114 protein-coding genes and 1 pseudogene (2 of these 115 cut by a window edge) are annotated in these 112575 nt (G+C 59.7%); 73 read left to right on the top strand and 42 right to left on the bottom strand.

What is annotated here, in order from left to right; all coding sequences use genetic code 11:
* Positions 1–1015 carry the 5' portion of a long-chain-acyl-CoA synthetase gene (locus KW848_RS03825; RefSeq protein WP_218535807.1) on the bottom strand. 824 nt of this gene lie to the left of the window's left edge, so only the first 1015 of its 1839 coding nucleotides appear in the window; the start codon lies at positions 1013–1015; the stop codon falls past the left edge of the window.
* A 345-nt stretch (positions 1016–1360) separates the two neighbouring features.
* Between KW848_RS03825 and KW848_RS03820 the strand changes: the two genes are divergently transcribed.
* Positions 1361–1639: a DUF3509 domain-containing protein gene (locus tag KW848_RS03820; protein ID WP_008146103.1), complete on the top strand. Its 279-nt coding sequence runs from the start codon at positions 1361–1363 to the stop codon at positions 1637–1639.
* Positions 1640–1827: 188 nt separating this feature from the next.
* Here the strand turns inward: KW848_RS03820 and mtnC are convergent, their stop codons facing one another.
* The 5 genes from mtnC to aroC are packed head-to-tail and all read right to left on the bottom strand — an operon-like array spanning position 1828 to position 5976.
* The gene (gene mtnC, locus KW848_RS03815; protein ID WP_218535805.1) at positions 1828–2511 is read right to left on the bottom strand and encodes an acireductone synthase; all 684 of its coding nucleotides are present in this window, start codon (positions 2509–2511) and stop codon (positions 1828–1830) included.
* A gap of 4 nt (positions 2512–2515) precedes the next feature.
* A complete protein-coding gene (locus KW848_RS03810) occupies positions 2516–3061 on the bottom strand; it encodes an acireductone dioxygenase (protein WP_218535803.1) in 546 nt (181 codons plus the stop codon).
* 20 nt (positions 3062–3081) lie between these two features.
* Complete coding sequence (locus tag KW848_RS03805; RefSeq protein WP_218535801.1) at positions 3082–3708, bottom strand: methylthioribulose 1-phosphate dehydratase; 627 nt, start codon at positions 3706–3708, stop codon at positions 3082–3084.
* A complete protein-coding gene (locus KW848_RS03800) occupies positions 3705–4856 on the bottom strand; it encodes an MFS transporter (RefSeq protein WP_218535799.1) in 1152 nt (383 codons plus the stop codon). Before KW848_RS03800 ends, KW848_RS03805 begins: the two co-directional genes overlap by 4 nt.
* Before the next feature lie 28 nt (positions 4857–4884).
* A complete protein-coding gene (gene aroC / locus KW848_RS03795; RefSeq protein ID WP_074878277.1) occupies positions 4885–5976 on the bottom strand; it encodes a chorismate synthase in 1092 nt (363 codons plus the stop codon).
* Between the two features lie 83 nt (positions 5977–6059).
* Here aroC and KW848_RS03790 point away from each other — a divergent pair, with 83 nt between their 5' ends.
* Together KW848_RS03790 and KW848_RS03785 are read left to right on the top strand one after the other, a co-directional pair.
* Entirely contained in the window at positions 6060–7058 is a 999-nt protein-coding gene (locus tag KW848_RS03790) for an alpha/beta hydrolase (RefSeq protein WP_218535797.1), read from the top strand.
* Positions 7059–7189: 131 nt separating this feature from the next.
* On the top strand, positions 7190–7981 hold the full coding sequence (locus tag KW848_RS03785; protein ID WP_111448995.1) for a hypothetical protein: 792 nt from the start codon (positions 7190–7192) through the stop codon (positions 7979–7981).
* Between the two features lie 129 nt (positions 7982–8110).
* On the opposite strand, the gene prmB is transcribed toward KW848_RS03785, so the two are convergent.
* Entirely contained in the window at positions 8111–9019 is a 909-nt protein-coding gene (prmB, locus tag KW848_RS03780; RefSeq protein ID WP_218535794.1) for a 50S ribosomal protein L3 N(5)-glutamine methyltransferase, read from the bottom strand.
* A 238-nt stretch (positions 9020–9257) separates the two neighbouring features.
* Between prmB and KW848_RS03775 the strand changes: the two genes are divergently transcribed.
* The 8 genes and pseudogenes from KW848_RS03775 to KW848_RS03745 all read left to right on the top strand — a co-directional run bounded on the left by KW848_RS03775 (position 9258) and on the right by KW848_RS03745 (position 14140).
* Positions 9258–9848: a cysteine hydrolase family protein gene (locus KW848_RS03775; RefSeq protein ID WP_008146122.1), complete on the top strand. Its 591-nt coding sequence runs from the start codon at positions 9258–9260 to the stop codon at positions 9846–9848.
* A gap of 131 nt (positions 9849–9979) precedes the next feature.
* Positions 9980–10300, top strand: a complete 321-nt coding sequence (locus KW848_RS03770) for a hypothetical protein (RefSeq protein WP_111448997.1) — start codon at positions 9980–9982, stop codon at positions 10298–10300.
* 75 nt (positions 10301–10375) lie between these two features.
* Positions 10376–10933, top strand: coding sequence for a Smr/MutS family protein (locus KW848_RS03765; RefSeq protein ID WP_008146127.1), 558 nt, complete (start codon positions 10376–10378; stop codon positions 10931–10933).
* 69 nt (positions 10934–11002) lie between these two features.
* Complete coding sequence (locus KW848_RS03760; RefSeq protein ID WP_218535793.1) at positions 11003–11737, top strand: helix-turn-helix transcriptional regulator; 735 nt, start codon at positions 11003–11005, stop codon at positions 11735–11737.
* 312 nt (positions 11738–12049) lie between these two features.
* Positions 12050–12724: a polysaccharide lyase family 7 protein gene (locus KW848_RS03755; protein ID WP_111449131.1), complete on the top strand. Its 675-nt coding sequence runs from the start codon at positions 12050–12052 to the stop codon at positions 12722–12724.
* Positions 12725–12838: 114 nt separating this feature from the next.
* A pseudogene (locus tag KW848_RS31680) lies at positions 12839–13099 on the top strand (site-specific integrase); the annotation flags it as partial.
* A 22-nt stretch (positions 13100–13121) separates the two neighbouring features.
* On the top strand, positions 13122–13667 hold the full coding sequence (gene folE, locus KW848_RS03750; RefSeq protein ID WP_218536260.1) for a GTP cyclohydrolase I FolE: 546 nt from the start codon (positions 13122–13124) through the stop codon (positions 13665–13667).
* 101 nt (positions 13668–13768) lie between these two features.
* Positions 13769–14140 carry a glutathione S-transferase N-terminal domain-containing protein gene (locus tag KW848_RS03745; protein ID WP_218535792.1) on the top strand — a complete coding sequence of 124 codons (372 nt, stop codon included), beginning with the start codon at positions 13769–13771 and terminating at the stop codon, positions 14138–14140.
* 75 nt (positions 14141–14215) lie between these two features.
* On the opposite strand, the gene KW848_RS03740 is transcribed toward KW848_RS03745, so the two are convergent.
* Complete coding sequence (locus tag KW848_RS03740) at positions 14216–15382, bottom strand: PLP-dependent aminotransferase family protein (protein ID WP_218535789.1); 1167 nt, start codon at positions 15380–15382, stop codon at positions 14216–14218.
* Positions 15383–15463: 81 nt separating this feature from the next.
* Here KW848_RS03740 and KW848_RS03735 point away from each other — a divergent pair, with 81 nt between their 5' ends.
* From KW848_RS03735 to KW848_RS03725, 3 genes are all read left to right on the top strand, one after another.
* Complete coding sequence (locus KW848_RS03735) at positions 15464–15910, top strand: MarR family winged helix-turn-helix transcriptional regulator (protein ID WP_008146140.1); 447 nt, start codon at positions 15464–15466, stop codon at positions 15908–15910.
* Positions 15911–16235: 325 nt separating this feature from the next.
* Positions 16236–17585 carry an NCS2 family permease gene (locus KW848_RS03730; protein WP_192410513.1) on the top strand — a complete coding sequence of 450 codons (1350 nt, stop codon included), beginning with the start codon at positions 16236–16238 and terminating at the stop codon, positions 17583–17585.
* Positions 17586–17663: 78 nt separating this feature from the next.
* Entirely contained in the window at positions 17664–18290 is a 627-nt protein-coding gene (locus tag KW848_RS03725) for a LysE family translocator (protein ID WP_218535786.1), read from the top strand.
* A 192-nt stretch (positions 18291–18482) separates the two neighbouring features.
* Here the strand turns inward: KW848_RS03725 and uraH are convergent, their stop codons facing one another.
* Entirely contained in the window at positions 18483–18836 is a 354-nt protein-coding gene (gene uraH / locus KW848_RS03720; RefSeq protein ID WP_008146146.1) for a hydroxyisourate hydrolase, read from the bottom strand.
* A 421-nt stretch (positions 18837–19257) separates the two neighbouring features.
* Between uraH and puuE the strand changes: the two genes are divergently transcribed.
* The 9 genes from puuE to KW848_RS03675 all read left to right on the top strand — a co-directional run bounded on the left by puuE (position 19258) and on the right by KW848_RS03675 (position 27419).
* Positions 19258–20184, top strand: a complete 927-nt coding sequence (gene puuE, locus KW848_RS03715; RefSeq protein WP_008146148.1) for an allantoinase PuuE — start codon at positions 19258–19260, stop codon at positions 20182–20184.
* Complete coding sequence (uraD, locus tag KW848_RS03710; RefSeq protein ID WP_218535783.1) at positions 20181–20696, top strand: 2-oxo-4-hydroxy-4-carboxy-5-ureidoimidazoline decarboxylase; 516 nt, start codon at positions 20181–20183, stop codon at positions 20694–20696. Before puuE ends, uraD begins: the two co-directional genes overlap by 4 nt.
* Before the next feature lie 97 nt (positions 20697–20793).
* Positions 20794–21789, top strand: a complete 996-nt coding sequence (alc, locus tag KW848_RS03705; protein ID WP_218535780.1) for an allantoicase — start codon at positions 20794–20796, stop codon at positions 21787–21789.
* Between the two features lie 121 nt (positions 21790–21910).
* The gene (locus tag KW848_RS03700) at positions 21911–22414 is read left to right on the top strand and encodes an ureidoglycolate lyase (protein WP_007960046.1); all 504 of its coding nucleotides are present in this window, start codon (positions 21911–21913) and stop codon (positions 22412–22414) included.
* Between the two features lie 50 nt (positions 22415–22464).
* Positions 22465–23766 carry a urate hydroxylase PuuD gene (locus KW848_RS03695; RefSeq protein ID WP_218535778.1) on the top strand — a complete coding sequence of 434 codons (1302 nt, stop codon included), beginning with the start codon at positions 22465–22467 and terminating at the stop codon, positions 23764–23766.
* A 190-nt stretch (positions 23767–23956) separates the two neighbouring features.
* The gene (locus KW848_RS03690; RefSeq protein ID WP_076027965.1) at positions 23957–25315 is read left to right on the top strand and encodes a nucleobase:cation symporter-2 family protein; all 1359 of its coding nucleotides are present in this window, start codon (positions 23957–23959) and stop codon (positions 25313–25315) included.
* A gap of 157 nt (positions 25316–25472) precedes the next feature.
* The gene (locus KW848_RS03685) at positions 25473–26258 is read left to right on the top strand and encodes an outer membrane protein OmpK (protein ID WP_218535776.1); all 786 of its coding nucleotides are present in this window, start codon (positions 25473–25475) and stop codon (positions 26256–26258) included.
* A 1-nt stretch (position 26259) separates the two neighbouring features.
* Positions 26260–26637 carry a hypothetical protein gene (locus KW848_RS03680; protein ID WP_218535774.1) on the top strand — a complete coding sequence of 126 codons (378 nt, stop codon included), beginning with the start codon at positions 26260–26262 and terminating at the stop codon, positions 26635–26637.
* On the top strand, positions 26634–27419 hold the full coding sequence (locus tag KW848_RS03675) for an outer membrane protein OmpK (protein WP_111449011.1): 786 nt from the start codon (positions 26634–26636) through the stop codon (positions 27417–27419). The genes KW848_RS03680 and KW848_RS03675 overlap by 4 nt, the downstream gene beginning before the upstream one ends.
* A 109-nt stretch (positions 27420–27528) precedes the next feature.
* On the opposite strand, the gene KW848_RS03670 is transcribed toward KW848_RS03675, so the two are convergent.
* Complete coding sequence (locus KW848_RS03670; RefSeq protein WP_111449012.1) at positions 27529–28701, bottom strand: patatin-like phospholipase family protein; 1173 nt, start codon at positions 28699–28701, stop codon at positions 27529–27531.
* A gap of 34 nt (positions 28702–28735) precedes the next feature.
* Positions 28736–29668 carry a lipid A biosynthesis lauroyl acyltransferase gene (locus KW848_RS03665; RefSeq protein ID WP_192410506.1) on the bottom strand — a complete coding sequence of 311 codons (933 nt, stop codon included), beginning with the start codon at positions 29666–29668 and terminating at the stop codon, positions 28736–28738.
* A gap of 118 nt (positions 29669–29786) precedes the next feature.
* On the opposite strand from KW848_RS03665, the gene minC reads away from it, so the two are divergent.
* The 8 genes from minC (at position 29787) to KW848_RS03625 (ending at position 37543) form a co-directional block, all read left to right on the top strand.
* Positions 29787–30524 carry a septum site-determining protein MinC gene (minC, locus tag KW848_RS03660; RefSeq protein ID WP_134099203.1) on the top strand — a complete coding sequence of 246 codons (738 nt, stop codon included), beginning with the start codon at positions 29787–29789 and terminating at the stop codon, positions 30522–30524.
* A 201-nt stretch (positions 30525–30725) separates the two neighbouring features.
* The gene (minD, locus tag KW848_RS03655) at positions 30726–31538 is read left to right on the top strand and encodes a septum site-determining protein MinD (protein ID WP_111449014.1); all 813 of its coding nucleotides are present in this window, start codon (positions 30726–30728) and stop codon (positions 31536–31538) included.
* On the top strand, positions 31538–31792 hold the full coding sequence (gene minE, locus KW848_RS03650) for a cell division topological specificity factor MinE (RefSeq protein WP_095143988.1): 255 nt from the start codon (positions 31538–31540) through the stop codon (positions 31790–31792). Before minD ends, minE begins: the two co-directional genes overlap by 1 nt.
* A gap of 178 nt (positions 31793–31970) precedes the next feature.
* On the top strand, positions 31971–32606 hold the full coding sequence (locus tag KW848_RS03645) for an RluA family pseudouridine synthase (RefSeq protein ID WP_008146175.1): 636 nt from the start codon (positions 31971–31973) through the stop codon (positions 32604–32606).
* 148 nt (positions 32607–32754) lie between these two features.
* Positions 32755–33597 (top strand): hypothetical protein, encoded by an 843-nt coding sequence (locus tag KW848_RS03640; protein ID WP_218535772.1) that lies wholly within the window; start codon positions 32755–32757, stop codon positions 33595–33597.
* A 106-nt stretch (positions 33598–33703) separates the two neighbouring features.
* Entirely contained in the window at positions 33704–34993 is a 1290-nt protein-coding gene (locus KW848_RS03635; RefSeq protein ID WP_111449016.1) for a M18 family aminopeptidase, read from the top strand.
* A gap of 141 nt (positions 34994–35134) precedes the next feature.
* Positions 35135–35311, top strand: a complete 177-nt coding sequence (locus KW848_RS03630) for a hypothetical protein (RefSeq protein ID WP_170206229.1) — start codon at positions 35135–35137, stop codon at positions 35309–35311.
* Positions 35312–35389: 78 nt separating this feature from the next.
* Complete coding sequence (locus tag KW848_RS03625; RefSeq protein WP_218535770.1) at positions 35390–37543, top strand: mechanosensitive ion channel family protein; 2154 nt, start codon at positions 35390–35392, stop codon at positions 37541–37543.
* 88 nt (positions 37544–37631) lie between these two features.
* On the opposite strand, the gene KW848_RS03620 is transcribed toward KW848_RS03625, so the two are convergent.
* A complete protein-coding gene (locus KW848_RS03620) occupies positions 37632–39305 on the bottom strand; it encodes a DEAD/DEAH box helicase (RefSeq protein ID WP_008146183.1) in 1674 nt (557 codons plus the stop codon).
* A 422-nt stretch (positions 39306–39727) separates the two neighbouring features.
* Between KW848_RS03620 and KW848_RS03615 the strand changes: the two genes are divergently transcribed.
* Complete coding sequence (locus KW848_RS03615) at positions 39728–40519, top strand: crotonase/enoyl-CoA hydratase family protein (RefSeq protein WP_218535768.1); 792 nt, start codon at positions 39728–39730, stop codon at positions 40517–40519.
* A gap of 54 nt (positions 40520–40573) precedes the next feature.
* On the opposite strand, the gene KW848_RS03610 is transcribed toward KW848_RS03615, so the two are convergent.
* A complete protein-coding gene (locus KW848_RS03610; RefSeq protein WP_076027973.1) occupies positions 40574–41329 on the bottom strand; it encodes a spermidine synthase in 756 nt (251 codons plus the stop codon).
* Positions 41330–41478: 149 nt separating this feature from the next.
* Between KW848_RS03610 and KW848_RS03605 the strand changes: the two genes are divergently transcribed.
* Positions 41479–42825, top strand: coding sequence for a class II 3-deoxy-7-phosphoheptulonate synthase (locus KW848_RS03605; RefSeq protein WP_056740344.1), 1347 nt, complete (start codon positions 41479–41481; stop codon positions 42823–42825).
* A 98-nt stretch (positions 42826–42923) separates the two neighbouring features.
* Here KW848_RS03605 and KW848_RS03600 read toward each other — a convergent pair whose 3' ends face one another.
* On the bottom strand, positions 42924–44153 hold the full coding sequence (locus KW848_RS03600) for a winged helix-turn-helix domain-containing protein (protein WP_218535766.1): 1230 nt from the start codon (positions 44151–44153) through the stop codon (positions 42924–42926).
* Between the two features lie 64 nt (positions 44154–44217).
* Positions 44218–44433 (bottom strand): DUF1127 domain-containing protein, encoded by a 216-nt coding sequence (locus KW848_RS03595; protein ID WP_218535764.1) that lies wholly within the window; start codon positions 44431–44433, stop codon positions 44218–44220.
* Between the two features lie 95 nt (positions 44434–44528).
* On the opposite strand from KW848_RS03595, the gene KW848_RS03590 reads away from it, so the two are divergent.
* Positions 44529–45383, top strand: coding sequence for a LysR substrate-binding domain-containing protein (locus tag KW848_RS03590; protein ID WP_111449021.1), 855 nt, complete (start codon positions 44529–44531; stop codon positions 45381–45383).
* Here the strand turns inward: KW848_RS03590 and KW848_RS03585 are convergent.
* Complete coding sequence (locus KW848_RS03585) at positions 45373–46122, bottom strand: sulfite exporter TauE/SafE family protein (RefSeq protein ID WP_218535762.1); 750 nt, start codon at positions 46120–46122, stop codon at positions 45373–45375. The genes KW848_RS03590 and KW848_RS03585 overlap by 11 nt on opposite strands.
* A gap of 112 nt (positions 46123–46234) precedes the next feature.
* On the opposite strand from KW848_RS03585, the gene KW848_RS03580 reads away from it, so the two are divergent.
* The 4 genes from KW848_RS03580 (at position 46235) to KW848_RS03565 (ending at position 49535) form a co-directional block, all read left to right on the top strand.
* A complete protein-coding gene (locus KW848_RS03580) occupies positions 46235–47191 on the top strand; it encodes a LysR family transcriptional regulator (RefSeq protein WP_111449023.1) in 957 nt (318 codons plus the stop codon).
* Between the two features lie 69 nt (positions 47192–47260).
* Positions 47261–47722 (top strand): MarR family winged helix-turn-helix transcriptional regulator, encoded by a 462-nt coding sequence (locus KW848_RS03575; protein WP_008146202.1) that lies wholly within the window; start codon positions 47261–47263, stop codon positions 47720–47722.
* 345 nt (positions 47723–48067) lie between these two features.
* On the top strand, positions 48068–48487 hold the full coding sequence (locus tag KW848_RS03570; RefSeq protein WP_074878341.1) for an organic hydroperoxide resistance protein: 420 nt from the start codon (positions 48068–48070) through the stop codon (positions 48485–48487).
* Positions 48488–48521: 34 nt separating this feature from the next.
* Positions 48522–49535 (top strand): alpha/beta hydrolase, encoded by a 1014-nt coding sequence (locus tag KW848_RS03565; protein WP_218535760.1) that lies wholly within the window; start codon positions 48522–48524, stop codon positions 49533–49535.
* Between the two features lie 167 nt (positions 49536–49702).
* Here the strand turns inward: KW848_RS03565 and KW848_RS03560 are convergent, their stop codons facing one another.
* A complete protein-coding gene (locus KW848_RS03560; RefSeq protein ID WP_007899917.1) occupies positions 49703–50272 on the bottom strand; it encodes an elongation factor P in 570 nt (189 codons plus the stop codon).
* Positions 50273–50320: 48 nt separating this feature from the next.
* On the bottom strand, positions 50321–51478 hold the full coding sequence (gene earP, locus KW848_RS03555; RefSeq protein WP_218535758.1) for an elongation factor P maturation arginine rhamnosyltransferase EarP: 1158 nt from the start codon (positions 51476–51478) through the stop codon (positions 50321–50323).
* 124 nt (positions 51479–51602) lie between these two features.
* Between earP and KW848_RS03550 the strand changes: the two genes are divergently transcribed.
* Both KW848_RS03550 and KW848_RS03545 read left to right on the top strand, forming a co-directional pair.
* Positions 51603–52013, top strand: coding sequence for a hypothetical protein (locus KW848_RS03550; protein ID WP_218535756.1), 411 nt, complete (start codon positions 51603–51605; stop codon positions 52011–52013).
* 14 nt (positions 52014–52027) lie between these two features.
* Positions 52028–52510: a GreA/GreB family elongation factor gene (locus KW848_RS03545; protein WP_056740335.1), complete on the top strand. Its 483-nt coding sequence runs from the start codon at positions 52028–52030 to the stop codon at positions 52508–52510.
* Between the two features lie 9 nt (positions 52511–52519).
* On the opposite strand, the gene cysB is transcribed toward KW848_RS03545, so the two are convergent.
* The 5 genes from cysB to KW848_RS03520 all read right to left on the bottom strand — a co-directional run bounded on the left by cysB (position 52520) and on the right by KW848_RS03520 (position 56511).
* Positions 52520–53494, bottom strand: a complete 975-nt coding sequence (gene cysB, locus KW848_RS03540) for an HTH-type transcriptional regulator CysB (RefSeq protein ID WP_008148549.1) — start codon at positions 53492–53494, stop codon at positions 52520–52522.
* A 148-nt stretch (positions 53495–53642) separates the two neighbouring features.
* Positions 53643–54146 carry a universal stress protein gene (locus KW848_RS03535; RefSeq protein ID WP_008148547.1) on the bottom strand — a complete coding sequence of 168 codons (504 nt, stop codon included), beginning with the start codon at positions 54144–54146 and terminating at the stop codon, positions 53643–53645.
* Positions 54147–54240: 94 nt separating this feature from the next.
* Complete coding sequence (locus KW848_RS03530; RefSeq protein ID WP_008148545.1) at positions 54241–55146, bottom strand: 5'-nucleotidase; 906 nt, start codon at positions 55144–55146, stop codon at positions 54241–54243.
* Between the two features lie 25 nt (positions 55147–55171).
* Positions 55172–56128, bottom strand: a complete 957-nt coding sequence (locus KW848_RS03525; protein ID WP_218535754.1) for a putative 2-dehydropantoate 2-reductase — start codon at positions 56126–56128, stop codon at positions 55172–55174.
* The gene (locus tag KW848_RS03520; protein WP_218535752.1) at positions 56125–56511 is read right to left on the bottom strand and encodes a co-chaperone YbbN; all 387 of its coding nucleotides are present in this window, start codon (positions 56509–56511) and stop codon (positions 56125–56127) included. The genes KW848_RS03525 and KW848_RS03520 overlap by 4 nt, the downstream gene beginning before the upstream one ends.
* On the opposite strand from KW848_RS03520, the gene KW848_RS03515 reads away from it, so the two are divergent.
* Both KW848_RS03515 and KW848_RS03510 read left to right on the top strand, forming a co-directional pair.
* Entirely contained in the window at positions 56510–56953 is a 444-nt protein-coding gene (locus KW848_RS03515; protein ID WP_111449031.1) for a PilZ domain-containing protein, read from the top strand. The genes KW848_RS03520 and KW848_RS03515 overlap by 2 nt on opposite strands.
* Positions 56954–57135: 182 nt before the next feature.
* Positions 57136–58212 (top strand): 3-deoxy-7-phosphoheptulonate synthase, encoded by a 1077-nt coding sequence (locus KW848_RS03510; protein ID WP_218535750.1) that lies wholly within the window; start codon positions 57136–57138, stop codon positions 58210–58212.
* Positions 58213–58283: 71 nt separating this feature from the next.
* On the opposite strand, the gene KW848_RS03505 is transcribed toward KW848_RS03510, so the two are convergent.
* The gene (locus KW848_RS03505) at positions 58284–58571 is read right to left on the bottom strand and encodes a GNAT family N-acetyltransferase (protein ID WP_007973562.1); all 288 of its coding nucleotides are present in this window, start codon (positions 58569–58571) and stop codon (positions 58284–58286) included.
* Between the two features lie 638 nt (positions 58572–59209).
* Here KW848_RS03505 and oprI point away from each other — a divergent pair.
* Positions 59210–59461: an outer membrane lipoprotei OprI gene (oprI, locus tag KW848_RS03500; RefSeq protein ID WP_002553018.1), complete on the top strand. Its 252-nt coding sequence runs from the start codon at positions 59210–59212 to the stop codon at positions 59459–59461.
* Between the two features lie 124 nt (positions 59462–59585).
* On the opposite strand, the gene KW848_RS03495 is transcribed toward oprI, so the two are convergent.
* From KW848_RS03495 to KW848_RS03485, 3 genes are all read right to left on the bottom strand, one after another.
* Entirely contained in the window at positions 59586–60557 is a 972-nt protein-coding gene (locus KW848_RS03495; RefSeq protein ID WP_218535748.1) for a L,D-transpeptidase family protein, read from the bottom strand.
* Positions 60558–60659: 102 nt separating this feature from the next.
* On the bottom strand, positions 60660–60953 hold the full coding sequence (locus KW848_RS03490) for a hypothetical protein (RefSeq protein WP_003226812.1): 294 nt from the start codon (positions 60951–60953) through the stop codon (positions 60660–60662).
* Positions 60954–61009: 56 nt separating this feature from the next.
* Entirely contained in the window at positions 61010–61615 is a 606-nt protein-coding gene (locus KW848_RS03485) for an arylesterase (protein WP_218535746.1), read from the bottom strand.
* A 10-nt stretch (positions 61616–61625) separates the two neighbouring features.
* Here KW848_RS03485 and KW848_RS03480 point away from each other — a divergent pair, with 10 nt between their 5' ends.
* The 3 genes from KW848_RS03480 to greB are packed head-to-tail and all read left to right on the top strand — an operon-like array spanning position 61626 to position 65345.
* Entirely contained in the window at positions 61626–62309 is a 684-nt protein-coding gene (locus KW848_RS03480) for an ABC transporter ATP-binding protein (RefSeq protein ID WP_008148510.1), read from the top strand.
* Entirely contained in the window at positions 62309–64813 is a 2505-nt protein-coding gene (locus KW848_RS03475) for an ABC transporter permease (protein ID WP_218535744.1), read from the top strand. Before KW848_RS03480 ends, KW848_RS03475 begins: the two co-directional genes overlap by 1 nt.
* A 34-nt stretch (positions 64814–64847) precedes the next feature.
* A complete protein-coding gene (gene greB / locus KW848_RS03470) occupies positions 64848–65345 on the top strand; it encodes a transcription elongation factor GreB (protein ID WP_111449039.1) in 498 nt (165 codons plus the stop codon).
* Between the two features lie 18 nt (positions 65346–65363).
* Here greB and KW848_RS03465 read toward each other — a convergent pair whose 3' ends face one another.
* The 3 genes from KW848_RS03465 to KW848_RS03455 form a co-directional block, all read right to left on the bottom strand.
* Positions 65364–65672: a class I SAM-dependent methyltransferase gene (locus KW848_RS03465; protein WP_111449040.1), complete on the bottom strand. Its 309-nt coding sequence runs from the start codon at positions 65670–65672 to the stop codon at positions 65364–65366.
* Between the two features lie 245 nt (positions 65673–65917).
* Positions 65918–66352 carry a DoxX family protein gene (locus tag KW848_RS03460; protein WP_123366204.1) on the bottom strand — a complete coding sequence of 145 codons (435 nt, stop codon included), beginning with the start codon at positions 66350–66352 and terminating at the stop codon, positions 65918–65920.
* Positions 66353–66455: 103 nt separating this feature from the next.
* Positions 66456–67877 carry a transglycosylase SLT domain-containing protein gene (locus KW848_RS03455; RefSeq protein WP_218535742.1) on the bottom strand — a complete coding sequence of 474 codons (1422 nt, stop codon included), beginning with the start codon at positions 67875–67877 and terminating at the stop codon, positions 66456–66458.
* Between the two features lie 235 nt (positions 67878–68112).
* On the opposite strand from KW848_RS03455, the gene KW848_RS03450 reads away from it, so the two are divergent.
* Positions 68113–68919 (top strand): TatD family hydrolase, encoded by an 807-nt coding sequence (locus KW848_RS03450; protein ID WP_111449043.1) that lies wholly within the window; start codon positions 68113–68115, stop codon positions 68917–68919.
* 105 nt (positions 68920–69024) lie between these two features.
* On the opposite strand, the gene KW848_RS03445 is transcribed toward KW848_RS03450, so the two are convergent.
* Entirely contained in the window at positions 69025–70254 is a 1230-nt protein-coding gene (locus KW848_RS03445) for an acyl-CoA dehydrogenase (RefSeq protein WP_111449044.1), read from the bottom strand.
* A gap of 189 nt (positions 70255–70443) precedes the next feature.
* Between KW848_RS03445 and KW848_RS03440 the strand changes: the two genes are divergently transcribed.
* The 3 genes from KW848_RS03440 (at position 70444) to KW848_RS03430 (ending at position 73016) form a co-directional block, all read left to right on the top strand.
* Positions 70444–71373, top strand: a complete 930-nt coding sequence (locus KW848_RS03440; RefSeq protein WP_008148497.1) for a LysR family transcriptional regulator — start codon at positions 70444–70446, stop codon at positions 71371–71373.
* 197 nt (positions 71374–71570) lie between these two features.
* Positions 71571–71972 carry a MerR family DNA-binding transcriptional regulator gene (locus KW848_RS03435; protein WP_076027992.1) on the top strand — a complete coding sequence of 134 codons (402 nt, stop codon included), beginning with the start codon at positions 71571–71573 and terminating at the stop codon, positions 71970–71972.
* Positions 71973–72116: 144 nt separating this feature from the next.
* A complete protein-coding gene (locus KW848_RS03430) occupies positions 72117–73016 on the top strand; it encodes a hydroxymethylglutaryl-CoA lyase (protein ID WP_218535740.1) in 900 nt (299 codons plus the stop codon).
* A gap of 683 nt (positions 73017–73699) precedes the next feature.
* Here KW848_RS03430 and KW848_RS03425 read toward each other — a convergent pair.
* The gene (locus KW848_RS03425; protein WP_218535738.1) at positions 73700–75397 is read right to left on the bottom strand and encodes an AMP-binding protein; all 1698 of its coding nucleotides are present in this window, start codon (positions 75395–75397) and stop codon (positions 73700–73702) included.
* Between the two features lie 295 nt (positions 75398–75692).
* Here KW848_RS03425 and KW848_RS03420 point away from each other — a divergent pair, with 295 nt between their 5' ends.
* The 4 genes from KW848_RS03420 to KW848_RS03405 all read left to right on the top strand — a co-directional run bounded on the left by KW848_RS03420 (position 75693) and on the right by KW848_RS03405 (position 81362).
* The gene (locus KW848_RS03420) at positions 75693–76856 is read left to right on the top strand and encodes an isovaleryl-CoA dehydrogenase (protein WP_046047545.1); all 1164 of its coding nucleotides are present in this window, start codon (positions 75693–75695) and stop codon (positions 76854–76856) included.
* Positions 76857–76868: 12 nt separating this feature from the next.
* Entirely contained in the window at positions 76869–78476 is a 1608-nt protein-coding gene (locus tag KW848_RS03415; RefSeq protein WP_218535736.1) for a carboxyl transferase domain-containing protein, read from the top strand.
* A gap of 115 nt (positions 78477–78591) precedes the next feature.
* Positions 78592–79407, top strand: coding sequence for a gamma-carboxygeranoyl-CoA hydratase (locus KW848_RS03410; RefSeq protein ID WP_134099249.1), 816 nt, complete (start codon positions 78592–78594; stop codon positions 79405–79407).
* Positions 79407–81362, top strand: coding sequence for an acetyl/propionyl/methylcrotonyl-CoA carboxylase subunit alpha (locus tag KW848_RS03405; RefSeq protein WP_218535734.1), 1956 nt, complete (start codon positions 79407–79409; stop codon positions 81360–81362). Before KW848_RS03410 ends, KW848_RS03405 begins: the two co-directional genes overlap by 1 nt.
* 39 nt (positions 81363–81401) lie before the next feature.
* Here the strand turns inward: KW848_RS03405 and KW848_RS03400 are convergent, their stop codons facing one another.
* On the bottom strand, positions 81402–82052 hold the full coding sequence (locus tag KW848_RS03400; protein WP_111449051.1) for a LexA family transcriptional regulator: 651 nt from the start codon (positions 82050–82052) through the stop codon (positions 81402–81404).
* A gap of 129 nt (positions 82053–82181) precedes the next feature.
* Here KW848_RS03400 and KW848_RS03395 point away from each other — a divergent pair, with 129 nt between their 5' ends.
* Together KW848_RS03395 and KW848_RS03390 are read left to right on the top strand one after the other, a co-directional pair.
* The gene (locus tag KW848_RS03395; RefSeq protein ID WP_218535731.1) at positions 82182–82523 is read left to right on the top strand and encodes a DUF6124 family protein; all 342 of its coding nucleotides are present in this window, start codon (positions 82182–82184) and stop codon (positions 82521–82523) included.
* A 483-nt stretch (positions 82524–83006) separates the two neighbouring features.
* The gene (locus KW848_RS03390; protein ID WP_192410488.1) at positions 83007–84158 is read left to right on the top strand and encodes a M14-type cytosolic carboxypeptidase; all 1152 of its coding nucleotides are present in this window, start codon (positions 83007–83009) and stop codon (positions 84156–84158) included.
* A gap of 95 nt (positions 84159–84253) precedes the next feature.
* On the opposite strand, the gene KW848_RS03385 is transcribed toward KW848_RS03390, so the two are convergent.
* Both KW848_RS03385 and KW848_RS03380 read right to left on the bottom strand, forming a co-directional pair.
* Positions 84254–84799 (bottom strand): cytochrome b, encoded by a 546-nt coding sequence (locus KW848_RS03385; RefSeq protein ID WP_111449054.1) that lies wholly within the window; start codon positions 84797–84799, stop codon positions 84254–84256.
* Positions 84796–85884, bottom strand: coding sequence for a catalase family peroxidase (locus tag KW848_RS03380; RefSeq protein WP_192410487.1), 1089 nt, complete (start codon positions 85882–85884; stop codon positions 84796–84798). The genes KW848_RS03385 and KW848_RS03380 overlap by 4 nt, the downstream gene beginning before the upstream one ends.
* 158 nt (positions 85885–86042) lie before the next feature.
* Here KW848_RS03380 and KW848_RS03375 point away from each other — a divergent pair, with 158 nt between their 5' ends.
* Both KW848_RS03375 and KW848_RS03370 read left to right on the top strand, forming a co-directional pair.
* Complete coding sequence (locus KW848_RS03375) at positions 86043–86549, top strand: RNA polymerase sigma factor (RefSeq protein ID WP_218535728.1); 507 nt, start codon at positions 86043–86045, stop codon at positions 86547–86549.
* Positions 86546–87298 carry an anti-sigma factor gene (locus KW848_RS03370; protein ID WP_218535726.1) on the top strand — a complete coding sequence of 251 codons (753 nt, stop codon included), beginning with the start codon at positions 86546–86548 and terminating at the stop codon, positions 87296–87298. Before KW848_RS03375 ends, KW848_RS03370 begins: the two co-directional genes overlap by 4 nt.
* Positions 87299–87422: 124 nt before the next feature.
* On the opposite strand, the gene KW848_RS03365 is transcribed toward KW848_RS03370, so the two are convergent.
* Positions 87423–88259 (bottom strand): IclR family transcriptional regulator, encoded by an 837-nt coding sequence (locus KW848_RS03365; RefSeq protein WP_008148459.1) that lies wholly within the window; start codon positions 88257–88259, stop codon positions 87423–87425.
* A gap of 244 nt (positions 88260–88503) precedes the next feature.
* Here KW848_RS03365 and KW848_RS03360 point away from each other — a divergent pair, with 244 nt between their 5' ends.
* The 9 genes from KW848_RS03360 (at position 88504) to KW848_RS03320 (ending at position 98479) form a co-directional block, all read left to right on the top strand.
* The gene (locus KW848_RS03360) at positions 88504–89529 is read left to right on the top strand and encodes an ABC transporter ATP-binding protein (protein WP_218535724.1); all 1026 of its coding nucleotides are present in this window, start codon (positions 88504–88506) and stop codon (positions 89527–89529) included.
* Positions 89526–90395 carry an ABC transporter permease gene (locus tag KW848_RS03355; RefSeq protein WP_218535721.1) on the top strand — a complete coding sequence of 290 codons (870 nt, stop codon included), beginning with the start codon at positions 89526–89528 and terminating at the stop codon, positions 90393–90395. The genes KW848_RS03360 and KW848_RS03355 overlap by 4 nt, the downstream gene beginning before the upstream one ends.
* A gap of 6 nt (positions 90396–90401) precedes the next feature.
* Positions 90402–91196 carry an ABC transporter permease gene (locus KW848_RS03350; protein ID WP_218535719.1) on the top strand — a complete coding sequence of 265 codons (795 nt, stop codon included), beginning with the start codon at positions 90402–90404 and terminating at the stop codon, positions 91194–91196.
* Between the two features lie 7 nt (positions 91197–91203).
* Positions 91204–91494 (top strand): (2Fe-2S)-binding protein, encoded by a 291-nt coding sequence (locus KW848_RS03345; RefSeq protein ID WP_192410481.1) that lies wholly within the window; start codon positions 91204–91206, stop codon positions 91492–91494.
* Between the two features lie 538 nt (positions 91495–92032).
* Positions 92033–93388 carry an NAD(P)/FAD-dependent oxidoreductase gene (locus KW848_RS03340; RefSeq protein ID WP_218535717.1) on the top strand — a complete coding sequence of 452 codons (1356 nt, stop codon included), beginning with the start codon at positions 92033–92035 and terminating at the stop codon, positions 93386–93388.
* Complete coding sequence (locus KW848_RS03335) at positions 93385–94500, top strand: FAD-binding oxidoreductase (protein ID WP_218535715.1); 1116 nt, start codon at positions 93385–93387, stop codon at positions 94498–94500. Before KW848_RS03340 ends, KW848_RS03335 begins: the two co-directional genes overlap by 4 nt.
* An 18-nt stretch (positions 94501–94518) precedes the next feature.
* Positions 94519–95565, top strand: coding sequence for an ABC transporter substrate-binding protein (locus tag KW848_RS03330; RefSeq protein WP_102616487.1), 1047 nt, complete (start codon positions 94519–94521; stop codon positions 95563–95565).
* Between the two features lie 277 nt (positions 95566–95842).
* Complete coding sequence (gene zapE, locus KW848_RS03325) at positions 95843–96970, top strand: cell division protein ZapE (RefSeq protein WP_218535713.1); 1128 nt, start codon at positions 95843–95845, stop codon at positions 96968–96970.
* A gap of 195 nt (positions 96971–97165) precedes the next feature.
* Positions 97166–98479 (top strand): leucine-rich repeat-containing protein kinase family protein, encoded by a 1314-nt coding sequence (locus KW848_RS03320; protein ID WP_218535710.1) that lies wholly within the window; start codon positions 97166–97168, stop codon positions 98477–98479.
* A 159-nt stretch (positions 98480–98638) separates the two neighbouring features.
* Here KW848_RS03320 and KW848_RS03315 read toward each other — a convergent pair whose 3' ends face one another.
* The gene (locus KW848_RS03315) at positions 98639–99346 is read right to left on the bottom strand and encodes a YebC/PmpR family DNA-binding transcriptional regulator (RefSeq protein WP_008148440.1); all 708 of its coding nucleotides are present in this window, start codon (positions 99344–99346) and stop codon (positions 98639–98641) included.
* 232 nt (positions 99347–99578) lie between these two features.
* Here KW848_RS03315 and KW848_RS03310 point away from each other — a divergent pair, with 232 nt between their 5' ends.
* Positions 99579–101003, top strand: coding sequence for a type VI secretion system Vgr family protein (locus KW848_RS03310; protein WP_218535708.1), 1425 nt, complete (start codon positions 99579–99581; stop codon positions 101001–101003).
* Positions 101004–101006: 3 nt separating this feature from the next.
* Here KW848_RS03310 and KW848_RS03305 read toward each other — a convergent pair whose 3' ends face one another.
* A complete protein-coding gene (locus KW848_RS03305; RefSeq protein WP_218535706.1) occupies positions 101007–102398 on the bottom strand; it encodes an FAD-dependent oxidoreductase in 1392 nt (463 codons plus the stop codon).
* Between the two features lie 69 nt (positions 102399–102467).
* Complete coding sequence (locus KW848_RS03300; RefSeq protein WP_218535704.1) at positions 102468–103793, bottom strand: MFS transporter; 1326 nt, start codon at positions 103791–103793, stop codon at positions 102468–102470.
* A gap of 268 nt (positions 103794–104061) precedes the next feature.
* Here KW848_RS03300 and KW848_RS03295 point away from each other — a divergent pair, with 268 nt between their 5' ends.
* Positions 104062–104934, top strand: coding sequence for a LysR family transcriptional regulator (locus KW848_RS03295; RefSeq protein WP_111449071.1), 873 nt, complete (start codon positions 104062–104064; stop codon positions 104932–104934).
* A gap of 111 nt (positions 104935–105045) precedes the next feature.
* Here the strand turns inward: KW848_RS03295 and KW848_RS03290 are convergent, their stop codons facing one another.
* Positions 105046–105909 carry a LysR substrate-binding domain-containing protein gene (locus tag KW848_RS03290; RefSeq protein WP_218535702.1) on the bottom strand — a complete coding sequence of 288 codons (864 nt, stop codon included), beginning with the start codon at positions 105907–105909 and terminating at the stop codon, positions 105046–105048.
* Positions 105910–106018: 109 nt separating this feature from the next.
* On the opposite strand from KW848_RS03290, the gene KW848_RS03285 reads away from it, so the two are divergent.
* The 3 genes from KW848_RS03285 (at position 106019) to KW848_RS03275 (ending at position 108843) form a co-directional block, all read left to right on the top strand.
* Positions 106019–107128 carry a 2-aminoethylphosphonate--pyruvate transaminase gene (locus KW848_RS03285; RefSeq protein ID WP_095128895.1) on the top strand — a complete coding sequence of 370 codons (1110 nt, stop codon included), beginning with the start codon at positions 106019–106021 and terminating at the stop codon, positions 107126–107128.
* 152 nt (positions 107129–107280) lie between these two features.
* Positions 107281–108108: a phosphonoacetaldehyde hydrolase gene (gene phnX, locus KW848_RS03280; protein WP_218535700.1), complete on the top strand. Its 828-nt coding sequence runs from the start codon at positions 107281–107283 to the stop codon at positions 108106–108108.
* A gap of 186 nt (positions 108109–108294) precedes the next feature.
* Complete coding sequence (locus KW848_RS03275; RefSeq protein WP_218535697.1) at positions 108295–108843, top strand: cytochrome b; 549 nt, start codon at positions 108295–108297, stop codon at positions 108841–108843.
* 10 nt (positions 108844–108853) lie between these two features.
* On the opposite strand, the gene KW848_RS03270 is transcribed toward KW848_RS03275, so the two are convergent.
* A complete protein-coding gene (locus KW848_RS03270; protein ID WP_218535694.1) occupies positions 108854–109771 on the bottom strand; it encodes a 1-aminocyclopropane-1-carboxylate deaminase/D-cysteine desulfhydrase in 918 nt (305 codons plus the stop codon).
* A gap of 171 nt (positions 109772–109942) precedes the next feature.
* Positions 109943–111982: an FAD-dependent oxidoreductase gene (locus KW848_RS03265; protein ID WP_218535691.1), complete on the bottom strand. Its 2040-nt coding sequence runs from the start codon at positions 111980–111982 to the stop codon at positions 109943–109945.
* 208 nt (positions 111983–112190) lie between these two features.
* Between KW848_RS03265 and KW848_RS03260 the strand changes: the two genes are divergently transcribed.
* On the top strand, positions 112191–112575 hold the start of the coding sequence (locus tag KW848_RS03260) for a carbon-nitrogen hydrolase family protein (RefSeq protein ID WP_218535689.1). Its footprint extends 746 nt past the window's final position; only the first 385 of its 1131 coding nucleotides appear in the window; it begins with the start codon at positions 112191–112193; the stop codon falls past the right edge of the window.

The raw sequence follows: 112575 nt of genomic DNA, 5'->3' as shown, positions 1-112575 counted from the left end.
GCAGGCCATTGCCGATCATCTTCGTCACCCGGTGCTGGCTGTCGTCGAGGCTGGGCGGTTGATCCACCAGGTAGCGGCACAGTTCGCCGACGTATCCGAGGGTGGTCGCGCGGTACTTGCGCACATCGTTCCAGAATTGGCTGGCGCTGAACTTGCGGCGAATCGCAAAGCCCGAGGCGCCACTGATCGCCGAGCCCCAGCACACGCACAGCCCGGTGGCGTGATAGAGCGGCAAGGTGCAATAGACGACATCCTCCGGGTGCATATCCAGAGCGATCAGCCCGAAGCTCGCGGAGCTGCGCATCCAGCGGCCGTGCTTGAACACCCCGGCCTTGGGCAAGCCGGTGGTGCCCGAGGTGTAAATATAGAAACAAGGGTCGTCGAAAAAAACCTGCTGACTGCTGGCGGGGTTGGCGCTGGAGCTGTCGGCACTGGCGATCATCAGGTTGATGAACCCGTCGGGCGCAATGCCCGGATGGCTGAAGGTGTCTCGATCAGCGACGAACCAGGTGCGCGCCGCGTCGATCGACACCCGTTCGCGAACCGCCGAAAACGCCGGCACCAGCTCTTCTCCGACAATGATCGCCGCGGGTGCCACCAGGTTCAGGCTGTGAGCCAGGGTATCGCGGGTCTGCGAAGTATTGAGCAACGCACTGATCGCGCCAACCTTGGCCACCGCCAGGATCGTCACCAGCAGTTCCGGGCGATTCTCGATAAAGACCGCCACGACATCGCCCTTGCGGATGCCTTGGGCAATCAAATGATGGGCAATGCGATTCGCCCACTGGTTGACCTGAAAATACGTCAGCGCCACCTCGCCCTGCAGCAATGCCGGGCCATCGGGATTGCGCAATGTCGCTTGCTCAAAGCTCCAGCCCAGGCCGCACGGTTGGGTCGGGTCCTTGACGTTGGCGGCGTTCATGCCTTTCACCACGCGAGGAATGGCTTTGGCAATGGAAGGCAGCTTGCGGAGCATCATGCCCCAGGTAATCGTGTCGTTCGGCGTGCGGCTCATGGTTGCTCCCGGTCGATCTTTTTATTGTTCGGGCGGCGTTGATTGAGGCCGAAAATACGTCAGCGGTTCCTGAGCTGTACACGCGGTTTTTGAAATGATTTGTATCCACGTCTGCGGCATTCGAAATGCGTGAGCTTACGCGGGGCAATTGGTTCCATCGAATCGATGTCGACCACGCAAAATGCAGGATGCACGATGGCCATTCATGCAGATTGCACGAAAGCGCAAAAACACTGAAAAGATAACTAATTGATATATAAGGATTTTTAAAAAATCAGGTGCTGGCACAATCACTGCAACTACCTCTGCATGCTTGCCATCCAAGAGCTAACGGAGCTGATAGACATGAACCTGATCCAAGAAAAATTTTCGTCCCTGTTCTCCAACTTCGAAGTGACCACCCAGCCACGTCCTGATGGTGGCATTCTGCTGACCTTGAGCAGCACCGACGGCAAAGTCTTCAAACGCTCGATTTCCTACCAGCAATTGCATGCAGGTGATCAGCTGTCCTGGGTGATCAGTGCCATACGCCGTGACATCGCCGAACAGGCCAGCGAACTGCCGCAGATTTCCATGCTGCAAAGCCAGCAGCGGTTTGCCCTGCCGACGTATCACTCGGTTTAAACCGTTCCAGAGCTGTAAACAAACAGGCCGTGAGCGCTTTCGCTTCACGGCCTGTTTTGTTTCTGACGGTACGCAATTCCCTGTGGGAGCGGGCTTGCTCGCGAAAGCGGTGTATCAGACAGCATCAATGTTGAATGTTAAACCGCTTTCGCGAGCAAGCCCGCTCCCACAGGTTTTGTGCCTTGATCTTAAAAAGTAGCAGGATCGATCCGCGCAAAACTGTCCACCGTCACATGCCCCGCCAGCTCCCCGCCCTCTCGGGCCAGCCCGCACGTCGCCATTCCCGCCGTGCGTGCCGCGTCCAGTTCCTCGACGATGTCGGACAGAAACAGGATCTGCGAAGCGTCCAGGCCGATGGCCTGGGTAATGCGCTCGTAGGACTTCGCTTCACGCTTGGGCCCCGAGGTGGTGTCGAAATAGCCACTGAACAGGGGTGACAGATCCCCCACTTGCGAGCAGCCAAAGATCAGCTTTTGCGCCTGAATCGACCCCGAAGAGTAAACAAACAGTTTGAAGCCATCCTGATGCCAGCGCTTGAGCGCTTCAACGGCGTCCGGGTAAACGTGGCCTTTCAACTCTGCGGCCTGATAACCCTGTTCCCAGACCATGCCTTGCAACGCTTTCAGCGGCGTGGCTTTGCGGTCTTCGGCGATCCAGCCCAGAAGAATGTCGATCACCCGCTCGACGTCGGCGTTCGGCTCGTTGGCATCCCGGCGAACGGCATCCAGTTGCTCGGCAACATCCGCACGCGCGGCATGCTGGAGAACAAAATCCGGCAAGTGTCTGGCGGCGTAGGGAAACAGCACGTCGAACACAAAACTCACCGCGCTGGTAGTGCCTTCGATGTCGGTGAGAATCGCTTTGATCGGCATCGCCTCAGTCCTCAAGACCCGGGAACCGGCTGGCGATGTCTTCGCCAGTGAAATTGGCAACCCAGCCTTCAGGGTTGTTGAACAGACGGATCGCGACGAAATGCGGATGCTCGCCCATGTCGAACCAGTGCGGGGTGCCAGCTGGTACCGAGATCAGGTCGTTTTTCTCACAAAGCACCGCGTAGACGTAATCGTCGATGTGCAGGGTGAACAAGCCACGGCCGGCGACGAAAAATCGTACTTCGTCTTCGCCATGGCGATGTTCGTCGAGAAACCTGGCGCGCAATTCGGCTTTTTGCGGGTGGTCGCTGTTCAGGCTGATCACATCGACGGTGATGTAACCGCGTTCAGTCATCAGCTTGTCGATTTGCTCCTGATACGCGGCGATCACTTCTTCCTGACTGGCGCCGGGCTGGATTTTCGCCGTGGCTTGCCAGCGGTCGAAACGCACGCCCTGCTCGGCCAGGGTCGAGGCGATGTCTTCGAAATGCGTCAGCACCTTGTTAGGTAAATCAGGGCTTGAGACGTGGTAAACGGACAGGCTGCTCATCAGGGCAACTCCTTAACGGTTCATGCTTTACAGTTCAAGAGCGAGCGCATCTTCAACTCGCACTCGAACAAAAATTCAAAGGCCTCGATCTGCCGCAGTGCATCGCTCATGCGCGCGCCCCAGGTGTAGAGACCGTGGCCGCGGATCAGATAGCCGACGCAATCGGGATGGGCGTCCAGCCAAGGCTGCACCTTGGCGGCGAGGCGCGCAATGTCTTGATCGTTATCGAAAATCGGCACACGCACCCGGGATTCGTGGGTCGACACACCACTGAAAGCCTTTTGCAGTTCGTAGTCTTCGAAATCGATGAAGTCTTGCGGCGTCAAGCGCGACAGCACCGTGGCGTTCACAGAATGGGTGTGCAGCACCGCGCCGATTTCCGGGTGCCAGCGGTAGAGCTGGGTGTGCAGCAGGGTTTCGGCGGACGGTTTTTTGCCCGGTTCCAGGCTGTTGCCGGACAGATCGGTCGCCAGCACATCGTCGGGGCCGAGTTGGCCTTTGTGCTTGCCGGACACCGTCAGCAGCGCTTCAGTCGGCGACAGGCGCGTCGAGTAGTTGCTGCTGGTGGCCGGCGACCAGCCGCAGCCATATAGAAAACGCCCGGCATCGATGATTTCCTGGGTGAGGTGCTCACGGGTGAGGCTCATGGCCTGTCCTCTTGCATTCGTGTGGCAATGATAACGGCTGCCGCGAAGGCTGCGAGGCTGGCAATACTAAAGGTCAATGTTGGGCCGAGGGCATTCCAGCTGTAGCCGGAATACAACGCGCCCAGTGCGCCGCCGGTGCCGGCCAGTGCGGCGTATAACGCCTGGCCCTGCCCTTGTTGGCGCGCGCCGAAGCTACGTTGCACAAACTGGATGGCAGCCGCGTGAAAGCTGCCGAAGGTCGCCGCGTGCAGCACTTGGGCAAACAACAGCACCCAAAGAAATTCAGCGAACGAACCGAGCAACAACCAACGCAACGCCGCCAGCAGAAAACTCGCCAGTAACACCCGTCGCACGGAGAAGCGCGCAAGGATCTTGCTCATGGCCAGAAACATCAAGACTTCGGCGACCACACCGACCGCCCAGAGCATACCGATCAGCCCTCGGCTGTACCCGAGTCGCTCCAGGTGCAAGGTCAGAAAGGTGTAATAAGGACCGTGGCTCATCTGCATCAGCGCCACGCAACCGTAAAACGCCAACACCCCGGGACTGCGCAACTGCTTGAGAAAACCGTCCCCCGCCAACCGTTCGCTCTGAATCGGTTGAGCGTTGGGCACCCATAGGCTGCTGACCACGATCCCGGCCAGGATCAGCACCAGCGCCACCGGGTAGATGTCGAGGCTGAGCCATTCGAACAATCGGCCAAGGGCGACCACGGTAATGATGAAACCGATGGAACCCCACAGGCGGATCTGACTGTAGCGGTTAGTCTGGCCCTGCAAGTGCGCCAAGGTGATGACTTCGAATTGCGGCAACACGGCGTGCCAGAAAAACGCGTGCAAGGCCATGACCATCGCCAGCCAGGCGTAGGTCTTGCTGACGAAGATCAGCGAGAATGTCAGCAACGTGCAGACCGCACCGAAGCGCACGATGGCCAGGCGTCGGCCGGTGTAATCACCGAGCCAGCCCCAGATGTTCGGCGCCACGCAGCGCATCAGCATCGGGATCGCCACCAGCTCGCCGATGCGCGCGCTGGAAAAGCCCAGGTGATCGAAGTACAGCGCCAGAAACGGCGCTGTCGAACCGAGCAAGGCGAAATAGAACAGATAGAAACTGGAGAGCCGCCAGTACGGGAGCGCCGCCACAGCCATCAGACCGCAGCGGCTGTGAGATCAGCCATTAAAGCTGACCCAACACCGGCGTGCTCACGCGCACGTCCAGGTTCTGCCCACGGTGACGCAACAGGTGATCCATCAGCACGATGGCCATCATCGCTTCGGCGATCGGTGTGGCGCGGATGCCGACGCACGGGTCGTGGCGCCCCTTGGTGATGACGTCCACCGGGTTGCCATGGATGTCGATGGAACGGCCCGGCGTGGTGATGCTCGAGGTTGGCTTGAGCGCCAGGTGCGCGACGATCGGCTGACCCGACGAAATGCCACCTAAAATGCCGCCCGCGTTGTTGCTGAGGAAACCTTGCGGGGTCATTTCATCGCGGTGTTCGGTGCCGCGTTGGGCAACGCTGGCGAAACCGGCGCCGATTTCCACGCCTTTGACCGCATTGATGCTCATCAGCGCGTGAGCGAGTTCGGCATCGAGACGGTCAAAGATCGGCTCGCCGAGGCCCGGCATTACGCCTTCAGCGACTACGGTGATCTTCGCGCCAACCGAATCCTGGTCGCGACGCAACTGGTCCATATAGGCCTCCAGTTCCGGGACCTTGTCCGGATCAGGGCTGAAGAAGGCGTTCTCTTCCACCGAATCCCAGGTCTTGAACGGGATTTCGATCGGGCCGAGCTGGCTCATGTAGCCACGAATGACGATGCCCTGAGTGGCCAGGTATTTTTTCGCAATCGCACCGGCCGCCACGCGCATGGCCGTTTCACGGGCCGAGCTGCGACCGCCGCCACGGTAATCGCGCTCGCCATATTTGTGGTGATAGGTGTAGTCGGCGTGGGCCGGACGGAACAGGTCCTTGATCGCCGAGTAATCCTTGGACTTCTGGTCGGTGTTGCGGATCAACAGGCCGATGGCGCAACCGGTGGTGCGTCCTTCGAACACGCCGGAGAGGATTTCGACTTCGTCGGCTTCCTGGCGCTGGGTGGTGTGGCGGCTGGTGCCGGGTTTGCGGCGATCCAGGTCACGCTGCAGATCCTCCAGAGAGATCTCCAGGCCCGGCGGGCAGCCGTCGACAATGGCGACCAACGCCGGACCATGGCTTTCGCCCGCGGTGGTGACAGTGAACAGCTTGCCGTAGGTATTGCCGGACATGCAGGACGCTCCGTGAATTCGAACCAAATACGTAATGCGCGCCAGTATACGCAGGCTACCCGACTAGTTCATCCTCGAACCTTATGGGTGCCTGCGAGTCCAACCGGCATCTTGTTCATGATGGCGTGATGATGCTGCGAGTTATAGCCTTGAGCCTTACCCTCTTTACCGGCTTTGTACAGGCCACAGTCCTGCAACGCCCGATCACCTTGGACACCGGCACCGGCGAGCTTTTTGGCTCGTTATTGCTGCCCAAGTCCGACACACCAGTACCGGTTGTCCTGATCATTTCCGGCTCCGGTCCTACAGATCGTGACGGAAACAACCCCGACGGCGGACGCAACGACAGCCTCAAGCGTCTCGCTTGGGTGCTGGCCAAACACAACATCGCCAGCGTGCGTTATGACAAACGCGGCGTGGCGGCGAGCCTTGCGGCGACCCCGGATGAACGCAATCTGTCGGTTGAAGCCTATGTGGCCGACGCCGAGGCCTGGGGCCGCAAGCTCAAAACCGACCCGCGTTTTGGCCAGCTGATCCTGCTGGGCCACAGCGAAGGCGCCCTGATCGCCAGCCTCGCGGCGCCGAGCCTGGATGCCGCCGCGGTCATTTCCATGTCCGGCAGCGCCCGGCCGATCGATCAGGTGCTGCGCCAGCAATTGAGCAATCGCCTGCCGCCACCGTTGATGCTGCGCAGCAATGAACTGCTCGACAGCCTCAAGGCCGGCCACACCGACGACAACGTACCGCCGCAATTGCAGGTGATTTTCCGCCCGAGCGTGCAGCCGTATCTGATTTCATTGTTCCGCCAGGACCCGGCGGCGGCGTTCGCCAAGTTGAAGATGCCGGCGCTGATCATCCAGGGCAGCAATGACATCCAGGTCGGTGTCGGTGACGCCAGGCTGTTGAAGGCCGCCAAACCGGACGCCGAGCTGGCGCTGATCGAAGGCATGAACCACGTGATGCGCATCGTGCCCAACGATGTAAAACGGCAATTGGCCTCTTACAAAGATCCGCAATTGCCACTGGCGGCGGAACTCGGCACGCGAATCCTCGAGTTTATTGACGGACTTCGCGCCAGTTAAGCGGCGTTAGTGGCATGAAAACTGGTTGAGAACGCCCCCTAACCCTCCAGTCCTGAAAAAAACGGCCGATAAGCCTTTGTCGCCAGCGCTATGACTGGCGGCAAGCAGAGCTTGGACAGGATCTCGCCGTTATGACTGATACCCAGACTTCACCCGACACCACTGCTGAAAAAGACGCACCACCAGTGGTTGAGCTGCCGTGGGCGGACGTCCACGCCGAGCACCACAAGATGCTCCGTCTGGCCCCATTGAAAACCGACCGCAACACCGGTGGACGGCCGCTGCGCTTTGTTGAATTCGGTTACGCCGAGCGCAACAACAAGGAACACAGCCTGATGCGCATGAGCATTGCGCTGCCCGGCCAGCGTGTGCGCAAGGAACAGAATCATCTGGACGTGTGGGTCGATCACGCCACCAAGCGCGTGCATTTCGGGCCTGACAGCGGTTTGCAGATCGAACCGATGAACCGTGGGATCGGTCGTTTCATGGCCGCTCAGGGCATTACCTGGGCGAAAAAGAGATGGCCCGGCTACACCGTCGACGGCACCGACCTGAACAACAAGGATGCGCTGAACGAAGACACTCGCCTGCGCCGCGATCACTTTTTGCGGATGCACGGTTTCGACGTGATCTACGCCGACGCCCAGCATTTGAAGGGCAGCGTCAAAGAAGTGCAGGTCGGCGACCTGTTGAGTGACTGGAGTACGGAAAAACTGCAGGTCGTGGAAATTCTTGAGGCGGCGCAGATGCTTCAGCAAGCCGAGCAAAATCTGGCCGAGCAGGAAGTCAAACTCAAGAAACACGAAGAAAAAGTCAGCAAGTACAAGCGCGAAGACACCGGGCTGCGCTTTACCATTACCTGCCTGGTGGCGTTTGCGGTGTTTCAGGCGGGGTTGTTGATCTGGATTGCCACACACCGGTAGCAACTTTTTGTGGCGAGGGGATTTATCCCCGTTGGACTGCGCAGCAGTCCCTCTTTTTGGGGCCGCTTCGCAGCCCAACGGGGCGGTGCGACGTTTCGCTAAATCCCCTCACCACAGAAGCCAGTTCCGTTACACGCGGGAAGCGAACAGCGCCCGATGGTTGCGGCACTGTTCCGCCGTCAGCATGAACACGCCATGCCCACCGCGCTCGAAATCGAGCCAGGCGAAGTCGACTTCCGGGTACAGCGCCGAGACGTGAACCTGGCTGTTGCCCACCTCGACAATCAGCAAGCCCTTCTCGGTCAGGTGATCCGCCGCTTCGGCGAGCATGCGCCGCACCAGGTTCAAACCATCATCACCGCAGGCCAGGCCCAGCTCCGGTTCGTGCTGGTATTCGTCCGGCATGTCGGCGAAATCTTCCGCATCGACGTAAGGCGGGTTCGACACGATCAGGTCAAAACGCTGACCCGGCAAACCATCAAATCCATCGCCCTGCACCGTGTACACCCGTTCATCGACGCCATGACGCTCGATGTTCTGGTTGGCCACTTCCAGCGCTTCGAACGACAGATCGGCCAACACCACTTCGGCGTTCTGGAACTCGTAGGCACAGGCGATACCGATGCAGCCGGAACCGGTGCACAGGTCAAGAATCCGCACAGGTTCGGCGCCCAGCCACGGCTCGAAACGTTTTTCAATCAGCTCGCCTATCGGCGAACGCGGGATCAATACGCGCTCATCGACAATGAACGACATGCCGCAAAACCACGCTTCGCCCAACAGGTAGGCGGTAGGAATACGTTCTTCGATACGGCGCTTGAGCAGGCGTTGCAGCTTGACCAGCTCGTCTTCTTCAAGATTGCAGTCGAGGTAGCTGTCGGCGATTTCCCACGGCAAGTGCAAGGCACCCAACACCAACTGGCGCGCTTCGTCCCAGGCATTGTCGGTCCCATGGCCGAAAAACAGATCCTCCCCATGGAAGCGGCTGACGGCCCAACGGATATGGTCACGCAGGGTACGAAGTCGGGAAGTGATCACGGGGCAAACTCCAAAAAAAACGACTGGCGATTCTAACAGCCAAAACGCATCTCGACGACGCAGGAAAACTACCGGGGCGAATGTAGGACTAATCTGTTTTTTCGACCGCCTATTGAACAAAACGGCCCTATTGACAAGGCTGCGAGCCAGCAAAGACGGCGCCTACGATGGTAGCGATTCACAGAAGCGCTCAGCCAGAGGACAATGTCGCAAAAGCCCCACCCGAAGGAGCCCCAGAATGTCCGTTCCAAAAACGATGTTTCAACTCAGCGGCCGCGGTTATGCAGCTGCCGTTCTGAGCCATGCGACCCTCGTCATCATCGATGCCCAGAAAGAATACCTCAGCGGCCCGTTGGCCTTGAGCGGCATGGATGCTGCCGTCGCGAACATCAAGCAACTGGTGGCCGCTGCCCGTGCAGCCGGCCGGCCGATCGTCCATGTCCGCCACCTCGGCACTGTCGGTGGGCTGTTCGATCCACAAGGTGAGCGCGGTGAATTCATCCCGGGCCTGGAACCACAGGGCGACGAAACCATCATCGGTAAATTACTGCCGAGTGCGTTCCACGGCACCGAACTGCTGGAACGCCTGCAGAATCTCGGTTCACTGGACCTGATCGTGTGCGGTTTCATGAGCCACTCCAGCGTCAGCACCACGGTGCGCGCCGCGAAGAACCTGGGCTTTCGTTGTACGCTGGTAGAAGACGCCTGCGCGACTCGCGACCTGCCTTACAAGGGCGGCGTATTGAGCGCAGACCACGTTCAGCAGACCGAAATGGCGATCATGGCGGACAACTTCGCCACCCTCGCATTGACTCATGAACTGATCTGATCGACGCTCGATGAGCGGTCCATGCCGCCGCTCATCCGCAAAAGTCTATCATTTGCTGTAATTGTCTTAGCCTCAGGAACATCCCGGTCAACTCCCGGTCGAAGGGCCGATACCCATTGAGGAAGGTCGGAATGAAGTTATCCGATGGTTTTGACGCTCGCCGCTTGCGGCCCAAAGGCCAACGCAACTGGCGTTTTCGAATCGGCGCGGCATTGGCTGCCTTGCTGTCGATGAGCGGTGTGTTGCTGGCGATGGCAGGCATAGCCAGCCTGCTCGGCCACGCACCCGCCCTGGGCGAGTTGAATACCAACCGGGTCGGTTCGGCAGTGATTCTGGCGATTGGCCTGTTCGTGCTGTACCTCGGCGTGTGGCTGTGGCGTCGCTGCCGTCGCCGCTCGCGGCAGTCGCAAGAGCTGAACATCTCCCCGCATTTGATGAAAAAGCACGACTGAGCCGAGTGCTGTGCGTTTTCTCGCGCCCCATTCCCCTCGAGTTGGGTAAACTGGCCGCCCTTCGCGGAGGCTGACATGCAAGACGACGATTTTTCCCTGTTCAAAAGCGCGATCCAAGGCGTCAAGCCGATCAAACACGATCGCGCCGAAACCGGCAAACCCAAAGCTGACCGCGCGCAAATCGCCAAGCTGCGTCAGGCCGCCACGGTGCGCACCGATGCCACCACCGTTGACGGGCTGTCCGATCAGTTCGTCATCGATGTTGGCCCGGAAGACGAGCTGATGTGGGCGCGTGACGGTGTTCAGGAAAGCCAGATGCGCAAGCTCAAGATCGGACAGATCCCGTTCGAAGGCAGCCTCGACCTCCATGGCATGAGCGTGGAAAAGGCCCGGGAAACCCTCTGGGCGTTTCTGGCCGAAGCAACCAAATTCGAAATCCGCTGCGTGCGCGTCACCCACGGCAAGGCTGTGCGTCTGGACGGCAAGCGGCCGATGATCAAAAGCCACGTCAACACCTGGCTACGCCAACACTCACAAGTGCTCGGCTTCACCTCGTGCCAGGCGAAACACGGCGGCGCCGGAGCGGTTTATGTGATGCTCAAACGGACCATGATGGAAGGTCGCGACGAATAAAGCTGTCGCCTGGCACATTATCGGGATAACGATTTGCAATGATATAGGCGCTCCCGTAATACTCCGCAGATGGAATTCAAAGAACGACTCAAAGCAGCCCGCCAACACGCCAAGCTCAATCAGACCGAGCTTGCCGAACGCGCAGGCCTGACCCAAACCTCAATCTCCGACCTCGAGCGCGGGAAGTCGAAGGCAACAGCCTTTACTGCCCAGATCGCTTCAGTGTGTGGCGTTTCACCGATGTGGCTGGCTGAAGGTGTCGGTGACATGCTCAAAGAGGTGTCCGATGCTGCTCCGTTGAATCGCCCCCCTCCAAGCGTTTCAATGTCAGACATCCAGCCTTGGGACGACAGCACGCCCCTGGATGACGACGAGGTTTATGTCCCCTTCCTGCGTGAAGTTGAGCTGGCGGCTGGTTCAGGCCGTTTCGTGATCTCGGAAAGCGACAGCGCCAGGCTGCGCTTCTTCAAGAAAGACCTGCGTCACAACAACGTGCAGTTCAGCAACGCCAGGTGCGTGGTGGTGAGCGGAAACAGCATGCTCCCGGTACTGCGCGACGGCGCTACCGTTGGCATGAACGTCGGGAAGAACTCGCTGGGCGACATCGTCGACGGCGACATGTACGCGATCAACCACAACGGCCAGCTCCGCGTGAAACAGCTCTACCGACTGCCCAGTGGGATCCGCCTACGCAGTTTCAACCGTGACGAGCATCCGGACGAGGACTACACCTTCGCCGAGATCCAGGAGCAGCAGATTGCGATCCTGGGCCATGTCTTTTGGTGGGCGATGTATTCACGGTGAACTGAGTTGCGGTGATTCGGGAGCGTTCAGTGCCCTGACGTGCAATACGGCAAGTCGACACCCACCCAAGAGAAGCCCGCCAAGCGCGGGCTTTTTTGCACCTGGAATATAGGTACGGAATAAAATATGGGAATACCCATTGACACCAAATATGGGAGCGCCCATATTCGTATTCAAGCCAACGGGAAATCGCTCGGAAGCTGCCAAGTATCACCTCTGTCCATTCACCGAGTGGGCAGTGGGATGCAGGCCTGCATCAAACGCAAGGCTCACCAGAGCAAAAAGCGACATCAATGGACTGAGGTAAAAACCATGACTGTAGACATCAGCAACTTCACCATCGCTACCCCGCTTCCAATCTCCGACACCAACCCGATTGCGCTTGAGCTCATCGGCTGGCGCGCACTGATCGAATGCCCCGAAGTCATCTCAATGCTTGACGATGGTTCGCTGCAGATGACGGCGCCGACACTTGGAGCCTCGAGCAAGAGTACGCTACGAACCCGTTGCGAGTGGAAGGAGCCAGGTTACTGGCTGTTCTCCAGTGCAGCGGACCACTGGAACCGCCAGGAAATGCGACTGACCAAAGTCAACTCGCTGCAGAAAGTCGTGATCGGTCAGATTCATGTGCAGGGCTCAGAACGACCTCCGGTAAAGGTGTTCTGGAACAAAGGAAAAATCACCATGGGGTTCCGAACCAGTTACCTCCAGGATGATCCAGTCAACTCGACGATTTTGGATAACGTGCCGCTCGGTGCACTTTTCAAAATCAACATTCACGCCAACTCGAGCGGCGCCGTCTCTGTATCGGCTAGCTGTAACGGCGTCCAATCCACTTCCGCAATCATGCGTCTGGACAATACCTGGGACACGAAAACACTCGCCTTCCACGGCGGCGTGTACAACCAGATCGATTACTCCGACACCACCGACCCGCTAGACGGTTCTGTCTGCATCATCAGCGATCTGTCGATCACTCACGCCTGATACGACCTGCTCGGCCTGATGAGCAAAACAGGCTTCAGGAAAGCATTACTGCTGCACCTTGGCGACAGGGTGTAGCGGGATGCGGATAAAACCCGGTAGGCCAGCGTGATCGGCAAACACTTCCCGGCCGCAATGACCGATTTGGGGCTTCGCGCCCGCCGGCAATACAACTGCCGGCACACATACGCTACCATGTGCCCCATGTCGGGGATGAACCCTGCGTTTATTGCCACTCAGCTCGGTCATAGCGTTCAGATATTGCTATCGACCTACGCCCGATGGATCAACGCCAGCACTGACTGGGGCGAGCTCGGGAAGCTTGAAAAGAGCTTGATTGGCACACAATTGGTACAGACAGAAACAGTACCCCTCTGAAACCCGTATGGAATCAGCCTCTGTGACACTGGAACAGAACTACACCGCGATTCTCGGCCAACTGGGCGAGGACGCCACCCGCGAGGGCCTGCTCGACACGCCAAAACGTGCCGCCAAAGCCATGCAGTACCTCTGCCGCGGTTATGAACAGACACTGGAAGAGGTCACCAACGGTGCCTTGTTCAGCTCCGACAACAGCGAAATGGTGCTGGTGAAGGACATCGAGCTCTACTCGTTGTGCGAACACCACCTGCTGCCGTTTATCGGCAAGGCTCACGTCGCCTACATCCCGAGCGGCAAGGTATTGGGCCTGTCGAAAGTCGCGCGGATCGTCGATATGTACGCCCGCCGCCTGCAGATCCAGGAAAACCTCAGTCGCCAGATCGCCGATGCGGTCCAGCAAGTCACCGGCGCCCTGGGCGTTGCAGTGGTGATCGAGGCCAAGCACATGTGCATGATGATGCGCGGTGTGGAGAAACAGAATTCGTCGATGATCACGTCGGTGATGCTCGGTGAGTTCCGTGAAAACGCGGCCACCCGCAGCGAGTTTCTCAGCCTGATCAAGTAATTCGCAGCACGAAGAAGACCGGCATTCATCGCCGGTTTTTTTTCGCCTGCGAAAATCAGGTAAGCTGCGCGCCTTCTGTTTGCCCCTGTGAGGCTTATACCGTGTTCGTTAAAGCGCTTCGTGTCGGCCTTGGCCAACTGATCATCTTCATCGACTTCATCACCCGTCCGGGCAAAAAACAGCGCCCTGCCGAGGTCCAGGCTCAGGTCAACACGGCGGCCAAGGACTTGACCCTGTATCAGTTCCACGCCTGCCCGTTCTGCGTGAAAACCCGCCGCACCCTGCGCCGCTTGAACGTGCCGGTGGCGTTGCGCGACGCGAAGAACAACGAACAGGATCGCCAGACCCTGCTGGAGCAAGGCGGCAAGATCAAGGTTCCGTGCCTGCGCATCGAAGAGAACGGCCAGACCACCTGGATGTACGAGTCCAAGGTGATCATCGATTATCTGGACAAGCGGTTTGCCGCGGCCTGAAGCCGTACAAATTTCAGATAAAAATAAACCGGCCCATTGGCCGGTTTTTTTTTGCACCCTCTCACACCAGCAGCCTCAAGCCGCTTCCGCCGCCTGAGCCTGACGCACCACCGCAGCCAAACGCTTGAGCCCTTCGTCCAGCCGTGCCGGGTCGATGTGGCTGAAGTTCAGGCGCAAATGCCCCGGATTGCTGTCCGGCTCGGGGAAGAACGGCTCGCCCGGCATGAACGCCACATCCGCTGCCAGTGCAGCCTTGAGCAACGTACGCGTGTCCAGCGGCTGCTTGAGTGTCAGCCAGAAAAACAGCCCACCCTGCGGCACACTCCAGTCCGCCAAATCCGCAAAATGCGTTTCCAGGGCTGACTGGAACGCGTCCCGACGAACCCGATAGAAGTCCCGCAGCTCGCTCAAGTGATGCTGGAATTTCTCGGTGCCGATCCACTGCAGCGCTTGCCACTGGCCCACGCGATTGGTGTGCAGGTCGGCTGATTGCTTGAGTTTCAGCAAGTGCGGGAAGAGATCCGGACTGGCGATCAGATAGCCGACTCGCAATCCGGGCAACAGGGTTTTCGACACGGTGCCGGTGTAGATCCAGCTGGCCTTTTTCAAGCGGCTGACAATCGGCGTGGCGCTTCCACCGTCGAACGTCAGCTCGCGGTAAGGCTCGTCTTCGATCAAGGTCACGCCGAACTCATCCAGCAAGGCGGCCACGGCATCGCGCTTGGCTTCGCTGTAGCGCACGGCCGAAGGGTTCTGAAAAGTCGGGATCAGGTAGATGAACGCCGGACGGTGTTTTTCCAGACGAGTACGCAGTTGAGCCAGGCTCGGGCCATCAGCCTCCAGCGGGACCGTGATGCAGTCGGCGCCGAACAGCTGAAAAATCTGCAAGGCCGCCAGATAAGTCGGCGCTTCGAGCAAAATCTCGGTGCCGTTGTCGATGTACAGCTTGGCCGCCAGATCGAGAGTTTGCTGGGAGCCGCTGACCACCAACACCTGACTCGCCTCGCAGGGTACGCCCAGCGCCCGCGCCTCTGCTGCCAGCGCTTCACGCAGCGCCGGCTCACCTTCGCTCATGCCGTATTGGCCCATGGACAGCGGCATGTCGGCCCACTCGACTTTCGGCAGCATGGCTTCGGCCGGCAAGCCGCCAGCGAACGACATCACTTCCGGGCGCTGGGCGGCGGCGAGGATTTCACGGATCAAAGAACTTTTAAGGCGCGAGACACGTTCGGAAAATGCCATGGGGTCACCGGTAGCGAGGCCTGAGGAAAATGAGTCAAACTGGTTGACCGAAATTACGACAAACCGAACGGATACGTCAATATGCTTGACCTTAAAAACCCCGCTACTCAGCAACAGGCGATGGAAGCGTTTTTCTTCGGTTATCAGGCGTTCACCGCGAAAGCCGACGAAATGCTCGAGCGTCGTGGCTTGAGCCGGGTGCATCAACGCATAGTGTTTTTCATCGCGCGCTACCCAAACTTGAGCGTCAAGGAGTTACTGGCGTTGCTCGGGGTGACGAAGCAGGCGCTGAACATTCCGCTGCGTCAGTTGGTGGAGATGCATTTGGTGAACAGTGTCGCGTCCGAAACCGACAAGCGTAAGCGGTTGCTGGAACTCACCGACGATGGCGCGCGGTTTGAGCAGTCGTTGCGGCGCGAGCAAGTGAAATTGCTCGAGCGGGTGTTTGCCGAAGCTGGGGAGACGGCGGTGAATGGGTGGTTGGCGGTGAATCTCGCGCTGGGTAAAGCCCAAGCGCCAGCCGAGTAGCCGATCGTTCCCACGCTCTGCGTGGGAATGCAGCCCGGGACGCTCCGCGTCCCAAAGCGGACGCAGAGCGTCCATTGAGGCATTCCCACGCAGAGCGTGGGAACGATCATCCAGCGCACCTCTGCGGCGATATATCCCGATCAACAAACTTTTCGTCTACAAAATCAAAAACATTATTTGCATTATTTGTATACAAAAGCATAATCCACTTCGTGCGAGTTCCTGACCAAACGGTCAACAAATTCGCAAGTACCTCAAAGGGTCGCTGCCACCCTCATGGGTCCGGCCCTGGAAATAACAATAAAACTCTTGAGGAGTACTCGCTGTGGAAAGCCGCAAATCCGAAGCCTCGACGCTGGAACTCTCGCCGCCGTTACGCAATGGCTGGCTGGAGCGCATCTTCAAACTCAGCTTGCATGGCACCACGGTGAAGACCGAGTTGATTGCCGGTCTGACAACCTTCATCACCATGGCCTACATCATCTTCGTCAACCCCAACATTATGGCCGACGCCGGGATCGATCACGGTGCCGCGTTCGTCGCCACCTGTATCGCCGCCGCGCTCGGTTGCCTGTTGATGGGTCTGTACGCCAACTGGCCGGTCGGGCTCGCACCGGGCATGGGCCTCAACGCCTTCTTCACTTACACCGTGGTCGGCACCATGGGCTACAACTGGGAAACCGCCCTTGGCGCGGTGTTTGTTTCCGGCGTGCTGTTCATGTTCCTGACCTTTTCGCGGATCCGCGAATGGCTGCTCAATAGCATCCCGGTGAGTTTGCGCTTTGCCATGGGCGCCGGTGTGGGCTTGTTTCTGGGGCTGATTGGCTTGAAAACCGCGGGCATCGTGGTCGACAGCCCGGCCACCCTGATCAAGCTCGGCTCCCTGCGCGAACCTGGTCCGCTGCTGGCCGCCATCTGCTTCCTGATGATCGCCGTACTCAGCTACCACAAAGTGTTCGGCGCGATTCTCATCAGCATCATCACCGTCACCCTGGCGGGTTGGGGCCTGGGCCTGGTGCACTACGAGGGCCTCATGTCCGCTCCGCCGAGCCTGGCGCCGACCTGGATGGCCATGAACATCGCCGGCGTATTCAACGTCAGCATGATCAGCGTGGTGCTGGCCTTCCTTTTTGTGCACATGTTCGACACCGCCGGCACCCTGATGGGCGTCGCCCAGCGCGCCGGCCTGGTGAACGCGGATGGCAAGATCGAAAACCTCTCCCGCGCCCTGAAAGCCGACAGTGCTTCCAGCGTATTCGGCGCGATGGTCGGTGTTCCGCCGGTCACCAGCTACGTGGAAAGTGCCGCGGGTGTAGCCGCTGGTGGTCGGACTGGTCTTACCGCCGTGACCGTAGGTGTGCTATTTATTGCGGCAATGTTTTTCGCACCGCTGGCGGGAATGATCCCCGCTTACGCAACCGCCGGTGCGCTGATTTATGTGGCAATGCTGATGATGGGCGGCATGAAGCACATCGAATGGGACGAAGCGACCGACAGCATTCCGGCGATCGTCACCGCGATCATGATGCCCCTGACCTTCTCGGTCGCCGACGGTATTGCGCTGGGCTTTATCACTTACGTGGTACTGAAAGCCTGTACCGGTAAACACAAGGAAATTTCCATCAGTCTGTGGGTGCTCTGCGCGATCTTCATCGCCAAGTTCATTTTCTTGTAAACCGTTTACGATTCAAAAGCAGGTTTCAAAACAGCCTCACCCCGTCGGGTGAGGCTTTTGTGCAAATGGAGGAAAGTGATGAGTCTGGAAACCTGGCTGCTGTTCAGCGGCGCTGCGCTGGTGGTCATCCTGATCCCGGGGCCACTGTCTTTGCTGATGATCAGCAACAGTCTGAATTACGGTTTGCGCCGTTCTTACCCGGCGTTTCTGGGGGGCGTGAGTGCGTCGATCTGCTTGCTCAGTGCGTCGGCGCTGGGTTTGGGCGCCTTGTTGCTGGCGTCGGAACAGTTGTTCAGCGCTCTGAAAATCGTCGGGGCGCTGTACCTGTTCTACCTGGCCTGGCAGAGCTGGCAGCAATCGCGCCTGCCCTCCCACGGCGCTGAAGTGCCCCAGGCTGCCCCAGTGCCACGCTTTCGCGCACTGTTCGGGCGCGCGTTCATGTTGGGCGCCAGCAACCCGAAAGACATCCTGTTCTTCGCCGCTTTCCTCCCGCAGTTCCTCAGTGCCGAGCAGCCATTCCTGCCGCAGTTGCTGGTGATGATTGTGACCTGGACCGTGCTGGATCTGCTGTGCAAATTGGCTTATGGGCTGGGTGCCCATGGTGCGGCGCGGTATTTGCGCAACGGCAAGGGGCAGAGTTGGTTTAACCGGGTGAGTGCCGGGTTGTTTAGCGGGGCTGGTGCGGCGTCGTTGTTGAGCCGCTAAAGGCAAAAGCTTCGCGAGCAAGCCCGCTCCCACATTGGAATGCGCACTCCTGTGTGAGCGGGCTTGCTCGCGAAGGCGTCATCCGCAACACCACATTCATCAGAGCAAAAAAAAGCCCGCAGTGTGAGCGGGCGAAAGACCAAAGAAGCTATATGCGCAGTCGCTTCTCGGAGGAGGCAGCTGCTTGGGGGATCAACTGCCTCGATACGTAGAATAGCTGTACGGCGAAATCAGCAATGGCACGTGATAGTGATCCTGTTCCGCAGAGATGCCAAAACGCAGCACCACCACATCCAGGAACGCCGGTTCTGGCAGCTGAACGCCACGGGCGCGGTAGTAATCGCCCGCATGAAACTGAACCTGATAGACCCCGGAACGGTAGTCATCGCCTTGCAGCAGCGGTGCATCGACCCGGCCATCGCTGTTGGTTATCGCAGTGGCGACCAATTCCAACTGCGAACCTTCAACGCGGTACAACTCGACCTTGATCGAGCTGCCCGGGCAACCATGTGCAGCGTCTAAAACGTGAGTAGTCAAACGTCCCATTGATTCTGCGCGCCTGCCTGCGTGGAGCAGTCAGACCTCGCGCCTCCCGAAGTCAGTTGAAAAGGAGACCGCACCGATTCGGAGCACGAAACGCTGCGGCGAGCGACTGATTAAGACACTTTTCAAAAAAATTGTACACAATAAAAACAACATATTTACCGCTATACCCGTCATTCCGGGATTCCCGCCGAATCTGCCGCCGAGCCATAGGGCCAAAGGACCTTCTATCCATTAGCTGACCAATCAGGCAGGTTTCTTGCAATAACATGTGAAGATGACAGTCAGTGAAAAATGCAAAAAAACAGGCTTACAAAGTGGATATAAAGTTGTATACAATCAGCCCATCGCTGTGACGCCAGCCTGTCATCACACTCCAGGCCGCTCACACAACCTGTTACCACGAACAAGAAGGAAGACTGCAGTGAGCGCTGACTACCCACGCGACCTGATCGGTTACGGCAGTAACCCTCCTCACCCACACTGGCCGGGCAATGCCCGCATCGCCTTGTCCTTCGTGCTCAATTACGAAGAAGGCGGCGAGCGCAATATCCTGCACGGCGATAAAGAATCCGAAGCCTTCCTTTCGGAAATGGTCTCGGCGCAGCCGCTGCAAGGCGCGCGCAACATGAGCATGGAATCCCTTTACGAGTATGGCAGCCGTGCCGGCGTCTGGCGGGTTCTGAAACTGTTCAAGGAATTCGACATTCCGCTGACCATCTTCGCCGTGGCCATGGCCGCCCAGCGTCACCCGGATGTGATCCGCGCAATGGTCGATGCCGGCCACGAGATCTGCAGCCACGGCTATCGCTGGATCGACTACCAGTACATGGACGAAGCGCAAGAACGCGAGCACATGCTCGAAGCGATCCGCGTCCTCACCGAAATCACCGGCGAGCGCCCACTGGGCTGGTACACCGGCCGCACCGGTCCGAACACCCGTCGACTGGTGATGGAAGAAGGCGGTTTCCTCTACGACTGCGACACCTACGACGACGACCTGCCCTACTGGGAACCAAACAACCCGACCGGCAAGCCGCACCTGGTGATTCCGTACACGCTGGACACCAACGACATGCGCTTCACCCAGGTCCAGGGTTTCAACAAGGGCGACGATTTCTTTGAATACCTCAAAGACGCATTCGATGTGCTGTACGCCGAAGGTGCCGAAGCGCCGAAGATGCTGTCGATCGGTTTGCACTGCCGCCTGATTGGTCGTCCAGCGCGTCTGGCCTCGCTCAAACGCTTTATCGAATACGCTAAAAGTCATGAACAGGTGTGGTTCAGCCGTCGCGTCGACATCGCTCGCCACTGGCACGAAACCCACCCGTATCAAGGGGCCGCGAAATGAGCCACTTCCAAACCCTGAAACCGTCGACCCTGAGCCGCGATGCGTTTGTCGCTGCCTTCGCCGACATCTACGAACATTCGCCATGGGTGGCCGAAAAGGCCTTCGACCTGGGCCAGGACGCTTCGCTCGACCAGATCGAAACCCTGCACCAGCGCATGAGCGACATCCTGTTGAGCGCCGATCACGCCAGTCAGCTTGAGCTGGTCGTCGCTCACCCGGACCTGGCCGGCAAAGCCGCCGTACAGGGCCAGTTGACCGAAGCCAGCACGAATGAACAGGCTGGCGCCGGTATTCACCAATGCACGGCCGAAGAGTTTCAACGCTTCACCGAGCTGAACGACGCCTACAAGGCCAAGTTCAAGTTTCCCTTCATCATGGCGGTAAAAGGCAGCAACCGGCATCAGATCCTCGCGGCGTTCGAAACGCGCATTCACAACTCGGCCGACACCGAATTCAAATGCGCGCTGGCGGAGATTAACAAGATCGCCCTGTTCCGATTACTGACCCTATAGCGAGCTGCCCTTGTAAAAAGTACCCGGGTGTTGAAAACGCGAAGACACCCAGGGCAGCAAGCATCCCAAGCCAACTAATTAAAGGCAGACAAGAAGAATGAAAGCTTACGCCGTACCTTTCGAGAAGTTCGTCAACCTGGCCGACGCCCGTCTGGGCACCAAAATCATCTCGGTCACCGATGACTGGTTCGCTGATGCCAACCGCCTGTTCCAGCCGACCCCGGCTGTGTGGAAGGAGGGCGTGTTCGATGACAACGGCAAGTGGATGGACGGCTGGGAGTCGCGCCGCAAGCGCTTCGAAGGCTACGACAGCGCCGTGATCCGCCTGGGCGTTCCGGGCTCGATCAAGGGCGTGGACATCGACACTTCATTCTTCACCGGCAACTTCCCGCCATCGGCCTCACTGGAAGCGTGCTTCCTGGCCTCGGGCGAGCCGGACGACAACACCCAGTGGACTGAAGTGCTGTCCGCCGTCGAGCTGCAAGGCAACAGCCACCACTACCACGAAATCAACAACGACCAGGCGTTCAGCCACCTGCGCTTCAACATCTACCCGGATGGCGGCGTGGCCCGTCTGCGTGTTTACGGTATTCCGTTCCGCGACTGGTCCGCTGTGGGCGACAACGAGCAAATTGACCTGGCCGCAGCCCTGAACGGTGGCCGCGCCCTCGCCTGCTCCGACGAACACTTCGGTCGCATGAGCAACATCCTCAACCCGGGCCGTGGCATCAACATGGGCGACGGCTGGGAAACTGCGCGTCGTCGTACGCCAGGCAATGACTGGGTCATCGTCGCGCTGGGTCATGCCGGCGAGATCGAAAAAGTCATCGTCGACACCCTGCACTTCAAGGGCAACTACCCGGACACGTGCTCGATCCAGGGCGCCTTCGTGAAGGGCGGCACCGACAGCCAGATCGAAACCCAATCGCTGTTCTGGCGCGAATTGCTGCCGGCACAGAAACTGGAAATGCACGCCGAACACACCTTCGCCGAGCAGATCAAGGCGCTGGGCCCGATCACCCACATCCGCCTGAACGTGTTCCCGGATGGTGGTGTGAGCCGCCTGCGCGTATTGGGCAAAGTAGCTAAATAAGTAGTGAGGCCATTCGCGAGCAAGCCCGCTCCCACATTTGAAATGCATTCCCATGTGGGAGCGGGCTTGCTCGCGAAGGCGTCAGAACAAACAACACAGAATTCAAGGTAAGAAGACCAGCATGCGCACATTGACGATTGAACCGCTGACCAAAGAAGCCTTCGCCCCTTTCGGTGACGTGATCGAAACCGACGGCAGCGATCACTTCATGATCAACAACGGTTCGACCATGCGCTTTCACAAACTGGCGACGGTTGAAACCGCCACGCCAGAGGACAACGCGATCATCAGCATTTTCCGCGCCGACGCGCAGGATATGCCGCTGACCGTCAGCATGCTGGAGCGTCACCCGCTGGGCAGCCAGGCTTTCATTCCGCTGCTCGGCAACCCCTTTCTGATCGTGGTCGCGCCACTTGGCGATGAACCTGTATCAGGCTTGGTCCGCGCCTTCGTCACCAACGGCAGGCAGGGCATTAATTACCATCGCGGCGTTTGGCACCATCCGGTGCTGACGATCGAAAAGCGGGATGACTTCCTGGTGGTTGATCGCAGTGGCACAGGCAATAACTGCGATGAGCATTTTTTCAAAGAGGATGAGCGTTTGATCCTTGCCCCCCACCAATAAGAGAAGGTCTGATCACTCGACAACAGAGTGACAGGCGAGAGGTAAAGACTGTGGAAGCACATCTGTTGGAATGGCTGAACCTGAGCGTGCGCTGGGTTCACATGATTACTGGCGTGGCCTGGATCGGTGCGTCGTTCTATTTCGTCTGGCTGGAAAACAACCTCAATCGGGTCAACCCGAAAAGTGGTCTGGCGGGCGATTTGTGGGCGATCCACGGCGGCGGTATCTACCACCTGGAAAAATACAAACTGGCCCCACCGACCATGCCGGACAACCTGCACTGGTTCAAATGGGAAGCCTATTTCACCTGGATGTCGGGGATCGCGCTGCTGTGCGTGGTGTTCTACTCCAACCCGACGCTGTACCTGCTGGCACCGGGCAGCAGCCTGACCGGCCCTGAAGGGGTCGCACTGGGCATTGCCTCGTTGTTCGTCGGCTGGTTCGTCTACTCCTTCCTCTGCGACTCGGCCCTGGGCAAACGCCCTGCCCTGCTCGGCGTCATCCTGTTCGTGCTGATCATTGGCGCCGCTTACGGCTTCAGCAAAGTGTTCAGCGGTCGTGGTGCGTACCTGCACGTCGGCGCGATCATCGGCACCATCATGGTCGGTAACGTGTTCCGCATCATCATGCCGGCGCAGCGCGCACTGGTTGCCGCGATTGCCGAAAACCGCACACCCGATCCGGCGCTGCCGGCCAAAGGCTTGCTGCGTTCGCGTCACAACAACTACTTCACCTTGCCGGTGCTGTTCATCATGATCAGCAACCACTTCCCGAGCACCTACGGCAGCCAATACAACTGGCTGATCCTGGCCGGGATCGCGGTGCTGGCGGTGTTGGTGCGTCACTACTTCAACACCCGTCATGACAGCCACAAATTTGCCTGGACCTTGCCCGTCGCAGCAGTGGGCATGATCTGCCTGGCTTACGTGACTGGCCCGGCGCAGATGCCCAGCGCCCCTGAAGTGGCCAAGGCCCCTGGCACCATCGAGTACCAGCCGTTGCCGGAAACCGCCCTCGGTGGTGGTGCCAAACCTGAAGCGGCGAAACCTGCTGCACCTGCCGCTGCACCGGCTCAGGCGTCCAACGCCGGCCCCGGTTTCGACAAGGTGCACAGTGTGATTCAGGAGCGTTGCGCAGTTTGCCATTCGGCCAAACCGACCAGCCCGCTGTTCAGTGCCGCACCGGCTGGCGTGATGTTCGATACCCCCGAGCAGATCCGCCAGAACGCGGCGCGCATCCAGGCACAAGCCGTCACCAGCCAGATCATGCCACTGGGCAACATCACCCAGATGACCCAGCAGGAGCGGGACCTGATCGGCGCGTGGATTGTTCAGGGAGCTCCCACCAATTAAATAGCAAAAGCTTCGCGGGCAACCCCCACCTACAGGTACGACACATACCCTGTGGGAGCGGGCTTGCTCGCGAAAGCGTCGGGTCAGTCAACAGTAATGTTGAATCCAATGGCCTCTTCGCGAGCAAGCCCGCTCCCACAAGGTGGCGTGCTGCAAAAATCACAAGAATAAAAAAGATCCGAGGTGTTGCATGTCCGAGCTATCCAAAGCCCGCATCCCCGACGCACCCGCCATTCAGCGTTTGCCCCTCTTGCAGCTGATCCTGGTCGGCCTGCAACACGTTCTGCTGATGTACGGCGGAGCCATCGCGGTGCCGCTGATCATCGGACAGGCCGCTGGCCTGAGTCGTGAAGAAATCGCCTTCCTGATCAATGCCGACCTGCTGGTAGCCGGGATCGCTACCATCGTGCAGTCGCTGGGCATCGGCCCCATGGGCATCCGTATGCCAGTGATGATGGGCGCCAGTTTCGCCGCGGTCGGCAGCATGGTCGCCATGGCCGGCATGCCGGGCATCGGCCTGCAAGGGATCTTCGGCGCGACCATTGCCGCCGGATTCTTCGGCATGATCATCGCGCCATTCATGTCCAAAGTCGTACGCTTCTTCCCGCCTCTGGTGACCGGCACGGTCATCACCTCGATCGGTCTGTCGCTGTTCCCCGTGGCCGTGAACTGGGCCGGCGGTGGTGCGGGCGCCGCTCAATTCGGCTCGCCGATTTACCTGGCCATCGCCGCGCTGGTGCTGGCCACCATTCTGCTGGTCCACCGCTTCATGCGCGGTTTCTGGGTCAACATTTCCGTGCTGATCGGCATGTGCCTGGGTTACGTGCTCTGCGGCCTGATCGGTATGGTCGACCTGAGCGGCATGGCCCAGGCACCGTGGCTGCAATTCGTGACCCCGCTGCATTTCGGCATGCCGAAGTTCGAACTCGCACCGATCCTGTCCATGTGCCTGGTGGTGGTGATCATCTTTGTCGAGTCCACCGGGATGTTCCTGGCACTGGGCAAAATCACCGGCCAGGACGTCTGCCCACGGATGCTGCGTCGCGGTTTGTTGTGTGATGCCGGCGCCTCGTTCTTCGCCGGTTTCTTCAACACCTTCACCCACTCCTCTTTCGCGCAGAACATCGGCCTGGTACAGATGACCGGCGTGCGTTGCCGCTCGGTGACCATCGTCGCCGGCGGTTTGCTGGTGGTGTTGAGTTTGTTGCCGAAAGCGGCGTTTCTGGTGGCCTCGATTCCACCCGCCGTACTGGGCGGCGCGGCGATTGCGATGTTCGGCATGGTCGCCGCCACCGGGATCAAGATTCTTCAGGAAGCCGACATCGGTGACCGTCGCAACCAGTTGCTGGTGGCGGTGAGCATCGGCATGGGGCTGATCCCGGTGGTCCGTCCGGAATTCTTCGCCCACCTTCCGCTGTGGATGAGCCCGATTACCCACAGTGGAATCGCCATGGCCACGCTGAGTGCGCTGTCGCTGAACCTGCTGTTCAACATCCTCGGCGGCGCCGAACGCGCGGCCATCAACGACTGCCACGCGCACCCGCACTGATCAAACCTCTGTGGCGAGGGGATTTATCCCCGTTGGGTCGCGAAGCGGCCCCAGCATTCTCTCAAGCAAACCGCATTCGCCTGTTTTACGACTGCTTCGCAGCCGAACGGGGATAAATCCCCTCGCCACGAACAATAAAAACAAGAGGGAGCAACAGATGATTCGGACACAGACAAACATGCTGTTAGGCGGTGGTCTATTGGCCGCCAGTCAGGCCATGGCCGGTGATCTGCTGCTGTGGCAGACCAACAGCCTGAGCTATCTGTATGGCAAGGATTTCGCGGTCAACCCGTCGATCCAGCAGACGATAACCTTTGAGCACGCCGACCGCTGGAAGTACGGCGACAACTTCCTGTTCGTCGACAGCACTTACTACAACGGCGAGAAAGACCGGAACAAAGGCGTTCACGCCTATTACGGCGAGTTCAGTCCGCGCCTGTCTTTCGGCAAAATCCTCGACCGCCGTTTCGAATTCGGCCCGATCAAGGACGTGTTGCTGGCCATGACCTACGAGAATGGCGAAGACGACACCGAGGCCTATCTGATCGGTCCCGGTTTCGACCTCGCAGTACCGGGCTTCAACTTTTTCACCTTGAACTTCTACTATCGCCAGACCGAAGGCTCGCGTGCCGGCGACGATGTCTGGCAGATCACGCCGGCCTGGTCCTACACCCTGCCATTGGGCAACTCGAACCTGTTGATCGACGGCTACATCGACTGGGTCGTGGATAACGACCAGAACTCACAGGGCACCTACCACGCCAACCTGCACTTCAACCCGCAAATCAAGTACGACTTGGGCAAGGCCATGGGCTGGCGGGAGAAACAGGTGTACGTCGGCGTCGAATACAGCTACTGGAAAGACAAATACGGCATCGAAAACAGCGCCAACTTCGACACCAATGAAAACACCACCAGCCTGCTGGTGAAGGTGCACTTTTAAGATGGCCCGCAACCGTGCTCCAAACCTGTCGTCGGTGCGCTGTTGCGGGGCACTTGAGACCTGGCCAAGGAGTCAGTATTCTCCGCGGCCGCCCGAATCTGGTCTAAAAAAAAGCCCGGATTTAATTCCTGACCAGAAAGCCAACTTATCCCGGCACTGGACGGTACCAAGGCACTCCAAAACCACTCTCAATCGACTGCTCTTGAGCCGCCGAGCGGGAGATTTTTGGCTTTTCAAAAGCCTTGGCTCAGCTCTTGCTAACAGCACTGAAGCTGACCGAATGGATGATTTTTTACAGCTACAGAAAAAGGCGCCACACCAGAGCGTCGACCTTAAAAAAATAACGTGGAACACCTACTTTTTGGGAGCAACCGAATGAAACGTACGTGCACTAGCCTGATGCTGGCGGGATCATTGCTGGCCGGGGGCCAGGCCATGGCCGGCGACTTGCTGCAATGGCAGAACAACAGCCTGACCTACCTGTATGGCAAGGACTTCCAGGTCAACCCGCGCATTCAGCAGACGGTGACCTTCGAACACGCCGATGGCTGGAAATACGGCGACAACTTCATGTTCGTTGACAAGATCTTCTACAACGGCAAGGAAGATTCCTTCGCCGGTGAGAACACCTACTACGGTGAAATCAGCCCGCGCCTGTCGTTCGGCAAGATCTTCGATCAGAAACTCGAGTTCGGCCCGATCAAAGACGTGTTGCTGGCCATGACGTACGAGTTCGGTGAAGACGACACCGAGTCCTACCTGATCGGCCCTGGTTTCGACCTGGCCATCCCCGGCTTCGACTACTTCCAGCTGAACTTCTACAACCGTCATACCGAAGGCGACCGCCCGGGGGACAATATCTGGCAGGTCACGCCGGTCTGGTCCTACACCATCCCGGTGGGCGATTCGAACATCCTGGTCGATGGTTTCATGGACTGGGTGGTCGATAACGACGTCAACAAAAAAGGCGAATACCACGCCAACCTGCACTTCAATCCACAGGTCAAATACGACTTGGGCAAGGCGCTGAACCTGGGCGAGAAGCAGTTGTACGTGGGTGTCGAGTATGACTACTGGAAAAACAAGTACGGCATCGAAGACAGCCAGGGTTTCAAAACTGATCAGAGCGTGACCAGCTTCCTGGTCAAGGTGCACTTCTGATCCGGCGGCGTCTGTAAGGACGCCATCGCGAGCAGGCTCGCTCCCACATTGGAATGCATTTCAACTGTGGGAGCGAGCCTGCTCGCGAATGGCCGCAACACAAAAAATCTCAAGCCGAAACCACAGGCTCCGCCAACCCGAGAAACCGGCACAACTCCTCGCGCTTGGCCAACGCATCCCTGCGCCCCAAATCAATCAATTCGCTGCAATACCCCGACTCGAACAGCAGATAACTCAGCACCCCCGCCCCGCTCGTCTTGGTCGCCCCCGGCCCGCGCAGAAACAGACGCAGCGCCGCCGGCAACTCCTGTCGATGCCGCGCCGCAATCTCATCGATCGGCTGACTCGGCGAAATCACCAGCACCTCTACCGGCGCCACACCCAACGCGCGCGTCGGCGTGCCATCGGGCAGCAGATGACTGAACTGATTGAGCCGCTGCAGCAACTCGATGTCACTTTCCAGGCTGTCAATGAACGTGCTGTTGAGCATGTGCCCACCGATCTGCGCCAGGCTCGGCTGCTGGCCGGTGTAAGCGCGTTGCAGCGGTTGTTCCGGGTCGACACCGCGGGGGTTGCCGCTGACGCCCACTACCAGCACTCGGCTGGCGCCCAGGTGCAGCGCCGGGCTGATCGGTGCCGACTGACGTACCGCGCCGTCGCCGAAATACTCTTCACCGATTTTCACTGGCGCAAATAACAGCGGAATGGCCGAACTGGCCAGCAAGTGATCGACGGTCAATTGAGTGGGGACGCCGATTCGCCGATGGCGCAACCAGGCATTGATGGTGCCGCCGCCCTGATAAAAGGTCACCGCCTGACCGGACTCGTAGCCGAACGCGGTCACCGCAACCGCCTGCAACTGTTTCTGTGCAATAGCCTCGGCAATCCCGCTCATCTGCAGTTTATCGTCGAGCAATCCGCGCAGCGGCGAACTGTTGAGCAAGGCCACCGGCACCTGAGCGCCAATCCCGAGCAAACTGTGGGTGACAAAACGGCTGGCCTGATGGATCACACCCGGCCAGTCGCTGCGCAGCACCAAATGACTGCGAAAGCCCTGCCAGAAGGCTGTCAGACGTTGAATCGCACCCCGAAAATCCATCGCCCCACTGGCGAGACTGACCGCGTTGATTGCGCCGGCCGAGGTGCCGACGATCACCGGAAACGGATTGCTCGCGCCGACCGGTAACAGCTCGGCAATCGCCGCCAGCACACCCACCTGATAGGCCGCCCGAGCCCCGCCGCCGGAAAGAATCAACCCTGTAACCGGTTCAGCAGGACTCATCGCAACACTCCATGGTGCTTATAAGGACGGTGGTTCAACCGCGTTTTGCGTACAGCTTCGGCTCGCCCGGTGGGCGACTCTTGAAGCGGCGATGAGCCCAAAGGTATTGCTCTGGACATTCGCGCAAGACGCCTTCGACCCATTGGTTGATCCGCAGGCAATCGGCCTCTTCGGTTTCGCCGGGGAAACCCTCGAGCGGTGCATGAATCACCAGTCGATAACCGCTGCCGTCCGCCAGACGTTCCTGAGTGAACGGCACCACCAGCGCCTTGCCCAACCGTGCAAACTTGCTGGTGGCGGTGACGGTAGCAGCCTGAATCCCGAACAGCGGCACGAAGATACTTTGCTTGGCGCCATAGTCCTGATCCGGTGCGTACCAGATTGCCCGGCCTGCGCGCAGCAATTTGAGCATGCCGCGCACGTCGTCACGCTCCACCGCCAGCGAATCGACGTTGTGCCGCTCGCGCCCCATGCGCTGGACGTAGTCGAACAGTGGATTTTTGTGTTCGCGGTACATGCCATCGATGGTGTGCTGCTGGCCGAGCAACGCCGCGCCGATTTCCAGCGTGGTGAAATGAACGGCCATCAGGATCACGCCTTTGCCGTCGCGCTGGGCTTTTTTCAGATGCTCCAACCCTTCGACATGGGCCAGCTTCGCCAGACGCTCGCGCGACCACCACCAGCTCATGGCCATTTCGAAAAACGCGATGCCCGTTGAGCCGAAGTTTTCCTTGAGCAGGCGCTTGCGCTCGGCAGCGGTTTTTTCAGGGAAACACAGTTCCAGATTGCGCTTGGCAATGCGCCGTCTGTCGCCCGCTACTCGATACATCAATGCACCCAGGGCGCGACCGATCGACAGCAACGCCGGATACGGCAGCTGGACAATCAGCCACAACAGCCCCAAGCCACACCACAGCGGCCAAAAACGTGGAGATAGAAATGCTGTTCGAAAACGCGGGCGTTCCATTAAAGGTTCCGGAAAGACAATGGCCGCGCATTCTACATCGTTCGACCCGGCTTGCGGCTCGCGGGCGTTCTCGTTATAAGTCTCGGCACTTTTAGTGACAAGTCGTTGTATGCCGACCATGAGCCAAACCGAACCGCTAGACCAAGATCCCGTGTTCCAGCTGAAGGGCAGCATGCTCGCCATTACGGTGCTGGAACTGGCTCGTAACGACCTCGAGAACCTCGATCGTCAACTGGCCGCCAAGGTCGCCCAGGCGCCTAACTTCTTCAGTAACGCGCCACTGGTGCTGGCCCTGGACAAACTTCCGGCCGGCGAAGGCGCAGTCGATCTGCCGGGCCTGATGCGCGTCTGCCGCCAGCATGGCCTGCGCACCCTGGCAATCCGTGCCAGCCGCATCGAAGACATTGCCGCGGCCATCGCGGTCGACCTGCCGGTGCTGCCACCGTCCGGCGCCCGTGAGCGTCCGTTGGACCCGTTCGAAGGCCAAGTCCAGAAAAAACCGGAAAAACCGCCGGAGCCGACGATCAAGCCAACGAAAATCATCACCTCGCCCGTACGCGGTGGGCAGCAGATTTATGCCCAGGGCTGCGATCTGGTGGTGATCTCCTCGGTCAGTCCGGGGGCGGAACTTCTCGCCGATGGCAACATCCATGTATACGGCCCGATGCGTGGTCGAGTGTTGGCCGGTGTCAAAGGCGACACGAAAGCCAGGATTTTCTGTCAGCAAATGAGCGCTGAACTGGTCTCCATCGCAGGCCACTACAAGGTTTCGGAGGATCTGCGTCGCGACCCTTTGTGGGGCGCGGGCGTACAGGTCAGCCTGTCGGGCGATGTGTTGAACATCATTCGGCTTTAACGGATACTGCCGCATTTTCCAAACATCTCTAAAACGTAGCGAAAACGGCTCAAACGAAGTAGGAAAAAGGCCATAAGCAGCGTTTACCCGAGGTAAGCGCCGTTCTGGACCGAATTCCAGCCAAGGCTGTCCGACTGCAGTAGTTTTTCTAGAGATGTTTTTCAGGGGCTAAATGTCCTTTTTCCTTAGGGGTGAAACACCTTGGCCAAGATTCTCGTGGTTACATCCGGCAAGGGTGGTGTGGGTAAGACCACCACCAGTGCTGCTATCGGTACCGGCCTCGCACTGCGCGGCCACAAAACAGTTATCGTCGACTTCGACGTCGGTTTGCGTAATCTCGACCTGATCATGGGTTGCGAGCGCCGCGTGGTGTACGACTTCGTCAACGTGGTAAACGGCGAAGCCAACCTGCAACAAGCCCTGATCAAAGACAAACGCCTGGAAAACCTCTACGTACTGGCCGCCAGTCAGACCCGCGACAAAGACGCGCTGACCGTCGAAGGCGTGGAAAAAGTGTTGATGGCGCTGAAAGAAGACTTCGAATACGTGGTCTGCGACTCTCCGGCCGGCATCGAAAAAGGCGCCCACCTGGCCATGTACTTCGCAGACGAAGCGATTATCGTGACCAACCCGGAAGTGTCCTCGGTTCGTGACTCGGACCGCATGCTCGGCCTGCTGGCCAGCAAATCGCGCCGCGCTGAAAAGGGCGAAGAGGCGATCAAGGAACACCTGCTGCTGACCCGCTACAACCCGCAACGGGTCAGTGACGGCGAGATGCTCGGTGTCGAAGACGTCAAAGAGATTCTGGCGGTCGCCCTGCTGGGTGTCATTCCGGAATCCCAAGCGGTACTCAAAGCTTCCAACTCGGGCGTGCCAGTCATTCTCGACGACCAGAGCGATGCCGGTCAGGCATACAGCGATGCGGTCGATCGTCTGCTGGGCAAAGCCGTGGAGCATCGTTTTCTCGATGTAACGAAGAAGGGATTCTTCGAGCGCCTGTTTGGAGGTAGATAATGAATCTTTTTGACTTCTTTCGTGCCAGCAAAAAGGTCAACACCGCGTCGGTAGCGAAAGAGCGTCTGCAGATCATCGTGGCGCACGAACGCGGCCAGCGCAGTACACCGGACTACCTGCCAGCCTTGCAGAAGGAATTGGTCGAGGTCATCCGCAAGTACGTCAATATCGGGTCCGATGACGTGCACGTCGCACTGGAAAACCAGGGCAGCTGCTCGATTCTGGAACTCAATATCACCCTGCCAGATCGCTAGTCGATCAGACAGGAGCCACGGCGGTTCAGGCTTGCGCTCCTGTAGGAGCCGAGCTTGCTCGCGATAGCATCACCTCGGTTTATCAGATAGACCGAGTTGCCTGCATCGCGAGCAAGCTCGGCTCCTACAGAGTGTGGAGGCCTGAGCCGCCGTTGGCGTTTGTTACGAGGCTGTTTTAATGCCGCTGTCCAACATCCGCATCATCCATCAGGACGCCGCCGTACTGGTGGTGAACAAACCGACCCTGCTGCTCTCCGTCCCTGGCCGGGCTGATGACAACAAGGATTGCCTGATTACCCGCCTGCAAGAAAACGGTTACCCGGAAGCACGAATCGTCCATCGTCTGGACTGGGAAACCTCGGGCATTATTCTGTTGGCCCGTGATCCGGACACCCATCGCGAGCTGTCTCGGCAATTTCACGACCGCGAAACCGAAAAGGCCTACACCGCCCTGTGCTGGGGACAACCGGAACTGGACAGTGGCAGCATCGATCTGCCCTTACGCTACGATCCGCCGACCAAGCCACGCCATGTGGTGGACCATGAATTCGGCAAACATGCCCTGACCTTCTGGCGGGTATTGGAGCGTTGCGGCGACTGGTGTCGTGTCGAATTGACGCCAATCACCGGCCGCTCCCATCAGTTGCGCGTGCACATGCTTTCCATCGGCCACCCACTGCTGGGTGACGGACTGTATGCCCACGAGCAAGCGCTGGCGGCCTGGCCACGACTCTGTTTGCACGCGAGCATGCTGAGCTTCACTCACCCGCAAAGCGGCGAACGCTTGCGCTTCGAGTGCCCTGCTCCTTTTTAAGCAACCGCCGAACCAAAAACCGCCCTTCCATTGAAGGGCGTTTTTTATTTCTTGTTACAAATCGCCGTGAAAATGACGTGAAATTATTGTCATGAATTTGTAATGAAACGTAAAATGCCAGCACTTTGATATCAGGCAGGAAGCCCTCGTGCTCAGCAACAAGACATTTCAAGACGACTACCCGTTCACCTTCTGCCTGTTCAACACCACGCTACACCTTAGCGAGCAACCTTCGCCCGAAGTACAACAGGCGCTTGAACAGCTCATACATAAACGACGCGCCCACAAACTCACCCGTGCAAGTGCGCCGCTTGCCTCCGGCAATACGCCACTGTTCGCCAAGGTCCAGCCGCTGGATACCCTGAAGGCAAAAGTACGCGTGACCTTTGGCAAGCCGCAGCGCAATGGTCGATTCGACTGGCCGCTGGAAGAATTGATCAATACGCTCGAAGCGCAGCGCCGTGGCGTACAAATGCCGCCTCTGCAAGGGTTCGGTTACACCAAGGACCGACTGGGCCTGACCCAGGAATACTTCATTATCACGCGCCTGCTCGACGATCATATCGACGGCGTGCAATGGCTTAAACGCAACCCGGACAGCGTCGAAACATTCGTTCTCGACGCCTTCGAATTGCTGAGTTCCTTGTCGCGCAAAAACATCACGCACATGGATTTCTGGGCTGGCAACATCATGATCCCGCAAACACCACAAACTCCGCTCAAAGCCATCGACTTTGAAAACTGCTTTGCCGGCCAGACAAACCATCTAAGCGAAACCCTGGGTTTTCAACTGGGCTTCTTCTATCGCCGGGACATTTACAAGCTCATCACCGAAGCCGCCTATGACCGACTGGTGGATGAGTACATTCGACAGATCCCGGGGATATCGAAGGAAAAATTCAACGGGGTATACCTCGCGAGCAAACATGAATATGTGGGCCGCAAGCAACGCCGCGAAGTGTTCCTCAATGGCAACCTGATCACCGGCTGACTCGCCCTCTTCGCCAATCGGCAGCTGGCGCACGTTGAACGGCATTGTCGCTGCAATGCCGTGAGCCAATACGTTAAACTCGCGCCATTGCTGTCTGGAGCTACTTATGCGCGAAGAGTTGAACCAAGGCCTGATTGATTTCCTCAAGGCCTCCCCTACCCCATTCCATGCCACCGCCAGCCTTGTTCAGCGCCTGGAAGCGGCGGGCTATCAACGCCTTGACGAGCGCGAGCCATGGGCCACCGAAGCCAACGGTCGTTACTACGTCACCCGTAACGACTCGTCGATCGTCGCGTTCAAGATGGGCCGTCATTCGCCCCTTCACGGCGGCATTCGCCTGGTTGGCGCACACACCGACAGCCCGTGCCTGCGGGTCAAACCCCAGCCGGAACTGCAACGTCAGGGTTTCTGGCAACTGGGCGTCGAAGTCTATGGCGGCGCACTGCTGGCGCCATGGTTCGACCGCGACCTGTCCCTGGCCGGCCGCGTGACCTTCCGCCGTGACGGCAAGGTCGAGAGCCAGTTGGTCGACTTCAAGGCGCCGATCGCCATCATCCCGAACCTGGCCATACACCTGAACCGTGAAGCCAACATGGGCTGGGCGATCAACGCCCAGACCGAACTGCCGCCGATCCTCGCGCAATTTGCCGGTGATGAGCGCGTGGACTTCCGCGCCGTGCTCACCGATCAACTCGCCCGCGAACATGGCTTGAACGCCGACGTGGTGCTGGACTATGAGCTGAGCTTCTACGACACCCAAAGCGCTGCGGTCATCGGCCTGCATGGCGATTTCATTGCAGGGGCGCGCCTGGACAACCTGCTGTCGTGCTACGCCGGCCTGCAAGCCTTGCTGACCACCGAAACCGAAGAAACCTGCGTGCTGGTCTGCAACGATCACGAAGAAGTCGGTTCCTGCTCGGCCTGCGGCGCCGATGGTCCGATGCTGGAGCAGACGCTGCGTCGCCTGCTGCCTGAAGGCGATGAGTTCGTGCGCACCATTCAGAAATCCCTGTTGGTCTCGGCCGACAATGCCCACGGCGTGCACCCCAACTACGCCGACAAGCACGATGCCAACCACGGTCCGAAACTCAACGCCGGCCCGGTGATCAAGGTCAACAGCAACCAGCGCTACGCCACCAACAGCGAAACCGCCGGGTTCTTCCGTCACCTGTGCATGGCCGAAGAAGTGCCGGTACAGAGCTTCGTGGTGCGCAGCGACATGGGTTGCGGCTCGACCATCGGCCCGATCACCGCCAGCCACCTGGGCGTGCGCACCGTCGACATCGGCCTGCCAACCTTCGCCATGCACTCGATCCGTGAACTGTGCGGCAGCCATGACCTGGCACACCTGGTCAAAGTGCTGAGCGCGTTTTACGCCTGCCGCGAACTGCCGTAGCTCGTGCAGGAGCATGGCTTGCCAGCGATGGCGATCTTAAGGAAGCCATCGCTGGCATGCCATGCTCCTACAGGTGTTCACCACCGATCGCTCAAAAGCCACCTAGACTTTAACTACCCCCTTTCGACAAGGCAGTCGCTCATGATCTCGTTGTCTTCGTTTCACGCCATGCTGATTCCGATTCTTGCCGGGATGATCATGCTGGCAATCGGTTTCAATTTTCGCGACAAGAACGCCGGCGTTTTCGCGATGTGGATCGGCATGCTGATGATCCTCGCCACCGTGGTTTTCAAGATCCTCGCCAAACTCAACGAATAAATCCTCGCCCCTGGCTCGCATTGATTTTGACGGGCTCGTACACTCGGTCGATCCGCTCATCCCGAGGTTGACCGCCTAGTGTTCGCTCGTCTTTTTGCCCTGCCGTGTTTATTCCTTGTCTGCCTCATGACGCTGCTGCCGACGGCACCCGCCCAGGCGGTCGGCTTGCCCAGCCTGCTCAACAGCTCGGCAAAACAGCCGGAGGCGCAAGAGCCCTTGGGGCAATCCCTGGACGAAGTGATCAAGTCGCTGGAGAACGATCAGCAACGCACCAAACTGCTGGCGGATTTGAAGAAGCTGCGCGACGCCACCAAAAAGGCCCAGCCAGTCACCGAAGTAGGCGTCCTGGGACTGATCGGCGGCACCCTGGCCAGTTTCGAAAAACAGTTTTCAGGCGCAGACAGCCCTCTCACTCGCTGGTCCGAAGAGCTCAAACTGGCTCAGGATGAACTGACAGCACTGGCGCTGCCGGCCAATGAATGGCTGCCGATCATCTTTGCCTTTGCCATGATCCTGATGGTCTGGAGCTTGCTGGCCGCGGCGCTGATCTGGGTCAGCCACCGAGTACGCATGCGCTTTGGCCTGACCGAAGAACTGCCGCAGCACCCCAAGGCCCTGGACATGTTGCGCTTCGCCCTGCGCAAACTCGGGCCGTGGCTGATTGCTTTGGTCATGACGGTCTACATGAGCTACGCCCTGCCTTCATCATTGGGCAAAAGTCTGGCCATGGTGCTGGCTTATGCGCTGGTGGTTGGCACCTGTTTTTCGGCAATCTGCGTGATCGCCTTTTCGGTGCTCGACGGCCCACACCGCCACCGCGCCCTATACATCCTGCGGCATCAAGCCTTTCGGCCGCTGTGGCTGATTGGCAGTTTTGCCGCCTTCGGTGAAGCACTAAACGATCCGCGACTGGTCGAAAGCCTTGGCGGTCATCTGGCGCACACTGCCGCGACGGTCGCCAACGTACTGGCGGCGTTGTCCACGGGGCTGTTCATCCTGCGGTTCCGTCGCCCCATCGCCCACTTGATCCGCAACCAACCGCTGTCCCGACGCCTGACCCGCCGCGCCCTCAGCGACACGATCGAAATTCTCGGGACCTTTTGGTACATGCCGGCGCTGGTGCTGGTGGGGATTTCGCTGTTCGCCACGTTCGTCTCGGCCGGCGATACCAGCACCGCACTTCGTCAGTCGCTGATCTGCACCGTGCTGCTGGTGTTGTGCATGGTCATCAACGGCTTGGTGCGCCGCCATTCACTCAAACCACAGCGCAGCGTGAAGCGTCATGCACTGTATTCGGATCGTCTGAAAAGCTTCTTTTACACACTCGCCCACCTGGTGGTATGGCTGGCGTTCATCGAACTCGGCCTGCGGGTCTGGGGCATGTCGCTGATCCGCTTCACTGAAGGCGAAGGCCACGAAGTCAGCGTCAAACTGTTCAGCCTCGGCGGCACGCTGATTTTTGCCTGGCTGATCTGGATTCTCAGCGACACCGCCGTGCACCACGCCCTCACCCGTTCGCGCAAAGGTCTGGCGAATGCTCGCGCGCAGACGATGATGCCGCTGATTCGCAACGTCTTATTCGTGGCGATTTTCATCATTGCGCTGATCGTCGCCCTGGCGAACATGGGCATGAACGTCACGCCATTGCTGGCCGGTGCCGGTGTGATCGGTCTGGCCATCGGTTTCGGTGCACAGTCACTGGTGGCGGACCTGATCACCGGGTTGTTCATCATCATCGAAGACTCGCTGGCCATCGACGACTACGTGGACGTCGGCGGCCACCTGGGCACCGTCGAAGGGCTGACCATTCGTACCGTGCGCCTGCGGGACATTGACGGCATCGTCCACACCATTCCGTTCAGCGAAATCAAAAGCATCAAGAACTACTCCCGGGAATTCGGCTACGCGATTTTCCGGGTGGCGATACCTTCCAACATGGACATCGATAACGCGATCAAACTGATGCGCGACGTCGGCCAGAAGATGCGCACCGACCCACTGCAACGGCGCAACATCTGGTCACCACTGGAGATTCAGGGTGTCGAGAGTTTCGAGTCAGGCAACGCGATACTCCGCGCCCGGTTCAAGACCGCGCCGATCAAGCAATGGGAAGTGTCCCGAGCGTTCAACCTGTCACTCAAGCGACATCTGGACGAAGCCGGACTCGACCTGGCGACGCCACGCATGAGCGTGCAGGTGATCACGGCAGGCGGAGGATCAGTGACGGAGTAACCCTCGCCACAACTACAAACGGCAGGCAAAAAAAATCCCCGAACCAGTCGGGGATTTTTTATGTTCGATCAATCAGCCCGAGAGCGGATCAATCTTCGCGATAGCGACGCAGCTTCAACTGCTTACCAGCAACGCGAGTGTCCTTCAGTTTGGTCAGCAGACGCTCCAGACCATCTTCCGGCAGCTCAACGAGGCTGAAGCTGTCACGCACCTGGATGCGACCGATTGCTTCGCGAGCCAGACCACCCTCATTGAGGATAGCGCCCAGCAGGTTCTTGGCAGCGATACCATCACGCGCACCCAGCGCGGTACGGCAACGAGCACGACCTTCGGCCAATGGAACCGGAGCACGACGCTCACGATCACCACGGTCCGGACGATCACCGGTACGCTCTGGACGATCGCCACGCGGTGCGTTGTTCGGCACCAGTGGACGTTCTTTCTCGATGGCTGCCAGGGTCAACGCCTGAGCGTTGGTTGCCTTGCGCAGCAGAGCAGCGGCCAGTGCACGCGGGGTGCAACCGATGTCGGCAGTCAGGCGATCCAGCAGATCACCGTGAGTCGATTCGGCATCAGCCACCAGCGGCGACAGGCTGTTGGTCAGTTTCTTGATGCGGGCATCGAGAACAGCCTGAGCGTCCGGCAGGCGAACTTCGGCAACTTTCTGACCGGTTACACGCTCGATCACTTGCAGCATGCGGCGCTCACGTGGAGTCACCAGCAGCAGTGCACGACCTTCGCGACCGGCACGGCCGGTACGGCCGATACGGTGAACGTAGGACTCTGGATCGTACGGCATGTCAACGTTGAACACGTGAGTGATGCGCGGAACGTCCAGACCACGAGCAGCAACGTCGGTCGCCACAACGATGTCCAGACGGCCATCCTTGAGGGATTCGATCACGCGCTCACGTTGGTTCTGAGCAATGTCACCGTTCAGCGCAGCGGCTTTGTAGCCTTTGGCTTCCAGGGCACTGGCCAGGTCCAGGGTCGCTTGCTTGGTGCGCACGAACATGATCAGGGCATCGAAGTCTTCAACTTCCAGCAGGCTCAATACAGCCGAGGTCTTCTGGTCAGCGTGAACCAACAGGTGAGCCTGTTCGATCGCGGTAACGGTCTGAGTCTTGGTCTGGATCTTCACGTGTTGCGGATCGCGCAGATGGCGCTCGGCAATGGCACGGATCGACTGCGGCAAGGTAGCCGAGAACAATACGGTCTGACGGGTTGGAGGCAAGGCCTTGAAGATAACTTCGAGGTCGTCCATGAAACCCAGTTTGAGCATTTCGTCCGCTTCGTCGAGAACCAGGTGGTTCACGGTCGACAGAACTTTTTCGTCGCGACGCAGGTGGTCGCACAGACGGCCCGGAGTGGCGACAACGATCTGTGCGCCATTACGGATTGCTTTCAGTTGTGGACCCATAGGGGCGCCGCCGTAAACGGCCACAACGGTAACGCCCGGCATTTGCTTGGCGTAGGTTTCGAAAGCGGTTGCTACTTGCAGCGCCAACTCACGGGTTGGCGCCAGGATCAGGGCTTGCGGCTCGCGCTTAGCAGGATCGATGCGATGCAGGATCGGCAGGGCGAACGCGGCGGTTTTACCCGTACCGGTTTGCGCCTGACCAATCATGTCGTGACCGGCCATGATGATCGGGATCGATTGCTGCTGAATAGCCGAAGGTTCTTCGTAGCCAGTCGCAATGACGGCTGCAAGAATATTCGGATTAAGATTAAAAGCGGCGAAGCCGCCGGTTTCCTGGGTCATGGGTCTGCCTCTAAGTGCATCCGCAAAGACCCATGCTCCAAAGCTGCGCATGCCGTGTAAGACTCAAGAGTCGCCCTGGCTGCTTTGTCGGCGGGGATTTGCGAAAACGAATGAATGAAAAAGATTCGTCAAGGGAGAGTCCGCTGTGCGGACGTGCAGCCGAAGCTGACTTCGGGGAATTGCGCTACCTAAACGCGGCCCGGTTAAAGGCCGGCGCGCACTATACCGGAATTCGCTCAAAAAGGGAGCTTTATTTGTCGGAAAACTGCCGTGTACAGCGTTCTGTCACACGCTTTGCAGACAATCGGGCAACAGTCTATTTTTCAAAGGCCCAGCCCTGCTGACGATCGCGCTAAAACGGTTCACCCTTGTGACGCAGACCTGCCGTCCGACACCTCCTTCCCCGCCCGAGGAAATGCACCATGAATCAGCCCTGCTCCAGTCGTGTGAGCCGTGAACGGCACGGTCATGTCCTGATGATCGGCCTGGATCGAGTGGCCAAACGCAACGCCTTCGATCTCGACCTGCTCAATGAACTGAGCCTGGCCTATGGCGAGTTCGAGGCCGACAGTGAAGCGCGGGTGGCGGTGGTGTTCGGCCATGGTGAGCATTTCACCGCAGGGCTCGACCTGGTCAGCGCCAGCGCGGCCCTGGCTGACGGCTGGCAGGCACCGCCCGGCGGCTGCGATCCATGGGGGGTGTTCGCCGGCCCCAGAGTGAGCAAACCGGTGATTGTCGCCGCGCAAGGCTACTGCCTGACCATCGGAATCGAATTGATGCTGGCCGCCGATATCAACCTGTGCGCCAGCAATACCCGCTTCGCCCAGAAAGAAGTGCAACGCGGGCTCTTCCCGTTCGGCGGTGCCACCTTGCGCCTGCATCAGGTCGCTGGCTGGGGCAATGCCATGCGCTGGCTGCTGACCGGCGATGAGTTCGATGCCCATGAGGCGTTGCACCTGGGGTTGGTGCAGGAAGTCATGGCCAGCGAGGACCTGCTGCCACGGGCGATGGCGTTGGCTGAACGGATTGCCCGGCAGGCGCCGCTTGGGGTTCAGGCGACGTTGATGTCAGCAAGGCAGGCGCGTTATGAAGGGGAAACAGCGGCGGCTCAGGCATTGCCACCGATGGTGAAAAAGCTGTTGACCAGTGAGGATGCCAAGGAAGGCGTGCGGTCGATGATCGAGAAGCGACCCGGAGTCTTCAAGGGCTGCTGACTGCCCACCTGTGGTGAGGGGATTTATCCCCTCACCACAGTACCTCGCGAGCCTTCACGTCGCCGGGCGGATTGCCTTGATCAACGACTGCAACGAATACCCCAACCGCGGCGCCAGCCCTTCGGCGCGGGCGATCAAGCCGTCCATGTCCAGTTCCTGATCCAGCTCCGAAGGCACGAGCAGAATCACATTGCCCTCCTTCACCGGCAGTTCCCAGTAATGCCGGTGATAGAGCCCGCGAAACAATGCGGCGCCCAACGGTTTGCCATCATCGGTGGCCCACTGATTGATCACCAGCCAACCACCCGGGTTCAGGCGTTTCTGACAGTTTTCCAGGAAATTCCACGCCAGATGCCCGACACCCGGCCCGACATCGGTATAGAGGTCGACAAAAATCAGATCCGCCGGCTCAGCGGTATCGAGCAGCTCCAGCGCATCGCCCACCCGGATATACAGCCGCGGATCGTCATCCAGCCCAAGATATTCAATGGCCAGGCGCGGCACGTCAGGGCGCAGCTCGATGGCTTCGACGTCTTCCAGCGGCAAGAACTTGAGGCAGGCCTGGGTCAGTGTGCCGGCACCGAGGCCGAGGAACAGCGCGGTTTCCGGCTGCTCGTGGCACAACGCGCCAATCAGCATCGCCCGGGTGTAATCGTATTCGAGCCAGCTCGGGTCAGCCGTGAACACGCAGCTCTGTTCGATGGCATCACCGAACTCGAGAAAACGGTAATCGGCCACTTCCAGCACGCGAATCACGCCGAACTCATCCTGTACCTCGGCGAGCAGATGCTCGACGCGCTCCTCAGTCATTTCGTCTCCTGATCGTTACCGGGCCCGGCAACGTAATAAACCGCAGGGTTGAAGCGGCAAAAGCGCGATTGTCCGCGAAGCGACGGGAACAGGTCACGCACTAATTGCTGATAACATGACCGTCCGAGCGTAAAACACTAGAGACCGTGATGAGCCAACCCTGGAGCCCTGACAGCTGGCGCGCCCTGCCGATCCAGCAACAACCCCAATACCCCGACGCGGCGCATTTGCTGCACGTCGAGCAAACGCTGGCCAGTTATCCGCCGCTGGTGTTTGCCGGTGAAGCCCGGGAGTTGCGCCGTCAGTTTGCCGAAGTGACCCAGGGCCGCGCGTTCCTGCTGCAGGGCGGCGATTGTGCCGAAAGCTTTGCCGAGTTCTCCGCCGCGAAAATCCGCGACACCTTTAAAGTCCTGCTGCAAATGGCGATCGTCATGACCTTCGCCGCCGGTTGCCCGGTGGTCAAGGTCGGACGCATGGCCGGGCAGTTCGCCAAGCCGCGTTCGGCCAACGATGAAACCATCGACGGCGTCACCCTGCCGGCCTACCGTGGCGACATCGTCAACGGCATCGGCTTCGACGAAAAAAGCCGAGTGCCGGACCCGGAGCGCTTGCTCCAGTCCTACCACCAGTCCACCGCGACCCTGAACCTGTTGCGCGCCTTCGCCCAAGGCGGTTTTGCCGACCTGCATCAGGTGCACAAGTGGAACCTGGACTTCATCGCCAACTCGGCACTGGCCGAGAAGTACAGCCATCTGGCCGATCGCATCGATGAAACCCTGGCGTTCATGCGCGCCTGCGGCATGGACAGCTCGCCGCAACTGCGTGAAACCAGTTTTTTCACCGCCCACGAAGCGCTGTTGCTGAACTATGAAGAAGCCTTCGTGCGTCGCGACAGCCTGACCAACGATTACTACGATTGCTCGGCGCACATGCTGTGGATCGGCGACCGCACCCGTCAGCTCGACGGCGCCCACGTCGAGTTCCTGCGGGGCGTGAACAATCCAATCGGGGTCAAAGTCGGCCCGAGCATGAACCCCGAAGACCTGATTCGCCTGATCGATGTGCTCAACCCGGACAACGACCCGGGCCGTCTGAACCTGATTGCGCGGATGGGTGCGAACAAGGTCGGCGACCATCTGCCGCAACTGATCCGCGCCGTGCAGCGCGAAGGCAAGCAGGTGCTGTGGAGTTCCGATCCGATGCACGGCAACACCATCAAGGCCAGCAGCGGCTACAAGACCCGCGACTTTGCGCAGATTCTTGGTGAGGTGAAGCAGTTCTTCCAGGTTCACGAAGCGGAAGGCACGTATGCCGGCGGCATCCACATTGAGATGACCGGGCAGAATGTCACCGAGTGTATTGGTGGCGCGCGGCCGATTACCGAAGACGGGTTATCAGATCGGTATCACACCCATTGCGACCCGCGGATGAATGCCGATCAGTCGCTGGAATTGGCGTTTCTTATTGCTGAAACCCTGAAGCAAGTCCGCCGCTAAATCGCAGCGCCCCCTTCGCGAGCAAGCCCGCTCCCACACTGGATTTGTGAACAACACAGAACCAATGTGGGAGCGGGCTTGCTCGCGAAGGGGCCAGCTCAGTCACTATCAATCTGTGCCAATGCCACCCGCAACCGCACCGCACTCGCCCGCGGGCAATTCAACTGAACCCGCTCAAGCCCCAGCCAATCCGCCATTCGCCGCAGATTGACCGCCAACGCCAGCATCCCCTCGTCATCCAGCCCAGGCTCTTCCTCATGCACAGCGTGCACCGCCAGCCTGCCCTGCGCCCGCTCGGCGCGCAGATCCACCCGCGCGGCAATCCGTTCATTGTGCAAAAACGGCAAAACATAGTAGCCGTAGACCCGCTTGTCCTGCGGCGTATAGATCTCCAACCGATAGCGAAAATCGAACAGACGCTCGGTGCGACTGCGCTCCCAGATCAGTGAGTCGAAGGGTGAAAGCAAGGCGCTGGCCTCGACCTTGCGCGGCACTGTCGGCTCAGGCAGACAATAGGCCGGTTGCCGCCAGCCCTGGACTTCACACGCCAGCAATTCTCCCGCCTCCACCAGTTCCGCCAAACGCGGACGGGCATCACCGGGACTCAGGCGAAAGTAATCGCGCAGGTCTTTTTCTGTTCCGACGCCCAACGCTGTCGCGGCATGCAGCAACAGGCCGCGCTGGGCCTCGGCCTCACTCAGCAGCGGCTGCGCAAGAATCGCCGAAGGAATCACCCGCTCCGGCAGATCATAAAGCCGCTCGAACCCGCGCCGCCCGGCCACGGTCACTTCACCGGCGGCGAACAACCATTCCAGCGCATGTTTTTCCGCGCTCCAGTCCCACCAGGGCCCTGCCCGTTCCTGACGGGTCGACAGGCTGCCGGCACCCAGCGCGCCCAGTTCCTGAACCGAGGCCAGCACCCGGCGAATCGTGTCCTGCTGCTCACGCCCGAAACGCGCCAGTTGCTGATAGATATCTTCGCCACGGGTCGCGCGCAGCATGCGCCAGCGCATCAACGGGTACATCGACAAAGGGAGCAACGAGGCTTCATGCCCCCAATATTCGAAGAGTGTGCGCCGCCGGCCCGAACTCCAGGCAGCCTGGTCGAGCAAGTCGGATGAGTAATTGCCGAGGCGGGAAAACAAGGGAAGGTAGTGCGAACGCACCAATGCATTGACCGAATCGATCTGCAGAATGCCCAGCCGCTCGATCAGACGATTGAGCTGAACCGGTTTGATCGCCACTGGCGGCTGGCGCCCGTTGAACCCTTGGGCGGCCAGCGCCAGACGCCGAGCCTGTTTGATGGAAAAGGACAGTGTTGCGCGCATGAACATCTCCTTGTCTGCTCGCAACCTACCTCACCGGAAGACGGTTTGTGTAGTTGTGCATTACTCATTTGTGCATCGGGTCATTCCAAAACGGTTTGACCGACTCGAACTCCACATCCGCACGACTCATGCCGATGTCCTTCAGTGCCTCATCGCTCAGACTCGCCAACAACTCGCGCTCCCGGTGAAGTTCGTACCAGCGACTGAATTTGTGCAGCAGATCGGATATCAGGTGGATCGAGTGCTTTTCTACTGCTGGATACTCATGTTGACCTTTCATCTTGTTGCCCTCCGTTTGGATGGCTCAAGTGTCGCGCCAGGGCTAAGATCAATCCAACGAATGTTTCTTATGTAATACATCTCGGAGATTGATGAATGTCCGCCTTCCCAAGTATCGACACCGAAGTGCTGCGCACCTTTGTCGCCATCGCCGACCAGGGCGGTTTTACCCGCGCCGGCGAATTGGTCAATCGCACTCAGTCCGCCGTTAGCATGCAGATGAAGCGGCTGGAAGAGGATGTGTTGCAGCGTCAATTGTTCCAGCGCGATGGGCGGCAGGTGCGGCTGACGGCGGAGGGCCAGGTGTTGCTCGGCTATGCCCGGCGCATCCTCAAGCTGCACAGCGAGGTGTTCAACACCTTGCGCGAGCCGCACATGGTCGGCATGGTGCGCATCGGAACGCCAGACGATTACGTGATGCGTTTTTTACCGGGGATTCTGCGGCGATTTGCCCAGACGTATCCGCTGATCCAGATCGAGGTGCACTGCGAATCATCAAAACAATTGCTGCTGCGCCAGGACCTGGACTTGACCATCGTCACCCGTGAGCCGGGCAATGAAATCGGCCAGTTACTGCGCAAAGAGCATTTTGTCTGGGCCGAGGCGCAATGTTTCAGCGCCCACGAGCAAACGCCGCTGCCACTGGCGATGTTCAACAGTGATTGTTTCTGCCGCTTATGGGCCTGCAATGCGTTGGACGCCATGGGTCGCGATTACCGCGTGGCGTACAACAGCGACAGCCTGTCGGCGATCATGGCGGTGGTCAGCGCCGGACTGGCGGTCACCGCGCAACTCGAAAGCCTGATCACGCCCGACATGCGCATTCTCGGTGAAGCCGAAGACCTGCCGATCCTGCCCGAGGCCAGCATCATGCTGGTGCGCAACCTGCACAACCCGTCGCCGATCACTGAGTGCCTGGCCGAACACATTGTCGAAGGCTTCAAACTTTAAGGGCGAGCATTGCCGCGCAGAACACCAGGAACCCACAGAACAACCCGCGCAGCAGTCGCTCTGGCAGTGCGTGGGCGATCCTCACGCCCCAACTGATGCTCATCAGACCGCCAACCGCCAAGGGCAAGCCGATCATCCAGTCCACCTGATGGTGCACCGCGTAAGTCACAAGCGTGACGCCAGTACTCGGCAATGCCAGCGCCAGCGACAACCCCTGCGCAACCACCTGACTGGTGCCGAACAGACTGGTCAGCACTGGCGTTGCGACCACTGCCCCGCCCACGCCAAACAACCCGCCCATGGTGCCGGAGGCGGCGCCGAGCACGCCCAGCCATGGCCATGAGTAATTCATCTGCGCAGACACTGGTGCGTTGGCGCAGAACATTCGCACCAGGTTGTAGGCCGACAGCGCAATCAGGAACGCGACAAATCCGACACGCATGGTTTGTGCATCGATGCCCACTGCCCAGATCGAACCGATCCAGGCAAAACAGAACCCCATCGAGGCCAATGGCAGCGCGTGGCGCCATTCAATGCGATTACGCTGGTGGTAACGCCACAGCGCCAGCATCACGTTAGGCACCACCATGACCAGCGCCGTGCCCTGGGCAATCTGCTGATCGAGGCCGAACAACACGCCCAGCAACGGAATCGCGATCAAACCACCGCCAATGCCGAATAACCCACCGAGGGTTCCCAGGGCGGCGCCAAACACCAGGTACATCAAAAACTCAATCACAGGCGATTTTCCCTTCACGTCAGGCTATTCATCCTACGCAGTCGGCGCTGGCGGGGAAACGCACAGCAACGCACAATGGCTATGCCAACTTCGCACAAGCGCAGACGACACCATGAACCCCAATCAATTGACCGAACAACTGGGTCTGTTCCTCGACGTGCTGGAAACCGGCAGTTTTTCCGCCGCGTCCCGCCGCCACCCGCTGACCCCTTCGGCGGTGGCTCGGCGCATCGACAGCCTGGAAAACGCCGTCGGCAGCCAGTTGTTCATTCGCAGCACCCACGCCGTGCGCGCTACCCCGGCGGGTTTAGCGTTTGCCGAGCGCGCGCGGCGGATCGTGGCCGAACTGCGGCTGGCTCGGGCTGAGGCGGTATCGTTGAGCAGCGCACCGGAAGGCTTGATTCGGATCGATGCACCGGCAGCCTTCGGACGGCGACATCTGGCGCCGGTGATTGCCGACTTTCTAATGCTCTACCCCGGCCTCGATGTGCAGTTGCACCTGATCGACAGTTTTGTCGACATGCAGGGTTTGAATCTGGGCAAGGTCGATCTGGTGCTGCGCGCCGGGCAAATGGCCGATACCCGGCTGGTGGCCACGCCGCTGGCGAGCATGGTGCGCATCGCCTGTGCCAGCCCCGGGTATTTGCAACGGCGTGGTGTGCCGACCGATCCGGCGCAGCTGATTGAGCATGATGGCCTCGACTGGGATGGCCTGGCTCCGCCGTTCGCCTGGCGTTTCGAGCGGGACGGGCAGTTGCACTTGCACCGCCCTGCGCGCATCCGCATGAGTGCCAACAATGCCGAGGCTTTGGTTTGCGGCGCATTGGCCGGGCTGGGTATCGCGCACTTGCCAACCTGGTTGACCAGCGAATACCTGTTACGCGGTGAACTGCTTCCGCTGTTCTGCGAACACGGCCTGCCACCACCGGAAACGACCGGCATTTATGCCTTGCGCCTTGAGCAACAACCCAATCCCCGCAGCCGCTTATTGCTGGAATACCTGAAGACCCGCTTCAGCCCGATCCCGCCGTGGGATCTGGCGCTGCAAAGTACCCTCGACCGGCACTAGGCTAAAATTGTCTGGTGCATTAAAGATTCGCCCGCTAGATTTATGACGATCACTGATCAAGGCTTCGAAATGACCACCGAGCGCAACACCCCGGATAACTGCGACGACCTGCTGCTGGATAATCAGGCCTGCTTCGCCCTGCATTCCACCTCGCTGCTGATGACCAAGGTCTACAAGCCGCTGTTGCAAGCACTGGGCCTGACCTATCCGCAATACCTGGCGATGATGGTGTTGTGGGAACAGGACGGTTTGACCGTAGGCGAAATCAGCACGCGCCTGCTGACCGATCCTGGCTCACTGACGCCCTTGCTCAAACGCCTGGAAGTCGAAGGTTTACTCAGCCGCACCCGCAGTCGTGAAGACGAGCGAGTGGTGATTGTCGAACTCACGGAACAGGGTCGCGCTTTGCGGGAGCAGGCCCGCGGTATTCCCCGGTGCATCCTCGGCGCCAGCGGGATGACCCTGGAGAGACTGCAGAAACTGCAAGCGGAGCTGCAAGCGCTGCGCAGCAATCTGCAGAACAGCCTCTAATCTCCAAACCACCAAAAATCCCCCTGTGGGAGCGGGCTTGCTCGCGAATGCGGTATGTCAGACAACATTGATCTTGACTAACACACCGCATTCGCGAGCAAGCCCGCTCCCACAGGGGGATTTGTGGTGTGCCTTCTGCCTCATTTCCCCGAAAAAAAATCCTCGCTGAAAACCCTGCCGCGACCGCTCTAACTCAACACATCCAATCAGCACCCACTCCTCAACCAAAAACCTTTTCAAAAATTTATATTGCGCGCTAAATATTTGCGCGGTACATTCGCCTCGCAGTTACTTAGCGCGCAAACATTTAGCGCAAAACACCCAACTCCGAATGAGGCTCACACCATGCAAACTCTCTACACCGCTATCGCAACCTCCACTGGCGGCCGTGACGGTCGTGCGGTTTCCAGCGACAACATCCTCGACGTCAAACTCGCCACACCCAAAGAACTCGGTGGTGCTGGCGGTGCAGCGACCAACCCTGAGCAACTGTTCGCAGCCGGTTACTCTGCATGCTTCATCGGCGCGCTGAAATTCGTGGCCAGCCAGACCAAACGCAAAATCCCGGACGACGCTTCGATCACCGCCCATGTCGGCATCGGCCAGATCCCTGGCGGTTTCGGCCTGGACATCGACCTGCACGTCAGCTTGCCGGGTCTTGAACAAGCCGATGCACAAAGCCTGGTCGACGCCGCACACCAGGTCTGCCCGTACTCCAACGCCACCCGTGGCAACGTCGATGTGCGCCTGCACGTTACCGTCTAACCGCTGATTCCCAGGCCCGAACCAGGAAACGAACATGCGCACTTTCAGTAAAGTCTTGACCGGTACCCTTCTCGCCTTGTCCATCCACAGCGCGTTCGCGGGCGACGGGGTTGAACACAACACCCAAGCGTTCCTCGACGTCCTGAATGCCGGCAACGGCAAACCGATAGAACAACTCACCCCTAAAGAAGCCCGCGCCGTGCTGGTCGGTGCGCAGGCCGGGGTGAAACTGACGCTGCCAAAAGCCGATGTCAGCGAGAAGACCATTCAAGTCGACGGCCAACCGCTCAGCCTGACCATCGTCCGGCCGGCCGGGGTCAAAGGTGAGTTGCCCGTGTTCATGTTCTTCCACGGCGGCGGCTGGGTGCTGGGGGATTTCCCGACCCATGAGCGCCTGGTTCGGGATTTGGTAGTGGGTTCGGGGGCGGCAGCTGTCTTCGTCAACTACACGCCTTCGCCGGAAGCGCATTACCCGGTGGCGATCAACCAGGCTTACGCCGCAACCCAATGGGTGGCCGAGCACGGTAAAGAGATCAACGTCGATGGCAAGAGTCTGGCCGTGGCCGGCAACAGCGTCGGCGGCAACATGGCGGCAGTGGTTGCGCTGATGGCCAAAGATAAAGGCACGCCGACGATCAGGTTCCAGGTGCTGCTGTGGCCGGTGACTGACGCCAGCTTCGAGACGGCGTCTTACAACCAGTTTGCCGAGGGGCACTTCCTCACCAAAAACATGATGAAGTGGTTCTGGGACAACTACACCACCGACGCCAAACAGCGTAACGAGATCTACGCCTCGCCGCTGCGAGCGACCACCGCGCAACTCAAGGGTCTGCCACCTGCACTGGTGCAAACGGCCGGCGCCGACGTGTTGCGCGATGAAGGTGAAGCCTACGCCCGCAAACTCGACGAGGCTGGGGTGCCGGTCACCGCCGTGCGCTACAACGGCATGATCCACGACTACGGTTTGCTTAACGTGGTGAGCCAGGTGCCAGCGGTGCGTTCGGCGATGCTTCAAGCGTCCGAAGAACTGAAGCAACACCTGAAATAACATCGCCCCCTGTAGGAGCACGGCTTGCCGGCGATGGCGTACTTGAGGCTGCTATCGCCGGCAAGCCGTGCTCCTACAGGGATTGGGTTGTGTATTGGCCCCTGCATTTCCTTCAGGCACAAAAAAGCCCGACTCAATGGTCGGGCTTTTCATTCCTGAAGCAGTGCTTATTTAGCACGGCCTTTGTAGGAACCGCCTTCGCGGGTATCGATCTCGATCATGTCGCCGATTTCGATGAAGTCAGCAACCGACAGCTCGGTACCGTTCTTCAGTTTGGCAGGCTTCATCACCTTGCCGGAAGTGTCGCCGCGAGCGGAACCTTCGGTGTAGTCAACCTGACGCACGATAGTGGTCGGCAGTTCTACGGAAACCAGACGCTCTTCGAAGAAGATCGCTTCGCAAACATCGGTCATGCCTTCTTCAACGAAAGGCAGAACGGCTTCGATGTCTTCAGCGTTCAGCTCGTACATGGTGTAGTCGGTGGTGTCCATGAACGTGTAGGAGTCGCCGCTGATGAAGGACAGGGTCGCTTCTTTACGGTCGAGGATTACGTCGTCCAGTTTGTCGTCGGCGCTGTAAACGATCTCGGTCTTGTAACCGGTCAGCAGGTTTTTCAGCTTGGTCTTCATGATCGCGCTGTTACGACCCGACTTGGTGAATTCAGCTTTCTGAACCAGCCAAGGATCGTTTTCGAGACGGATAACCATCCCGGGTTTCAGTTCTTTACCAGTTTTCATTGCGAGTATCCGAATTTGGATGGGGTTTACAAAAATCTAGGCCGCGTATCATATCCAATTTAGGTAAAACTGTACCAGCGCTGCGGCAAGATCTGCCTGCAAAGCCTGTTCCAGACACCACGCTTCGGCGTGTTTTTGCAGTTCTGGCCAGTGTTTTCGGGTCAATTGCCAGTGCCCGGTCATATTGTCACCCGCATTCCACGCCCGCCAAAGACCACTTATCGCCTCGCGGGCAGGCTCGGACAAGCCTTTGGTGTACAGCGCGAGGAAGGCGTCGAGCTTGTCCAGATGGATATCTTCGTCCTGCTGATAGATGTGCCAGAGCAGCGGCCGGCCCGCCCATTGAGCGCGGACAAAGGAGTCTTCACCGCGCACGGCATTGAAATCGCAGCACCAGAGCAGGTGATCGTATTGATCCTGTCGGACGAACGGCAGCACTTGCACGGTCAATTCGCCGCGCACATGCACCGCGCCGGCCACCAGACCGTCCACACCGAGCCAACGTTCGACATCCCCAAGAATCCTGCCTTCCGGCACAAGCAGATGCGTGGGCGTCGAGTCGGCAGCCATTGCCTCGAGCCAGCTGGCCAGCCCGTTATTTTCGTAGGCAAACAGCGAGATCAACTGCGCACCTTGCGCACGATCAATCCCTAAGCCTTGCAGGAATTCTCGCTGAGCCTCGGGATTTTGCTGAAACTGCTTACGACGCTCAAGCAATCCGCTTTCACGCAGCAAGCCCCCGGTGCCCTTTTGAAACCCCGGAAAGAAGAAGAATTTTTGTACGCTCTTGTATTTCACCGACGGCAAGCCGTGGCAGCCGACGACCCAGTCCTCGGCACTCAGATAGTCGAGATTCATCCACAGCGGCGGCTTTTCCCGCTCGGCCATGGCGTCCATGTAAGTACTCGGCAATTGGCAGGCGAACGCGGCAATCACCACATCAGCGGCTTCAGTGGGCTGCCAGTCGGACGTCCACTGCCGCACCTCAACGCCCTGCTGCCATTGCTGTGAGGCGTTGATATCGATTTGCGGACACAAGCGCTCGAAGGCCCGCAGATCATCGACCCACAAACGCACCGCCACCGAATGTTCGGCCACCAGTTGTCGGGCCAGACGCCAGGTCACGCCGATGTCACCAAAGTTGTCGACCACCGCGCAGAAAATATCCCAGCGCCAGCAGTTTTTTACTTGAGGCATTTCAGGCATTCCAGGCTCCCGTTGGCAAAGGCGCCGATTGTCCTCATAAATTACCCCGTGCAGAAGAGCCGACGGCGATTAATCTTCATGCGACAATCGCCACTTGCCCGCGACCACCCGCCAGGAGGCAGCCATGCCCTACCGTCCCAACCCGCGCCGCCCGTTGCCGATCCAGCTCAGCGCCTTGCAACTGACCGGCAGCATTGCCCTGGGTATGTGGCTGGGGTTTATCGCGATCGCGTTGACGTGCTGGCTCGCCTCTCGACTGTTGTTCAGCGAACAGCTGGCGCCCGTGGCCGAGGCAGTGCAGCAACTGGCCAAGCCACCGGTGGTGGTGCAACCGGCGCCGGCCATTGCGCCGCAGAGCCCGTTGTTCGAACAGTATGAAGAGAACCTGCGCAAGAACGAGCAGCAGCAAAGGCTTGATCAGGCGCGCAGCAGCAACCGCAATCTATCGAACCCCAAATGCCAGTTCTGGTTGCAACAGGACCAGACTGCACCGAGCGAAAAAAGCCGCGCCAACGTCCAGCAATTCTGCGATTGATCAAGAAGCTCTCTATGCACAAGCCGACCGTCCACCAACTGATTCTCGACAAGCTACGGATCGACCTCGACATCGCCGAGCGTGCCGCACAAACCGCTTATGAAACCGCGACCCACGAAGAAAACATCGCCGAGAACAAGTACGACACGTTGGGTCTGGAGGCGTCTTATCTGGCAGCCGGACAGGCCAAACGGGTGGAAGAAATCCGGCAGTCACTGACGCTTTGCCAGAACCTGACGCTGCGACCTTACGACGATCAGCGTGGTATCGAAGTCGGCGCCCTGCTCGGCCTGGAAGATGAAAAGGGTCGTGAGCAATGGTTGTTTCTGGCCCCCGACGCGGCGGGTTTGAAGGTCGATCTGGTGGGGCAATGGATTACCGTCATCACCCCCCGCTCACCGCTGGGTAAAAGCCTGCTGGGCAAGTTCGAAGGGGACGAGGTGGAGATTCTGGTGGCGGGTGCTCGGCAACAGTTTTCTGTTACCGAGGTGGTCTGACGCAGGAGATTAATGAACCGGCAGTTCGACGCCGTCGAACAGCTCTTCCAGTTCCTGCTTGTTGTGGCACTGGATGGCCTTGGCCATGACTTCGCGGGTCAGGTGCGGGGCGAACTTCTCGATGAAGTCGCACATGAAACCACGCAGGAACGTGCCGCGACGGAAACCGATTTTAGTAATGCTGGATTCGAACAAGTCGCTGGCATCAAGCATGACCAAGTCGCTATCGAGTTTGGCATCGACCGCCATTTTCGCCACGATCCCCACGCCCAGGCCCAGACGAACGTACGTCTTGATCACGTCGGCGTCGGCGGCGGTGAACACCACTTTCGGCGTCAGGCCGCGATGGCTGAACGCTTCGTCGAGCTTCGAACGGCCGGTAAAACCGAACACGTACGTCACGATCGGGTATTCAGCCAGGGCTTCCAGGGTCAGCTTCGACAGTTTGGTCAGCGGGTGGCCCTGAGGCACGACCACGCAGCGGTTCCAGCGATAGCACGGCATCATCACCAGATCACCGAACAGCTCCAGCGCTTCGGTGGCGATGGCGAAATCCACGGTGCCGTCAGCGGCCATTTCAGCGATCTGCATCGGCGAACCCTGGTGCATGTGCAGGGCAACGTCCGGGTATTGCTTGATGAAATTGCTGATCACCGGTGGCAACGCATAACGCGCCTGGGTGTGCGTGGTGGCGATCGACAGGGTGCCTTTCTTCTCGTTGGAGAATTCCTGGGCAATCTGCTTGATGCTTTCAACCTTGCGCAGGATCTCGCCGGCGGTGGTGATAATGCGCTCGCCGGCCGGGGTGACGCGGGTCAGATGCTTGCCGCTGCGGGCGAAAACCTCAACCCCCAATTCGTCTTCCAGCAGACGGATCTGCTTACTGATGCCCGGTTGCGACGTGTAAAGGCTTTGGGCTGTAGCGGAAACGTTGAGGTCGTGGTGCGCCACTTCCCAGATGTAGCGCAGTTGTTGAAGCTTCATATGAATCCCTCAAAGCAGGTAGACGCCACGGGCATCAGCGACGGTATATAACTATATTAATGGTTTGAAGAATAAATCTAGAACTTTTTTGTCAAACTGCCACTATTCGTGTTCTGGTGTCCTGCCTCATGAATGCGAGGCAGGAACACTAACGATCCCCTTGGCGACGACGTTCCACCAGCGGCACCAGATAGACCGGCACCCGAGACAGTTGCAGCACCCGCGCTGCGGTCCGGCCCAAAGGCGTTTCGGCGCCAGCACCATGGCTATGACTACCTACGATCAACAAATCCACGGAGAGTTTCTGCGCCTGGTCGAGAATCACCTGTGACGGATCGCCCTGAAGCACCCGTACTGCTTTGATCCGCTCCAGGTCCTGCTCCCCTTCATCCCCCAATTCTTCACGAAAGCTGTCGAGCACCCGCTGCTCGATATTGGCAATCACCGTATTCAGGCCCTGACTGTGAAACTCGTTCAACGACTGCTCATCGAGGTAACTCTGAAGCACCGACTCGGCAAACAGCCCCATCGGTTCAACGGCGTGCACCACGTAGAGATCGGCATTGAATGTGCGCGCCAGCGCCAAGGCATGCTGCATCACCAAAGGTGCATACAGGCCGAGGTCAGTGGCATACAGCATCGAATGAATCATATGACCTCCTCGAGTGCCGACATGGCGGAGATTGATTCAGCTTAGCAGTGCCTTGGCGAGTACGACGTTTCGCGTAACGCGTTGAACCGTGGGCTTAAACCTTTTGCTCGTTGCTTATGCCATGGGGCACGTGACCGGTGGCGACCACCTCGCGAGCCAACTCGCAATGACCGGCCTGATCGTCGAAAAACACGTCGGCGGCAAAGGCTTCGAGAAACGCCGACTTGGTCAGGCCGCCGAGAAACAGCGACTCGTCCAGTCGAATGTCCCATTCGCGCAAGGTACGGATCACTCGTTCATGGGCTGGCGCCGATCGCGCGGTTACCAGCGCGGTGCGGATCGGACAGGCGTCTTCCGGGAACTCGCGCTGCAACAGATTGAGGGCGGCGAGGAAGCCTTTGAAAGGCCCACCGCGCAGGGGTTCGCGGGCAGCTTCACGCTCGCTGGCCTGAAACGCTTCCAGACCGCCGGACTGATAGACGCGCTCCGATTCGTCGGAAAACAGCACCGCGTCACCATCGAAGGCAATGCGCAACTCATCACTGGCCGCACGGCTGGCACCACCCGACAGAATGGTCGCGGCGGCGAACCCGGCATCCAGTGCGCTGCGCACATCTTCGGCATGCGTCGAGAGAAAAAGGTCGCAGCCAAACGCCTTCAGGTACGGGTAAGGACTGCGCCCACCGACAAACGCCGCGCGGGAAATCGCCAGGCCATAGTGGTGGATCGAATTGAAAACACGCAGGCCGGTGTCGGCACTGTTGCGCGACACCAGGATCACCTCGACCCGGGCGCGGCCAAGGCTGGTGTTCAGGTTGAGGAGTTTTTGTACCAACGGAAATGCATCGCCGGGCTCGAGGATTTCGTCTTCGTGTTCGATCTGATATTGCCGATAGGCTTCGACGCCGCTCGACAGATAGACCTTGTGGCTTTCGCTCAGGTCGAACAGCGCACGCGAAGAAATCGCCAGCACCAGTTTGTCGTCGATAGTCTTTGCCATGCCCTTCCCCCTCAGGTTGATCGACTCAGGTATTACGTCGATCGATAAAACTCAAACTGCGATACAAGGCTTCGATTCGCGGCAACTCGCACCCTGCGGCCTTGGCTGCCGCCAGTGGCCGGGCGTAAATCGCCTCCAGCTCAAGCGGTCGTTTGTGCAGAAAATCGTGGTACATGCTCGGCCAATAGTCCGGCATTTTCTCGGTCACCATGAACAGATGATCGGCATAACCGGCCGGTACGTCGTGACCGCAGGCGATTGCTCCCTGAACCACTTCAGCCATCAGCGCCTTGATCAGTTCCCGACTGTCGGCATCGGCCATCAATGGCGTGGTGCTGGCCCCGAGCAGAACCGACAGACCGTTGTAAGGGATATTCCAGACCAGTTTTTGCCAGCGCGCCTGATGCAGGTTCGCCATGGCCTGGGAGTCGATGCCGGCGGCGCGGAACAACCCGGCGCCCTCCTCTACAATCACCATGCGCGCCTGCTGATCGGCTGCAGGGCCACTGTGATAACCAACATTCACCGCGCCGAGCGCCTGATGGGTGATGACGCCTGGCCCTTCGCGATGAACGCAGATATAGCAGAGCCCACCGAGTACGTGCAGCGAGTCGGGGAGCAACGCTCGCAGACTGTCTTCAACGTCCAGGCCGTTTTGCATCAGCAGCACTTTCGCATCGGGGGCGGCGGCTTGAATGATCGTCGGTGCCAGTTGTGCGTTACTGGTGGTTTTCGCGCCCACCAGCAACCAGTCACAGGGCGGCATGTCTTCGGCATTCGAATAGGCCTGAACCGGATTCAATGTCAGCGCTCCGTGCACCGCACTGTCGAGCTGTAACCCGCGCTCGGCCACCGCTGAAAACTCACTGCGCAACAGAAAATGCACGTCGAAACCGGCACGCGCCAGCATCAACCCGTAGAAACCGCCGATCGCGCCGGTTCCGATAATACCGATTGTCGGTTTGGTTACTGCCCCCATCATGGCAACTCCTCTGCAATTCGACTCAGCGCCTGAGCCACGGCTGCATTGAGCTCGGTGCGGGTCAGGCGCGATTTTAGTGCCCCGAAGAATTCACCGTCGCGCACCACAAACAGCGCCGGCAAATAAAAAACCTGATAACGCTCGACCACCCCGCCATTGTTCCCGGCATCGATCCAGCACAGCCGATCGACATCCAGATCGAGTCGTGGCAATTGCTCACGGGCAAAACGGCAACTGGCGCAGCCGACGCTGGTGAAAATGACCAGCGACACACCGCTCATCGCCAGCAGCCGTTGGTCGGCGTCGAAATCAGTCAGTTCCAATTCGACCACTATACTGGGTGGAACAATGTCAGATGGCCGACACATGGAGTCCGTGTTCATGGGACGTTTTATTCCTCACCCTGACGATGTGCCCGTCGAATTAACGTTGCTCAAACCCGAGTGTATTTCACGGCAACAGCTGCACACTATCAGCCTCGGGGGCATGGCTTGCAATTATCACCGGGCGTGGCGCCACGGTACGGCGCTGGAAGTGCGAATGCCGACCTTGAACCCCGACATGCGCTTCCTGGGCTATGTAGCCTGGTGCCTGCGACGCAAACGCGGTTATCTGGTAGGCATTGCCTTTGTGGACGAACAGATGATGTTCAGTGCCCGGATGGGCGAGCAGGTGTGCCAGATCGAACATTACTGCCGCCAGCATGACGCGCATGACGATCTGCAGGAAACTCAGGCCCTGGCCCTCGAATGGGTCCAGGAACATGCTGATGAGTTCTCTCACGAGACGGTTCGCAGGGCATTTACGCGGGTTGTGCTGGATTAGCAGGAGCATCCTCAATGGCTTTCCCCGCGCAAACTAATTGAGAATGCCCCTTAAACCGGTGTCTGCCCATTGTCGAGCCACGGTGTAACGCGCTAAGGTTCTGCTCCCCGACGCGCTTAATTTGCTGTGCTCCGCCGCGCGGGTTCGCTGGCGGCCGGCACCCGTGACCTGACGAGTAAACGATGGCTGATTTACCGATCAACGACCTAAACGTCTCTTCCAACGAGACGCTGATCACTCCCGATCAGCTCAAGCGTGATATTCCTCTGAGCGACGCTGCCCTGCGCACCGTCACCAAGGGCCGCGAAGTCATTCGCAACATTCTTGATGGCACCGACCACCGCCTGTTTGTTGTCATCGGGCCTTGCTCGATCCACGACATCAAGGCTGCCCACGAATACGCCGAGCGCCTGAAGGCGCTTGCGGCCGAAGTGTCCGATACCCTGTATCTGGTCATGCGCGTGTATTTCGAGAAGCCACGCACCACCGTCGGCTGGAAAGGTTTGATCAACGATCCGTATCTGGACGACTCCTTCAAGATTCAGGACGGTCTGCACATCGGTCGTCAATTGTTGCTGGACCTGGCCGAGATGGGCCTGCCGACCGCAACTGAAGCCCTCGACCCGATCTCCCCGCAATACTTGCAGGACCTGATCAGCTGGTCGGCCATCGGTGCGCGCACCACCGAATCCCAGACTCACCGTGAAATGGCCTCCGGCCTGTCCTCGGCAGTCGGCTTCAAGAACGGCACCGACGGCGGCTTGACGGTCGCTATCAACGCCCTGCAATCGGTTTCCAGCCCTCACCGCTTCCTGGGTATCAACCAGGAAGGTGGCGTGTCGATCGTCACCACCAAGGGCAATGCCTACGGTCACGTGGTACTGCGCGGTGGCAACGGCAAGCCGAACTACGATTCGGTCAGCGTCGCGCTCTGCGAGCAAGCGCTGAACAAAGCCAAGATCAAGCCGAACATCATGGTCGATTGCAGCCACGCCAACTCCAACAAGGACCCGGCCCTGCAACCGCTGGTGATGGAGAACGTCGCCAACCAGATCCTCGAAGGCAACCAGTCGATCATCGGCCTGATGGTCGAAAGTCACCTGAACTGGGGCTGCCAGGCGATCCCGAAAGACCTCGCCGACCTGCAATACGGCGTGTCGATCACCGATGCCTGCATCGACTGGAGCGCCACCGAAAACACCTTGCGCAGCATGCATGCCAAGCTCAAGGACGTGCTGCCGAAACGCGATCGCAGCTGATCACTTTTCGCCGCACAAAAAAAACGCCGGGTTAACCCGGCGTTTTTTTATGCGTTCGATTCTTTGAAAGGTTACTGGCTCAGCTTGGCTGCATGCCGCTGGTGGCGCTCCATGTAGCGTTCCACGTAGGAACACGATGGAATGACGGTGTAACCCATTTCGTCAGCGTACTCCAACGCCTTCTCGGTCAAGGCTGCCGCAATACCGCGGCCACGCAGCGCGTTGGGCACAAAGGTGCGATAGATATCCAGGGTCTGTTTCCCCAGATCCATATAGGTCAGGTAGGCACGATGACCGTCCACATTGGTCTCGAACTGATGACCAGCCTGGTCATGGTGGATGGACAACGCCTCGCTCATCACTACTCCTCGCGGGTCTGGAATTCTGACCCCTACCTTACCGATGTTTTCCCGGCGAAGGAACATCTACGCCACCCCGTGCCTGAATGGACACCGAGAAGAACTGCACCCATCTCGCGCAACCGAGCACGTATCAAATAGTAGGCACCATTGGTAGAAATGCTCAAGGTACGCTCGTCATCACGCTGGGGCGAGGGGTACTGCTCCGGGTTACGCAGAGACGGCTCGACCAAGATCTCTGAAGGTCGACAGCCTGAACATTGCCGGATGTTGAGACTTAAGACGAGCGCCCTTTGTTAAAGTCACCTGAACATGGAGAAAGATATGAGAGGCGCCACGCAAAATCCGAACAAAAGTGTGGACGAATCCATCTAGACAGACTTTAGCCTAGACTCGGAAAAGAGCTTTGAGCGCGCAGAACTTTTCTCGGCGGCTCGCTCAGCTCGGGCCTCCCAGCTGGATATTTTTTAAACAATGCAGTTAAAAGTTGCTCGAAAAAGAATCAACGCCTACAATTTTTTTGGCTTCTTGCTTTACGTCAGTTTACTTACGACAAGTAATGGGTAGTATGTACGCCGGCTATTTCCTCACTCTGAGGAGACAGCTAACTTAATAGAAAGTCCTTGAAGGGGAACACGATGAACAACGTTCTGAAATTCTCTGCTCTGGCTCTGGCCGCAGTTCTGGCTACCGGTTGCAGCAGCGTATCGAAAGAAACCGAAGCACGTCTGACCGCTACTGAAGACGCAGCAGCTCGCTCCCAGGCTCGTGCAGACGAAGCTTACCGTAAAGCTGATGAAGCTCTGGCTGCTGCTCAAAAAGCACAACAGACTGCTGACGAAGCTAACGAGCGTGCTCTGCGCATGCTGGACAAAGCTAGCCGCAAGTAATAATCCTTCGGGGTTGTTATCAAGCCGACCCATTTTTTGGGTCGGCTTTTTTATTGCCTGCTATTTCGTACCGGCGATAAAAAACCCGCCGATGCAGTCAGCATCGGCGGGTTCCTTTCAAGCATTACTGCAACGGGTCGATCGGCGCACTCGTCACCATCGGCGCCGAGGCGTTCGGCACTCCGATTTCCACCGGCAGGCCATCTTCGGCGGCAACCACGTCGCGGACCACATCCCAGTTCATGCGCAGGTTGTTGGTGATGTCCTCACGCTTGAGCATCGCGTTGATCACCGCAGTGTGTTTGTCGACCACAGAAGGGTTGCCCTTGTCGTCCAGCGGCGTGTGCGCTTCCAGATACACCTTGCCGCCACTGATACCGAACTTGTACGGATCGCTGATAATGCGCACCGACGTGCCTACCGGCACCATGCTCGCCATTTCCAGCACGTTGTTGTTGAACATGCGGAAGCAACCGTGGCTGGTGCGCATGCCGATGCCGAACTTCTTGTTCGAACCGTGGATCAGGTAGCCCGGCGTGCCCAGCGTGAACTTGAACGGCCCCAGCGGGTTGTCCGGGCCGGCCGGCACCACGTTCGGCAGCGGATCGCCATCGGCGGCGTGCTCGGCCTTGATCGACGCTGGAGGAGTCCAGGTCGGATTCGGCGTCTTGGCGGTGATGGTGGTATGGGCAATCGGCGAGCCCCAGCCTTCACGACCGATACCCAGCGGGAAGGTGTACACCACGTTCCGGCCTTTCGGGAAGTAATAGAGGCGGTACTCGGCCAGGTTGATGACGATGCCTTCACGCGGGCCTGGTGGCAGGATGAAACGCGTCGGCAGCACCACTTCGGTACCAGCGCCCGGCAGCCATGGATCGACGCCAGGGTTGGCCGCGACCATTTCCGAATAGCCCAGATCGTAGGTGGTGCCAAGGTCGGCGAAGGTATCTTCGTACTTGGCCTTGATCACCTGGATCTGACCGACGATGTCTTCACCGGGCGGTGGCAGGGGCAGCTCCAATGCTGCTACGGGACCCGCCACACAGAGGGCGGCGAGAGACAGGTAGCGGGTGACGGCAGGAAAGCGCGGCAACATCCGGAAAATCCTTCGCATGATCGACAAGGGTATAAAAACGGGATTGTACACCGGCGTCTGCAAAATCGGGGAGTTGACCGATAGCAAGCAATCTATCGGCTTCTAAAGCTCGAAACGCAGTTCCGGCCAGATCGGCGATGTGCCGCGTTTTTGCGATTCCAGAATGGCCCGGCACAGCGAGCACAGGCGCTGATCCTGGAACACACGACGATCGACGCTCGACCAGCGTGGTTGTGCTGGCAACAGGCTGCCGCACAAAGTACGGTCCGCCGAGCCGCCCAACTCCAGTTGACGGGTCACCAGATGTACCCGCACTTCCTGGCAGGCGAACAGATCCAGCTGTTCGTCAGGCTCGATCAGTTGATAGGCAAAAAGTGACCAGGCAGGACGCGGCATCGGGGGCTCCAAATCGGGGGCGCCACCTTAGCCGAAACACCGCCGCTAGAAAAGCGTCAAAGCAGCGGTTTCAGTGTAGGCCAGACATTTTCCAGCAACTTGCCCTGAGCCCCGACAGCCGGGTGCAAGCCGTCGGACTGCATCAAGTCTGGATGACCACCCACGCCGTCGAGAAAAAACGGCACCAGCGGGATCTTTTTCTCCTCGGCCAGCGTGCTGTAGACCTTCGCGAAGGCCTCGGTATAACGAACACCGTAGTTAGGTGGCAATTGCATGCCGAGCAGCAGCACCTTGGCGCCACTGGCGCGGGAGCTGTCGATCATTGCTGCAAGGTTTTGTTGCAATTGCGTTGGCAGCAATCCGCGCAGGCCATCGTTGCCGCCCAACTCAAGGATTACCAGCTCCGGTTTATGCTCTGCAAGCAGCGCGGGCAGGCGCGCCTGGCCTCCGGCGCTGGTGTCGCCGCTGATGGACGCATTGACCACCTTATCGTCGAAACCTTCGCGCTTGAGTCGTTGCTCAAGCAGCGACACCCACCCCAAGCGGGTATCCAGTCCGAAACCGGCGCTGATACTATCGCCAACGATCAGGACTGTTCCCGCCGCTGCGTTCTGGGCCATGCACATCAAGGCCAGGCCAGCACTCAAAAACCACACACGCATCGGATTCTCCATGGGCGCAAGCATTCTCACCGCGAAGAACCTCAGCAAAGTGGTTCCCAGCGCGGAAGGTGAACTGACCATCCTGCACGAACTGAGCCTGAAACTGAACAAGGGCGACAGTCTGGCCATCGTCGGTGCCTCCGGTTCCGGCAAATCCACCCTTCTGGGCCTGCTCGCCGGTCTCGATCTGCCAAGCAGCGGTGAAGTCACGCTCGCGGGTCAAGCCCTGAGCAACCTCGATGAAGACCAACGGGCGCGCATCCGCGCCGAGCATGTGGGTTTTGTCTTTCAATCATTCCAGCTGCTGGACAGCCTCAACGCCCTGGAAAACGTCATGCTGCCGTTGGAACTCGATGGCCGCAAAGACGCCCGTGAGCGCGCCACCGAACTGTTGCAACGCGTCGGGCTGGGCCAACGGCTGACCCATTCGCCCCGCCAGCTCTCCGGCGGAGAACAGCAGCGCGTGGCGATTGCCCGAGCTTTTGCCGCCGAGCCCGATGTGCTGTTCGCCGACGAACCCACCGGCAACCTCGACAGCCACACCGGCGAGCGCATCAGCGATCTGCTGTTTGAACTCAATCAGGAACGCGGCACGACCCTGGTGCTGGTGACCCACGATGAACGCCTGGCACATCGCTGCCGACGCCTGATCCGCCTCGACGCCGGCCTGCTCGTCCCGCCTCTGGAGGTTTAATGGCACGCCTGCCGCTGTTGCGCCTGTTCAGTCTTGCCATCCGCCAACTGCTGCGCGACGCTCGCGCCGGTGAGTTGCGCGTGCTGTTTTTTGCCTTGCTGGTGGCCGTGGCGGCGAGTACCGCCATCGGCTACTTCGGCGCCCGCCTGAACGGCGCCATGATGCTGCGCGCCACCGAGTTTCTCGGTGCCGACTTGCTGCTTGAAGGCAGCTCTCCGGCACGGCCCGAACAGATTAAAAGCGGCACGGAACTGGGCCTCGAACACGCTCAAGTGGTGGAGTTTTCCAGCGTCATCGCCACTGACAATGGCATTCAGTTGTCCAGCATCAAGGCTGCCGATGACGTCTACCCACTGCGCGGCGAACTGAAAAGCGCCCCGGCGCCCTTCGCCCCGGAAGAACCCGGTGGCGGACCGAAACCCGGTGAAGCCTGGGTCGAAGCGCGACTGTTGACGGCGCTGGACCTGAAGATCGGCGACAGCATCGACGTCGGTATGCGAACCCTCAAACTGGCGCGAGTGCTGACCTACGAACCGGATCGCGCCGGCAATTTCTACAGCCTGACACCGAGGGTGCTGATCAACCTCAGCGATCTCGCCGCGACCGGCGTGGTGCAACCCGGCAGCCGGGTCAGTTACCGCGAACTCTGGCGCGGTAAAGCCGAGGCGCTGGAAGCCTATCGTCAATTGATCAAACCCGGCCTGGCCGCCAACCAGCGTTTGCAGGATGCCCGTGATGGCAACCAACAGATCGGCGGCGCCTTGGGCAAGGCCGAGCGTTATTTGAACATGGCCAGCCTGGTGGCAGTTCTACTGTCGGGTGTGGCGGTGGCGCTGTCGGCTACGCGCTTCGCCACCCGCCGATTCGATGCCAGTGCATTGCTGCGTTGCCTGGGGCTGTCCCGACGGGAAACCATGGTGCTGTTCAGTTTGCAACTGATGGTGCTCGGGCTGCTCGCCAGCATCAGCGGCGCCCTCATCGGCTGGTTCGCGCAGCTGGGTCTGTTTGCGCTGCTGCATGATTTATTACCCACCGACGTTCCACCGGGCGGTCTGTTTCCTGCCATTGCCGGGATTGGCACCGGACTGGTGGCGCTGGCCGGTTTTGCCTTGCCGCCACTGGCGGCACTGGGCAGGGTTCCGCCATTGCGGGTATTGCGTCGAGACATGCTGCCGATTCCTTCCAGCACCTGGATGGTTTACGGCGCGGCATTGGGCGCCCTTGGGCTGATCATGTGGCGCCTGAGCCTGGACCTGCTGCTGACGTTCGCCCTGCTCGGCGGTGGCGTGATCGCAGCGCTGATCCTTGGCGGCTTGCTGTTGCTGCTTCTGAAGAGTCTGCGTCGAATGCTGGCGCGCGCCTCTTTGCCGTGGCGCCTCGGGCTGGGCCAATTGCTGCGTCATCCACTGGCGGCGGCTGGGCAATCCCTGGCCTTCGGCTTGATTCTGCTGTCCATGGCGCTGATCGCATTGTTGCGCGGCGAGTTGCTGGACACCTGGCAGAACCAGCTACCGAAAAACGCGCCCAACTATTTCGCGCTGAACATTTTGCCGGCGGACAAACAGGCGTTCACCGACCGCCTGATCGAATTGTCGGCGCAATCGGCGCCGCTATACCCGGTGGTACCTGGACGGCTGATCAGCATCAACGGCGAGCCGGTACAGGAAATCGTCAGCAAGGATTCGGCCGGTGACCGAGCGATCCAGCGCGACCTGAGCCTGACGTGGGCGGCGGATTTGCCGGCGGGCAACAAACTCACGGCGGGTAACTGGTGGGCCGAACAGACGCCGGACGATATCCCCGGCGTATCGGTGGAAGGCAAAGTCGCCGAAAGCCTGAAACTCAAGCTCGGCGATCACATGGTGTTTACCGTGGGCGGCGTCAATCGCGAAGCGAAAGTCACCAGCCTGCGGGACATCAACTGGGACAACTTCCAGCCTAACTTCTTCATGATCTTCCAGCCCGGCACACTGAAGGATCTGCCAGCGACCTACCTGACCAGTTTTTATCTGGCGGCCGGTCATGATCAGCAGATCGTGGATCTGTCCCGGGCGTTTCCGGCGGTGACCATCTTGCAAGTCGAAGCCTTGCTCGAACAGCTGCGCAGCATCCTCGCCCAAGTCACCCTGGCGGTGGAATATGTGTTGTTGTTCGTGTTGGCGGCGGGGATGGCAGTGTTGTTTTCAGGGCTGCAAGCGACGCTCGATGAACGCATTCGACAAGGCGCCTTGTTGCGAGCGCTAGGGGCCGAGCGGCAACTGTTGGTCAAGGCCCGGCGGATCGAATTCGGTTTGCTGGGGGCGGTCAGCGGATTGTTGGCGGCGCTGGGTTCGGAACTGGTAAGTATGGTGCTCTACCGCTACGCCTTCGACCTGCCGTGGCACCCGCATCCGTGGTTGTTGGTGCTGCCACTGATCGGTGCGGTGCTGATCGGGGGAGCCGGTGTGTTTGGTACGCGCCGTGCGCTGAACGCCAGCCCCCTGACAGTCTTGCGCGAGGGTTGATAGACTCAAGCTCTCTCTATCACAAGAAGTTGCCATGAGCCGTTATCGCCCTCCCCGCCCCGCTGGCACCGCGCTGATCACCCCCGAAGGTGAAGCGCGGATGCGGGCCGAGTTTCATGAGCTCTGGCATGTTCGGCGGCCGCAGGTGACACAGTCAGTCAGCGAGGCCGCGGCACAGGGCGATCGCTCGGAAAACGCCGAATACACCTACGGCAAAAAAATGCTGCGCGAGATCGACAGTCGCGTACGTTTTCTTACCAAGCGGCTGGAAGCGCTCAAAGTCGTCAGCGAAAAACCGAGCGATCCGAACAAGGTTTATTTTGGCGCTTGGGTCACGATTGAAGACGAGGACGGCAAAGAGTCGCGCTATCGAATCGTCGGGCCAGATGAACTTGACTTGAAACAGGGCCTGATCAGCATCGATTCGCCGCTGGCCCGTGCCCTAATCGGCAAGGCGCTGGACGCCGAAGTTCGGGTCCAGACACCGACCGGTGAGCAGTGCGTGTACATCGTGGCGATCGACTATCTTTGAGCCGCTGCGCTCTAAACCTCAACGACGGGTAATCAGCCCCTGTCGGGCAACGCGAATCAATTGCTTGATCACTTCGGGGGCGTCCTGGAGGCTGGGCGATTGAATCACCGCCAGATCGAAACTGTCGCTGGCAAATCGAGCCAGCGATTCACCCTCTTCGACAAACTGGATCAGGAAGGCCGCAGGCCCACCGGTGCGACGTGGCCAGCCATCGAGATAACGCAAAAGTGTCGGCTGATGTTTGCCGCCAAGCAGGATTTTTGGATTGCGCTGGGTGAGGTGTGCCGTGATCGGCGCGGGGCGTATAACTGGGCTTAGTGCATTCATTGTGTCGTGTCTCTGCCTCAAAAGTCTGCATGGCAGGTGAGAGGCAACACCGAACCAGCGCTTTAGCGGTATTTCGAAGCCTGTTTCAAGCTTCTATCGGCAACTGAATGAGTCACCTGGCGCCCCGCAAGTAGCTGTTTAAATCGGCGCATGAGCAGCATCCTAGAGAAGCTGACCGGACAGTGTCAAGAATGACGAGCAACAAAAAGGCCCGCAATGCGGGCCTTTTCATTGAGCCAGAGCGGTCAGCCGGCGATAGCGCGGTCAGCCGAGAGCTTGCCGGCGCCTTCGATCAGCACCGCGATAGTGCCACCGAGCAGGGCCAGGGCGAATTCATAGCCGTTGTTGACCATGAACAGACCGTGAGGGAGATGCACCGAGAAGATCGCCACCAGTGAGAGGATGGTCAGGCCGAGGGCTGCCGGGCGAACCAGCAAGCCAATGATCAATGCCAGGCCGGCGAAGAACTCGGTACCGCCCGCCAGCGTCGCCATCAGATAGCCCGGCGCCAGGCCGATGCTTTCCATGTACTGCGCCGTGCCCGCCAGGCCGTAACCACCGAACGCCCCAAAGAGTTTCTGCGAGCCGTGGGCAGCGAAGATGATGCCGACGAAAATCCGCAAGACAGTCAGGCCGTAGCCAGCGCGGGTAAACAGTACCTTGTTGATCAGTGTGCTCATGCTGTGTCATCCGTTGTCAGTGTGTGTTGGTTGGCCGCTATATTAATCAGTAAATCTCATGTTAAAAGCGCAATTAACGCGCCATAACAATCAGTTTATTCGATTATTTGCGTGAGGCAACTTTCTGCCCCTGGGGCTCCAACGACTCCCGCTCCCGATCGAACGCCAGGTAATACTTGTTCACGCTATTAACATAGCTGACGGCGCCCATTCCCACCTGCTCCATGGCGATGCGTTCGACCTGGAAGAACCACTGATTGGGATTCAAACCGCGCCGACGAGCCTCGGCACGCATCCCCTGAACCCGCTCCGGCCCCATGTTGTAGGCCGCCAGCACGAACGCCATGCGCTCGCGCTCGTTGAGTTTGGGGCTGGCAAAAAACTTGCGACGAATCATCGCCAGGTACTTGGCCCCGGCCTGCACATTGGCGTCGAGATTCTGAATGTTGTCGACCCCCACCCGCTGGGCGGCGGACGGGGTGATCTGCATCAGGCCGGTAGGGCCGCTGCCACTGCGGGCATTGGGTTGCAGGGCCGATTCCTTGAACGCCAGCGCCGCCAGATTCAACCAGTCCATGCCTTGGGCTTCAGCGTGTTTTTGCAGCACCGGTCGAAGTTTTTCGAGGCGCTGCCGATCAGCCTTGGCCAATGGATAGTGCACTTGATACAGACGTCGATAGATCCGCATGAACGCGGCATCCTGATCCGATGGTTTTTTGTAACCGCTCAGGAAGCGATCAATGCTCGCGCGCAACATTGAGGCGTCGCGGCGCACGAACCAGAACTCTTCGCCCGGTTCGCTGATGAGCACCTGCCGATCGAAACGCAATTTGGGCAGGATCTTGCCCCAGCGCTCGGCAATGGGTTGCTCGACGATCGTCAGGTGAAAGATTCCGCCCTGGACCATCTCCAGCACATCCTCGACCGCCAGACTGGGATCGACCCACTCGATGGTCACCGGTGGCAGTTTGAGCAAGGCGAGCTTTTGATTGATCTGGCTGACCGCGTCCCCGGCGGCACTGCCGGTGGGCAACGCCAGGGTTTTGCCGGAGAGTTGTTCGAGACGGGTATAACGTCGCTCGCCTTTGATCCCGACCAATATCAACGGGATGTTGCTGGCAATCGGTTCACTGGTGCTGACCGCGTGGCCCGGTTGCAGGTCCAGCAGTTCCCCCGGTGCGACCAGATCACCCTCGCCGCGCTGCAAAGCACCGATCAGTTGATCCTTGCCCTTGGGAATGATCTTTAGGGTAATTTCCTGACCGTCACGGGCGTGACCGTTGAGGTACTGCTCGAAGGCACGCAAACGGTGGTACTCAACACCGATGGCCTGCCCCTGGACTTCGCCGGAGCTGTTGCGGCTCTGGTTGACCAGCACCCGCAACACACGACTGCTGCGGATTTCCGCCAAGTCTCGCACTTTGGTCGAAGGCACGGCTTGCAACGGCCCGGCCAGACGCGCAACCGCCGGCATCGGCAGCAGCAACGAACAACACAGCAGTAGCAAAACCGAGGGACGTATCATCCACTCTCCAGAAAGAATACTGGGCCGACTTCAAGAATTTTCATGAAATCGAACGACAGAAACAGAGCGCCGTGAGCGCTGGCAAAGTGCGAAAGACTGGCACAGTGATGGCACCCTGGCCACCCTGACCTGTCTCGCGGCACCAAGAGACAGCTATAACTCGTTGTAGTTCTTGGCTTTTCTTATAAATCTACAGCTCTGATATGCTTTCCGGCCTTTGGTCCGAGGTAGCACCATGCAACTCATCGATATCGGCGTCAACCTGACCAACCCCAGTTTTGCCGACAAGCACCAGGCTGTACTCGACCGCGCCTACGCTGCCGGGGTCTGCCAATTGGTGCTCACCGGCACCAGTGTCGAGGGCAGCGAGCAGGCGCTGGAACTGTGCCGGCAACTGGATGAAACGGCTCAACGGCTGTTCGCCACGGCCGGCATTCACCCGCACTGCGCCAGCGACTGGAACGCCGACAGCGCCCAGCGTCTGCGCAGTTTGCTCAAGGAGCCAAACGTTGTGGCGGTGGGTGAATGCGGGTTGGATTTCAATCGTGATTTCTCGCCGCGCCCGCAGCAGGAAAAAGTCCTGGAAAAGCACTTGGAGTTGGCGGTCGAGCTGCAATTGCCGGTGTTCCTCCACGAGCGCGATGCCAGCCAGCGCTTGCTGGAAATCCTTCGCGATTACCGTGATCAGTTGCCGGCCGCCGTGGTGCATTGCTTCACGGGCGAAAAGAAGGCGCTGTTCAGTTACCTCGATCTGGATTTGCACATCGGTATCACCGGCTGGATCTGCGACGAGCGCCGGGGCACGCACCTGCATCCACTGGTGAAAGAGATCAAGCGGGGACGGTTAATGCTGGAGAGCGATGCGCCGTATCTGTTGCCGCGCAGTCTGCGACCCAAGCCGAAGAATGGTCGCAACGAACCGGCATATCTGACCGAAGTGTTGCGGGAAGTGGCGCTGCATCGGGGGGAGAGCGAGGAAGATCTGGCAGCTCACAGCACGGCGTGTGCGCGAGCATTCTACGGGTTGCCAATGGTCGACTGACGAACCGAACCTGTGGGAGCGGGCTTGCTCGCGAAAGCGGTTGAACAGTCAAAATTGATTTTGAATGTCCGTCCGCTTTCGCGAGCAAGCCCGCTCCCACATTAATCAGTGGCTGTTGCGCAACATTTCTTTGGGCACGTACTTGCCGATCTCGAACTTGCCGATCGCCGCGCGGTGCACTTCGTCTGGACCGTCGGCCAAGCGCAGGGTGCGTTGCATCGCATACATATAAGCCAGTGGGAAATCGTTGGACACCCCTGCCCCGCCATGGATCTGGATCGCCCGGTCGATCACCCGCAAGGCCACGTTCGGTGCGACAACCTTGATCTGAGCGATTTCGCTTTTCGCAATCTTGTTGCCGACGGTGTCCATCATGTACGCCGCTTTTAATGTCAGCAGCCGAGCCATGTCGATTTCCATCCGCGAGTCGGCGATCTTGTCGATGTTGCCGCCCAGGCGTGCCAAAGGTTTACCGAACGCAGTACGGGTTACCGCCCGTTTGCACATCAGTTCCAATGCACGTTCAGCCATGCCGATTGAGCGCATGCAGTGGTGAATCCGTCCCGGGCCAAGGCGACCCTGAGCGATTTCGAAGCCGCGTCCTTCGCCCAGCAGGACGTTTTCGTACGGCACGCGGACGTTTTCGAACAACACTTCGGCGTGACCGTGGGGTGCGTCGTCGTAACCGAACACGGGCAACGGACGAACGATCTTCACGCCCGGGGCATCCACCGGCACCAGAATCATCGAGTGCTGCGCATGACGCGGCGCGTCAGGATCGCTCAGGCCCATGAAGATCAGAATCTTGCAGCGTGGATCGCAGGCGCCTGAAGTCCACCATTTTTTGCCGTTGATTACCCACTCGTCGCCATCACGCACGGCGCGGGCGGCCATGTTGGTGGCGTCAGACGAGGCCACGTCCGGTTCAGTCATGGCGAACGCCGAACGGATCTCGCCGCGCAGCAACGGTTCGAGCCAGCGTTGCTTCTGCTCTTCGTTGGCGTAACGCACCAGCACTTCCATGTTCCCGGTGTCTGGCGCGGAGCAGTTGAACGGCTCCGGGCCCAGCAGCGAACGACCCATGATTTCGGCCAACGGCGCGTATTCGAGGTTGGTCAGGCCGGCGCCGAGTTCGGACTCAGGCAGAAACAAATTCCACAAACCTTCAGCCTTGGCCTTGAGTTTGAGCTCCTCCATGATTGCGGTCGGCTGCCAGCGATCGCCCTCGGCGACCTGGCGCTCGAACACCGCTTCGGCGGGATAAACGTAGGTGTCCATGAACGCGGTCACGCGCTCACGCAGTTCTTGCACCTTGGGCGAATAAGCGAAATCCATGGGCAGCTCTACCTTTTGACTGAGGGTTTTGATGAGTTGTTCAGGTCATGCATTCGATGCTAGAACAGCTACGAAAATTTACCTAGCCTATTCTCGGCGTGTATTAACATTCATCACCGATATATGATCGGGTGATCGCCAAGGCCTCCGGCCACAACAAAAAGCCCCAAACAATAAGAGTGCCGCGCAATGAATCTGAGCAAGGTCGACCTCAACCTTTTCATCGTCTTCGACGCGATCTACACCGAAGCCAACCTGACCCGCGCCGGGCAGATTGTCGGCATTACTCAACCGGCAGTCTCGAACGCCCTGGCCCGTCTGCGCGAGACCTTCAATGACCCGTTGTTCGTGCGTACCGCTCAGGGCATGGTCCCGACGCCCATGGCGCAGAACATTATCGGGCCGGTGCGCAACGCCCTCTCCCTGCTGCGGGTGTCGGTGCAGGAAAGCCGTATTTTCAACCCGTTGCAGGCGGTCAAGACCTACCGCATCAGCATGACCGACCTCACTGAAGCGGTGATCCTGCCGCCGCTGTTCCAGCGCCTGCGTCGCCTGGCACCGACGGTGATCATCGAAAGTTTCCTGTCCAAGCGCCGCGAGACCACCAAGGAACTGGCGGCCGGGCGTCTTGATTTCGCCGTCGATGCCCCCCTCAACACTGACCCGCAAGTGCGCCACGTCAAGTTGATGGAGGACCGTTACGTGTGCGCCATGCGCAAGGGCCATCCGCTGGCGGGCAAAGAAAAGTTCACCCTCGACGATTACCTGTCGCTGACCCATATCCATATCTCCAGCCGCCGCAGCGGACTGGGCCATGTTGACCTGGCCTTGGGCAAAATGGGCATCCAGCGCAAGATCGCCCTGCGGTCCCAGCATTACTTGATGGCATCCCAGGTGTTGCAGCAGACCGACATGGTGATGACCGTGCCGGAACGCTTTGCCCGTCGCCATGATTTGTATTCGGTGAACCTGCCGGTCAACGATGTGCCGCCGGTGGAAACCCACCTTTATTGGCACGAAAGCACTGACCAGGACCCGGCCAACCGCTGGATGCGCGAGCAGATGATCGAGTTGTGCCAGCAGGTGACGGCACATGAGAAGAAGCTCGATAAAGTGTAGGACTTGGCACCGCGTCATCGTTCTTCGCGAGCAAGCCCGCCCCCACATTCGATCGCATTCTTTCTGAAAGAACTGGGTTAAATGTGGGAGCGGGCTTGCTCGCGAATGGGCCCGCAAGAACACTGAAGATTCATGCTGCTTGACGTAAACGTCAACCTGCCATTAGCTTAGCGCCATGACCTTTTTCGAGCGCTTCCATGAGCAGCCAGACCTATAGCATTTCCGACCTCGCCCGCGAACTCGACATCACCACCCGGGCCATTCGCTTTTATGAAGAGCAAGGCCTGCTCAGCCCCGAGCGACGCGGTCAGGAACGCATTTACTCGCCCCGTGACAAGGTCAGCCTGAAGCTGATCCTGCGGGGTAAGCGCATTGGTTTCTCCCTGGCCGAATGCCGCGAGTTGATCGAACTCTATGACCCCACCGGTGGCAATCAGAAACAGCTGCAAACCATGCTGACCAAAATCGCCGAACGCCGCGAACAGCTGGAGCAGCAGATGCTAGACATCGAACAGATGAAGCTGGAACTGGACACCGCGCAGGAGCGTTGCACCCAGGCGCTGGAACAGACCATCAAAAACCAGCAAGTCATTCAATAGGTCTACACAAATCTAATGTGGGAGCGGGCTTGCTCGCGAAGGCGATCAGTCAGCCAACCTCAATGTTGAATGTAAGTCCGCTTTCGCGAGCAAGCCCGCTCCCACATTTGAACAGTGTTCGTCCATAACAATAGGTCCATTGCCATGTCCCTCCCCACTCACGTACGCCTGGTCGAAGTCGGTCCACGCGACGGTCTGCAAAACGAAGCCCAACCCATCAGCGTTGCGGACAAGGTGCAACTGGTCGACGCGCTGACCGCCGCCGGGCTCGGCTATATAGAAGTCGGCAGTTTCGTGTCGCCCAAATGGGTACCGCAAATGGCCGGTTCCGCCGACGTCTTCGCGCAAATCCAGCGCAAGCCTGGCGTGACGTATGGTGCACTCGCCCCGAACCTGCGCGGGTTTGAAGACGCCATTGCAGCCGGGGTCAAGGAAGTCGCGGTCTTCGCTGCCGCGTCGGAATCGTTTTCCCAGCGCAATATCAATTGCTCGATCAGCGAAAGCCTGGAGCGTTTCGTGCCGATCATGGACGCCGCCAGGCAACACGGTGTCAGCGTGCGCGGTTACGTGTCCTGTGTGCTGGGCTGCCCTTACGAAGGTAACGTCGCGCCTGCACAAGTCGCTCGGGTCGCTCGCGAGCTCTACGCGATGGGCTGCTATGAAGTTTCCCTGGGCGACACCATCGGCACCGGCACCGCTGGCGCGACCCGCAAGATGATCGACGTGGTGTCGGCCGATGTACCCCGTGAAAAACTGGCCGGGCACTTCCACGACACCTATGGCCAGGCCATGGCCAACATTTACGCCAGCCTGCTGGAAGGCATCTCGGTGTTCGACAGCTCCATCGCCGGCCTCGGCGGCTGCCCATACGCCAAGGGCGCCAGCGGTAACGTCGCGACCGAAGACGTGGTTTACCTGCTCAATGGCCTGGGTATCGAGACCGGTATCGACCTGGACGCCTTGATTCTGGCCGGTCAGCAGATTTGCACAGTGCTGGGGCGACCGACCGGTTCGCGCGTGGCCAAGGCTCGTAGCGCACAGTGAGTGCGCGGCTGTGCCGGGGTGTTACCGCCGCGTCTGAAACGTGGGGCGCAAGCGAGTAACACGGAAACAAATTGTCGGGTTTTGACGGAACGAAAAATCCGACAAAATCATAAACTATTGATTTAAAAGGATTTTTAAAAGTTGGCACGCCTTCTGCTATCTCTATGGCATAACAAGAACAAAAAAAGCGGCAAACCTAATAAAAATAAGACGTAACGACTCTGACATAACAAAAACAACACGGCAGAGACGCAGCTAACAGATTTTTTTGGAGAGGATGTGCTTTTCAGGGTGCTTTTCGGAGTAACCCGCAACCGGGCAGAGAACAATAAAACTACCTTCAGGTAGCTCCCGAACTGGTTGGATCGCTTAGCGAAAAAGTAGATCAGCGCTCAAAAAAATACGTTTGCTCTTGATCCCGGATGGGGATCGACAAAAACAGCGGTAAAGGGTCACGGTTTCCAAAAACAACAACAGACCGCCCCTCAATAATAAAAAAAGAGCACGCGCAACGACAAAATTAAAGGGGAGCTTCGGCTCCCCTTTGTGCTTTCCGGCATTCGTGTTTTCCTCGATCAAATTGTGGGAGCGGGCTTGCTCGCGAACGCGGCGTGTCAGTCACTGCATGTGTCGACTGATCCACCGCGTTCGCGAGCAAGCCCGCTCCCACAAGGGGAATGTTGTCAGTCTTGGTTACCGCGCAATTCCTCGATACTGATCTCACGCATCCGAAACTTCTGGATCTTCCCGGTCACGGTCATCGGAAACTCATCGACGAATTTAAAGTAACGCGGTGTCTTGAAGTGCGCGATGCGCTCCTTGCACCACGCTTGCAGCTCCTGCTCGGTAGCACTGTGGCCCGGATGGAATTTGATCCAGGCGACAATCTCTTCGCCATACCGCGAGCACGGAATCCCGATCACTTGCACATCCGCCACCGCCGGATGGGTAAAGAAGAACTCTTCCAGCTCCCGCGGGTAAACATTCTCACCGCCGCGGATGATCATGTCCTTGTTACGTCCGGCAATGCATACGTAGCCTTCGTCGTTCATGCTCGCCAGATCACCGGTGTGCATCCAGCCGGCCTGGTCGATGGCTTCCGCGGTGCCTTGCGGGTTGTTCCAGTAACCGAGCATCACGCTGTAGCCGCGGGTGCACAGCTCACCGATAGTGCCGCGCGGCACGAGATTGCCCGCCTCGTCGATGATCTTGCTTTCCAGTTGTGGCTGGGTGCGACCGACGGTGGTGACGCGCAATTCCAGTTCGTCTGACGGACCGGTCTGCAACGACACCGGACTTGTTTCCGTCATGCCGTAGGCAATCTGCACTTCGCTCATGTGCATTTCACTGATGACCCGACGCATCACTTCGATCGGACAGGTCGCCCCCGCCATGATCCCGGTGCGCAGGCTCGACAGATCGAATTCAGAGCGCTTTGGCTGATCGAGCATGGCGATGAACATGGTCGGTACGCCGTAAAGCGCGGTGGCCTTTTCTTCGGCGACGGTAGTCAGGGTCAGCAGTGGATCGAACGCATCGTTGGGATAAATCATGGTGCTGCCGTGGGTCATGCAACCGAGGTTGCCCATGACCATGCCGAAGCAGTGATACAGCGGCACCGGAATGACCAGGCGATCACTCGCGGTCAAGCCGAGGCTTTCGCCGACCATGTAACCGTTGTTGAGAATGTTGTAGTGACTGAGGGTCGCGCCCTTGGGGAAACCGGTGGTGCCGGAGGTGTACTGGATGTTTACCGCCTGGTCGAAATGCAGGCAGTGTTGACGTTCACTCAACTGCTGCGCCGACACGCTCCCCGCGAGATCGGTCAATTGCGACCACGGCAGGAAACCCGATGGCGGCTGAGCATCAAGGCTGATGACACCGCGCAGCTCCGGCAGGCGTTCGCTCTGCAATTTTCCGATGGATTGCTCAGCCAGCTCGGGAACGAGGCCCTGCAGCATCCCGTGATAGTCGGAGGTCTTGAAGGCACCGGCGCAGACCAGCCATTGGCAACCGGATTGCTTCAACACGTATTCGAGTTCGGAACTGCGGTAGGCCGGGTTGATGTTGACCAGAATCACGCCGATTTTCGCGCTGGCGAACTGGCTGATACACCATTGGGCGCAGTTCGGTGCCCAGATACCCAGACGATCACCGGTCTGCAAGCCCAGCGCCAACAGCGCTTTGGCATGCAGATCCACGGCTTCGGCCAGTTGCTGCCAGGTGTAGCGCAACTGTTGATGGCGCACGACCAGCGCCTCCCCGGTCGGGTACTGCGCAACGGTGTTATCGAACGCCTCGCCAATGGTCATCGCCAGCAAGGCTTTGTCCTGGGAACCACGGGTGTAACTGCGCTGCGGGTTTGCACTGGGTTGATCCATGACGACCCCTATTGTCTTTATTAGTGGGTTGCCGAACGTCACCTGTGGGAGCGGGCTTGCTCGCGAAAGCGGCGGGTCAATCGACATGAATGTTGAATGACAAACCGCATTCGCGAGCAAGCCCGCTCCCACAGAGTCGGTCCGCGTTACCGTGTCGAAACTGGCTCTACTCTCGCTCAAGTTGACGTTAACGTAAAGGGCGATTGACAGCCATTCGTCACAGGCTTACGTTAACGTAAAGGTGAGAACCAAATCACGGCCCTCCCTACCCTACAAAAATGCCAAAAGGTGACCCATGAGCTACCCATCCCTGAACTTTGCCCTCGGTGAAACCATCGACATGCTGCGCGATCAGGTTCAGTCCTTCGTCGCCAAAGAGATCGCACCACGCGCCGCTCAGATCGACATCGACAACCTGTTCCCCGCCGACCTGTGGCGTAAATTCGGCGACATGGGCCTGCTGGGTGTGACCGTCCCGGAAGAATACGGCGGTGCTGGCCTGGGTTACCTGGCGCACGTGGTGATCATGGAAGAAATCAGCCGCGGTTCGGCCTCGGTCGCCCTGTCCTACGGCGCGCACTCCAACCTCTGCGTCAACCAGATCAACCGCAATGGCAATCACGAACAGAAAACCAAATACCTGCCGAAGCTGATCAGCGGCGAACACATCGGCGCCCTGGCCATGAGCGAACCGAATGCCGGTTCCGACGTGGTGTCGATGAAACTGCGCGCCGATAAACGCGGCGATCACTACGTCCTCAACGGCAGCAAGACCTGGATCACCAACGGCCCGGACGCCAACACCTACGTGATCTACGCCAAGACCGACCTGGAAAAAGGCCCCCACGGCATCACCGCGTTCATCGTAGAACGTGATTCCAAAGGCTTCAGCCGCAGCAACAAATTCGACAAGCTCGGCATGCGCGGTTCCAACACCTGCGAGCTGTTCTTCGATGACGTCGAAGTACCGGAAGAAAACATCCTCGGCGTGCTCAATGGCGGCGTGAAGGTGCTGATGAGCGGCCTCGATTACGAACGCGTTGTCCTGTCCGGCGGCCCGACCGGGATCATGCAGGCCTGCATGGACTTGATCGTGCCGTACATCCACGACCGCAAGCAGTTCGGCCAAAGCATCGGCGAATTCCAGTTGATCCAGGGCAAGGTCGCCGACATGTACACCCAACTCAACGCCAGCCGCGCCTACCTCTATGCGGTAGCGCAAGCGTGCGAGCGCGGCGAAACCGCCCGCAAGGACGCCGCCGGCGTCATCCTCTACAGCGCCGAATGCGCGACCCGAATGGCCCTCGACGCGATCCAGATTCTCGGTGGCAATGGCTACATCAACGAATTCCCGGCCGGTCGTCTGCTGCGTGACGCCAAGCTGTACGAAATCGGTGCCGGCACCAGTGAGATCCGTCGCATGCTGATCGGTCGCGAACTGTTCAACGAAACCCGCTAAACGGAGCTGTCCATGGCTATCCTGCATACCCAGCTCAACCCCCGTTCGGCGGAGTTCGCGACCAACAGCGCGGCGATGCTCAAACAGGTCGACGACCTGCACACCCTGCTCACCAAAGTGCAGCAAGGTGGCGGCCCGAAGGCGCAAGAGCGCCACACCTCGCGGGGCAAACTGCTGCCTCGTGAACGGATCAATCGCCTGCTCGATCCGGGTTCGCCGTTTCTTGAGATCAGCCAATTGGCGGCCTACGAGGTGTATGGCGAAGACGTTCCGGCCGCTGGCGTGATTGCCGGGATCGGTCGCGTGGAAGGCGTCGAATGCATGATCGTCGCCAACGACGCCACCGTAAAAGGTGGCTCGTATTACCCGCTGACCGTGAAAAAACACCTGCGCGCCCAAACCATCGCCCAGCAGAATCGCTTGCCGTGCATCTATCTGGTGGACTCTGGCGGCGCCAACCTGCCACGTCAGGATGAGGTGTTCCCGGACCGTGAGCACTTCGGACGGATCTTCTTCAACCAGGCCAACATGAGCGCCATGGGCATCCCGCAAATCGCGGTGGTCATGGGTTCCTGCACTGCCGGTGGCGCGTACGTACCGGCCATGGCCGACGAAGCGATCATGGTGCGTGAGCAAGCGACGATTTTCCTCGCCGGCCCGCCGCTGGTAAAAGCCGCGACCGGTGAAGTGGTCAGCGCCGAAGACCTCGGCGGGGCCGATGTGCACTGCAAGATTTCCGGGGTAGCCGACCACTACGCCGAGAGCGACGAACACGCCTTGGCCATTGCGCGGCGCAGCATTGCCAACCTCAACTGGCGCAAACTCGGTGAGCTGCAACAGCGCACGCCGATCGCCCCGCTTTACGCCAGCGACGAGTTGTACGGCGTGGTGTCGGCGGATGCCAAGCAGCCGTTCGACGTGCGTGAAGTGATTGCGCGGTTGGTGGATGGTTCGGTGTTCGACGAATTCAAAGCACTGTTCGGGACGACCCTGGTGTGCGGCTTCGCCCATTTGCACGGTTACCCGATCGCGATCCTCGCCAACAACGGCATTCTGTTCGCCGAAGCCGCGCAGAAAGGCGCGCACTTCATCGAGCTGGCCTGTCAGCGCGGCATTCCGCTGCTGTTCCTGCAAAACATCACCGGTTTCATGGTCGGCCAGAAATACGAGGCCGGCGGCATCGCCAAGCACGGCGCGAAACTGGTGACCGCCGTGGCGTGCGCCAAGGTGCCGAAATTCACCCTGATCATCGGCGGCAGTTTCGGTGCCGGTAATTACGGCATGTGCGGGCGAGCTTACGATCCACGTTTCCTGTGGATGTGGCCGAACGCACGCATCGGCGTGATGGGTGCCGAGCAGGCGGCGGGTGTTTTGGTGCAGGTGAAACGCGAACAGGCCGAACGCAGTGGCCACGGTTTCAGCGCCGAGCAGGAAGCCGAGATCAAGCAACCGATCCTCGACCAATATGAAGAGCAGGGTCATCCCTACTACTCCAGCGCCCGGTTGTGGGACGACGGCGTCATCGACCCGGCGCAAACCCGCGATGTATTGGCCCTGGCCTTGTCGGCGTCGCTGAACGCGCCAATCGAACCGAGCCGCTTCGGCGTGTTCCGGATGTGATTTTCTGTAGGAGCGGGCTTGCTCGCGAAGGGTTCACCGCGGTTTACCTGATGCACCGCGTTATCGTTCTTCGCGAGCAAGCCCGCTCCCACAAGAGTTGTGGAGACGGATATATATGAGCGACTTCAACACCCTCGAACTGCTGACCGACCCGCGTGGTTTTGCGACCCTGTGGCTCAGCCGTGAAGAAAAGAACAACGCCTTCAACGCCGAAATGATCCGCGAACTGATCCTCGCCCTGGACAAAGTGTCGAGCGACACCAGCCTGCGGTTTCTGCTGGTGCGCGGACGCGGCAAGCATTTCAGCGCCGGCGCGGATCTGGCCTGGATGCAGCAATCGGCCGAACTCGATTACCACACCAATCTCGACGATGCCCGGGAACTGGCGGAGTTGATGTACAACCTCGCCAAGCTGAAAGTCCCGACGCTGGCGGTGGTGCAAGGCGCTGCATTCGGTGGTGCGCTGGGCCTGATCAGTTGCTGCGACATGGCCATCGGCGCCGATGACGCGCAGTTCTGCCTGTCGGAAGTGCGTATCGGCCTGGCCCCGGCGGTGATCAGTCCGTTCGTGGTGCAAGCCATCGGTGAGCGCGCGGCACGTCGCTACGCGCTGACTGCCGAGCGTTTCGGCGGACAACGAGCGCGGGAAATCGGCTTGTTGTCGGAGAGTTATCCGATCGCTGAGCTGGAGCAAAAAGTCGAACAGTGGATCGACAACCTGCTGCTCAACAGCCCGGCCGCCATGCGTGCCAGCAAGGATTTGCTGCGCGAAGTCGGCCACGGCGCGCTGACCCCGGCACTACGCCGCTACACCGAAAACGCCATCGCCCGCATCCGCGTCAGCCCCGAAGGTCAGGAAGGCCTGCGGGCCTTTCTGCAAAAACGTCCGCCGAGCTGGCAAGCCGAAACCACCACCAAGGAGCCGCGTTGATGAGCGCACCTGTTCTCACCACCCTGCTGGTGGCCAACCGCGGCGAAATCGCTTGCCGGGTGATGCGCACCGCCAAAGCCCTGGGCCTGACCACCGTGGCCGTGCACAGCGCCACCGACCGTGAAGCCCGACACAGCCGCGAAGCAGATATCCGCGTCGACCTCGGCGGCAGCAAAGCCGCTGATAGTTACCTGCAAATCGACAAACTGATCGCCGCCGCCAAGGCCAGCGGCGCTCAGGCGATTCATCCGGGTTATGGCTTTCTTTCCGAGAACGCCGGGTTCGCCCGTGCGATCGAAGATGCGGGCCTGATTTTCCTCGGCCCGCCCGCCTCGGCCATCGACGCCATGGGCAGCAAATCCGCCGCCAAAGCCTTGATGGAAACCGCCGGCGTGCCGCTGGTGCCTGGCTATCACGGCGAAGCTCAGGACCTCGACACCTTCCGCGACGCCTGCGAACGCATCGGTTATCCGGTGCTGCTCAAGGCCACTGCGGGCGGTGGCGGCAAAGGCATGAAAGTGGTCGAGGACGTCAGCCAGTTGGCCGAAGCCCTGGCCTCGGCCCAACGTGAAGCGAAATCCTCGTTCGGTGATTCGCGGATGCTGGTGGAGAAGTACCTGCTCAAACCGCGTCACGTGGAAATCCAGGTGTTCGCCGACCAGCATGGCAACTGCCTGTACCTCAACGAACGTGATTGCTCGATCCAGCGTCGGCACCAAAAAGTCGTTGAAGAAGCACCCGCTCCTGGCTTGAGCCCGGAACTGCGTCGCGCCATGGGTGAGGCCGCCGTGCGATCGGCACAGGCCATCGGTTATGTCGGCGCCGGCACTGTGGAATTCCTGCTGGATTCGCGGGGTGAGTTCTTCTTCATGGAGATGAACACACGCCTGCAAGTCGAACACCCGGTCACCGAAGCCATCACCGGCCTCGATCTGGTGGCCTGGCAGATTCGTGTGGCCCGTGGCGAAGCGCTGCCGATGACTCAGGCCGAGGTTCCGCTGATCGGCCATGCCATCGAAGTGCGGTTGTATGCCGAAGACCCGGGCAATGATTTCCTGCCGGCGACCGGTCGACTGGAGCTGTATCGTGAATCCGCGCAAGGTCCGGGACGACGGGTGGACAGTGGTGTCGAAGAAGGCGATGAGATCTCGCCGTTCTACGACCCGATGCTCGGCAAACTGATTGCCTGGGGCGAGGATCGTGAACAGGCGCGACTGCGGCTGCTCAGCATGCTCGATGAGTTTGCCATTGGCGGGCTCAAGACCAACATCAACTTCCTGCGCCGGATCGTTGGCCATCAGGCGTTTGCAGCGGCCGAACTGGATACCGGATTCATTCCGCGTTATCAGGAAGAACTACTGCCAGTCGCCTCAGACCTCAGTGACGAATTCTGGCAAGCCGCCGCCCAGGCTTTTGCTCAAAGCCAGCCGAGTTCTCCACGAGCCGATGACCCGGTTTCGCCTTGGGCCAACAGCAATGGTTTCCGTGCCGGACTGCCGACAGAAATCACCCTGCACTTGAGTTGTGAAAGCCAGGATCGCGCGCTGACATTGGGCGACGCTGATGCCCACACCGCTCAACTCAAGGGCGAGCAACTGCTGACCGAGCACAACGGCCTGCGCCGCCAGCATCGGGCAATCCGCCGGGGCGACGTTCTGTATCTGCAATGGGAAGGTGAATTGCGCCGCATCGAGTCCTACGACCCGATCAGCGCCGTCGAGGCCAGTCACAGCCATCACGGCGGGCTGACCGCGCCCATGAATGGCAGCATCGTGCGGGTATTGGTGCAAGCCGGGCAAACGGTCGAAGCCGGGGCGCAGTTGGTGGTGCTGGAGGCGATGAAGATGGAGCACAGCATTCGTGCGCCACACGCCGGGGTGATCAAGGCGCTGTATTGCCAGGAAGGCGAGATGGTCAGCGAAGGCAGTGCGCTGGTCGAGTTTGAAGAAGCATGAAATGAAGATCGGTCCTACGTCTTGCGAGGACCGATCTGATTAGAATTTAGCGGTTGCCTGGACCACTACGCCGATAATTCGGCACTCGTCGGTGAAGATAGCCTTCGGATAGGTCGGATTGAGCGGGACCAGGTAACGCTGCCCGCCCTCTTCGATCAGCTTGCGAAAGGTCGCCTCGGCGCTGTCCGGCCACTGGGCGATCACCAGTTTTCCGGGTTCCGGCACGATGGCCGGGTCCACCAGGATCATCATGCCCTCGGCAATGCTGATACCCGTGGGCGCGGTCATCGCATCGCCCACCACACTCAGCCAGAAGGCCGGGCCCTGGGCGTGGTAGTCGGTCAGCTCGAAGCGTTCCTCCTTGCGATACACCGTCAGCTCACCATCGCGCAGCTGCGCCGGCTCCTTCCAGTCACTGACCGGGTAGCGGAAGTACGGGTTGTACTTCAGCGCCAGAGGCATCTCCTCCTCTTCCAGGATGAGGGGTTCGCGGATCACCAGCACCACTTCGAGAAAGTCCATGCCCAGCGCCTTCAACACACGGTTCATGTTGACGACGCCGGGGTCGCGGCGTTTGTTCAGCCAGTGGCCGACGCCGCCCTGGGACATCCCGAGGCGATCTGCGAGTTCTTCTTGAGTGACTTTGAGTTCACTCATCTTGGCCTTGACCAATTCAATCCATTTATCCATGTGCGGCACGATACGTGGGCGCCTCCAGCCGTCAAAACACAAATTGTAGTATTTAATCTCTCGTCATAAATACAGTACGTACTAGGATGGGTTCACGGATCTGAATCTATCACGGAGTTTGCCATCGCCATGTCCATCCCCTGCAACGACCTGCCTGACATGCACATCGACACTTCCCTCACCTCGCCCAAAGGCTCTGCCGCCGCGCAACGAGCGCTGGACTATTACTTGAAACCAGCTGTTTCAGAGGACGTGGTCGAAGAACGTTTCTTTGACGTAAACCGCAACATCAGCTGCGAAGAGGCGCTGGTCCATGCCACCGATTTGCTGCGTTGTGCAGCCGCTATCGCGTACGAGTCAGCCAACAATTTGCAGGGCGCAAGTCGGGACCTGGCGATTTCGACGGTGCACATGATCGACATGGCCAGGGCGATGGTGGATCGATCCCTGGAGGGCGATCAGAACGGGTGAGACACGGGTACTGACAAGGAGGACGGGAAAGAACTTTCCAATCGCGCAGATAAAAACATTTGACTTGCAAACGAGAATGATTATTATTGCACGCAGCTGGTCGCGAGATCAGTCGATTGTCCAAGTGACCTTAGGTCGGTCTCCTGGACTATCTCCTCATCAGGCTAATCACGGTTTTTGACCCGGCTTTTTGCCGGGTCTTTTTTTTGCCAGTTATTCTGGCTTTACCTTCAGGCTAATGAAGTCTTTAGGTGCTGCAAATTCGAATGGCGCGGATGATATCAAAAGAATATCCATTGGCAAGAGAAGCCCGGCTTCATTGGCCCAAACTATTCATAAATAGCGCTTGAGAATCAATCGCACAGTCTCTAAGCTTCGTCGGCGTCAAGGAGGACGCCCCCCCGCTTCACCCAGAATTTCCCCCGGTTTTTCCCTTCCCAGCGTGTAAAGTAACAGCCATAAAATCATATTCAGGAATCGACTATGGCCGTGGCTAAATCCTCTTTCGACATCAGTGCCAACTTCGACAGTGGCAACATTGAAGTGCTGGACATCAGCAATCCGTTGCAAGCCCTGCTGGCCATCAAGCCAGACACCCGCAGCCAGCACTTTCAGTGGTTCCACTTCAAGGCCAGCGGTCTGCACGTCGGTCAGGAACACTGGTTTCGTCTGAACAATGCCAGCAAGTCCTCCTACAACAAAGCCTGGGATGGTTATCAGGCGGTGGCGTCCTACGACCACGTCAACTGGTTCCGGGTGCCGACCATTTTCGAAGGTGATTGCCTGCGCTTCAGCCTTGAAGCCACCGCCACCCACGCCTGGTTTGCTTACTTCGAACCCTACAGCCGTGGCCGTCACGACTGGCTGATCGAGCAAGCGCTGACCAAGGCTGGCACCGAACTGCTGGCCACCGGAAAAAGTGTCGAAGGTCGAGACATCCAGCTGCTGCGTAAAGGCACGGGCGCCGAAGGTCAGCGCAAAGTCTGGATCATCGCCCAGCAACACCCCGGCGAACACATGGCCGAATGGTTCATGGAAGGCGTGATCGAACGCCTGGAAAAACACGACGATCCTGTATTGAACAAACTGCTGACCAGCGCCGATCTGTATTTGGTGCCGAACATGAACCCGGACGGCGCTTTCCACGGTCACCTGCGCACCAACGCAATGGGCCAGGACCTGAACCGCGCCTGGCAGAGCGCCAGCCAGGAAATCAGCCCGGAAGTGCTGTTCGTTCAGCAACAGATGGAAAAGTATGGCGTGGATCTGTTCCTCGACATCCATGGCGATGAAGAAATCCCCTACGTGTTCACCGCCGGTTGCGAAGGCAACCCGGGTTACACGCCACGGATCGAAAAACTCGAAGAGCACTTCCGCAGTCATCTGAAGCACCTGACCAAGGACTTCCAGACCAAGCACGGCTACACCCGTGACGAACCGGGTAAAGCCAACATGACCCTGGCGTGCAACAGCGTCGGTCAGAAATTCGACTGCCTGTCGCTGACCCTCGAAATGCCCTTCAAGGACAACAACGATGCGCCGAATGCGCTGACCGGCTGGTCTGGCAAACGCTCGAAGCAATTGGGCAAGGATGTGCTGACGACCGTGGCGGAAATGGTCAACACCTTGCGCTGATGCGCAGAATCAAAAAATCGCAGGCTTCGCCAGCTCCTACGCCGACCGTGTGAACCGCACGAGTCTTTGTAGGAGCTGCCGCAGGCTGCGATCTTTTAGCCGCGATCCTTGCCCCGCAACATGCTGTCCAGCACGTCATCGCGGCGCACCCAACCGTGAAACAACGCCGCCGCCAAATGCAGCAGCACCGTCAGGAACAGCAAGTACGCCAGATACCCGTGAGCCTTGCGCAGGAACGCAAACACCTGCGCATTCGCCGGTACGATCGACGGCAACTGCAACGAGCTGCTGAGCATCACGGGATCCCCCGCCGCCGAAATCATCGCCCAACCCAGCAGCGGCAGAATCAACATCAAGGCGTACAGCAAAACATGCGAAGCCTTGGCCGCCAGCGCTTGCCAACCCGGCAGATCCGCCGGCAGCGGTGGCTGTTGCGTGGAAAAGCGCACGGCCAGGCGCACGACCACCAACAGCAAAATTGCGACGCCCAAAGGTTTGTGCAGATGAATCAGCCACTCATGACGCTCGGACACCGAAGCGGCCATGCCCGCACCGATAAACAGCATGGCAATGATCATCAGCGCCATCAGCCAGTGCAGCAATCGCGCTAAAGGCGCGAAGTGGTTCGGTTGAGCGCTCATTGATGAGACTCCTGTTTATTGGCAGAGGGCAACTGGCTGACTTCGCTGGTACGACGCAAGTAGGAAGTGGCGTACCCCGCTGAACGAGCGGCGAGCAATGGGTCGTCGGAACCTTCTATGCCGGCGGGCAGTACCAGCGGGTCGTAGTTGATGTCCCGGCATTCGCCATTGAGTTGCGGCTGGGTGCTTTCGAGCACGAGGGTGCCGGCGTTCAACACTTTGCGACCCTCGGGCCAGGCCTTGCTGGCGTCGTTGACCGGATCGCCAGGGTTGGCCAGCGTGATGTTCAACTGCCAACGCAGCGGCCCTGCGGAAATACGTTGAACCAGGTCTTTCTCGAGGAATTCACCACCCTCAGGCGCCGTAGCACCCGCGGCATCCTGAGCGACGGGCACCATGCTCCAGCGCACCGCTTGCCGTTGCCCGGCCGCGTTCACCAGGTAAAACGCATTGACGCTGTTGTAGGTTTCCGTCACGTAACTGGCCGACGGCTTGGCGGTTTTGATCCAGGCCAGGAACGGTGCAGCTTCCGGATGCGAACCGAAGAACGCTGGCACCGCAGCCGGGTTCGGCTTGCCGGTGGCCGGGTCCGGCGACTGGGCCTGCTGCAATTGATAGAACGCTTCGGGCGTACCCACCGGGAACACCGGCATGCTGTTCATCCCGGTGCGCCACTGCTGGCCGTTGGCCTGGGTGAAGCGCAACGCCAGGCTGCGGATCGGCACGCTGTTGTCTGGCGCATAAGGATTACCGGCCGGCAAGGCGAAACGCCCGACCACCGGGGTCCGCGCAACATTGAACACCTGAGCGCTGGAATAGCTGCGCGCCTCGCCACTGCTCTCGAAATGCCCGATCACGCACACGCCTTTGGAGTGGTTACGCCGGAAGCCGGGGTGCACGCCGTTGTTGGTCTCCAGCACATTGATCAGCTTTTTCGGGGTCAGGCGCTGTGGGTCAAAGGTGCCGTTGACGTAGGCAAAAGCCCCGGCCAGGGCGGCAACCACCACAGCGATACCGGCCAGACGCAATGTCAGGCTCGCGGCACTCAAGGGTGGCCGGGTTGGCGGTGATGAGCGATCTACCATGAAAGACTCCAGGGCCATCGGCCACAAGTGAGAAGGATCAAGCAGACGAACCCCGTGGCGGTTTATTCCATCGCCCGGTATTTATTTTTTCGGGCGTGGAATAACCTCCAATGCCGGGCGTCTTCCTAGTCCACAGCGTAGTGACTAGCCAGAACTTCATGAACGATATCGACGAACAACTGCGAGAAATTATTCCCAGATTGCGCCGGTTTGCCGTGTCGTTGACGCGCAATCCCAGCAGCGCCGACGACCTGGTGCAATCTTGCCTTGAGCGCGCGCTGTCGAGTTGGGGCGATAAACGTCCCGACGGCGATTTGCGCGCCTGGTTGTTTTCGATTCTGTATCGACAGTTTCTCGATGCTCACCGACGCTCCCGGCGTTATGCGCGAATGCTCGAATTCTTTACCGGCGGTGACGACTCACAGCCGTCGGTGGAGCGCACCGTGATCGCCCAATCGACCCTGCAAGCTTTCGATCAACTCACCACCGAACAACGCGCCCTGCTGCTCTGGGTCTCGGTCGAAGGCTTGAGTTATAAAGAGGTCGCCGAGATTCTCGACGTCCCCACCGGCACCGTGATGTCCCGCCTGTCCCGTGCCCGCCAGGCCTTGCGCCAGTTGAGCGACGGCGAAATTACCCGCCCTTCTCTGCGGAGACTCAAATGATCAGCCTGCCCCCAAGCGAGCGTGACCTGCACGCCTATGTCGACCAGCAACTCAGCGATGCCGACCGACGTCTGGTGGACACTTTTCTGGCCAGCAACGCTGAAGTGGCTGCCCAAGTGCGTGCCTGGCAACAGGACGCCCAGCAATTGCGCGCGGCATTGAGCGGCGCCCTGCAGCAACCGGCCAACCCGAACCTCGACCCGGCACTGATTCGCCAACGCCTCAAACGACAATCTCGCCGTCACCTGGCCAGCGCCGCCGTGTTGCTGATCGCGGTCAGCGTCGGCGGATTCAGCGGTTGGCAAGCCCGGGAGATGATGCTCATCAGAGCCATGCCGCCAATGACCGATGCCCTGCAGGCCTATCGCCTGATTGCCCAGCAAGGCATTTTGCCGGCCGACTACAAAGTCAGCGATGACGGTGACATGCAGGGTTGGCTTGACCGCTATTTCACTCAGGCCAATCGCTTGCCTGACCTCTCGGCCGCCGGTTTCAAACCGGTCAGCGGACGCTTGCTGAGCACCGAGCAAGGGCCGGCGGCGATGGTGGTTTACGAGGATCAGGGCGGCCATAAAATCAGTTTCTACGTCCGCCCACCGGGTCCGAAAAACTACCTGTTGCCGAGGGGCAGTCGCAGTGATGGCGAGTTGCAGGCCGAGTACTGGTCGGGGGGCGGGTATAACTACGCGATGGTCAGCCCGAGCGATACGCCGGCGGCGCAGATGCTCAAGCAAACCGTCCAGTTCTGACAACACCACAAATCCCCTGTGGGAGCGGGCTTGCTCGCGAAAGCGGTTCAACATTCAAGATTTATGTCGACTGTCACACCGCTTTCGCGAGCAAGCCCGCTCCCACAGGGGATTTGTGGCGGTTTCAGCCCTGCCCGAACACTTGCGAAGGCCTACGCAGCAACGGGTCGAACGGATTGATCCGCGGTCCGATCAGTGCCGCTTCGCGCTTGAGCATTTCCACCACCGTCGGCAAGCGATCCGGTCCCAGCCGATCACTCACGGTCGCCACACTCAACGCTGCCACTGCCCGCCCCTCCCGATCCAGAATCGGCACCGCCACCCCGGCCATGCCCTGCAACACGCCGGTGTTGCGCCCGGCATAACCGAGCTTGCGCACGTTCTCGACTTCCGAGCGCAGGAACACCTCGTCGTACAGGTGGAAATCCTTGAGCCTCGGCAAGTTGTAGTGAATCACCGTGTCGCGCTCTTCTTCCGGCAGGAACGCCAGAATCGCCAGGCTGCCCTGCCCCACGCCCAGCGCCACCCGCCCGCCGATGTCACCCGTAAAGGTGCGGATCGGAAACGGCCCTTCACTGCGGTCCAGGCAGATCGCATCAAAACCGCTGCGCGCCAGTAAAAACAACGAATCCCCCAACGACGCCGACAGCCGCAACAACGCCGGACGCACCAGTTCGCGCAGGTTTCCGGTGTTCCCGGCACGGGCCGCCAGGGCAAAAAACTCCAGGCTCAAGCGATAGCGTTTGCTGCGCGCATCCTGCTCGACCATGCCCTCATCCATCAGGCTGCGCAGCAATCGGTGCGTGGTCGGTTGCGACAACCCGATGCGCTGGGCCAGTTGCGTCACCCGCTCCCCGCCCTCGACGGTGTCACCCAGACTGCGCAGCACGGCAAACAGTCTGGAGACCGCGCCAACACCGACATCACTTTTGCTTTCATTCCGCTCAATGGAATCTGTCATGGGTTTTCTCGAGTATTAATTTACTCACCGAATGAAACTGAAAATAGTCATCGCTTCAGTGAAATAGGTCATTGAGCCCATCCTATTCTTCGTCCTACTCTGCGTCCAGACAGGGGCGATTCGAACAACAGCGGCAGCCGACAGAAGTCGAGCGCCAACGCACCCAGCAAGACCTTTTCGTATCTGCCCATACAAAAAAGCGCGCCTTCGGGCGACGCATAACAATCTCAGGTGGAGCGCAGTTATGGTTTTTGTGCAACTTGAAGGACTCGGCAAACGTTACGGCGAGATCGACGCCGTCGTTGCCACCAACCTCTCGGTCGAGAAAGGCGAGTTCGTCTCGCTGCTCGGCCCCTCCGGTTGCGGTAAAACCACCACCCTGCAAATGATCGCCGGCTTCGTCGAAGTCAGCAGCGGCCGCATTGTGCTGGACGGTCGCGACATCACCCACGCCAAACCCGCCAGCCGTGGTTTGGGCGTGGTGTTCCAGAGTTACGCGCTGTTCCCGCACATGACCGTGAAAGACAACGTCGCCTTCGGCCTGCGCATGCGCAAAGTGGCCAGCGGCGAGTTGCAGCAGCGAGTGGACCGGGTGCTGAAACTGGTGCGCCTCAACCAGCACGCCGAGCGTTACCCGCGAGAACTCTCCGGCGGCCAGCGTCAGCGTGTTGCATTGGCTCGGGCCCTGGTGATCGAGCCGCCGGTGCTGCTGCTCGATGAGCCGCTGTCCAACCTCGACGCCAACCTGCGCGAAGAGATGCAATTCGAGATCCGCCGCATCCAGCGCGAAGTCGGGATCACCACGCTGATGGTCACCCATGACCAGTCCGAAGCGCTGTCCATCAGCGACCGGGTGGTGGTGATGCAGGCCGGGCGCATCACCCAGATCGACGCGCCGTACACCCTTTACGAACACCCGCGCACCGAGTTCATTTCCGGGTTCGTCGGCAAGGCCAATCTGTTGCCGGGCGAGCGGGACAGCGCCGGTGTCGTTCAAGTGTGCAGCCGCGGCGACGGCGAACTGACCTTGAGCCTGCGTCCGGAAAAAATCGATCTGCGGGACAAGGGTCAGGGCCGCCTGCAAGGCAACATCGTCAGCCGCTTCTTTCTCGGCAGCCAATGGCTGTACGGCGTCTCGACAACCTTGGGCGAACTCAGCGTAGTGCGCCGCAACGACGGTTCGGCACCGCTCACCGAAGGCACGGCGGTCGGGCTCGATTGGGACGCAACGCTGCTGCGGGTGCTGAGTGTTGACGAGGTGCCAGCATGAGTACGCTTGTCGCCATTCGCCACGGACGCCAGGGTTACTGGCTTTCGGCACCGGCCCTGGCCTTGTACCTCAGCCTGCTGGTTATCCCATTGCTGCTGACCTTGGTGCTGTCGTTCAACGTCTTCGACTACAGCTCGGGGATCAACGGCGACGCTTACACCCTCGATCACTACAGCAGCCTGCTGGGTGATCCGTACTTCTACGAAATCTTTCTGCGCACGATGTGGATCAGCGCCCTGACCACCCTGCTCTGCGTGGTGATCGGCGTGCCCGAGGCCTACATCCTCAGCCGCATGGGCACGCCGTGGCGCTCGATTTTCCTGATTCTGATCCTCACCCCGCTGTTGATTTCGGTGGTGGTGCGCGCCTTCGGCTGGAGCCTGTTGCTGGGTGCCGACGGCCTGGTCAACCAGACCCTGCAAGCCTTCGGCGGCTCGCCGATGAAGCTGCTCTACACGCCATTCGCAGTAGTGATCGCGCTGGTCCACGTGATGCTGCCGTTCATGATCATTCCGGTCTGGACCTCGTTGCAAAAACTCGACCCGGCGGCCGAGCAGGCCGCGATGTCCCTCGGTGCCAGCCACTTCACCGTGATGCGCCAAGTGGTGCTGCCGCAGATCATGCCGGGCGTGCTCTCCGGCACCTTGATCGTGTTCGGGCTGGCGGCGAGCTCGTTTGCCATCCCCGGCCTGCTCGGCGGACGCCGGATAAAAATGGTCGCCACGCTGATCTACGACCAGTACCTGTCGGAGCTCAACTGGCCGATGGGCGCGGCCATCGCCGTGGCCCTGCTGTTGCTCAACCTGCTGATCATGCTGTCGTGGAACCGGATGATCGAAGGCCGCTACAAGAAGTCATTGGGATAACTCGTCATGTCCAAGAACGGTCCTTTCGCCCTGCTGTTCCATACCCTGGTGGTGCTGTTCATGCTGGCGCCGCTGGTGGTGGTCTGCCTTGTGGCCTTTACCCCGGAAAACACCTTGAGCCTGCCGACCACCGAATTTTCCCTGCGCTGGTTCCGCGCGGTGTTCGAGCGTGCTGACTTTGTCGATGCGTTCTACAACAGCCTGATCCTGGCGTTTTGCGCGGCCAGTCTGGCGACGCTGATTGCGGTGCCGGCGGCGCTGGCGATCACCCGCTTCGAGTTCCCCGGCCGCGACTTTCTCAACGGTCTGTTCCTGTCGCCGATCATCATTCCGCACCTGGTGCTGGGTGTGGCGTTGCTGCGGTTGTTTGCGCTGATGGGCGTCAACGGCAGCTTCGCCTGGCTGATCTTCGCCCACGTGCTGGTGATCACACCGTACGTGTTGCGACTGGTGCTGGCGTCAGCCATCGGCCTGGATCGCAGCGCCGAACACGCCGCGCAATCGCTCGGTGCCGGGCGCTTCACGCTGTTCCGGGAAATCACCTTGCCGATGATTCTGCCGGGGGTGGCCGGGGGCTGGCTGCTGGCGTTCATCAACAGTTTTGATGAGGTCACGCTGTCGATTTTCGTCACCTCGCCGGCCACGCAAACTCTGCCGGTGCGGATGTACGTGTACGCCACCGAATCCATCGATCCGATGATGGCGGCGGTGTCGGCACTGGTGATTGCGCTGACTGCATTGACGATGATTTTGCTCGACCGGGTCTACGGCCTCGATCGGGTTCTGGTGGGCAAACAATGAGGGCGCCATGGCTCTGCTGAAACGACTGGCCGAAGGCGACCGCCCGGCCCTGGACTTTACCCTCGACGGCACACCGGCCACCGGCCTGCTCGGCGACACCTTGCTGACGGCGGTGCTGACCTGCAGCGAACACTTGCGCGGCAGCGACTTCAGCGCCGAACCCCGTGCCGGATTCTGCCTGATGGGTGCGTGTCAGGACTGCTGGGTAAGGCTGGGCGATGGTCGACGCGTGCGCGCCTGCTCGACGTTGCTCGAAGCCGGACAGCAGATCAGCCGCGAACCGGGGAGGCCCCTATGAACACCTTTCCTACCAGCAAAAACCGTATCCCCTGTGGGAGCGAGCCTGCTCGCGATTGCAATCTGTCTGCCAGCATTAATGTTGAATGTCCAACCGTCATCGCGAGCAGGCTCGCTCCCACAAGGGATCGGCAACGGTCACGAAAGCCGGGGGCACCCCGCATCAATTGTGGGAGCGGGCTTGCTCGCGAAAGCGTCGTGTCAGCCACCACACTTTTTGAATGTACCGCCCCCTTCGCGAGCAAGCCCGCTCCCACAGGGGGTCGGCGGTGTTCACGAAAGCCGGGGGCACCCCGCATCAATTGTGGGAGCGAGCCTGCTCGCGATAGCGGTCTGTCGGCCAACACATCTGTTGAATGTGCCGCCCCCTTCGCGAGCAGGCTCGCTCCCACAGGGGGTCGGCGGCGTTCACGAAAGCCGGGGGCACCCCGCATCAATTGTGGGAGCGGGCTTGCTCGCGAAAGCGTCGTGTCAGCCACCACACTTTTTGAATGTACCGCCCCCTTCGCGAGCAAGCCCGCTCCCACAGGGGGTTGGGTATGAATTCGGTGGTCATCATCGGTGCCGGTCCGGCCGGGATTCGGGCAGCGCAAACATTGGTCGCCCACGGCGTTCGCCCGGTGCTGCTGGACGAAGCCGCACGCGGTGGCGGGCAGATTTATCGTCGCCAACCGGCAAACTTCAAGCGCTCGCCGCTCAAGCTGTATGGCTTCGAAGCCGGCAAGGCCAACGCGCTGCATCAGACGATCGACGCGCTGCGCGAGCAACTCGATTACCGTCCCGAGACGCTGGTATGGAACGCCGAGCACGGTGCGCTCGACACCTTGCATGAAGGCCGCGCCGCTCGGCTGGCGTTCTCCCGGGTGATCGTCGCCACGGGCGCCACCGACCGGATTCTGCCGGTGCCAGGCTGGACCCTTCCGGGGGTTTACAGCCTCGGCGCTGCGCAGATCGCCCTCAAGTTTCAAGGCTGCGCCATCGGTGAACGCGTGGTGTTCGCCGGCAGCGGGCCGTTGCTGTACCTGGTGGCGTATCAATACGCCAAGGCCGGCGCCAAGGTGGTCGCGGTGCTCGACAGCTCGCCGTTCAGCGCTCAGGCCCGCGCCCTGCCCGGCCTGTTCTCGCAACCGGCCACCTTGGCCAAAGGCATCTATTACCGCAGTTGGTTGACCGCCCACGGCATCCCGGTGCATCAGGGCGCCAGCCTCACAGGCATCAACGGCGAACAGCGGGTGCAATCGCTGACCTGGCGCAACGCCAAGGGCGATCAGCCTCTGGAGTGCGACGCCGTCGCCTTCGCCCACGGTCTGCGCAGTGAAACCCAACTCGCCGACCTGCTCGGCTGTGAATTCGCCTGGAACCCGCTCAACCGCGCCTGGCTGCCGCAACGCGACAGCGCCGGTCGCAGCAGTGTCGCCGAGGTTTACCTGGCCGGTGACGGCGCCGGCATCATGGGCGCCGACGCGGCGGAAATGGCCGGCGAGCGCGCGGCCCTGGCGTTGCTCGAAGACATCGGTTACCTGATCCCGCCGCAACGTGGGGCTCAATTGGAGCAGGCGCTGGGACGGATCGATACCTTCCGCCAAGGTCTGGAACGGGCCTTCGTCTTTCCCGAGCATTGGGCCGCCGATGCCCCGAATGACGTGATGATCTGCCGTTGCGAAGAAGTGCGGGCTGGCGACATCCGCCAGGTTGTGCGCGAGGGTCATTGGGAGATCAACCGGGTCAAGGCGCATTGCCGGGTCGGCATGGGCCGCTGTCAGGGACGGATGTGTGGCGCCGCCGCCGCGGAAATCATTGCCTGCGAAAGTCAGCGCTGCGTGTCCGACATCGGCAGGCTTCGGGCTCAGGCCCCCATCAAACCCCTGCCGTTTGGTCTGGAGGTCGAGTCATGATCGAAGTCGATGTCGTCATCATCGGCGGCGGAATTGTCGGCGCCTGCGCCGCGCTGTTTCTGAGCAAGGCCGGGCGTCGCGTGGCGCTGCTGGAGCGGGACTTTTGTGGCTCGCATTCCAGCGGCGTGAACTACGGCGGCGTGCGGCGCCAGGGGCGACCACTCTCGCAACTGCCGCTGTCGCAGCGGGCCCACGACATATGGGGACAACTGCCGCAGCTGATTGGCATCGACGGTGAGTATCAGCGCAGCGGCCACCTGAAGCTGGCCCGCAGCCTCAACGATCTGCACGCCTTGCAAGACTATGCCGCCAGCAGCCGGGGCTTTGGCCTCGACTTGCAGGTACTCGATCGCAGTGAATTACGCGCACGTTTTCCGTGGGTCGGCGAGGTGGCGGTCGGTGCCTCGTTTTGCCCCGGTGACGGTCATGCCAACCCGCGACTGGTGTCCCCGGCGTTTGCCCGGGCGGCGCGGCGACATGGCGCCCAGGTCCATGAACAATGCCCGGTGACAGCGGTGGAACACGATGGCCAACGCTTTCGTATCAGCACTCAAACCGGTCTGGAGCTGCAGGCGCCCTGGCTGCTGAATTGCGCCGGAGCCTGGGCCGGCACCGTGGCAGAACAGTTCGGTGAGAAAGTGCCGATGCACGCCGGGCACCCGGCGATGCTGGTCACCGAGCCGTTGCCGCTGGTGATGAATGCCAGCACCGGGGTCGAGGGCGGCGGTATCTATGCCCGTCAGGTCGCTCGCGGCAATTGTGTGTTGGGTGGCGGCCAGGGGTTTGCCCTCGACGGTGCCCGCGCCCGGCCGGGCCAGCACGCGGTAATCGAGATCCTGCGTCAGGCGGTCGAGCTTTATCCGTTTCTTGAAGGCGCCCAGGCGATTCGTACCTGGAGCGGCACCGAAGGTTACCTGCCCGATCGCCAACCGGTGATCGGCCACAGTGGCACTCAACCCGGTCTGTTGCACGCGTTCGGCTTTGCCGGTGCGGGGTTTCAGATCGGCCCCGCGGTGGGCCAGGCGCTCACCGAAATCATCTGCAGCGGCGCCTCAAAAACGTCGCTGGATGCGTTTTCCATCACCCGGTTTCACTCCATCTCCGTTGCTTGATAGAGGAAGGTCGCGCTAATGAATAACGTCAAACGCACTGCACTGCTCGGTATCTCCTGCTTGGGCGCTCTGCTCGCCGCCACCCAGGCCCAGGCCGAACCGACGCTTTACCTGGGCATGAACGGCGGGACCATGGAGCGGCTCTACGCCGACAAGGTGCTGCCGGTTTTCGAGAAGGCCAACAACGTCAAAGTGGTGATCGTGCCCGGCACCTCCGCCGATATTCTGGCCAAGGTCCAGGCCAGCAAAGGCAACCCGCAGATGCACGTGATGTTCCTCGACGACGGCATCATGTACCGCGCCATCGCCATGGGGCTGTGCGACAAACTCGAAGACAGCGCACCGCTGGCGCAGATTCCGGCCAAGGGCCGCATCAAGGATCAGGCCGTAGCGGTCAGCCTCGGCGTGACCGGGCTGGCGTACAACACGCGTCTGTTCAAGGAGAAAGGCTGGACCGCGCCGACCTCGTGGATGGACATGGCCGACCCGCGCTTCAAGGACAAACTGGTGTTCCAGTCGATGGCCTCCTCGACCTTTGGCCTGCACGGGTTCTTGATGTTCAACCGGATTCAGGGCGGCAGCGAAACCGACGTCGAGCCAGGCTTCAAGGCGTGGCCGAACACCGTCGGGCGCAACGTGCTGGAGTACATTCCGAGCTCGGCGAAGATTTCCGAAATGCTTCAGACCGACGAAGCCGCGCTGTTCCCGCTGACGCCGACCCAGGTCACCGCCCTGAAACTCAAGGGCATGCCGGTGGAATATGCGCAACCGAAGGAAGGCGCCGTGGTGCTCAACGTGGCCGAATGTGCCATCGCCAACAACACTCAGCCGGAACTGGCGCAAAAACTCGCTGCTTTCTTGCTGACACCTGAAGCGCAGGCCGCTGCGCTTGAAGACGGCGACCAGATCCCGTCCAACCCGAATACCCCGACCACCGACAAGACTCGCGGCCAGGTGGAGGCGATGAAGCAGTACCTGACCACTGCCATTGCGATCGATTGGGATCAGGTCAACGAACAGCGCCCGGCATGGAATGCCCGTTGGAATCGTAGTATCGAGCGGTAACCAGCGGATACAACACCATCGAGGCAACACAGCAAACCTTGTGGGAGCGGGCTTGCCCGCGAATGCGTAAGGTCAGGCAACCGAAAGGGTGACTGACACACCGCCTTCGCGTTCAAGCCCGCTCCCACAGGTTTCGCGCTTGACTGACTGACCTCAGGAAAGCGCCCTCGCCACCAGCGCTTTCGTCGACAGAACTGGAATGAAAATTCCCCGTTTGGTTACACTACGCCGCCGCAGCTCGGGGGAGCCGGCGTGCAAATTACGGGGTGAAATCACAGTGGCCGTTCGACCGCCAAACCGCTCGCGACTCACGCCACGCTGGCCTGCGCTTCGCCGCTTGTTCGGCAACTCATCGACGGCATCCGCCGGTAACACCGCAACCGGTCGAGTCATCCACGACTACTTCCACCGCAAGGCCCACACCCAGGGTTACACCCTCAGCCATAGCCAACTGCGCGTCATCGACTGCATGGCGCAACACGCCACAGCGCTGTCGGGCACCTCGGCAAAAACGCTTCCCGGTCTTTATCTGCACGGTGCTGTGGGTCGCGGCAAGAGCTGGCTGCTCGACGGTTTTTTCCAGGCCCTTCCCATCGCGGAAAAACAGCGCCTGCATTTTCATGGGTTTTTTGCGGACCTTCACCAGGGAATGTTCACTCATCGCGATCAACCCGATGCACTGGAAACCACCCTCGACGAACAGCTGCGCGATTGCCGGGTGCTGTGTTTCGACGAGTTTCACGTCCATGACATCGGCGATGCGATGCTCATTACCCGGCTGTTCAAGGCATTGTTCCGCCGACGCATCCTGCTGCTGGTCACATCCAACTACCCACCGGAAGGACTGCTGCCCAACCCGCTGTACCACGCGCGCTTCAAACCGGCGATCGACCTGATCAACGCTCGCATGCAGGTCATGGAGGTCGGCGGCCCCCACGACTACCGCAGTCAGGCGAGAACCCACGCCCAGCAGCTGTTTACCCAAGGCCAGTACGTCTGGCCGGCCACGGTGGCGCAGCGTCAGTCGTTGAACCTGCCCGAACGCGACGCGCCGGCCATTCAACTGCCCGTCGGGACACGCAATCTTCAGGCCCGACACTGCGAAGGGCGAACCATCGGTTTCACCTTCGGCGATCTGTGCGACCACCCCACAGCGGTCATGGATTACCTGGAGCTGTGCCGACGTTTCGATCATTGGTTCATCGATAAACTGCCCAACCTCGCCGAGTGTTCCATCGCCGCCCAGCAGCGCTTCATCAATCTGGTCGACGTCCTGTACGACCAGGACAAGCACCTGATTCTGCTCGGCCAGCGGTCTTTGCGCGAAAGCCTGGGCGGCGATGCCATCGATCTGGCGCGCACGCGCAGCCGGTTGGGGCAGTTGGTCGAAGTCAGGGGGCCGTAAGTTTTGTGGTGTCTGTCAGGCCCCCTTCGCGAGCAAGCCCGCTCCCACAGTTGATCGCATTCCAATGTGGGAGCGGCGGTACGACGATTCGACTTGCTCGCGAAGGCGGCCTGACAGTCACCACACATTTGCCGGTATCATGTCGCCCGTTTCCAGGCCTCCGCGCCCTCCTCTCGATCAAGAGTGAATCTGTTCATGGATACCCTTGCCCAACTGCGCGCCGGCCAACTGTCGGGCATCACCCGCCTGGACCTCACCGGCGGCCTGACGGAGTTTCCGCGAGAAATCTTCGACCTGGCGGACTCGCTGGAAGTCCTCAACCTCAGCGGCAATGCCTTGAGCAGTCTGCCGGACGACTTGCACCGCCTGACCCGTTTGCGCGTGTTGTTCTGCTCGGACAATCTGTTCACCGAACTGCCCGACTGTCTGGGCCACTGCGCCGCGCTGACGATGATTGGCTTCAAGGCCAACCGCATCGAGCACGTGCCAGGCGCCGCCCTGCCACCGTTGCTGCGCTGGCTGATCCTGACCGATAACTGCATCACTGAACTGCCGGCCGAGCTGGGTGAACGCCCGCACCTGCAAAAACTCATGCTGGCTGGCAACCGCTTGCAACGTTTGCCGCAGAGCTTGCGTCATTGCCATCGACTCGAACTGATCCGCATCGCCGCCAATCAGTTGAGCGAGTTGCCCGAGTGGCTGCTGTCCCTGCCCAGCCTGACCTGGCTGGCGTACGCCGGTAACCCGCTGGAGACCGAAGCCGATGCGGCCGCTCTCGAAGCCACGCCCCGCATTCCCTGGCCTGAACTGCGACTGGAGCAGCAACTGGGCGAAGGCGCCTCAGGAGTGATTCATCGGGCCATGTGGGATCGACCGGACCAGCCGGCCACACAGGTCGCGGTCAAACTCTACAAAGGCGAAATGACCAGCGATGGCTCGCCGTTGCACGAAATGAACGCCTGCATCACCGCAGGTTGTCACCCCAACCTGATCCGGGTTGAAGGGCGAGTCGTCGAACATCCAGAAGCCCAGGCCGGGCTGGTAATGCAATTGATCGATCCGAGCTACCGCAATCTGGCCGGGCTGCCGAGCCTGGCGTCATGCACCCGCGACGTTTACGCCAACGACACCCGGTTCAGCGCTGGCGTGGCATTGCGGATCGCCTGTGGCATCGCCTCGGCAGCCGAACATTTGCACCAGCATGGCATCACCCACGGCGACCTCTACGGCCACAACATTTTGTGGAACGAGCACGGTGATTGTCTGCTGGGGGATTTTGGCGCCGCGTCTTTCCATGCCCTCTCGGACAGCCTTGAAAGCCGTGCGCTGCAACGGATAGAAGTGCGGGCGTTTGGTGTTTTGCTGGGGGAATTGTTGGAGCGGATCGACTCAGGGTTGAGCGATGAAGGTCGTGTGCAGCTGGAGCAATTGCAGCAGCGCTGCTGTCAGCCGCAGGTGCTGGAGCGACCGGGGTTCGCGGAGATTGTGCGAATACTGGAAAATCGGTGACCGCTACGCGGTCATTCGCGAGCAAGTCGAATCGTCGCACCGCCGCTCCCACATTTAATCTCTGTTAATAGCAAAATATGTGTTTAACACAGATAAATGTGGGAGCGGCGGTGCGACGATTCGACTTGCTCGCGAAAGCGGTGTCACTGAAAAATCAAATTACCCCGCCAACCCGACAAACATGTCCTGCACGTCATCGTGGTTATCGAGGCCTTCGAGGAAGGCTTCGACTTCAGCCATCTGCTCATCGCTCAGACCGCTGACCGGGTTTTTCGGCTGGTAACCCAACTTGGCCGACAACACGGTGAACCCTTGCTCGGGCAGGGCTTTCTGCACAGCGTCCAGGTCCGCAGGCTCGGTCAGGAACAGGGTCGTGCCCTCTTCATCACCTGGCTCGAAATCCTGGGCGCCGGCTTCGATGGCGGCCATTTCCGGATCGGCGTCAGGGCTGTCCGGGGACGCCTCGATCATGCCGACATGGTTGAAGTCCCACGCTACCGAACCGGAAGCGCCCAATTGGCCCTTGCGGAACGCAACGCGGATTTCAGCGACGGTGCGGTTGATGTTGTCGGTCACGCATTCAACGATCAGCGGCACCTGATGCGGTGCGAAACCTTCATAGGTCACGCGATGGTATTGCACGGTTTCACCCAACAGGCCCGCGCCTTTCTTGATCGCGCGATCCAGGGTTTCCTTGGGCATCGAGGCTTTTTTGGCCTGCTCGACCACCAGGCGCAGGTGTGCGTTGGTGGCAGTATCGGCGCCGTTTCGGGCCGCGATGGTGATTTCTTTTACCAGTTTGCCGAAGATCTTGCCCTTGGCGTTAGATGCCGCTTCTTTGTGTTTAACCTTCCACTGTGCGCCCATTACTCACTCTCTTGATCTATGGCGCCGAGACATCTATTGGCCGACGCATGGCGCAAGTTTATACGCCCTAAAGTTGGCAATCGACCAAAAAATCCACCCTGTTTACCCGCATGACCAATCGACATCTTCACCGGCAGTTGTAGGGCGTTTCTGAAACTTCGATTTGCGGTGACCATAAAGGGCTGTGGTTTCGTACCCTCTGCGCCCGAATTCCATGGCAGAAGCGCGCTCGATGCACAACGACAAGGAAAGTCCCTTAACCCTGACACTTCTCGACGGCGATTTGAGTTTGCAGGTGTTGCAATTCAGTGGCCGAGAAGCCCTCAACCAGCCCTATCGATTCGACATCGAAGCGATCGGCCTCGCACCGGCCATGAACCTCGACCGATTGCTGCAGCAGCCGGTGTTCCTCAGCCTGATGGAGGGCCAGGGTATTCATGGCGTACTTCACAGAGCCAGTCGCGAGCATCGCGGCCCACACCGGATCGGCTACAAACTGGTGCTGGTGCCCTACCTTCAATGGCTCGACCGGCAGCGTTCACGCCGCGTCTTTCATCACCTCAGCGTACCGATGATCCTGCGCCAACTGCTGGAGGAACATGATGTGCCCTTAGGGAGCTATCGCTTTGAATTGTCGAACGAACACTATCCCGTCCGGCCTTTTTGCATTCAGTACGAGGAGAGCGATCTGGCATTGCTGCAAAGGCTGTGCGAAGAAGAAGGCATTCACTATCACTTCGAACATCAGCGCGACGGGCATGTGCTGGTCCTGGCCGATGACAGCCTGAGCTTCCCCCAGGACCCCGTCCTTACGCCTTTCCAGGGCAACGCGCCCGACGACAGTGACGTGCCGGTGATCAGTGAGTTGTTCCAGCGCCATGACTCGCCGCCCTTTCCCTCACGACTGGAGGCCAGGAACCGTGGCTCGCAAAAACCTGACGAGGGAGCGGCCAACCACGCTTTCAGCAAACCATTGCCGCTGAGGGTCCGGCCCGCGGCCGAGTACATCCATCGCGATCAGTTGAGCCGACGACAACTGGAACGTCTGCGTTGCCAGCACCTGCAGATCCACGGTCAAAGCAACCAGAGCGCACTGCGCAGCGCACGGATAGTGCAAGTGTCAGAACATCCACTGGCGAATTTCAACGATCAGTGGCTACTCACCGAAACCCGACATCAGGGCCAACAACCTTCGATTCTTGCCACCGACAAACCCGTCACTGTCCGCCATTACCGCAATCAGTTCACCGCCATTCCCTGGTCAACGGTATTCAGGCCGGCGCTCAAACAGACCAGGCCGAGCATCCCGGGCTATCAGCCCGCCCGGGTGCTGGGCCCTGCCGGGCAGCCAGCGGCGCTGGATGATCGAGGTCGAATACAGGTCGGGCTGTGGCCAACAGCGCAAGCGGATCCGCTTGAATCTGCCGGACTCTGGCTACCGGTGGCCCTTGCAGCGCCGGACGCTCGTATTAACCCGTGCAACCTGCCAACGGGCGGCAGCGACGTCCTGATCAGTTTTCTCGACAGTGATCCGGACCGGCCGGTGCTGTGCGTCGGCATGGGCCATCACCCACGCACCCGGCCTGTTCCCGAGCCACGCCGCGATAGCCACTTGCTGCTCGATTGGCTGGTCAATCGCTCGGACCTCATGCCCTGACACTCAGCCCTTGTCGGCCTTGCCGGCCGCCGCCGCGAACTTCGCCAGACGCACATCCAGATGCCGTGGCCGGCGCCCGTGATCCTCGGCGCGTTCCTTGCGGCGAATGGCGTTGCGCACCATCAGGGAGCCGAGGTAACGAATCGGTTCTGGCGGAAACAAGCCCAACGGTCCGTTGACCAGAGGCGAACGGGTCCAGGCGTTGTCCAGTCCCTGAACCATCGAGGCGAGAATCTGCCCGCCCATATGACACGGGCCAACCCCGCTGCCGGAGTATCCGAAACCATAAAACACGTTGCCGCTGGCACTCATCTGACCGAAAAACGGTAAACCGGTGACCGAGCGATCAGACGGACCGTTCCAGGTCGCCTCGACCTTGACCTGGGCAAACGCCGGGAAGAACTCGCTCAGGCTGTGCTGCAACAAACCGGCATAGGGCGATGGCTGATCGAACACCGGCAACATTCGCCCGCCGTAAGCAAAGGTGTTGCCGCCCTTGCCGAGCATGATTCGGCCGTCCGGAGTGTTGTGGTAGTAGTGCACGAAAATCCGCGAATCGAGCACGGTGACGCCGCTGGTCAAGCCGATCTCATTGAGCAGATCAGGTCGCGGTTCGGTGATCAGCATGTCGCTGGAAACAATCGCCACACTGCGCTCGAACTGTGGAAACGCCCGGGCCATCCAGGCGTTCATCGCCAGCACCACGCGATCCGCGCGAACGGTGCCGTTGAGGGTTTGTATCCCCGCAGGCTTGCCCTCCTGCAACCCAGTCATGGCGGTGTGCTCGTGAATCCTCACCCCGAGTTGTAAGGCCACCCGGCGCAAGCCGCGCACCAGTTTGCCCGGTTGCACGCTGGCCGCCGCCGGGGAAAACCAGCCTTCCAGATGTTTGCTGGAACCGGCCATGCGTTGCACATCGGCCACCGGCCGTTGGGTGAAAGAGTTGATGCCATTGCGCTCCAACGCCGCGATCACGGCATCGGTCGAGCCGCATTGGGCACGGTTGGTGGCGGTGTAGAGCGTACCGTCGAAGCGGTAATCGGCGTCCACCGCGTACTGCTCGCAAAAGGCGCCGATGGCATGGATGCTGCGCTCCGACTCCTTGACCAGTCGCACCGCTTCTTCGACGCCGAACAGCCGTTCAAGGGTGAAGTACTTGGCCGACCACGACAGCGCACAACCACCGTTGCGCCCACTGGCGCCGGCGCCGCAGATATCGGCCTCGATCAGCAGCACATCCAGCTCGGGGTTCTGTTCCTTGAGCATGATCGCTGTCCACAGCCCGGTGTAGCCGCCGCCGACGATGCAGACTTCGGCCCGGGTGTCGCCTTCCAGTGCCGGACAGGTGTCGGATACATCGGCCTTCAGGGCCTGGTCCAGCCAAAAGGGTCTCATTGGAAATCTCCAGTCAGATGTCCACCCGCTAGCCTGCCGCAGGCGCAGCAAGCCGCGAGGGAAAGGGGTTCAGCTACGCAGAGGTTTTACAGTCATCCGTTGGTTAGGCACGAAAGCGCTTTCGGCACGCAGGCCAGCCGGGCGGCTGTTCCAGTGCGGGATCAGCACCAGGGCCGAGAACAGCGCGCAGCCGGCGAAGACGATGAACACAGTGACCGAGTCGAAGTAGCCCGGCAGCAATCCGCCAAGAATCGCCCCGACCGAACCACAACCGTTGACGAAACCGGCCGCTGTGGCGCCCGCCTTGGCGGTGCCGAAATCGATCGCGGCCGCGCCGCTGATCATCGAGTCCGGTCCATAAAGGGTTAGGCCCATGACGAACAGCAGCGCCACCACCAGCATCACGCTGCCGGTATGCAGGGCGCCCATGAACAACGCCAGGGTCACCGTCAGCGCCAACAGGCTGAGCACACACGCCGGCATGCGTCGGGCGCCAAACAGTTTGTCCGAAGCCAGCCCCAGCAGGATCGGCCCAAGCAACCCGGCCAGTTCAAATGCGGTCGGAATGATTGCCGCGCCGACCTTGCCCACCGAGGGCATCTGCTCGAAGACGATCACCGGCCCCCAGAGCAGAATCGCGTAGCGCGCCGGTTTCAGCAGAAAGTACGCGAGGCCCAGAACCAGCACGGTGCGGTTGCGCAAAATTTCCTTTAACGGTTCCAGAATGCTGATCTTGCTTTGCGCGTCGGCCTCTTGCGCCGTCAGCTGCGGCTCCGGTTCCACCGCCGGCAAGCCAACGTCTTCGGGTTTGTTGCGCTGAAAAATAAAAAACAGCACGGCGACCAGCCCAACCACCGCCGCACTGGAAAAGAACGCCGCATGCCAGGTGCCGATCAGCGTATACGCCCACCAGCCAGCAAACGGCGAAGCCACCAACCCACCAAAGGCGTAGCAGGAACTCCACAACCCCAGCACCCGCCCGCGCTGCTCGGCGGGAAAGAAGCTACCGAGGTTCTTGCACAGCCCGGACCAGCCGGTGGACTGGGCAAACCCTTGAATCAACATGCAGGTAGCGAAGATTGGCAACGTCGCAAAACTGCCCATCACCAAGGCTGCTGCCGCTGAAATCAACAACCCGCCAAACACTACGACCCTTGGGCCAAAGCGGTCGGCCAGGATGCCCCAGGTGAATTGCCCGATGGCATAAGCCGTGAGGTAGATGGCGTCGAGGTTGGCCATGGCCATTTTGTCGAGCATGAAGGTGGGGTCTTCGGCGATCCCCAGTTTTGCCACGGAAAAAGCTTTGCGGGTGAAGTAGAACGCGGCGTAAGCGAGCCAGGTGATCGCGAAGATCTGCACGCGCCAACGCTTGATGGTGCCGATGTGCTTGTTCATGGTGGTTCTGACCTCAGGGTGTGAGTGTGCCGGCAGAAATTGAGAAATAACGCCTGTTTTTTTATTGTTGAGCACTTCGATATCGCGGCTTCCCTTTGGCGATATCGGTCAGATGAGTCCTGCTGTTGCACGCACAGGCTCATGGCCGCCGACGCTGTTCGACTGACCAGTCACCGGGGCTGAGGTGGATAAAAACAATTACTGATTAATAAGTGAAATCGATTTATCGTATTTCCAATATAAGCTCAGCTTGTTACTGGAGGTTTCGATGTCGGTTTCCCACGCCCAGCTCAAAGCCTTCCACGCCGTGGCCGTCCATGGAAGCTTCACCAAAGCCGCCGAGCGGCTATTCCTCACGCAACCGGCGATTTCCGACCAAGTGCGCAAGCTCGAAGAGCGCTTCGGTGTGCTGTTGTTCCACCGCAACAAACGTTCGGTCCGGCTGACGGATTTGGGCGAGCGGTTGCTGAGCATTACTCAACGATTGTTCGTTATCGAGGCCGAGGCGCAGGAGCTCTTGCATGACTCCAGGGCCTTGCAAACCGGCAGCCTGATTCTCGCGGTGGATGCGCCAGTGCATGTGTTGCCGCAGATTGCTCGCTTTTGTGAGCGCTACCCCGGCATCAGCGTGAAGATCGAAACTGGCAACACCGACGAATCGCTGTTCCGGTTGTTCAACTACCAGGCCGATCTGGCGCTGCTGGGCCGGGAGGTGAGTGACGAGCGTCTGATCTCGTTGCCGCTGCGCAACGACCCGATGGTGGCGTTCGTTTCGCGCCATCATCCGTGGGCCGACCGCGAGTCGATTTGCCTCGCGGATCTGGATGACACGCCGTTGGTGCTGCGGGAAATCGGCTCGGTGACTCGGCAAACGCTGGAAGAAGAAATGGCTCAGGCAGGCTTACGTATCCGCCCGGCGATTCAGGTTGAAGGCCGGGAAGCGGCGCGTGAGGCGGTGGTGGTGGGGATTGGTGTCGGTGTGGTGTCGGCCGCCGAGTTCGGTGCAGATTCCAGGGTTTGCGCGCTGCCGATTACCGACTGCAAACGGCGATTGACCGAGACACTGGTGTGCTTGCGCGAGCAGAGTTCGCGGCGGGTGGTGGCGACGTTTCTGGAGATGGTACGCGAAAGCCTTGTGTAGGCAGGCCCGGCCCCTTCGCGAGCAAGCCCGCTCCCACATTTGACCGAGTTCTTCCTGGAGAAATGCGATCAAATGTGGGAGCGGGCTTGCTCGCGAAGGCCGCGCCTCGGTTTATCGGGCGGGTGCCAAATCGAAAAACGCCTGTATCAAGCGCAAATCCCGCCGCCGCTCCATGCAGCCAATCATGTGTCGGTTAACCAACCCTTCACCCAGAATTGGCACCGCCGCCACCCGCGGGTCATGACTGACCTCCACCGACGACACCACGCCAACCCCTAACTCTGCGGCGACGGCTTCGGTCACCGCCTCGCGACTGTCCAGCTCCAGTAACACCCGTGGACTAACCGACGCCGCTGCGCACGCCTCGTCGAAAGTGCGCCGGGTGATCGAACTGGGCTCGCGCAACACCATGATCACCTGATCCAGCGCCTTGAGCGGCACCCCCTTGGACATCTGCGCCCAGGGATGGCCGTCGGGCACCAGCGCACAAATCCGTGATTCGCTCAAGTCTTGCAAATGCAGCCCCTTGCGCGGTTCGACCTCGGTCAGCACCGCCACGTCGGCATGCTCCGACAACAACGCCGCCAGGGTTTCCTGTGCATTGCCCAGCCGCAGGTTCACGGTAATGCCGGGATACCGCGCGCGCAAACTGGCGAGCATCGGCATGACCATGTGCGGCCCGTCCGCCGCCACCTCCAGACGCCCGGTCAGCAACTGCCGGTTCGCTTCCAGCATCACTTGCGCTTCTTCGGCCAGACCGAACATTGCCCGGGTGATCGCGGCCAGTTTGGTGCCCTCCTCCGTCAGCTCCACCCGTCGTGCGGTGCGCCGCAACAGGGTGATCTGGTAATGCTCCTCCAGCGCCTTGATGTGCCCGGTGACCGCCGGTTGGCTGATGAACAGTCGCGCGGCGGCCCGGGTGAAGCTGCCCTCGCGGGCCACCGCATCGAATGCGCGGAGCTGGAACAGGTTCATGAATAACCCTCACTGATGGCTGGCATAACAACAAACAATTTGATTGATAGCACAGCAAATTGCAATTTAAGCCCCGTAGCTTCATCCCATCGATTGCGAGGACACGAGAATGAGTACTGCCGAACCCATCCTGCTCACCCCCGGCCCACTGACCACTTCGGCCCGCACCCGTCAGGCGATGATGGTCGACTGGGGTTCATGGGATGACCGTTTCAATCAACTGACCGCCAGTCTGTGCGAACAACTGCTGGCGATCATCAACGGCGGCGACAGCCACCACTGCGTGCCGCTGCAAGGCAGCGGCACCTTCGCGGTCGAAGCGGCGATCGGCACGCTTGTGCCTCGCGATGGCAAAGTCCTGGTGCTGATCAATGGCGCCTACGGCAAACGCCTGGCGAAAATCTGCGAAGTGCTCGGCCGCTCCTTCAGCACCTTCGAAACCGCCGAAGACGAGCCGACCACCGCCGCCGACGTCGACCGCCTGCTGCGTGCCGACGCCAGCATCACCCACGTCGCGCTGATCCACTGCGAAACCAGCACCGGCATCCTCAACCCGCTGCCGGAAATCGCCCACGTCATCGCGCAACACGGCAAACGCCTGATCATCGACGCCATGAGCTCCTTTGGCGCCTTGCCGATCGATGCGCAACAGGTGCCGTTCGACGCGCTGATCGCCGCCTCGGGCAAATGCCTGGAAGGCGTGCCGGGAATGGGCTTTGTCTTCGCTCGCAAAGAAGCGCTGGCCAATGCCGCCGGCAACTCGCACTCGCTGGCGATGGACCTTTTCGATCAGCACACCTACATGGCCAAGACCGGCCAATGGCGCTTCACCCCGCCGACCCACGTGGTCGCGGCGTTGCACGAAGCCCTGCTGCAGTACAACGAAGAAGGTGGTTTGCCCGCCCGGCATCAGCGCTATGCCAACAACTGCCAGGTGCTGCTCGATGACATGGCCAAACTGGGGCTGCGCAGCTTCCTGCCCGCCGCGATTCAGGCGCCGATCATCGTCACTTTCCATGCGCCGAAAGATCCGCGTTACCAGTTCAAGGAATTCTACGAACGCGTCAAGGCCAAGGGTTTCATCCTTTATCCCGGCAAATTGACCCAGGTCGAAACCTTCCGCGTCGGCTGCATCGGCCACGTCAACCAGGACGAGATGCACGCGGCGGTGGCGGCAATCGCCGAAGTACTGCGCGAGATGGAAGTCCTCGAAATCTGATTCACACCGCAATCCCCTGTGGGAGCGGGCTTGCTCGCGAAAGCGGCCTGACATTCACCCTTGATGTCGACTGACAGGGCCCTATCGCGAGCAGGCTCACTCCCACAAAAAACAGCGCCTCTATTAGCCAGTTGCCACAGGATTTGATCACCATGAACTATACAAACCCAACCAAACTGCAAGCCGCCATCCTCGACTGGGCTGGCACCGTGGTCGATTTCGGCTCCTTCGCCCCAACGCAGATTTTTGTCGAAGCTTTCGCTGAATTCGACGTCCAGGTGTCCATCGAAGAAGCCCGCGGCCCGATGGGCATGGGTAAGTGGGACCACATCCGCACCCTGTGCGATCAGCCGCAAGTGGCCGAACGTTATCGCGCCGTGTTCGGCCGCACGCCGACCGACGATGACGTCACCGCCATCTACAAACGCTTCATGCCCCTGCAAATCGAGAAAATCGCCGAGCACTCGGCGCTGATTCCGGGCGCGCTGGACACCATCGCCAACCTGCGCCAGCAAGGAATCAAGATCGGTTCCTGCTCCGGCTACCCGAAACAGGTCATGGACAAGGTGGTCGAACTGGCCGCCACCAACGGCTACGTCGCCGATCACGTGGTCGCCACCGACGAAGTGCCCAACGGTCGCCCATGGCCGGCCCAGGCGCTGGCCAACGTGATTGCACTCGGGATCGATGATGTCGCGGCCTGCGTGAAGGTCGACGACACCGTGCCAGGCATTCTTGAAGGTCGTCGCGCCGGCATGTGGACCGTGGCGCTGATTTGTTCCGGTAATGCGCTGGGCCTGGACTATGAAGGTTACCGCGCCCTCGGCAGCGACCAACTGGACAGCGAACGCAAGCGCATCCACGGGATGTTCGAAGGCTCACGCCCGCACTACATGATCGACACCATCACCGATTTGCCGGAGGTGATCGCCGATATCAACAAGCGTCTGGCCAAGGGCGAGATGCCACAAACCAGCTGATTGCGCCTGTCGCAGCATAAAAAAGCGCCAGTTTCTTAACGGAACTGGCGCTTTTTTGTGGCCAACCACTTGATCCAGAGCATTGCACGCCCAAATAGCCACAGGCAAATCCACCAAAGCGGATTACAGTTAAAGCACACCGTCGAACAAGAGCGGTGGCTCGACTTGACCTGTGAGGAACACCGTATGCCCTGGAAGAATTCCGACTCACGCTACAGCACCGTATCGATCGCGATGCATTGGTTGATGCTGGTCCTGCTGGCGCTGGTTTATGCCTGTATCGAATTTCGCGGGATCTTTCCAAAAGGCAGTGGCGGCCGGACGCTGATCACCGAATCGCACTTCATGCTGGGTTTGTTGGTGTTTGTCCTGGTTTGGCTGCGGCTATTCGCTCGAAGCCTGGGCCCGGCACCGAAAATCTTCCCGGCCTCGCCTCACTGGCAGGTCGTGCTGGCCAAACTGATGCACTGGGCGCTGTATATTTTCATGATCACCATGCCGATTCTGGGCTGGCTGGTCACCAGCGCCAAGGGTCACCAAGTGATGTTCTTCGGCTTCGACTTGCCATTGCTGGTCGCGGAGGACAAGGCGTTGGCCAAGCAGATACAGGGTTGGCATGAACTCGGCGGCACCATTGGTTACTGGCTGATCGGCCTGCACGCCGTAGCGGGGATTTATCACCACTATGTCGTGGGTGATAACACCTTGCTGCGGATGATGCCCAAGCGCGGGTGAGTCCCGCCGCTCACTGGAAACCCCGGCGGCCCTGCAAACCGCCGGTATGGACGAAGATCAGGCGCGTGCCGCTTTCGAATCTTCCCGCTTCTACTTGCTGCTTGAGCGCCAACAGGGCTTTGCCGGTGTACAGCGGTTCGAGGGGAATGCCGCTGGCCTGTTCGGTCTGATCGATGAATTCGAGTAACAGCGGATCGATTTTGGCAAAACCACCACGGCTGGCGCTGAACCATTCATAAGCGCGATCCGGTAAACCCGCTTCTTGCACAATTGATTCGACTTGCTGCGCAACCCCATGATCGTCGGGCACCGCCAGCGCGCCATACACCGGGTGCTCACCCGCCTCGGCCAGCACCAGACCAGCCAGGGTGGTGCCCGTTCCGCAGGCCAGCCACCAACCGTCGTAGTCGCTCCAGCCCAGACCGTTCAGTTGCTCGCTGACCATTGCCCTCAGCTGCATACAGCCCTTTGCTCCCTGCAAACCGCCGCCACCTTCCGGTACAGGATGCAGGTCGGGATACTGCGCCTGCCATGGCAACCAGAAACCCGGCTCGTTCCGCGCGCGATAACCGCCATAACCCAGCCAATGCAACTGCATGCCGAACGCCTGCAAGTCTTTCACCGTCGGCGTTTCTTGCGGATGACCGCGCAGCAGGCCAACGGTGGTGAAACCAAAACGTTTACCCGCCGCGGCCAATGCATGCAGATGATTGGAGTGGGCACCGCCCAGACTGATGATGCCTTCGGCACCGACCCGGTCAGCGGCTTTCAGGTGCTCGATGAGTTTGAACCACTTGTTGCCGCTGATCAGCGGGTCGATCTGGTCGAGACGCAGGATCGCGACTTCGATGCCAGCGTTGGTCAGCCAGCCGAGATGAAGGGATACGAGGGGGGCCTGGGGTAGCCAATCGGTTGGAGGGGAAAGCATTGGCGCCTGATTGTGCTCGGATAGATCCAGCAGTCTAGCCGCTCAATGGACGCCTTCGCGAGCAAGCCCGCTCCCACAGGGGTTTTGTATCGGTCACAAAATTTGTGAACAACACAGAACCTGTGGGAGCGGGCTTGCTCGCGAAGGCCGTTGGCACGCTAAACCTGGGGGTTACAACTCAGCCGCCAGACGCGAACCCTGGTTGATCGCACGCTTGGCATCCAGCTCCGCCGCCACATCCGCGCCGCCAATCAAATGCACGTTCTGCCCGGCCGCCACCAGCCCCTCGTGCAATTCACGCAGCGAATCCTGCCCGGCGCAGATCACGATGTTGTCCACCGGCAGCAACTGCGGCTCGCCGGTTTCGCCGATGCGGATGTGCAAACCCTCGTCGTCTATCTTCAGGTACTCGACGCTGTTGAGCATCTGTACCTGCTTGTTTTTCAGACCGGTGCGGTGAATCCAGCCGGTGGTTTTACCCAGACCATCGCCGACCTTGGATTTCTTGCGTTGCAGCAGGAACACTTCACGCGCCGGTGCGTGAGGTTCAGCCTTGATGCCGGCGACACCGCCGCGCGCTTGCAGATGCGTATCGATGCCCCACTCCTTCCAGAACGCCTCGCGATCCTGGCTGGTGGCCACGCCTTGTTGAACCAGGAACTCCGAGACATCGAACCCGATACCGCCGGCACCGATCACCGCGACGCGCTTGCCCACCGGTTTGCGTTCAAGGATCACGTCCAGGTAGCTCAACACCTTGGCGTTCTCGACACCCGGAATCGCCGGGGTTCTTGGCGCGATGCCGGTGGCGAGAATGATCTCGTCGTAACCGCCCTCGACCAGTTTCGCCACGTCGACGCGGGTGTTCAGGCACACCTCAACGTGGGTGGTCTGCAGTTTGCGGTTGAAGTAGCGCAGGGTTTCGAAGAACTCTTCCTTGCCCGGCACACGCTTGGCGATATTGAACTGGCCGCCAATTTCACTGGCCGAATCAAACAGGGTCACCTGATGACCACGCTCAGCCGCCACGGTCGCGGCGGACAAACCCGCAGGGCCGGCACCGACCACCGCGATTTTCTTGATCTGCTGCACCGGCAGGTAATTGAGTTCGGTTTCATGGCAGGCGCGCGGGTTCACCAGGCAACTGGTCAACTTGCCGCCGAAGGTGTGATCGAGGCAAGCCTGGTTGCAGCCGATGCAGGTGTTGATTTCATCGCCACGGCCGGCCGCGGCCTTGTTGACGAAGTCCGGGTCGGCGAGGAACGGCCGCGCCATGGAGACCATGTCGGCATCGCCTTCGGCCAGAATCTGCTCGGCCACTTCCGGGGTATTGATCCGGTTGGTGGTGATCAGCGGAATGCTCACCGAGCCACGCAGCTTGGCCGTGACTTTGCTGAACGCGCCGCGCGGCACTTTGGTGGCGATGGTCGGGATCCTCGCTTCGTGCCAGCCGATGCCAGTGTTGATGATGGTCGCGCCGGCCTGCTCGATGGCCTTTGCCAGCGTGACGATTTCTTCCCAGCTGCTACCGCCTTCCACCAGATCGAGCATCGACAGGCGGAAGATAATGATGAAGTTCGGGCCTACCGCATCGCGCACCCTACGGACGATTTCCACCGGCAGGCGCATGCGATTTTCATAGCTGCCACCCCAGCGGTCAGTACGGTGGTTGGTGTGGGCGGCGAGGAACTGGTTAATGAAATAACCTTCGGAGCCCATGATCTCGACGCCGTCGTACTCGGCCTGTTGCGCCAGGGTCGAACAGGTGACGAAATCGCTGATCTGCTTCTCGATGCCTTCCTCGTCCAGTTTTTTTGGCTTGAACGGGTTGATCGGCGCCTGAATGGCGCTCGGGGCGACCTGTTTCGGGCTGTAGGCATAACGCCCGGCGTGAAGGATCTGCATGCAGATCTTGCCCCCGGCCTCGTGCACCGCGCGGGTGACGATCCGGTGCTTGAGCGCTTCTTCCTCGGTGGTCAGTTTGGCTGCGCCGGAGTACACCCCGCCCTCGTCGTTCGGGCCAATACCGCCAGTGACCATCAGGCCAACGCCGCCGCGGGCACGTTCGGCGAAGTACGCCGCCATGCGCTCGAAACCGCCGGGCTTTTCCTCAAGACCAGTGTGCATCGAACCCATCAGGGTACGATTGCGCAGCGTGGTAAAACCCAGGTCCAGCGGGGCCAACAGGTGCGGATAATGAGCGGCGGCCATCGGTAACTCCACATCGAGCGATCACGGAAAAAGTGCAGGAGCTCTACGGCCCCCATCAGTCATGTTGGACAGACTAAGAGTCACACCGCCATCACTCAATGACCGTAACTGACAACTTATTGATCCAAATGTGCAGCGCCCCTTGGCAAGTGCCGGTATGCGCCCTACCCTAGTCGCGAATCCTGCACACGGCCGTTGACCGTTTCCCATGCGCAAACTTCTGTACCTGACCTTCTCCATGGCATTGATTGCTGCCCTTACGACCTACGCCATGTGGGCCGCGGACCGTCCGGTGGGTCATTACCTGTCGGACCTGCGCATCAACCTCGCGGTCGACCAAGGCACACCCGCTGATCGCGGCAATTTGCTGGGCATCCAGCCCGAGCTGTTTCCCACCGACTATCAAAGCCCCGAGCGCCTGCACCGCAAGCTGGCGGCTTATTTGCAGAAGGCCCGGGACCAGGGCCTGCTGAATGAAAAAACCATCGTCGTCCTGCCCGAACATGTCGGCACCTGGTTGATGGTCAGCGGCGAGAAAGATGAGCTGTACCAGGCCACCACGCTCAAGGAGGCCATGAACTGGCTGGCGGTCA

Source organism: Pseudomonas sp. PDM25 (genome assembly GCF_019219045.1).
Taxonomy (GTDB): domain Bacteria; phylum Pseudomonadota; class Gammaproteobacteria; order Pseudomonadales; family Pseudomonadaceae; genus Aquipseudomonas.
This window is presented reverse-complemented; position numbering and strand designations above follow the sequence as displayed.

Coding starts and splice junctions, on each gene's coding strand:
- KW848_RS03305 (WP_218535706.1), bottom strand. CDS start 102,398: ATGAGACCCTTTTGGCTGGACCAGGCCCTGAAGGCCGATGTATCCGAC.
- KW848_RS03435 (WP_076027992.1), top strand. CDS start 71,571: ATGAGCAGCCAGACCTATAGCATTTCCGACCTCGCCCGCGAACTCGAC.
- KW848_RS03725 (WP_218535786.1), top strand. CDS start 17,664: ATGAGTCTGGAAACCTGGCTGCTGTTCAGCGGCGCTGCGCTGGTGGTC.
- KW848_RS03395 (WP_218535731.1), top strand. CDS start 82,182: ATGTCCATCCCCTGCAACGACCTGCCTGACATGCACATCGACACTTCC.
- KW848_RS03405 (WP_218535734.1), top strand. CDS start 79,407: ATGAGCGCACCTGTTCTCACCACCCTGCTGGTGGCCAACCGCGGCGAA.
- KW848_RS03295 (WP_111449071.1), top strand. CDS start 104,062: ATGTCGGTTTCCCACGCCCAGCTCAAAGCCTTCCACGCCGTGGCCGTC.
- cysB (WP_008148549.1), bottom strand. CDS start 53,494: ATGAAGCTTCAACAACTGCGCTACATCTGGGAAGTGGCGCACCACGAC.
- KW848_RS03335 (WP_218535715.1), top strand. CDS start 93,385: ATGATCGAAGTCGATGTCGTCATCATCGGCGGCGGAATTGTCGGCGCC.
- KW848_RS03275 (WP_218535697.1), top strand. CDS start 108,295: ATGCCCTGGAAGAATTCCGACTCACGCTACAGCACCGTATCGATCGCG.
- KW848_RS03520 (WP_218535752.1), bottom strand. CDS start 56,511: ATGAACACGGACTCCATGTGTCGGCCATCTGACATTGTTCCACCCAGT.
- KW848_RS03430 (WP_218535740.1), top strand. CDS start 72,117: ATGTCCCTCCCCACTCACGTACGCCTGGTCGAAGTCGGTCCACGCGAC.
- minC (WP_134099203.1), top strand. CDS start 29,787: ATGAGCCAAACCGAACCGCTAGACCAAGATCCCGTGTTCCAGCTGAAG.
- KW848_RS03575 (WP_008146202.1), top strand. CDS start 47,261: ATGACCACCGAGCGCAACACCCCGGATAACTGCGACGACCTGCTGCTG.
- KW848_RS03445 (WP_111449044.1), bottom strand. CDS start 70,254: ATGGATTTCGCTTATTCGCCCAAGGTGCAAGAACTGCGTGAGCGCGTG.
- KW848_RS03440 (WP_008148497.1), top strand. CDS start 70,444: ATGAATCTGAGCAAGGTCGACCTCAACCTTTTCATCGTCTTCGACGCG.
- phnX (WP_218535700.1), top strand. CDS start 107,281: ATGAACTATACAAACCCAACCAAACTGCAAGCCGCCATCCTCGACTGG.
- KW848_RS03415 (WP_218535736.1), top strand. CDS start 76,869: ATGGCTATCCTGCATACCCAGCTCAACCCCCGTTCGGCGGAGTTCGCG.
- KW848_RS03515 (WP_111449031.1), top strand. CDS start 56,510: ATGGGACGTTTTATTCCTCACCCTGACGATGTGCCCGTCGAATTAACG.
- KW848_RS03380 (WP_192410487.1), bottom strand. CDS start 85,884: ATGGTAGATCGCTCATCACCGCCAACCCGGCCACCCTTGAGTGCCGCG.
- KW848_RS03680 (WP_218535774.1), top strand. CDS start 26,260: ATGGCCCGCAACCGTGCTCCAAACCTGTCGTCGGTGCGCTGTTGCGGG.
- KW848_RS03645 (WP_008146175.1), top strand. CDS start 31,971: ATGCCGCTGTCCAACATCCGCATCATCCATCAGGACGCCGCCGTACTG.
- KW848_RS03790 (WP_218535797.1), top strand. CDS start 6,060: ATGGGTGCCTGCGAGTCCAACCGGCATCTTGTTCATGATGGCGTGATG.
- KW848_RS03545 (WP_056740335.1), top strand. CDS start 52,028: ATGCACAAGCCGACCGTCCACCAACTGATTCTCGACAAGCTACGGATC.
- KW848_RS03810 (WP_218535803.1), bottom strand. CDS start 3,061: ATGAGCAGCCTGTCCGTTTACCACGTCTCAAGCCCTGATTTACCTAAC.
- KW848_RS03330 (WP_102616487.1), top strand. CDS start 94,519: ATGAATAACGTCAAACGCACTGCACTGCTCGGTATCTCCTGCTTGGGC.
- KW848_RS03530 (WP_008148545.1), bottom strand. CDS start 55,146: ATGGCAAAGACTATCGACGACAAACTGGTGCTGGCGATTTCTTCGCGT.
- KW848_RS03635 (WP_111449016.1), top strand. CDS start 33,704: ATGCGCGAAGAGTTGAACCAAGGCCTGATTGATTTCCTCAAGGCCTCC.
- KW848_RS03265 (WP_218535691.1), bottom strand. CDS start 111,982: ATGGCCGCCGCTCATTATCCGCACCTGTTGGCCCCGCTGGACCTGGGT.
- alc (WP_218535780.1), top strand. CDS start 20,794: ATGAAAGCTTACGCCGTACCTTTCGAGAAGTTCGTCAACCTGGCCGAC.
- minE (WP_095143988.1), top strand. CDS start 31,538: ATGAATCTTTTTGACTTCTTTCGTGCCAGCAAAAAGGTCAACACCGCG.
- KW848_RS03605 (WP_056740344.1), top strand. CDS start 41,479: ATGAGCCAACCCTGGAGCCCTGACAGCTGGCGCGCCCTGCCGATCCAG.
- KW848_RS03490 (WP_003226812.1), bottom strand. CDS start 60,953: ATGCCGCGTCCTGCCTGGTCACTTTTTGCCTATCAACTGATCGAGCCT.
- KW848_RS03455 (WP_218535742.1), bottom strand. CDS start 67,877: ATGATACGTCCCTCGGTTTTGCTACTGCTGTGTTGTTCGTTGCTGCTG.
- KW848_RS03320 (WP_218535710.1), top strand. CDS start 97,166: ATGGATACCCTTGCCCAACTGCGCGCCGGCCAACTGTCGGGCATCACC.
- KW848_RS03615 (WP_218535768.1), top strand. CDS start 39,728: ATGAATCAGCCCTGCTCCAGTCGTGTGAGCCGTGAACGGCACGGTCAT.
- KW848_RS03375 (WP_218535728.1), top strand. CDS start 86,043: ATGAACGATATCGACGAACAACTGCGAGAAATTATTCCCAGATTGCGC.
- KW848_RS03580 (WP_111449023.1), top strand. CDS start 46,235: ATGAACCCCAATCAATTGACCGAACAACTGGGTCTGTTCCTCGACGTG.
- KW848_RS03690 (WP_076027965.1), top strand. CDS start 23,957: ATGTCCGAGCTATCCAAAGCCCGCATCCCCGACGCACCCGCCATTCAG.
- KW848_RS03425 (WP_218535738.1), bottom strand. CDS start 75,397: ATGGATCAACCCAGTGCAAACCCGCAGCGCAGTTACACCCGTGGTTCC.
- KW848_RS03365 (WP_008148459.1), bottom strand. CDS start 88,259: ATGACAGATTCCATTGAGCGGAATGAAAGCAAAAGTGATGTCGGTGTT.
- KW848_RS03670 (WP_111449012.1), bottom strand. CDS start 28,701: ATGAGTCCTGCTGAACCGGTTACAGGGTTGATTCTTTCCGGCGGCGGG.
- KW848_RS03610 (WP_076027973.1), bottom strand. CDS start 41,329: ATGACTGAGGAGCGCGTCGAGCATCTGCTCGCCGAGGTACAGGATGAG.
- greB (WP_111449039.1), top strand. CDS start 64,848: ATGAGCCGTTATCGCCCTCCCCGCCCCGCTGGCACCGCGCTGATCACC.
- KW848_RS03270 (WP_218535694.1), bottom strand. CDS start 109,771: ATGCTTTCCCCTCCAACCGATTGGCTACCCCAGGCCCCCCTCGTATCC.
- KW848_RS03755 (WP_111449131.1), top strand. CDS start 12,050: ATGACTGTAGACATCAGCAACTTCACCATCGCTACCCCGCTTCCAATC.
- KW848_RS03620 (WP_008146183.1), bottom strand. CDS start 39,305: ATGACCCAGGAAACCGGCGGCTTCGCCGCTTTTAATCTTAATCCGAAT.
- mtnC (WP_218535805.1), bottom strand. CDS start 2,511: ATGCCGATCAAAGCGATTCTCACCGACATCGAAGGCACTACCAGCGCG.
- KW848_RS03285 (WP_095128895.1), top strand. CDS start 106,019: ATGAGTACTGCCGAACCCATCCTGCTCACCCCCGGCCCACTGACCACT.
- KW848_RS03290 (WP_218535702.1), bottom strand. CDS start 105,909: ATGAACCTGTTCCAGCTCCGCGCATTCGATGCGGTGGCCCGCGAGGGC.
- KW848_RS03510 (WP_218535750.1), top strand. CDS start 57,136: ATGGCTGATTTACCGATCAACGACCTAAACGTCTCTTCCAACGAGACG.
- KW848_RS03370 (WP_218535726.1), top strand. CDS start 86,546: ATGATCAGCCTGCCCCCAAGCGAGCGTGACCTGCACGCCTATGTCGAC.
- KW848_RS03820 (WP_008146103.1), top strand. CDS start 1,361: ATGAACCTGATCCAAGAAAAATTTTCGTCCCTGTTCTCCAACTTCGAA.
- uraD (WP_218535783.1), top strand. CDS start 20,181: ATGAGCCACTTCCAAACCCTGAAACCGTCGACCCTGAGCCGCGATGCG.
- KW848_RS03505 (WP_007973562.1), bottom strand. CDS start 58,571: ATGAGCGAGGCGTTGTCCATCCACCATGACCAGGCTGGTCATCAGTTC.
- KW848_RS03590 (WP_111449021.1), top strand. CDS start 44,529: ATGTCCGCCTTCCCAAGTATCGACACCGAAGTGCTGCGCACCTTTGTC.
- KW848_RS03735 (WP_008146140.1), top strand. CDS start 15,464: ATGCTTGACCTTAAAAACCCCGCTACTCAGCAACAGGCGATGGAAGCG.
- KW848_RS03475 (WP_218535744.1), top strand. CDS start 62,309: ATGGCACGCCTGCCGCTGTTGCGCCTGTTCAGTCTTGCCATCCGCCAA.
- KW848_RS03465 (WP_111449040.1), bottom strand. CDS start 65,672: ATGAATGCACTAAGCCCAGTTATACGCCCCGCGCCGATCACGGCACAC.
- KW848_RS03800 (WP_218535799.1), bottom strand. CDS start 4,856: ATGGCTGTGGCGGCGCTCCCGTACTGGCGGCTCTCCAGTTTCTATCTG.
- KW848_RS03525 (WP_218535754.1), bottom strand. CDS start 56,128: ATGATGGGGGCAGTAACCAAACCGACAATCGGTATTATCGGAACCGGC.
- KW848_RS03675 (WP_111449011.1), top strand. CDS start 26,634: ATGAAACGTACGTGCACTAGCCTGATGCTGGCGGGATCATTGCTGGCC.
- KW848_RS03805 (WP_218535801.1), bottom strand. CDS start 3,708: ATGAGCCTCACCCGTGAGCACCTCACCCAGGAAATCATCGATGCCGGG.
- KW848_RS03595 (WP_218535764.1), bottom strand. CDS start 44,433: ATGAAAGGTCAACATGAGTATCCAGCAGTAGAAAAGCACTCGATCCAC.
- KW848_RS03665 (WP_192410506.1), bottom strand. CDS start 29,668: ATGGAACGCCCGCGTTTTCGAACAGCATTTCTATCTCCACGTTTTTGG.
- KW848_RS03310 (WP_218535708.1), top strand. CDS start 99,579: ATGCACAACGACAAGGAAAGTCCCTTAACCCTGACACTTCTCGACGGC.
- KW848_RS03495 (WP_218535748.1), bottom strand. CDS start 60,557: ATGTTGCCGCGCTTTCCTGCCGTCACCCGCTACCTGTCTCTCGCCGCC.
- KW848_RS03485 (WP_218535746.1), bottom strand. CDS start 61,615: ATGCGTGTGTGGTTTTTGAGTGCTGGCCTGGCCTTGATGTGCATGGCC.
- KW848_RS03760 (WP_218535793.1), top strand. CDS start 11,003: ATGGAATTCAAAGAACGACTCAAAGCAGCCCGCCAACACGCCAAGCTC.
- KW848_RS03450 (WP_111449043.1), top strand. CDS start 68,113: ATGCAACTCATCGATATCGGCGTCAACCTGACCAACCCCAGTTTTGCC.
- KW848_RS03345 (WP_192410481.1), top strand. CDS start 91,204: ATGGCTCTGCTGAAACGACTGGCCGAAGGCGACCGCCCGGCCCTGGAC.
- KW848_RS03770 (WP_111448997.1), top strand. CDS start 9,980: ATGAAGTTATCCGATGGTTTTGACGCTCGCCGCTTGCGGCCCAAAGGC.
- KW848_RS03350 (WP_218535719.1), top strand. CDS start 90,402: ATGTCCAAGAACGGTCCTTTCGCCCTGCTGTTCCATACCCTGGTGGTG.
- aroC (WP_074878277.1), bottom strand. CDS start 5,976: ATGTCCGGCAATACCTACGGCAAGCTGTTCACTGTCACCACCGCGGGC.
- KW848_RS03550 (WP_218535756.1), top strand. CDS start 51,603: ATGCCCTACCGTCCCAACCCGCGCCGCCCGTTGCCGATCCAGCTCAGC.
- KW848_RS03765 (WP_008146127.1), top strand. CDS start 10,376: ATGCAAGACGACGATTTTTCCCTGTTCAAAAGCGCGATCCAAGGCGTC.
- KW848_RS03535 (WP_008148547.1), bottom strand. CDS start 54,146: ATGATTCATTCGATGCTGTATGCCACTGACCTCGGCCTGTATGCACCT.
- KW848_RS03565 (WP_218535760.1), top strand. CDS start 48,522: ATGCGCACTTTCAGTAAAGTCTTGACCGGTACCCTTCTCGCCTTGTCC.
- KW848_RS03740 (WP_218535789.1), bottom strand. CDS start 15,382: ATGGCATTTTCCGAACGTGTCTCGCGCCTTAAAAGTTCTTTGATCCGT.
- KW848_RS03480 (WP_008148510.1), top strand. CDS start 61,626: ATGGGCGCAAGCATTCTCACCGCGAAGAACCTCAGCAAAGTGGTTCCC.
- KW848_RS03775 (WP_008146122.1), top strand. CDS start 9,258: ATGTCCGTTCCAAAAACGATGTTTCAACTCAGCGGCCGCGGTTATGCA.
- KW848_RS03340 (WP_218535717.1), top strand. CDS start 92,033: ATGAATTCGGTGGTCATCATCGGTGCCGGTCCGGCCGGGATTCGGGCA.
- KW848_RS03410 (WP_134099249.1), top strand. CDS start 78,592: ATGAGCGACTTCAACACCCTCGAACTGCTGACCGACCCGCGTGGTTTT.
- KW848_RS03420 (WP_046047545.1), top strand. CDS start 75,693: ATGAGCTACCCATCCCTGAACTTTGCCCTCGGTGAAACCATCGACATG.
- KW848_RS03400 (WP_111449051.1), bottom strand. CDS start 82,052: ATGGATAAATGGATTGAATTGGTCAAGGCCAAGATGAGTGAACTCAAA.
- KW848_RS03600 (WP_218535766.1), bottom strand. CDS start 44,153: ATGCGCGCAACACTGTCCTTTTCCATCAAACAGGCTCGGCGTCTGGCG.
- KW848_RS03460 (WP_123366204.1), bottom strand. CDS start 66,352: ATGAGCACACTGATCAACAAGGTACTGTTTACCCGCGCTGGCTACGGC.
- KW848_RS03560 (WP_007899917.1), bottom strand. CDS start 50,272: ATGAAAACTGGTAAAGAACTGAAACCCGGGATGGTTATCCGTCTCGAA.
- uraH (WP_008146146.1), bottom strand. CDS start 18,836: ATGGGACGTTTGACTACTCACGTTTTAGACGCTGCACATGGTTGCCCG.
- KW848_RS03355 (WP_218535721.1), top strand. CDS start 89,526: ATGAGTACGCTTGTCGCCATTCGCCACGGACGCCAGGGTTACTGGCTT.
- earP (WP_218535758.1), bottom strand. CDS start 51,478: ATGCCTGAAATGCCTCAAGTAAAAAACTGCTGGCGCTGGGATATTTTC.
- KW848_RS03390 (WP_192410488.1), top strand. CDS start 83,007: ATGGCCGTGGCTAAATCCTCTTTCGACATCAGTGCCAACTTCGACAGT.
- KW848_RS03700 (WP_007960046.1), top strand. CDS start 21,911: ATGCGCACATTGACGATTGAACCGCTGACCAAAGAAGCCTTCGCCCCT.
- oprI (WP_002553018.1), top strand. CDS start 59,210: ATGAACAACGTTCTGAAATTCTCTGCTCTGGCTCTGGCCGCAGTTCTG.
- KW848_RS03300 (WP_218535704.1), bottom strand. CDS start 103,793: ATGAACAAGCACATCGGCACCATCAAGCGTTGGCGCGTGCAGATCTTC.
- KW848_RS03685 (WP_218535776.1), top strand. CDS start 25,473: ATGATTCGGACACAGACAAACATGCTGTTAGGCGGTGGTCTATTGGCC.
- KW848_RS03385 (WP_111449054.1), bottom strand. CDS start 84,799: ATGAGCGCTCAACCGAACCACTTCGCGCCTTTAGCGCGATTGCTGCAC.
- KW848_RS03360 (WP_218535724.1), top strand. CDS start 88,504: ATGGTTTTTGTGCAACTTGAAGGACTCGGCAAACGTTACGGCGAGATC.
- KW848_RS03630 (WP_170206229.1), top strand. CDS start 35,135: ATGATCTCGTTGTCTTCGTTTCACGCCATGCTGATTCCGATTCTTGCC.
- KW848_RS03315 (WP_008148440.1), bottom strand. CDS start 99,346: ATGGGCGCACAGTGGAAGGTTAAACACAAAGAAGCGGCATCTAACGCC.
- KW848_RS03570 (WP_074878341.1), top strand. CDS start 48,068: ATGCAAACTCTCTACACCGCTATCGCAACCTCCACTGGCGGCCGTGAC.
- KW848_RS03785 (WP_111448995.1), top strand. CDS start 7,190: ATGACTGATACCCAGACTTCACCCGACACCACTGCTGAAAAAGACGCA.